The sequence below is a fragment of the Nocardiopsis oceanisediminis genome (assembly GCF_048595525.1).
Taxonomy (GTDB): domain Bacteria; phylum Actinomycetota; class Actinomycetes; order Streptosporangiales; family Streptosporangiaceae; genus Nocardiopsis_A; species Nocardiopsis_A oceanisediminis.
On record NZ_JAFMZJ010000001.1, the window covers coordinates 1,748,937 to 1,861,230 of the forward strand.

Below are 112,294 nucleotides of genomic sequence, written 5' to 3' on the forward strand. Positions count from 1 at the left end.
TCGACCGCTGGATCGGGTCGGGCGGCCCCGCCTACGCGTCCCGCTACGCGCTGGACCCGGTGCGGGCGGTGCGGGCGGTGCGCGAGGCCGGCGGCGTGTGCTCGCTGGCCCACCCGGCGCGCGCCGAGGGCATGCTCACCGGGGCGGTCCCGGTGGAGCTGGCCGAGCGCATGGCCCGCGCCGGGCTCGGCGGGATCGAGGCGGACCACCCCTCGCACGGCGGGGACGAGACCGAGCGGTGGCGCGGTATCGCCCGGGACCTGGGGGTGGCGGTCACCGGGTCCAGCGACGACCACGGCGCGCTCACCGGCCACCGGATCGGCGCGCGCACCACGGACCCGGAGGAGTTCGCCCGGCTGATCGAGCCGGCGACCGGAGCCGTGCCCGTCACGGGCCGGGCGGGGTAGGGCTTACCGGAGGCTTAGTGCGAGCCTGCCAGGCTGGCGCGGGTACCGGACCGCGCGCCGGGACCGGAACAATGGTCCCGCACACATCGGAAGTACCAGTCGGAAGTTCGGACGCGAATCGAAGGGTCGGCACCGTGTTCTGGAAGCGGAAGGGCAAGAAGAAGGACGGCGAGGCGACCGGCGAGGCCGCCACGGTGACGCTCGACGAGGCGCGCGACGAGCCGGACACCGCCGTGCAGGACGGAGAGGGCGGCGCGGACGGGGAGACGTCCGCGAAGGCCTCGCCCGCCGGCGAGGCGGAGAAGGAGAAGCCGGCGAAGGCCGCCGAGGACTCCGCGGACCCCGAGGACGCGGAGAAGGCGGAGAAGGCGGAGGAGAAGGCCGGCGCCGAGGCTGGCTCCGAGGACGCCAGCGGGAAGGACTCCGCCGAGGAGGAGCCTGCGAAGGACGAGGCCGGCGGGGACGGGCAGGACGGGGACGCGGAGAAGGGCGCCTCCGCCGGCGGGAAGGACTCCGCCGAGGAGGAGCCCGCGAAGGACGCGGAGGACTCCGCTTCGGACGACTCGGACGACTCGGACGACTCGGACGGTGACGCCGGTGAGGGGGACTCCGAAGAGGAGCCCGAGGCGGCGAAGAAGCGCGAGATCGAGCCCGAGGAGCCGGGCATCGGCGAGGCCGACTCCGACGGCGTCCAGCGGGTGCGGACCGCCGGCGTGCTCAAGGTCGACGACGAGGAGTACCCCGTCGTCAGCAACACCTGGATCGTGAAGGCGGACGACGACGGCGTCATCGTCATCGACCCGGCCCACGACGCCGAGCTCGTCCTGGAGGCCGTCGGCGACCGGGAGATCTACCTGGTGGCCTGCACCAACGGCTACAACACCCACATCGGGGCGGCCCAGGAGGTGGCCGAGCGCGACGAGGCCCCCATCGCCCTGCACCGGCGCGAGGTCCGCTCCTGGCGCCGGGTGCACGGCGCGGAGAACCCCCCGGAGATCGAGGTCGAGGGCGGCGGCTCGCTGAAGGCCGGCGACCTGGAGATCGACATCCTGCCGCTGCCCGGCACCTCCAGCGGCACCGTCGGCTACTACATCGCCGAGCTGGGCGCGGTGTTCAGCGGCGACACCCTCCGCGCCGGCGAGCTGGGCACGGTCGGCGAGGGCTACCTCGACTACACCCGCCAGCTGCACTCGGTCGGCGAGGTGCTGCTCTCCCTCCCGCCGGACACCCGGATCCTGCCCGACCAGGGCCCGGAGACCACCGTCGAAGAGGAGTCCGGCAACTTCAACTCCTGGGTCTGACCGGTCCGCGGCCGAGCCCCGCAGGACACGCGCACGGCCCGCCACCGGGAACCCCCCCGGCGGCGGGCCGTCGCCGTCGCCGCGCTCCGCGGGGCGGTGCCGGCCGTGGATCGTCGAGCGGTGATCCACCTGGACGGCCACGATGACCGGTGCACGATGGAGATCGCTCGGCGGCTCAGCCGCCCCGCTCCGGGGTCTCCACCGCGTCCCAGAAGACCGTCAGCGCGCGGGCGGTGGTCTCCGGGGCCTCGACGTTGGGGGAGTGGGCGGCGCCGGGGACGACGACCTTGCGGGCGGAGAGCTCCTCGGCCATCACCGCCTGCACCTCCGGCGGCCAGGCGTCGTCGTTCTCTCCGTAGAGCACCAGGCGGGGCAGGTCCACCGCGCCGAGCTCGCCGGTGCGGTCCGGGGCAGAGAGGATCTCCTCGCACATCCGCACCAGCGCGCCCGGGCTGTTCGCGACCATCCGGGCCTGCAGGAACCCCTGGATCTCCGCGGAGAGTCCGGCGGAGCGGGACGGGGCGTCCAGGTACCGCTCCCACAGCAGCCGCAGCCGGTCCGGGCTGGGGTCGGGGCGGAGGAAGGCGATGAGCTGCTCGGCGTTGGAGACCCGGCCGGCCGAGGGGACCGCGGAGGGGCCCGAGCTCATCAGGGCCAGGGAGAGGAAGGGGGAGGGGTCGGCGAGGACCGCCTCCCGGGAGACCAGCCCGCCGTAGGAGTGGCCGAGCAGGTGGACCGGGCCCTCGTCGAGGGCCTCGGCCAGGGCCGCGACGAAGCGGCCCAGCCAGGCGGTCCCGTAGCCGGCCAGGTCGGCGGGGGCCGGGGACTCGTACTGGCCGGGCAGGTCGATCGCGACCACCGGGCGCCCGGCCTGGGCCAGCGTCTGCAGCAGCGCGATGAAGTCCTCTTTGCTCCCGGTCAGGCCGGGGACGAGGAGGGCGGGCTGCCGGTCGTGGCCGCCCGCCGCGGGCAGGGCCCGCAGCGCCGCGACGGTGCCCAGCGCCGTCGGCACGTCGATCCGCCGGACGCCGGGCGGAAGTTCCAGAAACCGCGGTGTACTCACGACGGATCACCCTAGACGATCCGCCCTCCGACCAGGGCCCCGGCCCGGTGAGCCGGGGTCCGGCCACGGCTGCGGGGCGGGCGGCCGCCGCCCCGGTCCGTGCGTTCGCACCGCGGAGGAGGCTCAGCCCTCCTGAGCGGTGCCCTCCTGGCCGCGGCCGACCTCGACCCCGCTGCGGGTGCGGCGGCGCCTGCGCCGGCGCGGTGCGGGCGCGGCCTCGCCGTCCCCGCCGGCGGCCGGCTCGGTGCGCGCCGGGGCCTCGGCGGCGGCCGCCTCGCCCCCCTTGCGGGTGCGGCGCCGGTTCCGGGTCCGGCCGCCGCGCTCGCGGTCGCCGCGGTCACCGCGGTCACCGCGCTCGCGCGGCTCGCGCTGCTTGGCGTGCACCCCGGTGTCGCCGATGTCCTCGATCTCCTCGGCCTCCAGGCCGGCCCGCTCCTGCTTCTCCTTGGCCAGCCGCCCCTTGGTGCCCTCCGGGATACCGAGCTGCTCGAAGAAGTGCGGCGAGGTGGAGTAGGTCTCCTCCGGGTCGGCGAAGGACAGCTCCAGCGCCGCGTTGATCAGCTTCCAGCGCGCGGTCTCGCGCCAGTCGACGAAGGTGACCGCGGTGCCCGAGCGCCCGGCGCGGCCGGTGCGGCCGATCCGGTGGGTGTAGGTCTTCTCGTCGTCGGGGCACTCGTAGTTCACCACGTGGGTGACGTCGTCCACGTCCAGGCCGCGGGCGGCCACGTCGGTGGCGACCAGCACGTCGATCTTGCCGTTGCGGAACGCGCGCAGCGCCCGCTCGCGCTGGCTCTGCCCCAGGTCGCCGTGGACCGCGGCGGCGGCGAAGCCGCGCGACTTCAGGTCGCTCGCGACCCGGTCGCAGGCCCGCTTGGTCTGGCAGAAGACCATGCTCAGGCCGCGCCCCTCCGCCTGGAGCAGCCGGGCGAGCATCTCGCCCTTGTCCATCTGGTGGGTGCGGTAGACGTACTGGTCGATGTGGCTGGTGGTGGTCTGCCCCGGCTCGTCGTCGTCGCCGGCGCGCACGTGGGTGGGCCGGGTCAGGTAGCGGCGGGACAGGCCGACGATCTCGCTCGGCATGGTCGCCGAGAAGAGCATGGACTGGCGCTGGTCGGGGATCCGCTTGAGGATCCGCTCGATGTCCGGCAGGAAGCCCAGGTCGAGCATCTTGTCGGCCTCGTCGAGCACGACGGCGCCGACGCCGCCCAGGCTCAGGTGCTTCTGCTTCTCCAGGTCGAGCAGGCGCCCGGGGGTGCCGACGACGATGTCGACGCCGCTCTTCAGCCCGTCGATCTGCGGCTCGTAGGCGCGGCCGCCGTAGACGGTGAGGATCCGGGCCCCGGTCCGCTTGCCCGCGGTGGTCAGGTCGGCCGCCACCTGGATCGCGAGTTCGCGGGTGGGGACGACGACCAGGGCGCGGGGCCGCTTGGACTCGCCGGGCTCCTTCTGCGAGAGCTGCAGCAGCGGCAGGCCGAAGGCGAAGGTCTTGCCGGTGCCGGTACGGGCCTGGCCGATGATGTCCGAGCCGTTCAGCGCGAGCGGAAGGGCGAGGGACTGGATCGGGAAGGGCTCGATGATGCCCTCGGCTTCGAGGGCGTCGGCGATCTCCGGGCTGACGCCCAGGTCGCGGAAGGTACGTCGGGGTTCGCTCATGTTCTTGGTGCTGCTCAGGGCTCATGCCTCCATCTGGGCGGGCCGCAATGGCGTTCGTGGCCTCGTGTGCTGCGGACGGGCGCCGCCGCTGCGGCGCGGGGCCGGGCGAGGGGCGGCGCGGCACGCGGGGCGGGTGTCCCGCCCTCCGCGGCGCGCTCGCGCACTCGGCGCATGGGCCGTCCGTTCTCTGTCGTCCTGGCGCGCGATGCTCGTGCACCGCGCGGCGGAGCGCCGCATCCGGCCGCTCCGTTCCGCCGGTCGGGATGACCGGCCGCGGCCGCGGCACCCGCCGCGCCCGTTGAGAGCGTCCGTGCGGACGGCGTTCGGCCGCCGATCACAGCGCAGAGTCTAGCGTGGCGTTCCGTCCCTGGACATGCCCCCATCAGGCCCGCTCGCGGCGCTGACACGTGCAACGCCCCGGATGCGCCCGAATAATCCCCGTCCGCGCAGGCGGTGTGCGGGGCGGGCCCTCCGGGCTCGTTAACCTGTGCTCCATGACCAATGGCTCCCCTTCCGAAGCGGCGCCCGCGGGCGTCGTCGACCTGCTGGGCCTGCTGGCCTACGCCGAACTCGTCTCCTTCTTCCGGCTCTCCGGCGACGCGGGCCTGGCGCCCGACCTGGCCGCCAAGGGCGAGCTGGCGGGGGCGGCCGCGGCGGAGTACCGGCACTACCGCCTGCTGCACGACCGGCTCACCGAACTGGGGGCCGACCCGGAGGCCGCGATGGAGCCGTTCGTCGAGCCGCTGGAGGCCTGGCACGCCCGGACCGAGCCGAAGAACTGGCTGGAGAGCCTGGTCAAGACCTACGTGGGCGACGGCATCTCGGGCGACTTCTACCGGGTGGTCGCCAAGGTGGCCGACGCGCGGACCGCGGAGCTGGTGGACGGCGCGGTCGACGACGACGAGCGGGCCGAGGTGATCGGCGCCCGGGTGCGCGCCGCCGTCGAGGCCGACCCCAAGCTGGCCGGCCCGCTCTCGCTGTGGGCCCGCCGCCTGGTCGGCGAGGCGCTGAGCCAGGCGCAGCTGGTCGCGGCGCACCGCCCGGAGCTGGCCGCGCTGGTGGCCGCGGGGGCGGAGCGGGCCGGGCAGGAGTCCGGCCGGGAGAGCGACCTGGCCTCGGTCAGCCGCCTGTTCGCCGGCCTCACCGAGGCGCACTCCGCGCGGCTGGCCGCGATGGGCCTGAGCACCTGAGCGCACCCGCCGGGCGCCTTCCGGGCGGGGCCTGCGCGGCGGGAGCCCCCGCCCCGCAGGGGGACCCGGCCGGGGCGCCCGCCGCGGCGGCGGTGACTCGGACCACTCGAACACGAAACGGTCATGATTCGGTTCCGAATTGACATATAGTCGGTTGGGTTCTGAAAGCTCCCGGCCATGAGGTGTCTCGTCCATGCGCAGTGGGTTCGAAGCGCAGGGCCCGCTGGCCCGCCTCTCTCGCGAATTCGACGTCTTCGGTCCGCTCAGCGGCTCCACCGAGCCCTGGCTCACCGCTGAGCTGGACCAGCACGCCGCCGCGGTCCGCGACTCGATCGCGTCCGGCGGCGCCTCGCTCACTCTGCGGAGCCTGACCAGCTACCTCCGCGGCTTCGTGGACGGCTGCCGGGAGCGGGGGTGGCACTCCACTTCCGCGGAGTACGACTGGGAGACCGTTCGCCTCCTGGCCATCTGCCGGCTGGCCAAGGAGAGCGGCTTCGTCCGCTAGGTTGGTCACGCCCCAAGTGGAACCTCACGGATCGGCGGCGGCAGGCCGCCGATCCGCGAAGTGACGTCACTGAGGCCCTCACGGGGCGTACGCTGATCCGTACCCGGGGTCATGCTGTCCGTCGTGGGTATTCCAGAGGGCGAGGGGCGCCTCCGCGTGCGGCGTTCCCGGCGCGGAGCCCGTCTCGGCCGCATACCCGGGATCGAAGATGCGGCCGCGAGGTGCCGCGAGAAAGGAAGAGCGAATGAGGAGCGGTCGGCATGGGGCGGCGCGGCCTCCTATCGGCGTCCTGGTCCGGCAGGACCGCACCGACTTCATGCTCTTCGCACTGATCATCCTGGTCGCCCTGGCGGTGATGGCGGTCTCCGGGTGGACCTCGCCGGCCTTCTGGCTGTCGCTGCTGCCCATCGGAGCGACCCTGGTGCTGATGATCCGCCGCATCGACCGGCTCTCCCGCGACGAGCTGCGGGACGAGGAGCTGCTCTAGGCGGACGCGGAGCGGGGCGGGGCCTGCACAGGCCCCGCCCCGCTCCGGTCTCCGTCCGCGCCGACTAGGGCTCCGGAGGCCGGCGGTGCTCGCCGACCGGTCCGCCCTCCTCGGTGCGGGCCCTTCCGTACCCGGACGGGCTGGCGCCGCCTGCGGCCGCGCCCTGCCGGGCCTCGGCGCGCTGCTGCGGAGCGCCCTGCTCGGTCCGCATCGCGTCGGACATGCCGGCGGCGTACCCCTGGCCCTCCTGGATCCGGGAGGTCTCCCGCTCGGCCGCGTCCAGCCAGCGCGACCAGCGCGCCTGCATCGGCCGGATCATGCCGCCGCCCACGCCGACGACCAGGATGCCGCCGACCGTGGCCAGCACCGCGATGAGCACCGGCTGGGTGACGGTGGTGGCGACCCCGATCTGGTTCAGCGCGGCGATGACACCCAGCGCCATCACGAAGATCCCCAGCAGGTTGGCGACGAGCCGGCCGTAGCTCAGCCCGCCCAGCGCGCTGGAGACGACGTCCCGGAGGGCCTTGGCGATGATGCCGGCGACCACCACGATCACCAGCGCCACCACGGCCTGCGGGATCCAGGCGACCACCTGGTTCAGCATCTGGGTGATCGGGTTGGCCGGCCCGAACACGCTGAACGCCAGCTGCAGCGTGATCAGCACACCGGCGTAGTAGATGATCTTCCCGCACAGCTCACTGGCGGAGTACTTGCTGCGCTGGAAGTACTCGCCGATCCCCGAGCGCTCCAGCCCCCGGTCGAGGCCGAGGCGGGCGAGCCCCTTGCCGACCAGCCGCCCGATGAGCTTGGCCACGAGCCAGCCGAGGATCAGGATGACCAGGAACGCGGCGAGTCTCGGTGCGAAAGACGCGACAGCGGACCACGCCGCCGTAAGTCCCTGACCGATGTCCATGTCGTTTCACCCCCGATGGGGCCCCGCCCGTACCCGGGAGTGATCCCGCGTACGCTCGGCGAAACCGAAACGGATCGCTTCTCACCACGGCGATTACCCGTTATCGACCAGGCCGAATCGTCGGAGGGTGACCGATGATCACAGAGGGTGTTCGCAATCGGGGGCGGGGCCGGGGGCGGGCGGCGTGCCGCGCCCCGCGATCGCCGGAGGGGCCGGAGGACCCGCGAGCGGCCGGGGAGGACTCCGGTGGTCACGGAGCGGAGTCGGGGCGGGGGAAAAGCCGGGACGGAGGAGGAAGGAGCCGGGCGGCCGGGGCCGGCCCGGTTACTCGGCGCTCTCCCGGGTGAGGTCCCAGCCGCTCAGGCCGCGCCAGGCCAGCCGGGAGACGAGCAGCTCCGCGGTCTCCTTGGGGACGCCGCCGCCGCTGCCGGTCCAGTACCGGGCGCTGGTCTCGGCCAGGCCGACCAGGCCGACGCTGAGCAGGTGCGCCTCCTCCTCGGAGATGCTGGTGTCCTGGCGGATCACCTCGCCGATCAGCTCGGCGCACCGGTGCAGGGTGTGGTCGAGCTTCTCCCGGACCGCGGGCAGGTTGCGCAGGTCGGACTCGAACACCAGGCGGAACGCCTCGCCGTCGCCCGCGACGAACTCGAAGAACGCGGTGAAGCTGGCGACGACCCGGTCCCGGTTGTCGGTGGTGCTCTCCAGGGCTTCGCGCTGCTTCTCGACCAGCGCCTCGCAGTGCTGCTCCAGCAGCGCCAGGTACAGCTCCAGCTTCCCGGGGAAGTGCTGGTAGAGCACGGGCTTGCTGACACCGGCCCGCTCGGCGATCTCGTCCATCGCGGCCTGGTGGTAGCCCTGGGCGACGAACACCTCCTGTGCCGCCGCCAGCAGCTGCCGCCTGCGCGCGACGCGGGGCAGCCGGGTGCCGCGCGGCCGGGCATCTGAAGGAGCTGTCACACCCACACCCTCCGAACTGGTGCGGCGGCTCTACGGGCGCCGCATTCGACGGTTCAATCCGGGAAGCGCTCTGAGAACGGGGAACCGGAACACCCCGGCGCGCATCCCTTCATCTTACTCGGACGTAGGTTACGCTCACCCGGCACCGGCCACCACCCCGGCCGCCTCCACCTCCGATGATCTCGGCTCCCCCCGCGCCCGGGGAGGGGTCAGCCGCGGTATTCGTCCTCGTCCAGCCCGACCTCCTGGTGCTGCTCGACGGCGTCGCCCTCGGGGACGTCGTCCGGGGCGCCCAGGCCGCGGTCGGGGCTCCAGCCCTCCTCCTCGCCGACCGGGGCCAGCTGGTCGGCGCGGTCGGCCTCCGGGGAGTCGAGGGACTCGTCCGGGGCGGCCTCCTCCGGGTCGCGCGGCGGTCGTGCAGACGTCACGGGATCCCCCCTCGGATCGTCGCGGAACGTGCCCCCCACGTTACTCGCTCAGCCCCGGGCAGGGGAAACGGCGAGGCCACGGCCGGGTAAGGGGCGGCGGTGCGTAGAGTGCCACCGAGGGGCCGCGGCGGACGGGGCCGCGCGGGCCCCGGAGACCGAGGGGGGCGGCATGGCGGAGCCCATCGACCCGTGGCCGGGCGAGTTCCGCACCGTCGGCGGGCGGCGGATGCACGTCCGCGCCGGCGGCCCGCGGAACCGCCCGCGCATCGTCTACCTGCACGGCCTCAACGGCTCCTCGGCCGACTGGACCGACCTGATGGGCGCCCTGGCCGGGGAGTACCGCGGCGAGGCGCCCGACCTGCCCGGGTTCGGCAAGTCGCCGCCGCCCGAGGACGGCGACTACGGCCTGGACGCCGGCGTCGCGGCCGCCGCGGACCTGATCGCCTCCGGCGAGCGCCCGGTCCACCTGGTCGGCAACTCGCTGGGCGGCAGCATCGCGGTGCGGCTCGCCGCCGAGCGGCCCGAGCTGGTGCGCACCCTCACCCTGATCTCCCCGGCCCTGCCCGACCTGCGCCCCCGGCTGGTCCCCTACCAGATGGCCGGCGCGCTGGTCCCGGTGCTCGGCCCCGCGGTCTACGCGCGCATCGCCCGGCGCCCCGCCGAGGTCCGGGTCCAGGACACCCTGGACGCCACCTACTACGATCCGGCGTCCGCCCCCGCCCAGCGGGTGCTGGAGGCGCTGGAGGCCGAGCGGGAGCGGGAGGGCCACCCGCACGCGGTCGGCTCGGTGCTGGAGTCGCTGCGCGGGATCGTCGCCGAGTACCTGCGCCGGGGCCCCCGGTCGCTGTGGCGCCAGGCGGCCCGGGTCGGCCAGCCGGTGCTGCTCGTCTACGCCGCGGCCGACCGGTTCATCGACCCGAGGATGGCCCGCCGGGCGGCGCGCACCTTCCGGCGCAACCGGATGGTGCTGCTGCCCCGCACCGGCCACGTGGCGATGAAGGAGCGCCCCGAGCTGGTCGCCCGCGAGCTCCGCCGCTTCCTCGCCGGGGACGGGGCCCGGCCGGAGGCCGGCGCGAGGAGGCGGCCCGGCCGCGGGAATGCAAACCCCACCCCGTAGGTTGGGTATGAGAGCAAGCTCGTCACGTGCCCGATCCCCTCCGGCACCGGAGGCCTGCGGGCGTCGTGGCGCCGACGAGAACTGTTGAGGAGCCACTGTGTCGCTGCCGCCGCTGGTCGAGCCAGCCGACGAGCTGACCGTCGACGAAGTGCGCCGCTACTCCCGCCACCTGATCATCCCCGACGTGGGCATGGACGGCCAGAAGCGCCTGAAGAACGCCAAGGTGCTGGTCGTCGGCGCCGGCGGGCTGGGGTCGCCGGCCCTGCTCTACCTCGCCGCCGCGGGCGTGGGCACGCTCGGCATCATCGACTTCGACGTCGTGGACGAGTCCAACCTGCAGCGCCAGATCATCCACGGGCAGAGCGACGTGGACCGGCCCAAGGCCGTCTCCGCGCGCGACTCGATCCGCGAGGTGAACCCCAACACCGAGGTGGTGCTGCACGAGGAGCGGCTCGACTCCGACAACGCCTTCCGCATCTTCGAGCCCTACGACCTCATCGTCGACGGCACCGACAACTTCGCCACCCGCTACCTGGTGAACGACGCCTGCGTGCTGCTGGGCAAGCCGTACGTGTGGGGCTCCATCTACCGCTTCGACGGCCAGGCCTCGGTCTTCTGGGCCGACCACGGCCCCTGCTACCGCTGCCTCTACCCGGAGCCCCCGCCGCCCGGGATGGTCCCCTCCTGCGCCGAGGGCGGCGTCCTCGGCGTGCTCTGCGCCTCCATCGGGTCGATCCAGGTCAACGAGGCCATCAAGCTGATCGCCGGGTTCGGCGAGCCGCTGGTCGGCCGGCTGATGACCTACGACGCCCTGGAGATGAACTACCGCGCGCTGAAGGTCCGCAAGGACCCCGAGTGCCCGCTGTGCGGCAAGAACCCGACGATCACCGAGCTGATCGACTACGAGGCGTTCTGCGGCACCGTCTCCGAGGAGGCCCAGGAGGCCGCCGCCGGCTCCACGATCACCGCCGGCGAGCTCAAGCGGATGATCGACGACGGCGATGACTTCCAGCTGGTCGACGTCCGGGAGAAGAACGAGTACGAGATCGTCAGCATCCCCGGCTCGGTGCTCATCCCCAAGGGCGAGTTCCTGAACGGCGAGGCCTTCGCCAAGCTGCCCCAGGACAGGAAGATCGTCCTGCACTGCAAGTCCGGCGGCCGCTCCGCGGAGGCCCTGGCCGCGCTCAAGGGCGCCGGGTTCTCCGACGCGGTGCACGTCGGCGGCGGCGTGCTGGCCTGGGTCAACCAGGTCGACCCCAGCCTGCCGACCTACTGACCGGTCCCCGTCCGCCCCGGCCGCCCCGCGCGGCCGGGGCGCCGTGCCGTCCGGGGCCGGAGCGGGTATATGGCAGACAGCGCCGGCGCCGGAGCCGGCGCGGAGGAGGTCTGCCATGACGGTCAAGGGACGCTGGCAGGACTGGGCGGCCATCGCCGCGGGCGTGCTGCTCGCCGTCAGCTGGATCTGGCACGGGATGCTCGGGCCGCAGAAGGCGGCGCTGTTCGTGCTGGCCCTGCTCATCGTGCTCGCTTCGACGATGTCGATCACCCACCCGGGCATGCTCGCCGGCGAGGGGTTCATCTTCGGCCTGGGCGCACTGGTCTTCCTCTCGCCCTGGCTGACCGGTTTCGCCGGGACCAACGCCGTCGCCGCCTGGACGGCCTGGATCCTCGGCGCGGTCGTGATGGTCGCCGGCGCCGCCGGCATCGTCCAGGTGGGCCGCCCCGGCGGCGTCAGCGGCCGCCCGGTGGCGCACTGACCGGTCCCGGCGGGGCGGCCCCCGCCCCCCACCCGCGATGATCTTGACGTTGCGGGGCCGTCAGAGCGCTCTGACGGCCCCGCAACGTCAAGATCATCGCCCTGGGGCGGAACCTCCCGGCAACGATCTAGGGTCGGGGCATGGCCCGATACGAGTCGCACCCCACCGAGTACGGCGAGCGCGTGCTCGACTTCGTCGAGCGGATTCCGCCCGGCCGGGTGATGTCCTACGGCGACGTCGCCGAGTACCTGGGGGAGGGCGGGCCGCGCCAGGTCGGCGCGGTGATGGCGGCCTGGGGCGGCGGCGTCCCGTGGTGGCGGGTCATCCGCGCGGACGGCGCCCCGCCGCCCGGCCTCGAGGTGCGCGCCCTGGCCCGCTACGCCGAGGAGGCGACCCCGATGCGCCCCGGCTCCGACCGGGTCGACATGCGCCGCGCCCGCTGGGCGGGCCCCGGCGCGGAGGGCGGTCCGGGGCGCTGAGGGGCGGCCCGGAGGAGGGCCGGACCGGGGCCCCGGCCGTGCCGAAAACACGTTGACGGCGGGCCGGGCCGTGGGAAGGGTGGGCGCACGTGAGCATCCGATTTCCCCTGCAGAGCGACCGGATCCGACTGCGCCCGTTCCGGGCCGGCGACCGGGACGCCGTCCACGAGGTCTACGGCGACCCCGAGGTGATGCGCTACGTGGCCTACGGGAAGCCGGCCACGGCCGCGGAGGCCGCCGAGATGGTCGCCGGATACATCCGCCACCAGGAAGAGCACGGCTACGCCTTCTGGGCGGTGGAGGACGCCGCCACCGGCGCGGTCATCGGCGACGCCGGCTTCGAGGCCCGGGAGGCGGGCGCCGAGTTCGGCTACACCCTGGCGCGCGCGTGGTGGGGGCGGGGCCTGGCCACCGAGGCCGGGCGGCTCTGCGTGGCCGCGGCCTTCGGCGAACTGGGCCTTCCGCGGCTCACCGGGGTGGTGGACCCGGCCAACCCGGCCTCGTCGCGGGTGCTGGAGAAGCTGGGCTTCGCCTTCTCCCGCGAGCTGGAGGCCTACGGCCGCCCGCACCGCGAGTACCTGCTCAGGGCCCCGTCCGGGGAGGCCGCCCCGGACCGGCGCTGACCGGCCGGGCGTTCGGTGCGGGCGGGACGCCGGGTGACCGCGGCCGCGCGCCCGGTGGCCGGACCCGCTCACCGAGCGGGGCCGGCCGGTCGCCCAGCGGGAACCGTGTGAAGATCACGTACAAATGTTCGATCCGAATGGCGGCGATCCCCGTGGGGATGTGGTGAACTTGGCGGGGTGAACCCATCCCCGTACCGGCTCGTCAGGCGTGCGCGCCGCGCCGCACCGCCGCCGGTGCTCGACGGCGCCCAGCGCCGGGTGGTGGCGCACAAGGGCGGGCCGCTGCTGGTCCTGGCCGGCCCCGGCACCGGCAAGACCACCACGATCGTCGAGGCCGTCGTCGACCGGATCGAGAACCGCGGCGCGGACCCCCGCTCCGTCCTGGTGCTGACCTTCAGCCGCAAGGCCGCCGAGGAGCTGCGGCACCGCATCACCTCGCGGCTGCGCCGGACCACCCGCGAACCGCTCGCGCTCACCTTCCACAGCTACGCCTACGCGCTGATCCGCCGCGAGTTCCAGCGCCTCGGCGACCTGCCGCCCCGGCTGCTCTCCGGGCCCGAGCAGCTGATGGAGGTGCGCGAGCTGCTCGCCGGAGAGCTGGAGGACGGCGCGCAGGGGTGGCCGGAGCGGCTCCGCCCGGCCCTGGCCACCCGCGGCTTCGCCGAGGAGCTGCGCGACTTCCTGATGCGCGCCCAGGAGCGCGGCCTGGGCTCCGCCGACCTGGAGCGGATGGGCCTCGAGCGGGGCCGGGACGACTGGGCGGCCGCCGGCGGCTTCCTGGACCGCTACACCGGCCGGTTCGACGTCGCCCCGGTGCCCACGCTCGACTACGCCGAACTGGTCCGGGTCGCCGCGAACCTGCTCTCCGACCCCGGTGTGCTGGCCCGGGAGCGGGCCGCCCGGGAGGCCGTGTTCGTCGACGAGTACCAGGACACCGACCCCGCGCAGGAGGAGCTGCTGCGCGCGCTGGCCGGCGACGGCCGCGACCTGGTCGCCGTCGGCGACCCCGACCAGTCCATCTACGGCTTCCGCGGCGCCGACGTGCGCGGCATCCTCGACTTCCCGCGGCGCTTCCCGGACGCGGCCGGGGAGCCGGCGCCGGTGGTCGCGCTGCGCACCTGCCGGCGCAGCGGCCCGGCGCTGCTGCGCGCCTCGCGCGGGGTGGCCCGGCGGCTGCCCGCGGCGCCCTCGCCGGACGGCGGCCCGGTCAACGCCCACCGCGAACTGGCCCCGGCGCCGGACCTGCCGGAGGGCGAGGTGCGGGTGCTCGCCATGGAGAGCCCCACCCAGGAGGCCGCGGTCATCGCCGACGTGCTGCGCCGCGCCCACCTGATGGACGGCCTGCCCTGGTCCCGGATGGCGGTGCTGGTCCGCTCGGCCACCCGCCAGGTCCCGGTGCTGCGCCGGGCGCTGCTGGCGGCCGGGGTACCGGTCGCCGTGGCCGGCGACGAGCTGCCGCTGGCCGCCGAGCCGGTGGTCCGCCCGCTGCTGCTGCTCCTGCGCTGCGGGCTGCACCCGGGCCCGCTCGACCCCGACACCGCGCACGAGCTGCTCGTCTCCCCGTTCGGCGAGGCCGACACGGTCCGGCTGCGCCGGCTCGGCAGGGCGCTGCGCCGGCTGGAGCTGGACGCCTTCGCCGCGGACGGCGGCACGGAGGCCGGTGCGGACGGCGGCGCGGAGGACGGCTCCGGGGGCGGCGCGGGGGAGGGCGCCGAGCCGGGTGCGGAGAGCGGCGCGGACGAGGAGCCCGGGAACGGCGGGCGGCGCCGCCCGCGCTCCTCGGCGGTGCTCATCGCCGACGCGCTGCGCGACCCGCGCGAACTCACCCTGGTGGACCCGGCCGTGGCCGAACCGGCCCGGCGGGTGGCCCGGCTGCTCGCCACCGTCACCGACACCGCCGCCCGCGGCGGCAGCGCCGAGGAGGTGCTCTGGGAGGTGTGGAAGGCCGCCGGCCTGGGCGACCGGCTGCTCCGCGCCAGCCAGGCCGGCGGCAGGCGCGGCGCCGCCGCCGACCGGGACCTGGACGCGGTGGTGGCGCTCTTCGAGAACGCCGCCCGCTACTGCGACCGGCTGCCCCCCGGGACCCCCGAGGGGTTCCTGGAGGACCTGGAGGCCCAGGAGATCCCCGGAGACACCCTCGCCGAGCACGCCCCCGAGGGGGAGGCCGTGCGGATCCTCACCGCGCACCGCTCCAAGGGGCTGGAGTGGGACCTGGCGGTGGTCGCCGGGGTGCAGGAGGGGGACTGGCCCGACCTGCGGCTGCGCGGCTCGCTGCTCGGTGTGGAGGAGCTGGTCGACACCGCCTCGGGGTTCGCCCCGGAGGCCTCCGCCGCGGGGGCGGCCGTCGCCTCCAAGCTCCTCGACGAGGAGCGGCGGCTGTTCTACGTGGCGGTGACCCGGGCCCGCCGCCGGCTCGTCGTCACCGCCGTGGGCGGGGAGGAGACCGAGGAGCGCCCGTCGCGCTTCCTGGCCGAGCTGGGCCTGGGCGAACCGGAGCGGATCGGTACCGGGCGGCGCTGGCTGTCCCTGCCGGCGCTCGTCGCCGACCTGCGCTCGGTGGCGACCGACCCCGGCCGGCCCGACCCGCTGCGCCGCGCCGCCGCCGCGCACCTGGCCCGGCTGGCCCGAGAGGGCGAGCGCGGCGCCGACCCCGCCGAGTGGCACGCGCTGACGCCGATCTCCGACGACCGGCCGCTGGCCGAGGAGGGCGAGGGCATCCGGGTGTCGCCCTCCCAGGTGGAGACGTTCAGCACCTGCCGGCTGCGCTGGCTGCTGGAGAAGGGCGCGGGCGCCTCCGGCACGGAGACCGCCTCCGCGCTCGGCAGCATCGTGCACGCGGTCGCGGTGCTGGTCGCCGAGGGCGTCACCAAGGAGGAGATCGACCACCGGCTGGACGAGATCTGGTCGGAGATGGACTTCGGCGGCCCCTGGTACGCCGGCCGCCAGCGGGAGAAGACCGACGAGATGGTGCGCAAGCTCATCGCCTGGCACCGCGCCGACCCGCGCGAACTCGTCGTCACCGAGGAGGGGTTCAAGGTCGACGTGGGCGGGGTGGAGATCACCGGCCGGGTGGACCGCCTGGAGCGGGACGAGCAGGGGCGCGGTTTCATCGTCGACATCAAGACCGGTGGCAGCATGCCGGGCAAGGACGAGCTGGGCCGCCTCCCGCAGCTGGGCGTCTACCAGCTCGCGGTGCTCAAGGGCGCCTTCGCCGGCCTCGGGCTCACCGAGCCGGGCGGGGCCTCGCTGGTCCAGGTCGGCGGCTCGCTGAAGAACCCCAAGGAGCAGGAGCAGGGGCCGCTCGGCGGCGACCCGGACCCGGAGTGGGCCGGCCGGCTCGTCCTGGAGACCGCCGAGGGCATGTCCGGCGCCCGGTTCTCCGCCACCCGCAACGACCGCTGCGGCCGCTGCCCGGTCCGCTCCAGCTGCCCCGCCCACGACGAGGGGAGGCGGCTGTGACCGGCCCCGGCGACCGGCGGAGGCGCCCTCCGGAGACCGCCCGCCCGAGCGGAGCGCCGGAGAGGGGAGGGCGGCGGGCGCGGCGGAGCACCCCGCCCTCCGCCCCCCGGCACCGGGCCGGTCCCCGTCCGGCGGACCGCCCCGGGGGCGCGGCCCCGGGAACGGCACCGCCCGCACGGCCGCCCGGCGCCGCCCCCGCAGGGCCGGCCGGTCCCGCCGGGGCCCCGCCGCGCGGCGGGCCGCTCCTCCGCGGTCCGGACCGGGCCGGGAGGCGCGGTGCGGCCGGACCGGGGGAGCGCCCGGATCCCCGGCGGGCGCCGGGCGAACGGCCCGGAGAGCGGGGAGCGGGCGGTGCGGAGGAGCGAAGAAGAAGGAGGAGCAGGTGACCGATCGGGCCGCGTGGGGGACCGAGGGCGGGGCGCGCCCCCGGCGGGTGCTCACGCCCGCCGAGATCGCCCGGATGCTGGGCCGCCCGGAGCCCACCCCCGAGCAGGCGCGGGTGATCGCGGCGCCGCTGGGGCCCTCGGTGGTCGTGGCGGGCGCCGGGTCGGGCAAGAGCGAGACCATGGCCGGCCGGGTGGTGTGGCTGGTCGCCAACGGCTTCGTCCGCCCCGAGCAGGTGCTCGGCCTGACCTTCACCCGCAAGGCCGTCGCGGAGCTCGGCGAGCGGGTGCGCACCCGGCTGGGCCAGCTGCGCGGCACCGAGCAGGTCCCCGCCGAGGTCCTCGACGGCGAGCCGGAGGTCTCCACCTACAACTCCTACGCCGCGCGGCTGGTCGGCGACCACGCCCTGCGCGAGGCGATCGAGCCGGGCACCCGGCTGCTCAGCCAGGGGCAGTCCTGGCAGCTCGCCGCGCACATCGTGGAGACCTACGACGGCCCGATGGACGCGGTCGACCTCGGCCCGCAGACCGTGGTCGAGCGGGTCCTGGCGCTCGCCGGCGACCTCTCGGACCACCTGCGCACCCCCGAGGACGTGCGCGGCGTCGGCCGCTGGATCGACGACCGCGCCGCCGCCCTGCCCGCCAAGCGGAAGACCAAGGACACCACCGGGCGGCTGGTCGGCGCGCAGCGCATGCGCGAGCAGCTGCTGCCGCTGGTGGAGCGGTACATCGCGGCCAAGGCCGCGCGCGAGGTGATGGACTTCGGCGACCAGGTGGCGCTGGCCGCGCGGATCGCCTCCCGCCACCCCGAGGTCGGCATGACCGAGCGCAGCCGCTACCGGGCGGTCCTGCTCGACGAGTACCAGGACACCAGCCACGCCCAGCTCACCCTGCTGCGCGAGCTGTTCGGCGGCGGCCACCCGGTCACCGCGGTCGGCGACCCCTGCCAGTCGATCTACGGCTGGCGCGGCGCCAGCGCCGGCGGCCTCACCGCCTTCCCCACCGACTTCCCCGAGGCCCCCGGCCGGCCCGCGCCGCTGCACGCGCTCTCCACCAGCTTCCGCAACGGCGAGCGGATCCTGGACGTCGCCACCCGGATCTCCGAACCGCTGCGCACCGGCGGGGACGGGGACCGGGAGCCGGCCGGCGGCCGGGCCGAGGTGCCGGTGCTGCACCCGGGGCCGGACCGGCGCGGGCGCGGCGCGGTCGGCTGCGCGCTGCTGAGCACCGAGACCGAAGAGGCCGAGTGGATCGCCCGCACCGTGCACGCCGCCCTGGACCAGCGCGAGGACCTCGCCCCCGACGGCCTGGTCCGCCCCGCCGGGGAGGATGGCCCGCTCACCCCGGGCGGGGTGGCGGTGCTCTGCCGCAAGCGCGCCCAGTTCTCCGCGATGCGCGAGGCGCTGGAGGCGCGCGGCATCCCGGTCGAGGTGGTCGGCATCGGCGGCCTGATGACCGTGCCCGAGGTGCGCGACGTCATCGCCGCGCTGCGCGTGGTGCACGACCCGGCGGCCGGCAACGAGCTGGCCCGGCTGCTCACCGGGCCGCGGCTCCGGCTCGGCCCGCGCGACCTGGTGGCGCTCGGCGAGCGCGCCTCCGAACTGGTCCGCGAGTCCCGCCGCGACCTGGTCGGCCAGGGCGCCGAAGCGGCCGAGGGCGCCGCGGATCCCGGTGCGGACGGCGCCCCCGGCGACAGCGAGGACCTGCTGCGCAGCACCGTGCTCGACCTGACCGCGGAGAGCGGCAGCCTGGTCGACGCCCTGGACGACCTGGGGCCCGCCGAGCGGTACTCCGGGGCGGGCTACGAGCGGCTGGCGATGCTCGCCGCCGACCTGCGCGGCCTGCGCAAGCTCGCCGGCCAGCCGCTGCCCGACCTGATCGCCGAGACCGAGCGGGTGCTGGGGCTCGACATCGAGGTGGCCGCCCGGCCCGGCCGCGACCCGCTCGCCGCCCGCGCCGACCTGGACGCCTTCACCGACGCCGCGGTCCGCTTCGCCGGCAGCACCGACGACCCCACCCTGGCGGCGTTCCTCACCTACCTGCGCTCGGCCGAGGACGCCGAGCGCGGGCTCGCCCCCGGCGAGCGGGTCGGCTCCACCGACACGGTCAAGCTGATGACCGTGCACGCCGCCAAGGGCCTGGAGTGGCCGCTGGTGGTGGTCCCGGGGCTGTCCGGGGACGGCGGGCGCTCCTCGGTCTTCCCGACCAGCCCGCGGGACGCCGGGTCGTGGGTGCGCCACGCCCACCAGCTGCCGTTCCCGCTCCGCGGCGACGCCGCCGGCCTGCCCCGGCTGGACGACGTCGACAAGGACGGGGTCAAGGACTTCCTCGCCGCGGACAAGGCCCGGCACCTGATGGAGGAGCGGCGGCTCGCCTACGTCGCCGTCACCCGGGCCTCCTACGCGCTGCTCTGCACCGGGCACTGGTGGGGCAGGGACAGCGCCACCCGGCGCGGCCCCTCCCCGTTCCTGGAGGAGGTGCGCGAGGCCTGCGAGGCCGGAGGCGGCCGGGTGGCGGTCTGGGCGCCGCCGCCCGGCGAGGGCGAGGAGAACCCGCAGACCTCCGGGGAGGAGCCGGTCGACTGGCCGCTGCCGCCGGAGGAGGAGACCGGGGCGGCGGCCGAGCGGCACCGGGAGATCGCCGCCGGCGCGGCCCTGGTCGAGCAGGCCCGCGAGGACGGCGGGCGCTGGCTGGAGACCCTGGAGCGGGCGTCGGTGCCGGCGTCGATGCGCCGCCGGCTGGACGGCTGGGCGCGCGACGTCGAGCTGCTGCTCGCGCACCGGGACGCCGCCGGTGAGCGCTCCGGCGGTCCGGCCGAGGTGGAGCTGCCCGAGCACCTGACGGTCTCCTCCCTGGTCACCCTGGCCCGCGACCCGGCCGCCCTGGCGCAGCGGATCCGCCGCCCGATGCCGCGCCCGCCCGCGCCGCACACCCGGCGGGGCACCGCGTTCCACGGCTGGCTGGAGCGCAGGCACGGCCAGGAGAGCCTGCTCGGCCCGGATGAGCTGCCGGGCGCCGCGGACGACGGCGCCGGCGGCGACGAGGACCTGGACGAGCTGCGTCGGCTCTTCGAGGCGAGCGAGTGGGGGCCGCGCGTCCCGCTGGACGTGGAGGTGCCGTTCGAGACGGTCATCGGCGACCGGCTGGTGCGCGGCCGGATGGACGCGGTCTTCCACGACCCGGCCGCGGACCGCTACGACGTGGTGGACTGGAAGACCGGCCGCCCGCCGCGCGGCGCCCGGGAGCGCGACGCGGTGGCGGTGCAGCTCGCCGCGTACCGCGTCGCCTGGGCCGACCTCACCGGGGTGCCCCTCGACCGGGTCGGCGCCGCCTTCCACTACGTCCGCGCCGACATCACCGTCCGCCCCGCCGACCTCCTGGACGAGGCGGGCCTGGCGGCCCTCCTGGACCGCGTCCCCGAACCGGAGCGCCCCGGAGGGCGGTGACCCGGCCGGGACTCCGCCCCTCCGCCCCGCGCCCGCGGCCCCGGCCCGGGAACCCCTGCTCGCGGGTCGGGGCCGGCCGGGCGGGGCGGTGCGGCCCGTACCCGCCCGCCCCCGCGGTACCGGCCGGGACATCCCGCCTCCCCGGGCCGGTCGCGCCGCTCGGGGCGCGGGCGCCCGCCCGGCGGTACGCGGCCGCCGTGCGGGGGGAGGAGAGGGCGGAGACCGCTCCCCCCCGCCGCCTGCCGTCCCTGGGCGTCCCGGCGGATCGGCCCGCCGCGGCCGGCGAGCGCGGCCCTGTCCGGGGCGGCGGGCCCCGGAGCCGGGAGCCGGATCCCCTCCCGCGCACCGCCGCCCCGCCCGCTCCGGGGCCCGATCCGATGCGAGAGCGGCCGCCCGCCCGGCCCGCCTCCGGCGGCGCGGCGCCGCCGACGAGCGGGTGCCGCGCCGGACCCGCCCCCGATCGGCCACCGGGCGGCGGTCGCGCACCCGGAAGCGGCCTCCGGGACCGTCCGGCCCCGCCCCGGGCGGGCGGAGCCGGTGTCCGGGAGGCGGATCAGAGCAGCACCGCGGCGGTGCCGACGCAGGCCGCGGCGGCCAGGACGGCGGCGATGCGCGCCGGGAGGGCGGCCGGAAGGCCGGTCCAGGGCGGTTCGAAGCGGCGGAGCGCCGCGCACAGCGCCGCCAGTACCGCGGCGAGCACCGGGAGCCAGAGCAGCCGGGCGCCGAGCCAGGCCGCGCCGTCCGGGGCCGAGGTCAGGCCGGGCAGCGGCACCGGGAGCGCGGAGGCGGGCAGCGCCACCGCGAGCAGGGCGGTCTGGTGCCAGCAGAACACGGTGAGCGCGTTCAGGTTGGGCCAGACCGCGCACGCCCAGGCGACGGGGCGGTGGAGCAGCCGCTCCAGCGGGCCGGCCAGCAGCACGGCGGCCCCGGCCTGCACCGCGCCCAGCGCCGGCACGAACAGCGAGGGCGGGTTGGAGTTGCTCCGCTCCATCCCCGGCACCCCCACCGCGCTCACCGGGTACCCGAGCCGGGTGACCAGCACCGCGAGCAGCACCGCGCCGCCGGCCAGCAGGGCGGCGGCGAGCGGCCGCCGCAGCCGCCCCCGCGCCCAGGAGATCCCCAGCAGGTAGCCGAAGAACCAGGCGGGCAGCAGGTTGGCGAACCCGGCCCACTCGGGCACCTGCCCGCCCCACGGGCCGAAGCGCAGCAGGTCCACCCCGGCGGTGAGCAGCAGGGCCGCCAGGGCGGCGGCGGGGCCCGCCCGCCGCTCCGCGGCCAGCAGCCAGGGGGAGAGCGCGGTCGCGGCCGCGTACACGCCGATGAACCAGAGCGGCTGCAGCACGAGCAGCAGCGCGCTGCGCACGCTCGCCTCGGGCACCCCGGCGGCGAGCAGGGCCGGGGCGGCGGCGCCCCACACCGCGGCCAGGGCCAGCACCGGGCGGCCCAGGCGGAGCAGCCGGGCGCGCAGCCACGCCCGGTCGCCGTCGCCCCGGGCCCGGGAGCGCTCCAGGCCGCGGGCGGATACGTACCCGCCGACCAGGAAGAACAGGGTCAGCGCCTGGAACAGCCAGGTCGCGGCGGCGAGTTCGGGCAGCGCCCGCAGCGGGCTGGAGACGCGCAGCCCGCCGTCGCCCCACAGCACGGTGGCCGTCACCAGCCAGTGCCCGAGCACCACCCCGCAGATCGCCGCCGCCCGCAGCCCGTCGACGGCCCGCTCGCGCTCGGGCGGGGTCGCCGCGTCCAGCAGCCGCGCGGCCACACCGATCAGCCCCAGGCCCCCGGTCCCCTTCGCGGGCACGACGGTCACCCCGACCACCCCCGCGGCGCCGCCCCCGCGCGCCGGGACGGCCGGCGGAACGCCGTCTCCCGGGCCTCGGGGGCGCTCCCCGTCGGCCCGGTGCGGCGGGCACCAGCGGCGGTGGTGTGCCCACTGCAGGTCAGAACGGCGATAGGAGGTTCTGCCGGGTGCACGGGGAGGCGCTCCCGGCGCTCCCCCGGACGCCGATTCGCCGGGCCCCGGAGCCCGTGGGACGGTCCCGCCGGGCGGTGCGCCCGTCCCTCCTCGCGCGAGGGCGGCGCCGCTCGGTGGTCCGCCGCTCCGCGCCGGCCGCCGGCGGGCGGAGGGCTTCCGTCGAGGGAGGCGGCGGAGGGGCGGGCGGGGGCCTCCTCCCGCGGGGTGCGGTGGTGTGCGGAGAGGCGAGCGTGCCGTACCGGGGCGGCAGGGGGCGGGGCGGTCGCCGCCGGGGCGGGGTGCCGTCCGGGGGACGAGGCGGGTCGGAACATGGGTCGGCCTTTCAGGTCCGGCCGCTCAGGAGGCCGGGGCCGCGGCAGGGCGCGCCGGGGCGCCGTGCACGGCGATGTCGGCGAGGGCGGACAGGGACGCGCTGCCCTCCTCGTAGTACTGTTCATGCCCGCTGATCCGGTCGTCGGTGAAGACGGCCGCGCCGAAGCCGTCGGACACCGGGTCGGTGCCCAGGCCGAAGCCGCCCAGGCGCAGGCCGGGAACGAAGCGGATCCAGTCGTCGCCGGCCCGGGTGGCCCAGACCCGCGCGTCGACCTCCGAGGCGGAATCGACGCCCATCCCCGGTGCGCCCAGCGCGACGACGTCGTCGGCGACCCCGGGGCGCCGTGCGGCCAGGCCGCACACCGCCGCCCCGTAGCTGTGGCAGGCGAAGGTGGTGTGTGCGCCGCCGGGCAGCGCGTCGCGGGTGAGCCGGGCCAGCTCGTCGGCGCCCTCGTGCGCGGAGTCCAGCCGGTAGGCGGCGGCGTTCAGGCCCTGCGGCGGCCGGTAGCCCAGCCAGACGACGACGGCGACCCGGTCGGAGCGCTCGCGCATCTCCGCGTAGAGCGCCTCCCCGTTGTGCACCGGCACGGTTCCGGCGTCCCGGTCGCTGATACGGAAGTTCCCCCGGTTCTGCCCGGTTCCGGGAACGACCACGGCGACGTCCTCGGCGCCGTCCAGGTCGCCGATGACCTCGACGATCCGCCCGGTCCCCGGGTCGTCGGCGAGCAGCGTCCGACCGGAGCCGGCCTCCCGGACCGGCGCGTAGCGCAGCGGTTCGGCGGCCTCCCGGGCCTCGGCCGCGGGCGACCACCACCCGGCGGCGAGTCCGGCGGCGGCGACGGTCAGGGCGAGGAGCAGGACGAGGGCGCGTTCGAGCATGCTCCGAGAAGCTACGGAGCCCGCTCGTACCCGGTCGTCACCCCGGAAGGTGAACCCGGACGTGCCTCTGCGGGGGGACTCCGGCGCGCCAGGGGTGCGGCTCCCCGGGCGCCCGCCCTCGGCCCGGAGACCGGGCGGGGCGGTGCCGCGCGCCCCCGGAGGGGCGTCCGCGAAGGGCGGGGCGGAGGGGCGGGGAGAGGGCGGCCGTTCCACCGGCCCGGCGCGGTACCGCCGTACATGCCGCCGTCACCGCCGCCGGTGCGGGCCCGTCCGCCCGGGCGGGTGTCCGGGGCCGTTCGAGCCGTGCGGTTCCCACTCCGCCCGGGCACCTTCACCCGGTGCCTCACTCGCTCCGGGGACCGGCACACGGCGGCGGCGCAGAGGGCCGGGGTGCGGCCTCGGAGGCCGTGTTCGCTCGGGTGGCCGAGGAACCGCGGATCACCGCCCGGTGTCTCGCCCGACCCGGGATCTCTGCAGGCCGGCCGGGCGGTTCGAGGGGGACGGGACGGCAGAGCGGAGACCTCCGCCGGGGCGCTCCGCCGGAGGGGCGGGGCACCTCTGCCCCGCCTTCCCGAAATCGACCGGTCGGCCTGCGGAGGCGCCGGACCGGCCGACGGGGCCGGGGGGAACCGCGCGGTCGGAGTGGGAGCCGCGCGGGCCGGAGGAGGCCGGGCGGCCCACGCTCGGCGCCGGGCGCTCCCGGGACGCGGTCGCGGCCGGGAGGGCGCCGGTCCGGGTCAGACGACGCCGTTCTCGTAGGCGAAGACCACGGCCTGGGTGCGGTCGCGCAGGTCGAGTTTCATCAGGATCCGGCCGACGTGGGTCTTGACCGTCTGCTCCGAGACGACCAGCTCCCCGGCGATCTCGGCGTTGGACAGGCCGCGGGCCACCAGCCGCAGCACGTCGGCCTCGCGCGGGGTGAGGTCGGCGTAGGCCTCGGGGCGGGCGTGCACCCGGTCGCGGCGGCGGGCCGCGATGTCGGCGATGAGCCGCTTGGTGACCGAGGGGGCGAGCAGCGCGTCGCCCCGGGCCACGGTGCGGACCGCGGCGCGCAGGTCGTCGACCGGGGCGTCCTTGAGCAGGAACCCGCTGGCCCCGGCGCCCAGCGCCTCGTAGACGTACTCGTCCAGGTCGAAGGTGGTCAGCACGAGGACCCGGGGGCCGTCGGCGCCGTCCCCGGCCGGGGCCCCGCCGGCGGGCGCGGTGATCTCCCGGGTCGCCTCCAGGCCGTCCATGACCGGCATCCGGACGTCCATCACGACGACGTCAGGGCGGTGCTCGGCGGTGAGCCGCACCGCCTCGCTCCCGTCCCGGGCCTGCGCGACGACGTCGATGTCCTCCGCGGCCCCGAGGAGCGTGGCGATGCCGTCGCGCACCATGGCCTGGTCGTCGGCGACTATCACGGTGATCGGCACCAGGCCACCCTACTGCCCGGAACCGGCCTGTCGCAGGGCCTCCCGCCCGGCCCGGGGGCCGCCGACCGCGGGCCGGGCGGCGCCGCGCACCGCCCGGTGGGGCGTCCTGCGCGGGCCGGCGGAGCAGCGCGGGAGGTCCGCCCTTCCGGCCGGGGAGGGGCCTGCCCGCCGATGTGGCCGGGTCGGCCCGGGGTCACCCCGCCGGTCCCGGTCCCCGGTCGGTGAGCGGGAGGAGCGCGCGGACCCGGAAGCCGCCCCCGGGCCGGGGGCCGGCCTCCAGGGTTCCGCCCAGGACCGCCGCGCGCTCCCGCATGCCGATCAGGCCGTGCCCGTCCGGGCGGCCGTCCTCCTCGGCGCGCGGCGAGGGCCCGGAGTCCGGGGCCGGGCCGTTGGAGACGCACACCTCCAGCGCACCGCCCTCCGGGGCGAGCCGGACCCGGACCGGGGCGCCGTGGGCGTGCCGGGCGGCGTTGCTCAGTGCCTCCTGCACGATCCGGTAGGCCGACCGCCCCACCGCGTCCGGCGCCGCCGCCTCCGCGGACCGGTCCTCCAGGTCCACCCGCATGCCCGCCTGCCGGGCGCCGTCCACCAGGTCGGCCAGGCGCTCCAGCCCCGGCTGCGGGGCGCGCTCGGCCTCCTCGCCCTGCTCGCGCAGGAGCCCCACCACCCGGCGCATCTCGGACAGCGCGCCGCGGGCCGCGTCCCGGACGGCGTCGAACGTCTCCACGGCCCCCGGCGGGAGGTCCGGGTACTTGTAGGGCGCCGCCTCCGCCTGGATCGCGATCATCGACATGTGGTGCGAGACCACGTCGTGCAGTTCGCGGGCGATCCGGGAGCGCTCCTCGGCCGCGGCCTTGCGCTCCTGGTCGCGGCGGCGCAGCTCGCTCTCCCGGGCCAGCTCGCGCTGGGCCGAGCGGCGGCCGCGCACGCTGGCGCCGAGCACGGTGACGCCCACCGCGACCGCGGAGATCCACAGCGGCTGGCCGAACGGGGTGGCGGCCACCGCCGGTGCGGGGGCGAAGCAGAGGGCCACGGTGATCGCGGCCGCGCCGCCCGCCACTCGGCCCGGGTGCGCGGCCGCCACCGCGTACAGCAGCACCGCCATCACGAGGAGGCCCGCCGCGGGCCACGGCCACAGGTCGTTGGGGGCCGACCCGTCCGAGCCGACCAGGAGCACGGTCAGGGCGAGCCCGCCGGCCGCGATCCGCCAGCCCAGCAGCGGGGCGACCGGGACCAGCAGCAGCGGCAGGGCGCAGAGCGCGCCCAGCACCGCGGCGAGCGGCGCCCCCAGCCCGTGGAAGCCGTACAGCTGCCCGCCGGCGCCCAGCGCGGCGAGCCCGGAGACCACCGCCAGCAGCGCCCAGGCGGTCCACTCCCGCCCGGTCACCCGCGGGTCCGGGTCCTCCTCCAGGGTGCGCGGCGGCGGGTCGCCCTCCGAGGGCAGCAGCAGCCACAGCACCGGGTAGGCCGGCAGCACCGTCCCGGGCAGCAGCAGGACGGCGGCCAGCCGCAGCCCGACCCGGAGCCGCCGGGAATCGCCGGCCAGGGCGGCGCAGACCCCGCCGAGCAGCCGGGTCCGGCGCGGCCTGCGCAGGCCGCGCAGGAGCCGGACGGGGCCGCCGGGCCGGGCCGTCCGCTCCCGCCAGGCGGCGTCGACCACGCCGTCCACCGGGGACAGCGGCGATCCGTGCGGCCGCGCCCGCGGGGGCCGGCCCGGCAGCTGCAGACCGCGCCCCTCCTCCTCGCGCCGGGTGCGCAGGTTGTCCCCGGCGAACAGCGCGGCCAGCGCCAGGGCCAGCGTCAGCAGCACCCAGTTCGTGTAGGGGAAGGCCGTGGCCAGGATGAGCAGCCCGGAGGTCACCGCCCCGACCCCGGCCGTCACCGGCACCCGGTACTGGCTCGCCACCACGAACAGCACCACGAGGTAGCCGGGCATCGCGGTGCCCAGCACGACGGTGTCGTTGGGGCCGTCGCCGCTCGGTACCAGCGAGGCCGCCACCACCGCCGCGGTCATCAGCCGCCAGGCCAGCAGCGGGGAGCTCGCCAGCAGGAGCAGCGGCAGCCCCACGGAGGCGCCGAGCGGGATCGCCGCGGCGGGAGGGAGCCCGTCCGGCGGAGGGAACCCGTGCACCAGGACGGACCCCGAGGCGGACAGCTCGGTGGCGGCGTCCGCCCCGGTGAGCAGGGCGGCGGCGGAGAGGACCAGCATCCGGCCGGCGGCGGCCCGCCCGGTCGCCGAGGGGCGGCCCGCGGCGTGCACCGCCCACAGCACCGGGTAGAGCAGCAGCGGGAGGACGGTGAGCGCGGCCAGTACGCGCACCCGCCCCACCGGCCGCCCGGTGCGCGCGGCGGACTCGGCGAACACCCCGCCCAGCAGCGGCGGGGGGACCGGGCGCTCCGGCGGCGCGGGCAGCAGCCGGGGCAGCTCCGAGGGCGCCTGCCAGAGCAGGGCGTACAGCAGCCGCCCCGGCCGCGCGGTGCCCCCGCCGCGCGGCTCGGCCTCCTGCGGTCCCGCCCCGCCGCCCGCCGGACCGGGTGTCTCCGTGGCCATGGCCCTCCCGTGCTGCCGCCGCTCCCCCGACGGACCCCAACCGTATTGGCCGGTCGACCGCCCGGCCATCCCGCCGCGGAGGGACCCGCCCTACGACCGGGGAGTGACCCGGAAGGCCCCGGCCTGCGCCCCCGCGAGCCTCCGCGATCGGGCGTCCCGCCCCGGCCCGGCGCCGTGCCCGCTCCGCCTCCCAGGACACCGCCGGGCCGCCCGGCCGGTGGAGGCGCCTCCCCGGTTCGAAGCGGCGGAAAGGGGCGGGAGCAGGTCGTCCGGGGCGGTCTCGCCCTCGGTGCGGGGTTGTCGAGAAGGAAGGCCGAGGACGCGGGGTGGGCGTGCCCTCCCTGCCGGGCCGTCCGGCCGGCTCGCGGGGATGCCGCTCCGAGTGAGGCGCGGCCCTGCCCGGAGTACGCGGTGGTCCGCATGCCTTGCGGGAGCCGTTCGGAGCGGCGGGAGGAGGTGCGGTGGGGGCCGGGACCGGAGGCGGGGTGCGGGAGCGCCGGGGGCCCGGCCCCGCCCCGCCCGCGGTCGGCGGGGAGGGCCGCCATGGGGACGTCCGACCACCGGGCATCCCGGTTCCCGGGGAGCATTAGGCTCGTTACCGGCCCACAAGGCCGGAGTCGGAAACGGAAGGGCAACGGTGCCGCCGCTCATGGACGTGCGTACCTACATCGAAGACCACCGGGACGAGTTCGTCGCCGAGCTGAAGGAATGGCTGGCGATCCCGTCGGTCTCGGCCGACCCGGAGCGCCACCCCGACGTGCGCCGCTCCGCCGAGTGGCTGGCGGGCCGCCTCTCCGCGGCGGGCTTCCCCGCCGTCGAGGTGTGGGAGACCGGCGGGATGCCGGCGGTCTTCGCCGAGTGGCCCGCGCGGGATCCGCAGGCGCCCACCGTCCTCGTCTACGGCCACCACGACGTGCAGCCGGCCGACCCGGTCGAGGAATGGGAGACCGACCCGTTCGACCCGGTCGAGCGCGGCGACCGGCTGGTCGGCCGGGGCGCCTCCGACGACAAGGGGCAGGTCCTCTTCCACCTGCTGGGGGTCCGCGCCGGCCTGGCCGCCTCCGGCGCCGACGCCCCGCCGGTCACCCTGAAGCTGCTGGTGGAGGGGGAGGAGGAGTCCGGGTCGCCGAACTTCGCCGAGCTGCTGAAGAACCGCCGCGACCGGCTCGACTGCGACGTCGCCGTCATCTCCGACACCACCATGTGGTCCGCGGACACCCCGTCGATGTGCGTCGGCATGCGCGGCCTCACCGACTGCCGGATCGACCTGTACGCCCTCGACCGCGACCTGCACAGCGGCTCCTTCGGCGGCGCCGTGCCCAACCCGGCCGCCGCGATGGCCCGGCTGCTCGCCGGACTGCACGCCGACGACGGCCGCATCGCCGTGCCGGGCTTCTACGACGACGTGCTGGAGATCGGCGAGGAGGAGCGCGCGCTGCTCGCCCGGCTCCCGTTCGACGAGGCGGAGTGGCTGCGCGCCGCCGGCGCCGCCGCCGCGGCGGGCGAGGCCGGCCGCAGCACCCTGGAGCGGATCTGGGTGCGCCCCACCGCCGAGGTGAACGGGATGTGGAGCGGGCACACCGGCGCCGGGAGCAAGACCATCGTGCCCAAGTCCGCGCACGCCAAGGTCAGCTTCCGGCTGGTGCCCGACCAGGACCCGCTGCGCATCCAGGAGGCGGTCCGGGCCTACGTGCACTCCGCCGCCCCCGAGGGCGTCCGCGCCGAAGTGGAGTTCGCCGGCCCCGGCGTCCGCCCGTGCGCCTCCGACCTCTCCTCGCCCGCGGTGCGCGCGGCCCGGGACGCCATGCGGCGCGCCTTCGGCACCGACGTGCTCTACACCCGGGAGGGCGGCAGCGGCCCCGAGGCCGACCTGGCCGAGGCGCTCGGCGCCCCGCTCGTCTTCGTCGCCGTCGGCCTCGACGACGACCGCATCCACGCCCCCAACGAGAAGGTGGAGGTGCCGCTGCTGCTGAAGGGCGCGGAGAGCATCGCCTACCTCTGGGAGTCCCTGGCCGAGCAGGCCTGACCCGGCCGGGCGGGCCAGCGTCCGCCCGGCACGTCCCATCCGGCACGAGGAAGGCGCGATGACCCCGAACGAACCGACGCCCCTGCTCTCCCGCAGCGCGGTCGACATGGCGGGACACCGGCGGACGGACCGGGAGTGGCTGGAGAAGGCCTGGGCCGACCCCCGCACCCGGGTGCTGGTCCTGGAGGGCGGCGACCCCACCGCCTACGGCTGGAAGGGCCTGCTGGCGCGGCAGTCGCGGGCACTGGTCGCCGAGGACGGCGGCGCGGTGCGGCTGGTCTTCACCGCGCCCGCCGAGGCGCCGCCCGGGGAGCGCTACCTGCTCGGCGCCGACGACGGCGGCCGGGCCTACTTCGCGGTCCGCGCCGACGCGGACCAGGAGCCGTTCCGCGACGCCGAGCAGGCCGGCCGCGGCCGGGCGGCGTCGCTGCGCGAGGTCGGGCCGCTGCTCGGCGCCCGCGACTCCGGGCTGCTGGTGCACGCCGTCGCGGTGGCCAACTGGAACGCCTCGCACGCCTTCTGCCCCGGATGCGGCTCGCCCACCCGGGCGGAGTCCGCCGGGCACGTCCGGATCTGCGAGCGGGAGGGCACCGAGCAGTTCCCGCGGATGGACCCGGCCGTCATCATGCTGGTGCACCGCGGCTCCGGGGCGGACGAGCAGTGCCTGCTCGGGCACAGCCCGGCCTGGCCGGAGAACCGCTACTCGGTGCTGGCGGGCTTCGTCGAACCGGGCGAGTCGCTGGAGAGCGCGGTGGTCCGCGAGGTCGCGGAGGAGGCCGGCGTCGCCGTGGCCGACCCCCGCTACCTGTCCTCCCAGCCCTGGCCGTTCCCGCGCAGCCTGATGCTGGGCTTCACCGCGAACGCCGTCGGCGAGGCCGAGCGCACCGACACCGAGGAACTCGCCGACCTGCGCTGGTTCACCCGCGAGGAGCTGCGCGCCGCGACCGGCTCGGGCGAGGTGCTGCTCCCGGGGCGGCTCTCCATCGCCCGGCTGCTCATCGAGCACTGGTACGGCGGCGAACTTCCCGGCGACTGGTGACCCGGGGGCCCTGCTCCGCGGCGGCTCCGGGGAAGGCCGGCCGGCCTCCCCCGGCCGGAGGGGCGGCCCGCGCAGGCGCCGCCCCGTCCCGCCGGAGGCATGCGGCGACCGGGGCGCGGCCGCGCGGAGTACCCCGACTCCCGTGCCGGTCCGAGCCCGGTCCGCCCGCGCGCGGCCGGCGGGGTCCCCGCCGGTTCAGCCGCGGGGGGAGGGGGCGCTCTGCGCCGCGGTGTTCTCCCCGGCGAGTTCGCCGGGGAGCGCGGTGAGCGGGTTGCTGCAGCTGGCGACGGTGTCGCGGGAGAGGTCGGCGACCTTGCGGCCGCGCGACCGGGCCGCCGTGCGCAGCAGCTCGAAGGCCTTGCGCGGGGCGATCCTGTGCCGCTCGGCGAGGACCCCGATGGCCTGCTCCACGACGACCCGCGTCTGCAGGGCGTGCTCCAGCTGCGCGACCGTGGCGCGCAGCCGCTCCACCTCGGAGGCGTCCTCCGGGGCGCGCGAAGGGGCCGGGCCCGGCGCGGGGACCCCGCCCTCCTCGGCCATCAGCAGGTCGGCGAGGACCATGGCGTTGAGCAGGTCCGGGAGCTCCTCGCCGCCGTGCACGCGCCACCCTCCGGGCGTGCGCATGATGCTGCCCGCGGCGGGTGCGCCGCCGTCGCCGTCTCGGATCGTGCTCTGTGGTGCCACGTGCATCCCCTACTTCTCCGTCGCCCCGCGCGCCCCCGGTGCGGGGCGCGGGCCGAGGTGCCGGCGCCGCCCGCGGGGTGCGGGCGGCGCGGCGCCTACGACAGCTCGGCGATCTTCTCCTTGACCTGCTTGAGCGACGGGTTGGTCAGTGCGGTCCCGTCGCCGAACAAAACCGTCGGGACCGTCTGGTTCCCGCCGTTGACCTTCATCACGTACTCGGCCGCCGCCGGGTCCTGCTCGATGTCGACCTCGTCGATCGCGATGCCCTCGCGCGAGAGCTGGCTCTTCAGCCGCTTGCAGAAGCCGCACCACGGGGTGCTGTACATCGTGATCGGGGCGGCGCTGGGGGTGGTCATCAGGTCTCGTCTCTCCTTGTCGTCCGGGCCGTCGCGAACGCCTCACGCCGCTCGCGTGCCATGAGAACACCGCCTAGTGACAACGCGCCGGACCGCTCCTAGCTTCCCCGGGGAGGCCTCCGTCACCTCGTGGGACGCCGCCGGATGCGACCTGGTTCCCGCCGTCCGGCCCGGTGCGGGCGGTGCGCGCGGCCGGTACCGGCCCCGGCCGGACGGGCCGCCGCCGTCCACAGGGCCGGTGCGAACACGCCGAACCCGGCGGTCCGGTCACCGATACTTGAGAGACTCGGTGTGCGGGCCGGTGCACGGTGTGGCCGGAGGCGGCCCCGGGCCGCAGCAGGACAGGATCGGAAACGGAGGACGTGCATGGACCCCGACCGCGTGCTGGAAGGGCTCGACCCGGAGCAGCTGGAGGCGGCGCGCGCGCTGCGGGGGCCGGTGTGCATCCTCGCGGGCGCCGGAACCGGCAAGACCCGGGCGATCACCCACCGCATCGCGCACGCGGTCGCCTCGGGGGTGGCGGCCGAGCAGCAGATCCTCGCGGTCACCTTCACCACCCGCGCGGCCGGCGAGATGCGCGGCCGGCTCCGCGCCCTGGGCGCCCCCCGGGTGCAGGCCCGCACCTTCCACGCGGCGGCCCTGCGCCAGCTCTCCTTCTTCTGGCCGCAGGCGGTCGGCGGCCCCCAGCCCACCCTGATCGACAGCAAGATCCAGGCCGTGGCGCGCTCCGCGCACGCCTGCGGGGTCGACGCCGACCGCACCGGGCTGCGCGACCTCGCCTCGGAGATCGAATGGGCCAAGGTCACCCAGGTCCGCCCGGCCGAGTACGAGAAGGCGGTGGCCAAGGCGGGCCGCACCCCGCCGATGCAGGCCGGCGACGTGGCCCGGGTCTTCGAGGGCTACGAGGAGATCCGCCGGGAGCGGAACCTGCTCGACTTCGAGTCGATGCTGGAGCTGACCGCCGCGATGCTGCTGGAGCGCCCGGAGATCGCCGAGCGGGTCCGCAGCCAGTACCGCTACTTCGTCGTCGACGAGTTCCAGGACGTCAACCCGCTGCAGAAGCTGCTGCTGGACGCCTGGCTCGGCGACCGGGACGACCTGTGCGTGGTCGGCGACCCCAGCCAGACCATCTACTCCTTCGCCGGCGCGACGCCCTCCTACCTCACCCGGTTCGCCGACGCCTACCCGCACGCCACCCTGGTCCGCCTGGTCCGGGACTACCGCTCCACCCCGCAGGTGGTGCGGGTCGCCAACGAGGTGCTCCGCCGCGCCCGGCCGGGGGCCGGGGGCGCCGAGGCCGGCCTGGAGCTGGTGGCGCAGCGGCCGGACGGCCCCGACCCGTCCTACACCGAGTACGACGACGAGCCCGCCGAGGCCACCTCGGTGGCCCGCCGGATCGCCGCGCTGGTCGAGACCGGCACCCCCGCCCGCGAGATCGCCGTGCTGTTCCGCACCAACTCCCAGTCGGCCGCCTACGAGCAGGCGCTGGCCGACGCCGGGATCGCGTTCACCGTCCGCGGCGCCACCCGGTTCTTCGAGCGCCCCGAGATCAAGCAGGCCGTGCACACGCTGCGCGGCGCCCGCCAGGGCGGCGGCTCCGACCCGATCACCGGCACGGTCCGGCACCTGCTCGCCCCCCTCGGGCTGACCGCGACCGCCCCGGAGGGGCGCCAGGCCCGGGAGCGCTGGGAGTCGCTGGCGGCACTGGCCCAGCTCGCCGACGACATCGCGGTCGAGCGGCACCGCGGCGAGTGCGGCCTGGACGGCGGCGGGGGCGCCGCGGAGCGGCCGCAGAACGCGCCGCTGGGCGCGAACTGCGCCTGCGGCCGCCCCTACACCGCCACCCTGGACGACTTCTCCGAGGAGCTGGACGCCCGGGTCGCCACCGAGCACGCGCCGGAGATGGAGGGCGTCACGCTCGCCTCGCTGCACGCGGCCAAGGGCCTGGAGTGGGACGCGGTCTTCCTGGTCGGCCTCACCGAGGGCATGATGCCGATCATCTACGCCGAGACCGACGAGCAGGTGGAGGAGGAGCGCCGGCTGTTCTACGTGGGCGTCACCCGGGCCCGCGAGTACCTGTCCGCCTCCTGGTCGCTGGCGCGCTCCCCGGGCGGCCGCAAGACCCGCAAGCCCACCCGGTTCCTGGACGGCCTGCGCCCGGCCTCCCCGTCGCTGGCGGCCGGCCGCCGGGACCGGTCCCGCGCGGCGAAGACGGTGCGCTGCCGGATCTGCGGGAACACTCTGACCGAGGCCGCCGAGCGGAAGCTGGCGCGCTGCCTGACCTGCCCGGCCGACTACGACGAGGAGCTGCTGGAGCGCCTCCGGGAGTGGCGCAAGGCCACCGCGGCCGCGCAGAAGGTGCCCGCCTACGTGGTGTTCACCGACGCCACCCTGCAGGCCGTCGCGGAGCACGTGCCGGGCAGCACCGCGCAGCTCTCCCGGATATCCGGTGTCGGCGCGGTGAAGCTGGAGCGCTACGGTGAGGCCGTGCTGGCCCTGTGCGCGGGGGAGGAGCCCCCCGCACCGGACGGAGTGGGGGAGCCGGATGACGAGTGACGACCGCCGGACCGCGACCGCGGCGCCCGAACCGCCCGCCGAGCCGGGCGGCGCGCCTCCGGCCGACCCGGCCCGCAGGCAGACGCTCGACGCCCTGCTCGACATCCTCGACCTGGAGCGGATCGAGGACGACATCTTCCGCGGCTCCAGCCCGGACGACGGCCCGCAGCGGGTCTTCGGCGGCCAGGTCGCCGGCCAGGCCCTGGTGGCGGCGGGGCGGACCGTGCCCGCCGAGCGCCGGGTGCACTCGCTGCACGCCTACTTCATCCGCCCCGGCGACCCCTCCGTGCCGATCGTTTACGAGGTGGACCGGGTCCGCGACGGCCGCTCCTTCACCACCCGCCGGGTGACCGCGGTCCAGCACGGCCGGGCGATCTTCACCCTGTCCGCCTCGTTCCACAAGGCCGAGCCCGGCCTGGAGCACCGGGTCTCCATGCCCGCCGTGCCCGGTCCGGAGGAGCTCGCGGGCATGCGGGAGCGGCTGCAGGCCGCCTTCGGCAAGGTGCCCCGGTTCGCCGGCTGGCACCCGATCGAGCTGCGCCCGGTGGGCCCGCTCTCCTTCGAGGTGGAGCGGGACCCGTCGCTGAGCACCACGGAGAACCTGGTCTGGCTCAAGGTCGACGGGGAGCTCCCGGACGACCCGCTGCTGCACGTCTGCCTGATGACCTACGCCTCCGACATGACCCTGCTGGACACCGTGCTGCTCCGGCACGGCCGCTCGTTCGCCGGGATCTCGATGGCCAGCCTGGACCACGCCATGTGGTTCCACCGGCCGTTCCGCGCCGACGAATGGCTGCTCTACGCCCAGGAGACGCCGAGCGCCTCGGGCGCCCGCGGGCTGGCCCGCGGCCTGGTGTACACCCGCGGCGGCGACCTGGTCTGCTCGGTGGTGCAGGAGGGGCTGATCCGGGTGGTCGGCGACCCCGCCGAGGGGTGACGCCGGCCGCACGGCCCCCGCTCCCCGACGTTCCCGGACCGCCCGCGGTTCCCGGAAACCCCGGCCGGGTCCGGACGAAAACGCAGGTCAAAAATAGGTTGCCGGTTTTCGGCGGACCACTCTACAGTTGACTTCGTCAGCGCCCGCGCAGGCAGGCGGCGAGAGCCGCAGGCCCGATCAGAAGGAGGTGTCCCAATCCGATGACGGAGATGAAGAGCGAATTCGGTAGCGCCGTGCGCTTCGCCGTGCTCGTTTCCGGCGAGTGGGGCACCCAGCGCGGCGCTCGCGTGTCCACCGGCGACCAGGCCGGCGCCCTCAGCGCCGCCGCCCTGATCCTCGCCGATGCGTCCGGCAATGAGAGCACCACCGGTATGTCCGGAGGCGTCCGCTCGACGGCCGGCTATCGCGAGGGTCGGCCGGAGCACACCGCCGACAGCGGACCGATTCAACTGCTCGCACACGCAGAAACCCAGCGCCCGAAGGGCGCGGTGGGGGTGTGTCCACGGAGCGCACCGGCTTAACTCCAGCCGGGACGACCTCCCGTGGCCGCGGCCCTCACTGAGGGGCCGCGGCTTTTTCGTTCTTCCGCAGGAGCCCGTTTCCAGTCTCTTCCGAGGCATGGACGGTCTTCGTGGAGCGTCCGATCAGTCCGGCCCCGATCGAAGATCCGAGTCGTAACGCCGAGGACGAACGAATCAGGGAGGACACCGATGCTCGCGTCGGTCCTGGAGACCCCGTGGCTCGCGGAGGAGGAGGTTCCCTGCCGCCGGGAGCCGGACCTCTTCTTCGCCGAGGCCCCGGCCGATGTCGAGGCGGCCAAGGTCGTCTGCCAGAGCTGCCCGTTCAAGGAGAGCTGCCTGGCCGACGCCCTGGAGCGCCGGGAGCCGTGGGGCGTCTGGGGTGGTGAGCTGCTCGTCGCCGGCAAGGTCGTGGCGCGCAAGCGGCCCCGCGGCCGCCCGCGGAAGCACCCCCGCCCGGTCGCGGCCTGACCCGGCCCGCACCCGCCCCGAGAAGAAGCAGAACCTGCCCGGCCCGATCGGACCCGTGAAGGGCCCGGCACCGGAGAGACACGCGAAGGAATGATGGACATGCACACCATGCTGGAACTGCTCAGGCCCACCCGCCCCGCCGAGCCCGTCGAGGCCGGGGACAGGGAGCGGCGCAGGCTGTCCGCCCGCCGGCTCCGCGCCGAGCTGCGCGAACGCGAGCGCCAGGAGCGCGCGATCATGGAAATAGCGTGGTCGCGGCTGTGTTGACGGCCTGAGACACCGGTCCGGAGGGCCGGCGCCCGCCGGGCGCCGGCCCTCCGGCCTTCCCGGGGGCGGGCCCGGCGCTGCCAGAGGAGCGGAGAGGCGGGGTTCCCCCGCCGGGTCCGGGGCTCCGAGCCGCTCCGGTGCCCGCCGGAGGGGCCCCGGCCCCGCCCGGCCGGACCCGGGGGGGCGGCCTCCGGGACGGGGCCGGGAGCCGCCGCGGCCGGGTCCGCCGGAGCGGTCCGGAGGGGCGGACACCCCCTGGCCGGGCCCCGTTCCCCGGGCGTTCGGCGGCCGGATCGGCCGCGGCCACCGGCGCGGCGCCGCCCGCTGGCCGGATCCGGCCAGCATCGGCCGGCGGGCGCGGGGCGCCCGGGGCCGCCGGGAACACCGGGGAGCGGGCTCACCTCCGCCGCACGGGGGAGCCGCCCCGCGTGCGCCTTTCCGACCCGGGGAAATGAGGCGATTCACCGCCGGAAAGCGATATCCGTCTCTGGGGAGTGTCGCATCGGTGGGATACCGTGGCTTTGTGCCTCAGAACACAGAAGTCGAGGTACGCCGAAGTCCCCGCCGGCGGCGGACGGTCTCCGCCTACCGCGACGGGGACAAAACGGTCGTCCTCGTGCCAGCCACGTTCTCCCGCGCCGAAGAAGAGCAGTGGGTCGACCGGATGCTGGGTCGGCTCCAGGCCCGCGACGTGCGGCGCCGACCGGGGGACGCGGCCCTGCACGACCGCGCCGTGGACCTCGCCGACCGCTATCTCGGCGGCCTCGCCCGCCCCTCCAGCGTCCGATGGGTCGACAACCAGAACACGCGCTGGGGCTCGTGCACCCCCGACACCGGGGCCATCCGCCTCTCCAAGCGCCTGTCCGGCATGCCCGCCTGGGTGGTGGACTACGTCCTCCTGCACGAACTGGTCCACCTGATCATCCCCAACCACGGCCCGGAGTTCTGGGCGATGGTGCGCCGCTACCCCAAGGCCGAGCGGGCCCGGGGCTACCTTGAGGGGGTCAGCGCCGCGTCCCGGCTCCCCGGGGACGGGACCGCTCCGATCGGCGAGGACGAGGACGACGTCGTCGACTGAGCCGCCGGCGGCCGACCCCGCCGGACCGGACGCAGAGGAAGGGGACCCGCGCGTGCAGAGGACGGCCGCCGTGCTCATGACCGGTGAGACGGGGGCCGCGCCCCCTCCCGGGATCGACCCGGACGCCTTCGCCGACGCGCTCACCGAGGACGCCTACGAGGTGGCCGCCGGGCTGGAGCGCTGCGGTGCGGCGGTGGCGGTCTGGGCGCCCGACCCGGGGCGGGCCGCCCTGCTGGAGGCCCGCGCGGCCGGTGTGACCTGGCCCGGAACCCCGGTACTGAGGCTGGGCGGGCCGTCGGCGCTGGAGACGCTCCTGGCGGAGCTGCACCGGCGCGGCACCGGACTGGCCGCGGTACTGGCGGCCGACGCCCCCGACTTCCCTCCGCTGCTCATGGCCAAGCTCTTCCGTGCCCTGGGCCGGGCCGACGCCGCGGTGAGCCCGGCCGACGGCGGCGGGCTCACCGCCTTCGCCGCCCGGCTGCCCGCCCCGGCCTGGACCTCCGGGGTCGGACTGGACACCCCCGACGCGGTGGCGGCGCTCACCGCCGCACGCCCGTCCCGCTCCGCGCTGGCCCTGGTCCCCGGCTGGCACCGGCTGCGCACCCCCGCCGACACCGCCCGCCTCGACCCCGGCCTGGAAGGCTGGGAATCCACCCGGGCCCTGCTGGAGGGCCCGGCCGGCCTTCCCCGCTGAACCCGTTCCACCCGAGGGCCGCCCCCTCCGGACGGGGACTCCGGGTAGGTGAGGCGCCCGGCCGCCCCCGCCTCTCTCCGGGCCCTCTCCGAAAGGGGCCGCGAACGCCTGTGCGGCCGGACGCCTCACCCGGCCCGTGCGCCCCGCCCGGATCCGCGGTCCACCGGGAGCGGCGGAGGCCGCTGGGGCGGTGGACCCGCCGTGCGCCACCGGGCCGGGCACGGCGCGGCGGCGGAGCGGCCGGAACCGTGCCGCCCGCCGTGCCGGGCCCCGGCACGGCGGGCGGTTCCGGAGAGGCGGCCGGGCGGCGGGGGTCAGGCGGGGCGGGCGCGGACCGCCGCCGCAGCGGCGGCGAACAGGGCGCGGCAGGCGTCGTCGGTCGGCTCGGGGAGGTCGTCGACGGGGAACCAGCCCAGATCGGCGGATTCGTCGGGGTCGATGGAGAGCGCGGCGCCGTCCGGGGCGACCACCGCGTACTGCACGTCCAGGTGCCAGGTCCCGCCGGCGCAGGGGACCCGGTGCCGGTCGAGGCGGACCGGGCCGGGCAGCGGGCGCAGGCCGGTGATGCCGGACTCCTCCCCGGCCTCGCGCAGCGCGGCGCCGAGCAGGGTGGCGTCGGTGTCCTCGCAGTGGCCGCCGGTCTGCAGCCACAGCCCGATCCTGCCGTGCAGGGTGAGCACGCCCTTCGTCCCGCTCGGGTCGAGCACGGCGGCGCTGGCGGTGATGTGGCCGGCGGTGCAGGAGCGGTTCAGGGCGTCCGGGTGGGCGTCGATGTGCTCCAGGTAGGAGCGGCGCAGCCGCTCCTGCCCGGCGTCCGGGGCCGCCCAGGCGGACAGCTCGGCGCGGGCGTCGTCGGCCAGGCTCATGCGCCGTCCCGCGGGCCGCTCTCCGGGCCGTCGCCCTTCTCCCCGGAGTCCTTCCCGCCGTCCGCGGAGCCGCCGTCCTCAAGGCCCTCGGTGAACCGGGAGATGTCCAGGTCGAGCTGGTCGCCGCCGGCGCCGCCGCCGGAGACGAACCCCTCGGGGTCGTCCAGGTCGGAGCCGGAGGGCATCAGGTCGGGGTGCTCCCACAGCGCGTCGCGGCCCTCGCCGCCGCGCGCCTCGGTCAGCGCGCTCCACAGCGCGGCGGCCTCGCGCAGCCGGCGCGGGCGCAGCTCCAGGCCGACCAGGGTGGCGAAGGTGTGCTCGGCCGGGCCGCCGGTCGCGCGGCGCCGCCGGGTGGCCTCGGCCAGCGCGCCGGCCTGCGGCAGGCGGCCGCGCACCGCCTCGTCCACCACCACCGAGACCCAGCCCTCGACCAGTGCGAGGGAGGTCTCCAGGCGGGACAGCGAGGCCTTCTGCCGCGGGGTGTCCTCCGGCTGGAAGAGGCCCTCGCCGCCGGAGAGCGCCTCCTGCAGCGCCTCCGGGTCGGACACGTCGATCCCGCCGAGCCGCTCCTCCAGGCCGCTCATGTCGAAGGACATCCCGGCGGCGTACTCCTCGACCAGGCCGAGCAGGTGCGAGCGGAGCCACGGCACGTGCGCGTAGAGCCGGTGCAGGGCGGCCTCGCGGGCGGCCAGGTAGAGGCGGACCTCCTCCTCCGGGATCTGCAGCCCCTCGCCGAACTTCTCCACGCCGTGCGGGAGCAGCGCGGCGCGGCCCTCGCCGGCCAGCGGCAGCCCGACGTCGGTGGAGCCGATCACCTCGCCGGCCAGCTCGCCGATGGCCTGCCCGGCCTGCTGGCCGACGAGCATGCCGCCCATCTGCTGCATCATGCCCATCAGCGGCCCCGCCATGGACTGCATCTCCTCGGGCATGTTCTGCCCCATGGAGGTGACGATCCGGGAGGTGAGCGGGTCGCACAGCCGGGTCCAGGCGGCCATGGTGCGCTCCACCCACTCGGCGCGGCTCCACGCCTCGGTGGTCTGCACGCCGGACGGCAGCGGGGTGGCCTCGTTCAGCCACAGGTCGGCCAGGCGGATCGCCTCGGACACCTGCGCGTACTGCAGCGGGCCGATACTGGCGTCGCCCTGCTGGGAGACGGTGTGCCGGGCGATGTTCTTGGCCATGTCCCAGTTGATGCCGCTGCCGCCGTCACCGGGGGCGGCGGAGCCCGGCGCGGGCGCCGCCGCCATCATGTCGGCGAACTGGCGGAGCATCTGGGCCATCTGCTGCGGGTCCCCGAAGGGGAAGTCGCCCGGCCCGGGGGTCCCACCGCCTGGGCCGCCGCTGCCGGCACCCGAGCCGGAGCCGCCCGGGCCGCGCCCGGACTCGTCGTCGGGGTCGTTCGGCATGCTGAAACCAAAAGGCAGGTCACTCACGATTAGACCTCAGGCAGGATAGGAATGTCTCCACTGTCACGTTAGCTGGGAGCAGCCCGGAGTGAGTACTGAAAACGGCCAGGTTCGCCCACAGCACAGCCCGGACGGCGACGGCCCCGTGATCGCGGTTACGGGCGCCGCCTCCGGCGTGGGCCGACTGCTGGTCGAACGTCTGCGGGCCGCCGCGGGTTCCGGGGGCGTCGCGCGCGTCGTCGGGATCGACGCCGCCCCGGCCGGCGAGGACGGCTCCGAGCCCTTCCCGCAGGGCGGCGGGGTGGAATGGTGCGCCGCCGACATCCGCGACCCGCTGGTCGCCTCCCGCCTCTCCGGGGTGGACGTGCTGGTGCACACCGAGGCGGAGCGGAGCGCGGACGCCTCGCACCGGGAGCGCAGGGCGGCCGCGGTGCGCGCCGCCCAGACCCTGCTCACCGCGGCCGCGGCGGCCCGGGTCTCCCGGGTGGTCCTGGTCACCAGCACCATGGTCTACGGCGCGGCGCCGGACAACCCGGTCCCGCTGAGCGAGGACGGCGAGGTCGCCGTCGAGGGCGGGGTCGGCCTGGTCGGCGACTTCGCCGAGGTGGAGGACCTGGCCCGCAGGGCCCGCCGGGCGCACCCCGGCCTGTCGGTCACCGTGGTGCGGCCGGCCCCCCTGGTCGGGCCGGACCTGGACACGGTGCTCACCCGGCACTTCGCCGCGCCCCGGCTCATCTCGGTCAAGGGCACCGAGCAGCGCTGGCAGTTCTGCCACGTGGACGACCTGGCCGGCGCGCTGGAACTGGTCGCCGTGCAGGGGGTGGACGGCAAGGAGGGGGCGCTCGCGGTCGGCTGCGACGGGTCGCTCGGCCAGGAGGAGGCCGAGGAGATCGCCGGGCTGCGCCGCTTCGAGGTCCCGGCCAACCTCGCCTTCGGCGCCACCCAGCGGCTGCACCGGGCCGGGATCACCCCGGCCTCCGCGGGCGAGCTGAAGTTCCTCGTCTACCCGTGCGTGGTGGACTGCGCCACGCTGCGCGCGGCGGGATGGCGGCCGTCCTACACCAACGCCGAGGCGCTGCAGGCGCTGCTGGAGGCGCGCGGCGGCAAGCACGCCCTGGTCGGGCGGACCCTGGGCCGCAAGGAGGCCACCATCACCGCGGCGAGCGCGGCCGGCGCCGCGGTCGCCGCGATCGGCACCGCCGCCGCAGTCCGCCACCTGCGCAAGCGCCGCCGGGTGTGAGCCCGGACCGCGCCAGGAGGACGGCCCGGCACCGGGCGGGCGGCCGAACCGCAGGGGCGCCGGGCCGGCCCCGGCCCGTGGCCGGCTCCGAAATCCGCCGCGCCCTTTCCGAACGGCTTGGACGATCCTCCTCCCGGAACGGCGCGTTGGTACGGTCATGGATGTGGAAGCCATCACTCTTGCAGGCATTCGGGACACCCCGATCTCCGTCGACGAGGTCCTCGCAGCGGTCGAGGACCCGCGCGCCGGCGGCACCGCCTTCTTCATCGGCACCGTCCGCGACCACGACCAGGGGCGCGGCGTCGCCCGGCTGGCCTACTCGGCGCACCCCAGCGCCGAGGAGCGGATGCGCGAGGTGATGGAGAAGGTCGTCGCCGACACCTCTGAGGGCGGGCGCCCGGTCCGCCGGGTGGCGGCGCTGCACCGCGTCGGCGACCTGGAGATCGGCGACACGGCGGTGGTGGTCGCCGCGGCCGCGGGCCACCGCGGGGAGGCCTTCGAGGCCTGCCGCCGGCTGATCGACGACATCAAGGCCGAGGTGCCGATCTGGAAGCACCAGACCTTCGGCGACGGCGGCGCGGAGTGGGTCGGCGCCCAGGGCTGACCGGCCCGGCCCGCCGCGGCATGCCGGGAACGTCCGGAACTGCGCGGGCCGTAGGCTGTGCCCCATGCTCCGTCGTGTCAAGACCCTCCTCGCGGCACTCACCGTGCTGTGCGCACTGGCCGTGGGCGCGGCCTACCTGCCGGTCCCCTACCTGGTGGCCTCGCCCGGCCTCGCGCTGAACACCCTCGGCGACAACTCCGAGGGCGACCCGGTGATCCACATCGAGGGCACCGAGGAGTACCGGCACGACGGCGGGCTCTCCATGGTCACCGTGCAGTACGCCGGCGGGCCGGACGCCCGGCTGAACATCCTCTCCGTCATCGGCGCCTGGCTCTCCCCGACCCAGGCGGTGCTGCCCGAGGCGGCGCTCTTCCCGCCGGACCGCAGCATCGAGGACGTCACCGAGAGCCAGACCCTGGCCATGGACGACTCGCAGACCACGGCGACCGCGGCCGCCCTCAACGAGCTCGGCGTCGACTACGGGCTGCGCCCCATGGTCGCCGGGGTGCAGAAGGACGCCCCCGCCGAGGGCGAGCTGGAGCAGGGCGACATCATCCTGGAGGTCGACGGCGAGCCGGTTAAGGACAAGGCCGAGGCCGCCGAGCGGGTCGGCGACCGCGACCCCGGCGACGAGGTCGAGCTCACCGTGGACCGCGCCGCGGAGAAGGGCGCGGACGAGACCGCACTGAAGCTCACCACCGAGGAGAGCGACGAGGGCGGCGCCGTCGTCGGCATCATGATCGCCGACGACCCGGACTTCCCCTTCGAGGTCGAGTTCCAGGTCGGCGACATCGGCGGCCCCAGCGCCGGGATGATGTTCGCGCTGGGCATCATGGACCGCCTCGACCCGGACGGGCTGACCGGCGGGAAGCAGGTCGCCGGCACCGGCACGATCGACACCGAGGGCAGGGTCGGCGGGGTCAGCGGCGTCGCGCAGAAGATGGTCAGCGCGCGCGACCTGGGCGCCGAGTACTTCCTGGTCGCCGAGGAGAGCTGCGCGCAGACCTTCGAGTCGGCGGCCGCCGGCGACATCGAGGTGCTCAAGGTCGCCGAGCTCTCCGACGCGGTCCGCGCGCTGGAGGCGATCAAGTCCGGCGAGGGCCTGTCCGAGCTGCCGCGCTGCGAGCCCGGCCAGGCCGGCTGAGCCCGGCGGCGCCCGCCGGACCCGGCGCCCCGCCCCGATGACCGCGGCGCCGCGGCCCCGTCAGAGCGCTCTGACAGGGCCGCGGCGCCGCGGTCATCGCCTTGGCGGGCCTTCCCGCCGGCGGCCGGAAGGACGCGGGGGAGAGGTCACTCCTCCTCGAAGGTCAGCGCCAGCGCCGAGGTGAGCGCGGGCACCAGGTCCTCCCCGTTGAGCACCTGGTCTTCGCTGTCGTGCGAGCGCATCCGCAGTGCCGCGTGCCGGCCGCCGTCCCGCAGCACGCCGGCGACCATCCGGATCTCCTCGCTGCCGTCCTGGGCCTTGGCCCACTCCCCGGTGTCGGCGCCGCGCGGCGGGTCCAGGGTCGCGTCGGACCCCTTCAGCACCAGCCGCTCCAGCACCAGGGCGCACCCGGCCACCGCTTCCGGCCAGGCGATGCTGCCCAGGGCCTCCTCCAGCGGGACGCCGTCGGGCAGCGCCTCCTGCTCGACCGGGGTCAGCTCGGCGGGGTCGGCGGACGGGTCCAGGCCGAGCATCGAGGCCAGCGCCGGCTCCTGGCGGGCCAGCTCGGCGGTGGGGACGAGGGCGTACACCCGGGGCGGCTGGTCCCAGCCCTGCTCCGAGGCGTGGCGCTCCAGGTCCATGACGGCGTCGCGGATCAGATAGGTCACCCCTCCATGGTGCCCGAAACCCCGCCCCGGACGGTCCCCGGCGGCCGCGGGCCGGCCTCCCGGATCCCCTGTGGACGCGCCCGCCGCGGGCGCTAGGGTCGACGTGCGGGCTCCGCCGAGACCCCGCCGATGCCGCTCCGATGTGATGTTGTCACCGCACCGGCGCGGGGTTTCGGGAACCCGTGGCGGAGCCAATAAGTTGCCGATACAGAGGGGCGGACACGTCCCTCGCGTCCAACGACAGTCATGACGAGGGGGAGGCGTGAGCTTCCGATCGCCCGGCGCTCCAACCGCGCGCATGCCTCGACGATCCCGGCTGCTCGCGCCCGTCGCAGCGGTCGTCGTCGTCATCGTCGCGGGCCTTCTGGTCGCCGCGAATTTCGTGACCGACTACAAGTGGTACGAGTCGGTCGGCTACACATCGGTCTTCCTGACCGAGCTGCGCACCCGCGCCATGCTCTTCGTGGGCGCGGCGCTGCTGATGGTGCTCATCGTCGGTGCCAGCATCTACTTCGCCTACCGGTCCCGCCCGCTGACCCGGCCGATGAGCCTGGAGCAGCAGGGCCTGGACCGCTACCGGATGGCGATCGAGCCGCACCGGAAGCTCTTCTTCTGGCTGATCGCCGGCGGCCTGGGGCTGCTCACCGGCGCCTCGGCCAGCGCCGAGTGGGGCACCTACCTGCAGTACGCCAACCGGAACCCGTTCGGCCAGACCGACCCGCAGTTCGGGATCGACATCTCGTTCTTCGCGTTCACCTACCCGTTCCTGCGGGTGGTGCTCGGCTACCTGTTCGCCGCCGTGGTGCTCGCCTTCATCGCCGCGGTCGTGGTGCACTACCTGTTCGGCGGGGTCCGGCTGCAGTCCCAGGGGCAGCGCGCCACCCCGGCGGCGCGGGTGCACCTGTCGGTGCTGCTCGGCCTGTTCGTGCTGCTGAAGGCCGCCGCCTACTGGCTCGACCAGTACGGCCTGGTCTTCTCCAACCGGGGCTACACCTTCGGTGCCTCCTACACCGACGTGAACGCGGTGCTCACCGCCAAGATCATCCTGGCGATCATCGCGGTCGTCTGCGCGCTGCTGTTCTTCGCCAACATCTACTTCAAGAACGCCATGGTGCCGATGGTCAGCCTCGGCCTGCTGGTGCTCTCGGCGGTGCTGATCGGCGGCGTCTACCCGCAGCTGGTCCAGCAGTTCACGGTCAGCCCGAACGAGCAGCGCGAGGAGAAGCCCTACATCGCGCGCAACATCGAGGCGACCCGCGGCGCCTACGGCATCGCGGAGGCGGAGAGCGAGACCTACGACGCCACGACCGAGCTCACCCCCGAGCAGCTCTCGGCGGAGGCCTCCACCATCCCCAGCGTCCGGCTGGTGGACCCCTCCGTCGTCTCGCAGACCTTCCAGCAGATGCAGCAGGTCCGCGGCTTCTACCAGTTCCCCGAAGTGCTCGACGTGGACCGGTACAAGGACGCCGAGGGCAACACCGTCGACACCATCATCGCCGCCCGCGAGCTGGACGGGCCGCCGGAGGGCCAGGACAACTGGCTGACCCGGCACACCGTCTACACCCACGGGTTCGGCATCGTGGCGGCGGCCGGCAACCAGGTCGACGCCGAGGGGCGGCCGGTCTTCACCCAGTACAACATCCCGCCCACCGGTGAGCTCTCCGAGGTGAACGGCGAGTACGAGCCGCGCATCTACTTCGGCCAGCAGGGCGCCGAGTACGTCATCGTCAACGCCGAGCCGGAGTACGACTACCCGCTCGACTCCGGCGGGGAGAACAACGAGGAGATCACCACCAGCGAGGACGTCGAGGGCCAGGGCGGCGGCGCCGACGAGGGCCGGGCCCCGGCGGACGGCGCCGAGGCCGAGGCGGGCTCCTCGCCCTCCCCGGAGGCGAGCCCCGAGGCGACCGAGGAGAGCCCCGAGGCCACCGAAGGCGGCGGCGGGGGCGAAGGCGGCGGAGGCGGAAGCCAGGCCACCAACCACTACGAGGGCGACGGCGGCGTCGAGCTCAGCTCGTTCTTCGACCGCATCCTGTACGCGCTGAAGTACAGCGAGCCGGACATCCTGCTCAACACCGCGATCACCAGCGAGTCGCAGATCCTCTACGAGCGGGACCCCTCCGACCGGGTGGAGAAGGTCGCGCCGTTCCTCACCGTGGACGGCAAGCCCTACCCGGCGGTGGTCGACGGCCGGGTGCAGTGGATCGTGGACGCCTACACCACGAGCTCCCACTACCCCTACTCGACGCCGATCGACTTCGCCCGCGCCACCGAGGACACCTTCAGCCAGGGCACCGACTCGGCCACGGCGCTCCCCGGCAACCAGGTCAACTACATCCGCAACTCGGTCAAGGCCACCGTCGACGCCTACGACGGCACGGTCACCGTCTACGGGTGGGACGAGAAGGACCCCGTCCTCAAGACCTGGTCCGAGGCGTTCCCCGGGGTGGTCACCAGCAAGGAGGACATCAGCGACAAGCTCAAGCAGCACCTGCGCTACCCGGACGACCTGTTCAAGGTGCAGCGGGAGATCCTCAAGCGCTACCACATCACCGACCCGGACGCCTTCTACGGCGGCCAGGACTTCTGGGACATCCCCTCCGACCCGACCAAGGAGGGGGACAGCCCGGAGCCGCCGTACCGGCAGACCCTGCGCTACCCCGGCGACGACGAGGCGAGCTTCGCCCTCACCTCCACGTTCGTGCCGAGGGGCCGGGACAACCTGGCGGCGTTCATGTCGGTGGTCAGCGACGTGGAGTCCGAGGAGTACGGCAAGATCCGGATGCTGGAGCTGCCGCGCAGCACGGTGATCCTCGGCCCCGGCCAGGTGCAGAACGCCTTCCAGTCCGACGCGGACGTCCGGGAAGTGCTGCTCCCGCTGGAGCAGAGCTCGGCGGAGGTCACCTACGGCAACCTGCTCACCCTGCCGTTCGGCGACGGGCTGCTCTACGTCGAGCCGCTGTACGTGCAGGCCGGCGGCGGGGGCGACGCCTCCTACCCGCTGCTCCAGCAGGTGATGGTCGGCTTCGGCGAGGAGGTCGCCATCGGCGGCAACCTCCAGGAGGCGCTCAACAACCTGTTCGAGGGCGAAGAGGGCCCGCTGGACGAGGAGCAGCCCAAGGGCGACGGCCAGGACGGCGGCGGAGACGGCGGCGGCGGTGGCGGCGACGCCCTGACCCAGGCGCTGGACGACGCGGCCAAGGCCTACGAGGACAGCCAGGAGGCCATGAAGAAGGGCGACTGGGAGGCCTACGGCAAGGCCGTCGACGAGCTGGGCAAGGCTCTGGAGCGCGCGGAGAAGGCGCGCGAGGAGCAGGGCGAGTAGGAGGCCTTCCCGGTCCGGTTCCGCCGGCGGTGTCCACCGCGGGGCGGGGGTGTGCGACCCCCGCCCCGCGGTGCGTTCCCGGGGCGCCCCGGTCCCGGTTCCGGGGGAGGCGCCCCGGTTCCGGGGGTGTGGCGGGGCGGCGGGGCGCCGAGTTGGCACTGGTGGTCGCGGGGCGCTAAGGTTGAGAACACAACGACGCGGGGTGGAGCAGTTCGGTAGCTCGCTGGGCTCATAACCCAGAGGTCGCAGGTTCAAATCCTGTCCCCGCTACCAGAGCAGGGGCCCGGTACTCGGAAGAGTGCCGGGCCCTTCGCCTTTCCGGCGGCCGTTCCCCCCGCCCGGTGCCCCCGGCGCAGGGGGCGGGGAGGGGCGGGAGTCCGGGCGGCCGCCCCGGCGGCTCTCCGCACCCCGGGGCGGGGCCACACCGGCCCGGCGGAGCGCCGGCGGCCCCGGCGGAAACGATTTGGTGCTGCGGCCGGGAACCGCTAAGCTGAAGGCACATCGACGCGGGGTGGAGCAGTTCGGTAGCTCGCTGGGCTCATAACCCAGAGGTCGCAGGTTCAAATCCTGTCCCCGCTACCAGAGCAGGGGCCCGGTACTCGGAAGAGTGCCGGGCCCTTCGCCTTTCCGGCGGGTCTCCCGGCTCCGGTGCCCTCCGCCCGGTCGCGCCCTCCGATCGCCGCTCCCGGCCGCACCCTTCCCTCCGGCGCCCGCCCCTCCCGTGCGCCCGGCGGGCCGCGTGCGCCCTTCTCCCGGCGGCGGAGCGGGGTGCACCGCCGAGCCCCGGCCGGCGGGGCGCCGGGCCGCCTCCGCCGGCCTCCGGGGGAGGCGCCCCGGTCCCGGTTCCGGGGGAGGCGCCCCGGTTCCGGGGGTGTGGCGGGGCGGCGGGGCGCCGAGTTGGCACTGGTGGTCGCGGGGCGCTAAGGTTGAGAACACAACGACGCGGGGTGGAGCAGTTCGGTAGCTCGCTGGGCTCATAACCCAGAGGTCGCAGGTTCAAATCCTGTCCCCGCTACCAGAGCAGGGGCCCGGTACTCGGAAGAGTGCCGGGCCCTTCGCCTTTCCGGTGGCCGTCCCCCCGCCCGGCGCCCCTGCGGCCCCGGGGCACCGGGCGGGCCGTTCAGGACTCCTCGGAGGTCCGGCCCTCGCGGATGGTGATCCGGCGGTCCGCGGCCTCGGCGACCAGCGGGTCGTGCGTGACGATGACGACCGCGGCGTTCCGCTTGCGGGCCTGGGAGATCAGCTGGTCCAGGACGGCCGAGCTGGTCGCGGCGTCCAGTGCCCCGGTGGGCTCGTCGGCCAGGATCAGCGGGGGGTTCAGGCTCAGCGCGCGGGCCAGCGCCACCCGCTGCTGCTCGCCGCCGGAGAGCTGGTGCGGCCGGGAGCCCAGCCGGTGCCCCAGGCCCACCGATCGCAGCAGCTCGCGGGCGACCGCCCGGCGGCGGACCAGCGGCATGCCGTTGAGCACCAGCGGCACGCTCACGTTGGCCAGCGCGGTGCGCCGCTCCAGCAGGTGGAAGGATTGGAAGACGAAGCCGATCCCGGTGTTGCGCAGCCGGGCCCGGCCGGCCTCGCCGAGCCGGGTGACGTCCACCCCGTTGAAGACGTGCTCGCCGCCGTCCGCGGTGTCCAGCAGCCCGACCATGTTGAGCAGGGTGGACTTGCCGGAGCCGGACTGCCCGACGATCGCGACCACCTCGCCGCGGTCGATCTCCATGGAGCAGCCGGACAGCACCTGGATCCGCTCCCCGTCCACCGGGAAGCCCTTGGTCAGACCGGAGATGCGCAGCAGCGGGCCGGGGGGTGCGGCCGGGCCGCCCCCGCCGGCGCGCCGCGCACGCCGGGAGCCGACGGCGCCCACTAGAACACCACCTCCTCTTCGGGGAGCTCCTCCCCGCCGCCGGAGTCGGGCGCGTCGAAGCCCTCTTCCAGCGGGATCGGGTCCAGGACCTGCTCGCCCTCGTCGAGCCCCTCGACGACCTGGATCCGCTCCCCGTCGGTGATGCCCAGCTCCACCTCGCGGGTCTCCTGCTCGCCGCCGTCGCCGACGACGATGACCTCGCCCTCCTCGAACCCGCCGCGCACCGCGGTCACCGGGACGAGCAGCGCGTTGTCCGCGCTTCCGGTGACGATCGACATCTTCCCGGTGACGCCGGGGAAGACCTGCAGGTCCTCGGGGACCCGGCAGGAGATCTGCGAGGTGGCCCCCGCACCGCCGCCACCGCCTCCGTCGCCGGGCATCCCCGTCTCCTCCCCGGGGGCGGAGCCGCCCCCGGCGCCGGAGTCCCCGGACTCGCCGATGGAGAGGAACCTGCAGGCCTGGGCGGGCGGGCCCTTGTCGATCTTGAGGGTGATCTCCTCGGGGTCGTCGTAGAACCGGTACAGGTCGTTGGCGGGGATCTGCGCGATCGCGCGGAACCGCTCCCGGCTGATCGCGGCGACCGAGGCGCCCGCCTCCACCGGGTCGCCCGCGGCGAGCCCGTCCAGCCCGCCGACCTTGCCGGAGACCGGGGCGTTGACGGTGACCTCGGTCGCCGCGGGCTGCTCGGCCCCGGCCCCCTCGCCGCCTTCGCCGCCCGCCTCCGGGGCGGTCCCGGCGCCCTCGGAGCGCACCGAGACGATCGGCGCGCCCTCCTGGACCTCCTGGCCGTCGCCGACCCACACCCGGGTGACGGTGCCGCCGCGCTTGGCGACCACCTTCTCCGCCGGGTCCTCCTCGACCTGCGCGTCCAGGACGACCTTGTCGGTGATCGGACCGGACTCCACCGGGACGGGCGCGGCCTCCTCGGCCCCCGCGGCCATGTCACCGGGGGGCGCGCCGCCGCCACCGCCGCGCAGCAGGAACCAGCCGGTGCCGCCGGCGGCGGCCAGGACGGCCAGGACGGCCGCCGTGATGATCCACTTCTTCAAGGGTCTTCCGCTCCTATTCCCGCAATCCGGCCACCACCGACGTGCGCAGCGCCCGCCATGCCGGGATGACCCCGGCGAGCAGGCCGACCGCGGCGGCGCTGCCCAGTCCGACGAGGACCCCCTGCAGGGGCACGGTCACCGAGACGCCCTCGGGGAGCGCGTCCCCGACGAACGCCTGGACGCCCCCGGCGATCCCGTAGCACCCCAGCAGCGCGATCAGCCCGGCCACCACCGAGACCACCACAGCCTCGGAGACCACCACGACGAACATGGCGAACCGGTCGGCGCCGAGCGCCCGGTAGGTGGCCAGTTCGCGGCGGCGCTCCCGGACCGTGACCAGCCCGACGTTGAGCACCCCGAGCATGCCGGTGGTGAGGGTGATGCCGGCGATCCCGAACAGCCCGAGGGAGAGGTAGCCCAGCACCTCCTCGATCTCCTCGAAGCTGTCCGCCCGGTAGACGATGAGCATCTCCGTGTCGGCCTGGGGGCCCCACCGCCAGGAGGTGCCGGCCAGCCGCTCGGTGAACTCCTCCTCACCGGGGCTCCCGTCGGGAGGCATCCGGACCCGGTAGGTCAGGCCCATGCCCATCTCGTCGGCGGCGCCGATCCCGGCGGGGAAGGCCATCTCCTCGGTGGAGGGCGAGCGCATCAGGTAGACCGTGCCCGAGCCGCCCCAGTCGTCCATCGCGGTGCCCTCGACCACGCCGACCACCCGCGCCCGCAGCCACTCGCTGTTCCCGATCTGCAGGTCGGCGTAGCCGCCGGAGGGGTCCAGCCGCTCGGTGAGGTTCTCGCTCAGCACCACCACGGGGGCGAGCGAGCCCTTGTCGGCCTCGGTGAACCAGCGCCCCTCCACCAGGTTCATCCGCCGGATGTCGGAGAGCGCCGGGTCGGTGTAGAACACCGTGGCGTCCTTGAACACCGAGGTCCCCTGGCGGAGCTGGATCCCCGCGGAGTCGAGGGACTGCTGCAGGGCGACGGCCTGGCCGCCGGCCCGGAGCATGTCCTCCTCGAATGCCGCGACGTCCTCGACCGGGGCCGGCGCGGTGACCTCGTAGGTGGCGGCGACGCCCGTGTTGGCCTCGCCGTAGACCTTGGCGTAGGTCTGGCCGACGTGCCCGGCGGTCACCACCGCGATCAGCGCGCCGACGCCGACCACGATGCCGGCGCAGGACAGGATCGTCCGCGAGATGTTGGCTCGGGAACCGGCGAAGGCCAGGACCAGGCCCGAGATGAGTGAGCGCAGCAAGCGTCGGCCTCTTCCCCGGTGTGTACGGGGGTGCGGGCGGCGCACCCGGGAGCGGACAGGGGGTGGGGGAGCGCCCCGGGTGACCGGAGTGGTCCGGGGCCACTGTGGCCCACCGGGCATCAGCGTTGCGTAAGGGACGTGTGTCGTCAAAGTGAGCAGAGAGCCGAAATCCCCTCCGCTGCGGGGTTCCCGGCCGGTCCGCGGCGCGGGCGGGCGGGGCCTCCGCGCCCCGGGGAGAGCGGTGTCACACCGGCGGGGCGCGTCCGGCGCGGGGGAGCGGACACGGCTCCGCCCCGGCGCCGCACCCGCCGGAGAGGCCGGGGGCGGCGCCGGGGCGGGCGCGGGTCAGTCGGAGCGGACCGGGGTCGGCCCGCCGTTCAGCCACATCAGGGTCTTGTCGTGCAGGGCGCCGTTGGTGCAGACCAGGGCGCCGCCGTCGGTGAACGCCTGGCCGCGCAGGCCGGTGGCGCGGCCGCCCGCCTCCTCCAGGATGATCGGCAGCGGGGCGGCGTCCCACAGCGACAGCTCCGGCTCGGCGGCGATGTCCACCGCGCCCTCGGCGACCATCACGTGCGACCAGAAGTCGCCGTAGGCGCGGGTCCGCCACACGTTCCGGGTCAGCCCGAGGAAGGACTCCAGCCGCCCCTGCTCCTCCCACTCCGACATTTCGGAGAAGGACAGCGAGGCGTCCTCCAGCTCCGCCACCTTCGACACCCAGCAGCGGCTCGCCTTGGTCAGGCTGCGGCCGCTCCACGCGCCGCCGCCCAGCGAGGCCCACCAGCGGCGCTGCAGCGCCGGGGCGGACACCAGGCCGACCACGGGGCGGTCGTGCTCCAGCAGGGCGATCAGGGTGGCCCAGACCGGCACCCCGCGGACGTAGTTCTTGGTGCCGTCGATGGGGTCGAGCACCCACACCCGGCTGCTGTTGCCGGTCTTGCCGTACTCCTCGCCGACCACCGCGTCCCGGGGGCGGGCCCGGGAGAGGACGCTGCGCAGGGTCTCCTCGACCGCCTGGTCGGCCTCGGTCACGGGGGTCAGGTCCGGTTTGGTCTCCACACGCAGGTCGAGGGCGCGGAAGCGCTGCATGGACAGGTCGTCGGCCGCGTCCGCGAGGACGTGGGCCAGACGCAGGTCGTCGTCAAAGGCCGCCATGGCGTGTAACGGTACCGCTCCGGGGCGCGCTCAAACAGGGCGGCACCCCCGGCCCGCCCGATCGGGCGGGCGGGACCGCGCCCCGCGCGCCCCGCCCGTCTCCTCCGCCCCGTCCGCCGCACCGGCCCCGCCGGCCGCGGAGTCCGGCCCGGGGCCGCCCGGATCTTTGACACGATGGCGGTATGACCGCCCGAACCGAACACTCCGGCCCCCCGCGCACCGGCGGCGTCCGCGAGCGGCTGCTGGACGCCGCCTACGGCGCGGTCGTGGCGGGGGGCTGGCCGCGCATGCGGATGGCCGACATCGCGCGGACCGCCGCGGTGTCCCGGCAGACCCTGTACAACGAGTTCGGCACCAAGGAGGGGCTGCTCCAGGCCGTCGTGCTGCGCGAGGCCGACCGGTTCCTGGACGGGGTGGAGCGGATCCTGGCCGGCCACGAGGGGGCGCCGGCCGACACGGTGGCCGCGGCGGCCCGCTGGACGCTGGCCACCACCGCCGAGGACCCGCTGCTGCGCGCCATCATCACCGGCGACGACGAACTCCTCCCGGTGCTCACCACCAGGGCCGAGCCGCTGCACGTCGCACTGGAGCAGCGGATCAACGCCTACCTGCGCCGCCGCCACCCCGGCCTGGACCGCCGGGGCGAGGCGATGACCGAGGTCGCGGTCAGGCTCAGCCTCTCCTACGTGCTGCTCCCCACCGACCCGGAGCGCGCCGCGGACCGCATCGTCGCCGCGGTCGCCGGCATCGCGGAGGCCCCGGCCCGGGGGGCCGCGCACCGGTGAGCCGGGCGCGGATCCGGACCGCCGCCCCCTGCCGCGGCGCCGGGGCCGCCGCCTCGGGGGCGGAAGAACCCCTCTCGCGCTGAAGGGGCGGTTCCGCCTCCGCGGGCCGGCGGTCAGCCGGGAGGGCCGCCGCCGGACAGCACCGATCGCACCAGGGCGGCCGTCCCGGCCCGAAGGCGCTCTTCCGGCCAGTCGCCGAGGTACTCGGCGCGGCCCTGGGGCGGCCGGTCCGGCACCGCCCCGTCGGCGCCGCCGAACCGGCCGCCGGGTCGGCCGGGGCCGGCGTCCCGCCCGAGTACGCCGACTTCCTCGCCGACCTGGACACGGCCATCGCGGCCGGTGCGGAGGACCGGACGACCGGCGTCGTCGCGGAGCTCACCGGGCACCCGCCGCGGCCGTTCCGGGAGGTGGTCCGGGCCGCGCTCGCCGGCCGCGCGGCCGGGCGCGCCCTGACGGCCGACCGGGCCGGGCCCTGGTGCGCACGGGGCGGGTGAACCTCCGGGGAACCTCCGGTGCGCCGCTTTCCAACGGCCCGGCCCCGGCGCGAGACTGGCGGGGTGAGCGAATCGAGCACCGCCGCCTTCCCCGAGCCCGTCGCGCCGGCCCTGCTGTTCGACCTGGACGGCACCCTGATCGACAGCGTCTACCAGCACGTCATCGCCTGGCGCAACGCCCTGGCCAAGGCCGACATCGAGCTGTCGGTGTGGCGGATCCACCGCCGGATCGGGATGAGCGGCGGCCTGTTCGTCAACGCGCTGATGCGCGAGACCGGGCTGCGGCTCTCCGCCGAGCAGGTGGCCGAGGCGGTGGAGGACCACGCCGTGGAGTACCTGCGCCAGCACTCCTCGGTGGTACCGCTGCCCGGCGCCACCGAGCTGCTGCGCACGCTCAGCGCCCGCGGCATCTCCTGGGCCATCGCCACCAGCGGCCAGCGCCGCACCGCCGGGCACGCCCTGGAGCTCCTCGGGCTGCCCGAGGACACCCCGATGGTCACCCGGGACCAGGTCCGGTTCGCCAAGCCCGACCCCGACCTGTTCCTGGCCGCGGCCGCGCACCTCGGCGTCGATCCGCGGCACACCGTCGTCATCGGCGACAGCGTGTGGGACATGCTCGCCGCGCGCCGGGCCGGCGCGCTGGGCGTCGGAGTGCTCTCCGGCGGGTACGGCAGGGACGAACTGGAGCGCGCCGGCGCCTACCGGGTCTACGCCGACCCCGCCGAGCTGCTCGCGCGCCTGGACGAGCTGGGCGTCCGCGGGGCGGAGGAGGGCGGCTGACCCGCCGCCGGCCCGGGGCCCGCCGGCGCCCGGCCGGAAAAGGAGGTGACGGATGACGGAGACCTCCGGTTGCATGGCGGTCATGTCGGACCCCGACGCCCTGCGACTGCTCGGCCTGCTCGGCGCCCCCGAGCGGCTGCGCGCCTTCTCCGCCCTGGTCCTGGGGGCCGGCACCGGCGAGGAGGTCGCGCTCCGCTCCGGCCTGCCGGTGAAGGACGCGCTGCGCGCCCTGGACCGGCTGGAGCGCGGCGGCATCGCGGCCCGCTCCGCGGAGGGGCGCTGGTCGCCCCGGCCGGAGACGCTCCGGGCCGCGGTCACCGCCGCCGCCGAGGACCGCTCCGCGGCCCCCGTCCCCGAGGGCACCCCCGCCGACCAGGCCCGGGTGCTCCGCTCCTTCACCCGGGACGGCCGCATCCTCGCGCTGCCGGTCCAGCGGGCCAAGCGGCTGATCCTGCTCGACCACGTGGCCCGCGCCTTCGAACCCGGCCTGCGCTACGCCGAGCCCGAGGTCAACGCGATGCTGCGGGCCTTCTACTCCGACCACGCCCTGCTCCGCCGCTCCCTGGTGGACGAGGGCTTCCTCGACCGCGACGGCTCCCGCTACTGGCGCTGCGGCGGCACCGTCGACGTCTGAGCTTGTTTTTTAACCTCGGGGGCAGCCAGGCCCTCGCGGCGGCACCGAATTCCGCTGTTCACCGGAGAGCAGCGCGGCCTTCGCGTGATCCTGTGCTTCGACCAAGAGGCACCGACCACAGCGAAGGCCGCACCCATGAGTGTCCACGACCACGCCGCCCCCGTCGACCCGATCGACGTATTGTCCCGATTCCGACGCGACCTCTACGACTGCCTGCCCGCGCGCCGCGACGCGCTGTTCGAACTGTGCGAGGCCCTGCTGTGCAGCCCCCACCCGGTCACCTCGCCGGCCGAACTCAGCCTGGAGGCCGAGCACCGGCGCGGCCACGGCGCCATGTACGACGCGCTGGCCAACGGCCGCCTGGAGACCGGCCGGCTGCGTCGCGTGCCGGCCGCGCTGCCGCTGCCCCGCACCGCCGGCGGGCGCATCGTCCTGGCCGCCGACATCTCCCCGTGGCTGCGCTCCGATGCGCCCACCAGCCCTGATCGGCTGTTCTGCCACGTCTACGGCCGCTCCGAAAGCGCCTCGCAGTTCATCCCGGGCTGGCCCTACTCCGTCGTCGCCGCCCTGCCCCCGGCTGCCCGGAGGCCCCGCCGGTACGCCCTGGCCCGAGGGGCGGTGCCGCCGCACGTGAGGACGGTTCCGCAGGGCCGGGAGGCCCCGGCTTCCGGCCCTGGGATCCGGTGGACGGAAGCACCGACCGGGCGCCCGGGGCCGGCGTTCCGCGGCGGCGGGCCGGGCTCGGAGCGTCTCCGGGAACGGGGCCGTACCGCTGCCCGGCCGGCGGTTCCGTCCCGCTCCGCCCCTGCCTGCCGGCCGTGGAGACCCCCGGAGGGGCGGCCCCCGCCGCCCGGCGGCGGGTACACGGCAGGGGGCGCGGAGCGGAAAGCCCGGCCCCTCCCCGACGAGGGCGGCACCGGGATGCGTACCATTGCGGAACATGTCCGGTCCGACTCGGTTTCTGCGCATGGTGCTCATCTCCATGTCGCTGACGAGCACCGATGACGGCCTCTGTCGCCGCCGGTGCCGTCGAAGCGTGCGCTGACACCGGGCGACCCCTCTCCCCGCCGGCCCCTCCCCGGGGCGTTCCGGCCTCCCCGCTCCGCGGGTCCCCGCGCCGCGCACGGCGGCGGTACCGGTGCGTTCTTCCCGCCGCCCGCAGCCGGCCCCGAGGCCGCCCGCGACCCCAGGAGAGACACGCCGTGACATCGAGACCCGCCGACCCCGCACCGGCGGGCGAGCCCGGAACCGGGCCCGCCGCCCCCGAACCGGCCGCGCCGGGACCCGCGCCCCTGCTCGCCCTGGGCAGGCGGCCGGCCCTGTCCGCCCCGCCGCCCCGGCCGCCCAAGCTCGGCCCGGTCCGCCGCGGCCCGCTGGCCGCGGCCCTGGCGGCCGCCGCCGCGCTCGCCGCCTACACGGGCGCCGTGCACGGGGCGCTCCCCGCCGTCCTGCTGCTGCTGGGCACCGGCCTCGGGGTGGCGCTGTTCCACTCCCGGTTCGGCTTCACCTCCGCCTGGCGGCAGCTCATCGCCGTCGGCAACGGCGCCGGACTGCGCGCCCACGCCCTGCTGCTGGGCACCACCGCCACCCTGTTCGCCCTGGTCATCGGCGCCGGGACCGGGCTGTTCGGCAACGACCCGCAGCCGTCGGCCGGGCCCATCGGCATCGCCCTGCTCCTCGGCGCGTTCCTCTTCGGCGTCGGCATGCAGCTGGGCGGCGCGTGCGCCTCGGGGACGCTCTTCGCCGTCGGGTCCGGGCAGTCGGCCATCCTCGTCACCCTGGCCGGGTTCGTCATCGGCTCGGTGGTCTACAGCGCCGCCTGGCCGCTCGTCGCCGACCTGCCCGCCCTGCCGCCGATCCTCCTCTCCGAGCACGTCGGCTGGGGCGGCTCCTGGGCGATCACCGCGGCCGTGCTGCTCGCCGTGGTGGTGGGCAGCCGCGCGGTGCAGAACCGCAGGGTCCCGCCGCCGGTCGGCGCGGTGCCCACGGCCTCCGGAGCGCTGCGGGTCCTCCGGGGCAGCTGGCCGATGGCGGCCGGGGCGGTGGCGCTCGCCGCCCTGGGCGGCGCGGTGCTGCTGGTCTCCGGCGGCGCCTGGGGCGTCACCTCGGCGTTCAACCTCTGGGGCGCGAAGCTGCTCCAGCTGCTCGGCGCGCACCCGGAGGAGTGGGCGTTCTGGAGCCGGCCGGAGCAGGCCGCGCAGCTCGCCGGGCCGGTCCTGGCCGACAAGACCAGCCTCACCGACATCGGCATCATCCTCGGCGCGGCGATCGCCGCCGCCGCGGCCGGCTCCTGGCGCCTCCACACCGGCCTGGCCTGGAACACCGTCGCGGCCGGCCTGATCGGCGGGGTGCTGATGGGGATCGGCGCCCGGCTGGCCGGCGGCTGCAACATCGGGGCCTACCTGGCCGGGATCGCCTCGGGCAGCCTGCACGGCTGGCTGTGGGCGGTGGCGGCGCTGGCCGGAACCTGGGCCGGCCTGCACGCCCGCACGCTGTTCGGCCTGGCCAACCCGGAACCCGGCGACGGCGTCTGCTGAACCGGCGGCGGTCAGCCGGTGACGGCCTCCTCCTCGCCGGCCCGGCTGGCCAGCAGCCGGCGCAGCGAGCCGACGCGGGCCGGGCCCAGCCGGCCCGCGTCCAGCCAGGCGTCCAGCGCGCACCCGTCGGCGCCCTCGCCGTGCGGGCAGCCGGGCGGGCACTCCTCCACCGCCTCCTCCAGGTCGGGGAAGCCCGCCACCACGTCGTCCGGGGCGATGTGCGCCAGACCGAAGCTGCGCACCCCCGGCGTGTCGATGATCCAGCCGTCGTCCAGCGGCAGCGCCACCGCCGACGTCGAGGTGTGCCGGCCCCGCCCGGTCACCGGGTTGACCCGGCCCACGGCCCGCTCGGCCTCCGGGACGATCCGGTTGACCAGCGTCGACTTGCCCACCCCGGAGGAGCCGACGAGCACGCCGGCCCGGCCTTCGAGCAGGCCGCGCAGCTCGGTCAGGTCGCCGCGGTGGTCGGTGACCACCGCGCGCAGGTCCAGCGCGGCGTAGCCGGCCAGCAGCTCCTCGGGGCCGGCCAGGTCGGCCTTGGTCAGGCAGAGCAGCGGCTCCAGCCCGGCGTCGTAGGCGGCGACCAGGCAGCGGTCGATGAACCGCGGCTGCGGCTCGGGGTCGGCCAGCGCGCACACGATGACGAGCAGGTCGGCGTTGGCGACGATGACCCGCTCCACCGGGTCGGTGTCGTCGGCGGTGCGGCGCAGCACCGAGGAGCGCTCCTCCACCCGGACGATCCGGGCCAGCGTGTCCGGGACCCCGGACAGGTCGCCGACCAGGGCCACCCGGTCGCCCACCACGATCCGGCCGCGGCCCAGCTCGCGGGCCTTCATCGCGGTGACCTGCCGGCCGTCGACCAGGCACCGGTAGCGGCCCCGGTCGACGGTGAGGACCATGCCGACCCGGGCGTTCTCGTGCTTGGGGCGGACCCGGGTGCGGGGGCGGGAGCCGCCGCGCGCCCGCACCCGGATGTCGTCCTCGTCCAGGTGCCGGCCGCCGCCTCTCACGCCACCACCTCCGACCAGAGGGCGGGGAAGTCCGGCAGCGTCTTGCCGGTGGTGGCGATGTCCTCCACCTCCACCCCGGGCACCGCGAGCCCGATCACGGCCCCGGAGGTCGCCATCCGGTGGTCCTCGTAGCTGCGGAACACGCCGCCGTGCAGCGGGCGCGGGCGGATCACCAGGCCGTCCGGGAGCTCCTCGGCGTCGCCGCCGAGCCGGTTGACCTCCCGGGCCAGCGCGGCGATCCGGTCGGTCTCGTGCCGGCGCAGGTGCGCGATGCCGGTCAGCCGGGACGGCGAGTCGGCCAGCGCCGCCACCGCCGCGATGGTCGGGGTCAGCTCGCCGACCTCGCGCAGGTCGGCGGTGATGCCGTGCACCGCCCCGGTGCCGCGCAGGGTGAGGCCGCCGTCGTCGAAGGAGACCTCGCCGCCCATCCGGGAGAACAGGTCGCGCAGCGCGTCCCCGGGCTGGGTGGTGCGGTGCGGCCAGCCCGCCACGGTGACCCGGCCGCCGGCGACCAGCGCGGCGGCGAGGAACGGGGCGGCGTTGGACAGGTCCGGCTCGACCGCGATCTCGGCGGCCTTCACCGGGCCGGGGGCGACCCGCCACACGTCCGGCTCGGAGTCGTCGACCGACACCCCGGCCTCGCGCAGCATCTGCACGGTCATGTCCAGGTGCGGCCGGGAGGGTACCGGCGGGCCCTCGTGCCGGACCTCGACGCCCTCGGTGAACCGCGCCCCGGCGAGCAGCAGCGCGGAGACGAACTGGGAGGAGCCGGAGGCGTCCAGCGCGACCCGGCCGCCGCGCAGCGCCCCGGTGCCGCGGACGGTCAGCGGGAGGGCGCCGCGCCCCTCGTCGTCGATGCCGGCGCCGAGCGCGCGCAGCGCCTCCAGCAGCGGCCCGACCGGCCGCTCCCGGGCGCGCGGGTCGCCGTCGAAGTGCACGTCGCCGTCGGCCAGCGCGGCCAGCGGCGGCACGAAGCGCATCACGGTGCCGGCGTTGCCCACGTCCAGCCGGGCCGGGCCGCGCAGCGGGGCGGGGGAGACGGCCCAGTCGCCGCCGTCCTCGGCGATCCGGGCGCCCAGCGCGCGCAGCGCCGCCGCCATCAGGTCGGTGTCGCGGCTGCGCAGCGGGCGCCGGACCGCGGCCGGCGTCTCCGACAGCGCGGCCAGCACCAGGGCGCGGTTGGTCATCGACTTGGAGCCGGGCAGTTCGACCGTGGCGTCCACGGCCTTGGAAGCGGTCGGAGCAGGCCAGTTCGGGGCGTCAGCAGGCATGCTCCCAGGTTAGCGGCCGCCCCGCCGGTAAGGCCCGGCCGCGCGGCCCCCGCCGCGGCCCCGCTGCCAGACTGGACACCGAACGCCCGCGCCGCCCCGACCCCGGAGGAGCCCGCCGTGCACGCCAAGGACAAGAGCCACCGCTACGAGGTCACCGTCGAGTGGACGGGGAACACGGGGACCGGCACCGCGACCTACCGCGGCTACGGCCGCGACCACGACGTCTCCGCCCCCGGCCGGCCGACCCTGAAGGGCTCCGCGGACAAGGCCTTCCGCGGCGACCCGGAGCGCTGGAACCCGGAGGACTTCCTGCTGGCCGCGCTGAGCGAGTGCCACATGCTGTCCTACCTGGCGCTGGCGGTCGGCGCCGGGGTGGACGTGGTCGGCTACCGGGACACCGCGACCGCCACCATGGTCACCCACGCCGACTCCAGCGGAGAGTTCACCGAGGCGGTGCTGCACCCGGTGGTCACCGTCGCCGACGCCGCCATGGCGGAGAAGGCGGAGCACCTGCACGAGGCCGCCGGCCGGGCCTGCTTCATCGCCCGCTCGGTGAACTTCCCGGTCCGCCACGAATCGGTGATCGAGGTCGCCGACTCCTGACGCCTCCCGAAAGCGGACGCGGACCCCGCCGGGGGAGGCGGGATCCGCGTCCGGACGGGGCCGGGCCGGCGCTGTTCTATCAGGCGTCGATCTTGGCGACGATGCGCGCGAGCATCTCTCGCATCTCGGCCTGACCGGCTTTCAGGCCGGCCAGCTCGTTGTCCACGCGGCCGAATCGTTCGTCCACGCGGTCGAACCGTTCGGCGACCTCGCGGCGGTGGTCCATCAGCCCGTCGGCGAGGGAGTTGAGTCGGGCGTCGATGTTGGCGTGGTAGGCGTCGTTGTCGGCCTTGAGGCGCTGCTGCTCTGAGGCCAGGGTGAAGCTGGCGGCCTCGAGAGCGGTCAGGCGCTGCTCGACACTGGGCATCGGAGGGTTCCCCTTTCGTGGGGCTCAAGGTGCTTCCAGCGTATCCGTGCTGGAAGGAGAGGAAGCGGAGCGAACTGAGGCTGTGGAGAACCGGCCTGTGGAAAACCGGTCAGCAGCCGGGCGGGTCGGCGATGTAGTAGACGCCGTCGGTGACCTGCTCGACGTTCTCGGCGAACAGGCTCGCCGCCATGAGGGAGCGGCACGGTCCTCCGGCCCGGGGCGGGGGCGCCTCCAGCTCGCCCACGAAGGTGTCGAGGTCGGGCTGGACGAGCGTGGGCGCGTGGTCGGCGTCGGGGTCGTCTGCGGTGGCGATCCACAGGTGCTCGCTGCGCCGGATCGACCAGCGCTCGCCGTACCGCTCGCGCAGCAGCTCCAACAGGAGGCCGCGTTCCCGGATCATCGCGCACCGCCCTTCGGTGAGTAGAGGGCCCGGGCGAGATCCAGGGCGTGCCGGGCCTTGGTGCGATACCGCTCGGCCTCGCAGGCGAGGAAGTAGAGCCGCACACGGGAAGCGGGAGGGCGGCGCCGCTGGATAGTGTTCATACGTCATCAGCTCCTTCGTAGCTGGTGGCCGTGCCCCGGGAGTCCTGGACCGACTCGCCGGGGTCTTCTGTATCTCCACACCGTACGCCACTCATCATCACTTGTCAGGTGACGTCAACGGAGGCTAAGTAATGTGTTGAGGTGAATAGTGTCGTTATATGAAGATCGATCTTGACGGGCCGGAGCCGCTGTACGAGCAGATCGCGGCCGTGCTGGCGGCTCGGATCGCGGACGGGACCTATGAGCCTCGGCGCCGTATTCCGTCGGAGGCTGCTCTATGCGAGGAGTTCAAGGTGTCGCGTCCTACCGCGAGGGCGGCCGTCAAGGTGCTGAACGACCGAGGTCTGACGGCCACGGTCCATGGCAAGGGAACCTTCGTCGTGGAGGAGAGCACGGAGAAGGAGAAATAGCGACGTCGCCGGGTGGTTCTGTTCTACCGTTGCGGTGTGAACGAGCAGACCGGGATTCCCGCCCTCGACCCTGAGGGGCCCCAGTTGATCTATGTGGCGGTCGCCGACCACATCGCAGCCAGGATCAGGGCGGGCGAGCTGTCACCGGGGATGAGGCTGCCGCCGGAGCGGGAGCTGGCGGAGGAGTACGGCGTCGCCTACATGACCGTTCGCAGGGCCAGCAAGGAACTCCGTGAACGCGGACTGATCGTGACGGTTCACGGAAAAGGAACCTTCGTCGCCGAGTAGTTTTCGGAGAAGCCCCGGAAGGACTTCCATGAAACTCACCTGGCACAAGTCGAGTCACAGCACGGGCGCGAACGAGTGCGTCGAGGTCGCCGAGACCCCGCAGGGGGCGAAGGTGCGTGACACTCAGCACCGCTCCGCCGGATACCTCTCCGTCCCCTCGGCCGAGTGGTCGGCGTTCCTCGCCGAGGTGCGCGCCGGCCTGGTGTAGGAACAGGCCGGGCCCGGAGCGGACGACCGCTCCGGGCCCGGTGGCCTTTCGGTGGCCGTTCGGGTCAGACGCCGACGCCCTTGCGGATGGCGCGGTTGCCGAGGAGCAGGCCGGCGGCGGCGATCGCGCCCGCTGCAAGGAAGCCCCAGAGGACCGAGGGGTCGGTGTAGGCGCCGGAGAACAGGGCGCGGACGCCGTCGGTGATGTGGCTGACCGGGTTGGCCAGGGCGACGACCTGCAGCCAGCGCGGGCCGAAGTCCATCGGCAGCAGCACCCCGGAGAGCAGCATCAGCGGGAAGAGCGCCAGCTGGGTGACGCCGTAGAACAGCTCCCCGCTCGGCGTCGACTTCATCGCCAGGAAGAACGAGAACGCGCCCAGCCCGATGCCGAAGACGCCGAGCAGCAGCAGGCCCGCCAGGATGCCGGGCGGGTGCAGCCGGAACCCCAGCGGCACCGCCAGCGCGATGATCAGCACCGCCTGGGCCAGCAGCACGGCGAACTCCTTCAGCGTGCGGCCGACCAGCATCGCGCTCCGGTCGATCGGGCTGACCAGCATCCGCTCCATCGAGCCGGTGAGCAGCTCGGTGAGCAGGTTGTAGCCGGACATCATCGGCCCGAACAGGCAGAGCATCACCAGCACCCCGGGCACGAACCACTGCCAGGAGGACTCGGCGCCGCCGCCCGGGGCGCCCATCCCCTGGGCGCCGCCGAGCAGCGGGCCGAAGAAGAACAGCAGGAGCAGCGGCTGCCCCAGGGAGAGGATCAGCCCCAGCGGCTCGCGCAGCGAGGGGCGGATCTCGCGCTCGAAGACGGTGGCGACGTCGCGGGCGAACCCGGCGCCGGCGGGCGCGGGGGCGGAAGGGGCGGTGGTCATGCGGAGGGCTCCTTCTCGGGCTGCGGGTGGTCCCGGTGCTCGTCGGCGGCCTGGTCCTCGGTGAGGCTGCGGCCGGTCAGGGAGAGGAAGACGTCGTCCAGGGTGGGGCGGGCGCCGCGCGCGGCCGCGGTCTTCACCCCGGCGGCCTCCAGCGCGCTCAGCAGCTCCGGCAGGGCCGCGTCGGCGTCGGCGACCTGCGCCGTCACCCGGGCGGCGCCGCTCCGGGAGCCGTTGAGCGCGTCGGCGGCGCCGGGGGCGGCCTCGCCCGGGGCGAGGGAGGAGACCCGGTCCGGGGCGGTGGCGAACCGCTCCGCGACCCGCGCGGCCCGGCCGGCGTCGGCCGCCTCGTGCAGCGCGACGGTCACCCGGTCCCCGGCCAGCTCCGCCTTGAGCGATTCGGCGGTGCCGTCGGCGATGGTGCGGCCGCGGTCGATGATCACCACCCGCTCCGCCATGCTGTCGGCCTCCTCCAGGTAGTGGGTGGTGAGGAAGAGCGTCATCGAGGTCTCCTCGCGCAGCCGCAGGATGGTGCTCCAGATCTCCGCCCTGCTGTGCGGGTCGAGCCCGGTGGAGGGCTCGTCCAGGAAGAGCAGCGGCGGGCTGTGCACCAGCCCCAGGGCGATGTCGACCCGGCGGCGCTGGCCGCCGGAGAGCGAGACCGGCTTGCGGTCGGCCAGGTCGGCCAGGCCGAGCCGGTCCAGCAGCTCACCGGCGCGGCGGCGGGCCCGCCCGCGGCTCATCCCGTAGGCGCGGCCCTGGTAGAACAGCTCGTCGCCGACCCGCTGGGTGTCCGCGGCGCTGCTCTTCTGGCTGACGTAGCCGATCCGGGCGCGCACCGCGGCCGGATCGGCGGCGATGTCGGCGCCGGCCACGGTCGCCGTGCCCGAGGTGGGCGGCAGCAGCGTGGTGAGCATCCGCAGGGTGGTGCTCTTCCCGGCCCCGTTCGGGCCGAGGAACGCGACCAGCGTCCCCGGCTCCACGTCCAGGTCCAGGCCGCGTACGGCGTCCACCCTTCCGTGCTGGGCGGTGAAGCTCCGCGTCAGTCCGCGGGCATGGATCATGGCCCCTCCTCGGGGGTCTCGATGGGAACGGCGGTGCCCGGATCCGGGCATGGCCGTCGGGCCCGGTTCCGGGGGATTCGATCGCTGGGAGCCCCCGATTCTTACTCGGAAAACGGCGGAAAGCAAACATGAGACGTCTGTTCATATTCGCCCTGACCTGCGAAAAAGCCGGAAAGTGAATCTATGTTCAGGAAAAAGGCCCGCCGGGTCGGCGGAATGCCGCTGAAAAGGAGCGGTAAATGTGAGCGCCGATTCACGGGAGGCCGATCCGCGGGCCCGGACCGGCCCTCCGGAGGCCGCGGCGCGGGCGGTGCGCGCAGGGTGGCAGACTCGTCCCATGTGCGGACGCTTCGCCCAGGCTCGCAACCTGCATGACCTCCAGCTGGCCTTCGACATCCCCGGAGCCGCCCCCGGCCCGGCCGGCGGCGGCCCGGCCATGCCCCCGCTGGAGGAGCTGGAGCCGGACTACAACATCTCCCCGGGCAAGAGCGTGCAGGCCGTGCTCGGCACGCCGCCGGGCCGCCGCGGGCCGGACGCGCCGCGCGGGCCGCAGGGCGTCGGCACGTTCCGCTGGGGCCTGATCCCCTCCTGGGCCAAGGACGCCGCGGTCGGCTACAAGATGATCAACGCGCGCAGCGAGACCGTGGCGGACAAGCCCGCCTTCCGGGACGCGCTGCGCCGCCGGCGCTGCCTGCTGCCTGCCACCGCCTACTACGAGTGGCAGTACCTGCCGGACGCCGCTCCGGGCACCGCCGAGGCGGGCACCTCGCCCGCCACCGACCCCGCCCACCGCAGGCGCAAGGCCAAGTCGCGCAAGCGCCCCTTCTCCGTCGGCTACCCGGACGGCTCGCCGCTGGCGCTGGCCGGGCTCTTCGAGCGCTGGCGCGACCCCGCGCTGCCCGACGACCACCCCGCCGCCTGGGTGTGGAGCTGCACCGTGGTCACCACCGAGGCCCGCGGCGGGCTCGCCGGGATCCACGAGCGGATGCCGGTCGTGCTGCCGCCCGAGGAGTGGGACGCCTGGCTCGACCCGGCCTCCGGCTGGGACGCGGTGCGCGGCGCCATGGACGCCACCCCCGTCGGCGGCCTGGAGCTCCGCGAGGTCTCCACCGCGGTCAACAGCATCAAGAACAACGGGCCCGCGCTGCTGGACCCGCCGGACCCGGCGGAGGCCGCCGCGGCCGAGCCGGCCACCCTGTTCTGACCGGCCCGGGGGCCGGAGGGAAGGGGCGGGGGTGGAGCGGCGGTAGCGCTCTGTGTATGGTGGCCCCGGTCATATGATCCGCCGCGCGACGGCGCGGTGTGCACCGCGACGGCGGTGTGCGGTTCGACAAATCGATAGCACGCGGGAGCTCGCGCCTTGGCGGGCTGAGAGGGCGGCTGCCCCCAGAAGGGGGCCGGTGCCGCCGACCGCAGAACCTGTTCGGGTAATTCCGACGTAGGGAGGCGTGCCTTGACGGCGCTTGACGACCGTGACGTCCGACATGAGGTGACCACCGGCCCCATCATGGGCTCGGAGAAGGTCTACCACGAGGTCCCCGACCCCGAATCCGGTGCGGCGCTCCGCGTGCCGCACCGCCGCGTCGGACTCAGCAACGGCACCCATTTCGACCTGTACGACACCTCCGGGCCCTACACCGACTCCACCGCCGACATCGACGTCCACCGGGGCCTCGCCCCGATGCGCGCGGAGTGGATCGGGGCCCGCGAGCCGATCGGCGGCGCGGTCACCCAGCTGGCCTACGCCAAGGCCGGGACGGTCACCCCCGAGATGCGCTACATCGCGGCCCGGGAGGGGATGGACCCCGAGTTCGTCCGCTCCGAGGTCGCCGTCGGCCGGGCGGTCATCCCGGCCAACCGCTGCCACCCGGAGTCCGAGCCGATGATCATCGGCAAGCGGTTCCTGGTGAAGATCAACGCCAACATCGGCAACTCCGCGGTCACCTCCTCGGTGGAGGAGGAGGTGGAGAAGATGGTGTGGGCCACCCGGTGGGGCGCCGACACCGTGATGGACCTGTCCACCGGCAAGCGGATCCATGAGACCCGCGAGCGCATCCTGCGCAACTCGCCGGTGCCGATCGGCACCGTGCCCATCTACCAGGCGCTGGAGAAGGTCAACGGCGACCCGACCAAGCTGAGCTGGGAGATCTACCGGGACACCGTGATCGAGCAGGCCGAGCAGGGCGTGGACTACATGACGGTCCACGCCGGCGTGCTGCTCCGCTACGTCCCGCTGACCGCCAGGCGGATCACCGGCATCGTGTCCCGCGGCGGCTCGATCATGGCCGCCTGGTGCCTGGCCCACCACAAGGAGAGCTTCCTCTACACCCACTACGAGGAGCTCTGCGAGATCTTCCGGGCCTACGACATCACCTTCTCGCTCGGCGACGGCCTGCGCCCCGGCTCCATCGCCGACGCCAACGACGAGGCGCAGTTCGCCGAGCTGCGCACGCTCGGCGAGCTCACGCACATCGCCCGCGCGCACGACGTGCAGGTGATGATCGAGGGCCCCGGGCACGTCCCGATGCACAAGATCGCCGAGAACGTGCGGCTCGAAGAGGAGCTGTGCGGCGAGGCGCCGTTCTACACGCTGGGCCCGCTGGCCACCGACATCGCGCCCGGCTACGACCACATCACCTCCGCCATCGGCGCCGCCCAGATCGGCTGGCACGGCACGGCGATGCTCTGCTACGTCACCCCCAAGGAGCACCTGGGGCTGCCCAACCGGGACGACGTCAAGACCGGCGTCATCACCTACAAGCTGGCCGCGCACGCCGCGGACCTGGCCAAGGGGCACCCCAGGGCGCAGGAGTGGGACGACGAGCTGTCCCGGGCGCGCTTCGAGTTCCGCTGGCAGGACCAGTTCAACCTGTCGCTGGACCCGGAGACCGCGCAGTCCTTCCACGACGAGACGCTGCCCGCCGAACCGGCGAAGACCGCGCACTTCTGCTCCATGTGCGGGCCGAAGTTCTGCAGCATGCGCATCTCGCAGGACGTGCGGGACTACGCGGAGAAGAACGGCCTGTCCACCGTCGCGGCCATCGAGAAGGGCATGGCCGACAAGTCGGCCGAGTTCGCGGAGCAGGGCAAGCGGGTCTACCTCCCGCTCGCCGACTGAGCCGCACCCGGGGCCCGCAGGACGGCCGGAGGCCGCCAGGCCCGTGAGGAGCCCGGTGGACCACGGGCAGAGAGCGCCGTGGCCCGAAAGGGGCTCCTTTGAGGGTGGTGGCGGGCGACGGGCGGGCCCCGGCCCTCCAAGGGGCCGCTCCCGAGCGGGGAGCGGCCCCGCCCGCCCTTCTAGTCCGGCCGGCGCGCGCTGGCCAGCAGGTGCACGCCCACGTAGTCGTCGGACTCCTCGGCGCGCAGCTCCATCTCGACCAGGCGGTTGAGCGCGCGGGGGTCGGACTCCATCATGTGCTCCACGGTGGAGGCGGACAGCACGGTGCGCGGCCGGATCCACTCCACCTCCAGGCCGGCCCCGGCCAGCAGCTCGGTGAGCTGCTCCGCGGTGAAGCACCGGGTGATGGAGCCGTCCGGCCAGGGCACCAGCAGCACGTCGGCGCCGGCCGCGAAGCTCAGCTCCGGCCAGCAGTCCTGCTCGGCGAGGAGGGCCATGCCGAGCACCACCGAGTCGACGCAGATCAGGGTCCGGCCGCCGGGCCGGAGCACCCGCGCGATCTCGGCCAGCGAGGCCTCGGTGGCCAGCTGCCGGGAGAGCACCCTGTTGTCCGCGATGACGCCGTCGAACGCCCCGGGGGCGAAGCCGTCCAGGTTGGCCGGGTCGCCCACGACCGGGCGGAGCCGCCCGGGGGAGCGCCGCCGGCGCGGTACCTGGGCGCTCCCGTTGACCAGGGAGAGCGTCCGGCGGGGCGCGGTCTCGGCGGAGGGCAGCAGGGTGACCACGTCGTGTCCGGCGGCCAGCGCGCGCGGTGCGCCGCGGAAGTCGGGGGCGGACATGTCGAGCAGCACGCCCGGCTCCTCCGGGAGCCAGCGGGCGAGCTGGGTCCCGGCCACGGCCCAGTAGAAGCGCCAGTAGGCGGTCAGCGAATCGGTGGTGGCGAAGTGCGCCGCGGGGGAACGGGGCGGTGGCGGCTCCGCGGCGGCATCGCCTCGGGGGGACGCCTGCTCACGGGCCGCGGAACTGGAGGACGGGCGCACGACACTCCTCTCCCACGTCTTTGCTGACGGTTCTACCCGCACTCTTGCACGCATCACCCGGCCGCGGCAGGTGGTGCGGGGAATTCCGGGTGCGGTTCCGGGTCCCGGCCGGCCGCCGGAATCAGCGGGGGGCCGCCGTTGTTGGCACCTTCATCGTCCCGGCAGGGCGCTCCGGCCCGGCCGGGGCGTACGGGATCGGGAAGCCGAAGAGGAGGTCAGCGAGGTCGATGCCGACTGTGACCGAGGACCCGGTGCTCGACCGGCCCTCCACCGCGCGACCTGCGGGTCCGGACGTGCGGTCAGCTCCTTGGGCGTCGTATCGTGAGGCGACGGTTGCCCCACGGCACACCAGTACAAGGAGGCAGGCGGGCTTGAGTCAAGGCCAGGAGACACTCGACGAGCGGGGGGCCCGGTTCGAACGGGACGTCCTCCCGTTCCTGGACCAGCTGTATTCGGCAGCGCTGCGCATGACGCGCAACCCGTCCGACGCCGAGGACCTCGTCCAGGAGACATTCGCCAAGGCCTTCGGGTCGTTCCACCAGTTCAAGGAAGGCACGAACCTCAAGGCCTGGCTGTACCGCATCCTCACCAACACCTTCATCAACTCCTATCGCAAGAAGCAGCGCGAGCCGAAGCAGGCCGGCACCGAGGACGTCGAGGACTGGCAGCTGGCCCAGGCCGCGTCGCACTCCTCCAGCGGCCTGAAGTCCGCGGAGGCCGAGGCGCTGGAGCACCTTCCCGACAGCGACGTCAAGCGCGCCCTGCAGGAGCTCCCGGAGGACTTCCGCATCGCGGTCTACCTCGCCGACGTCGAGGGCTTCGCCTACAAGGAAGTGGCCGAGATCATGGACACCCCGATCGGGACGGTCATGTCGCGGCTGCACCGGGGGCGGCGGCAGCTCAGAACCCTGCTGGAGGAGTACGCGGTGGACCGCGGCATCCTCTCCGGCGAAGGCCTCGCCGGGGCCGGCGGGGCGGGTAGGGAATCGGTGTCCACGGGAGCCCCCAAGGGCGGGGCGGCGCGGAAGGAACGGCGATGAGCTGCGGAGGAACGCACGACACCCCGTGCAGCGAGGTTCTCGCGAACCTCTACACCTACATCGACGGCGAGCTGGCCGAGGCCGGCTGCGAGGAGGTCCGCCGCCACCTCGACGAGTGCCGCCCCTGCCTGGAGGAGTACGGCCTGGAGGAGGTCGTCAAGAAGCTGGTGGCCAAGCACTGCGGCTGCGACCCGGTCCCGGACGACCTGCGCAGCAAGGTGCTCTTCCGGCTGGAGGCGGCCCGGACCGACCTGGTCGGCCGGGAGGGCGCGGTGGAGTGACCGCGCGCCCGGCCCGGCCGGGGACCGCTCGGAGGCGGCGTTCCGCGCATGCGGGGCGCCGCTTTTTCCGTGCCGCGCTCCGGGTGGACCTTCCGGGACGACCGGTGCGTTCTCCCGTGATTCACCGCATTCTCCCTGATTCGCCATTATGTGCGGCATTCTGCGCGCACGGTGGCCAAACGGTCGTTATTCGCGAATGGTAGGGAAATGGGGGATGGGTGGAATGGTGGCCGGTCGACACGCCCGATGGTCGAATCAATTTTTATCCGGCCGCCCGGAAGGCGGGCAAGGGTCCCATTGATCGACTCGGTCGGCGGGTTTGTGACTCTCCGTCATTGAGGGCGGTCCTGCCTCTGCTCTGACCTGCCGGGTTGTTCGCTCGGGCAGGCGGTCGGCGGGCGCGGAGGGCGGTGCGTCCAATTACTCCGGGTAGTTGAATGCAATTCGAAACGGATTCGTAGTTTCGCATTCCGGAACGGGCATGAACACCGTTTCTCACGGTTGGCTCACGGTTCGGTCCGGGGAAATCGGGGCCCTCGAGCGGGCCGTTAAACTGGCCGCCATATCGACCGTTTGGGGTAATTCGCTTGCCGCCCCCGAGGGGGATCCGTGCGGGGTCGCAGGGGCGGCGGCCGGATCCGAGGGGGGCGGAGACGACATGACGGGGATCATCGCACTGCTGCACACGCTGATGGTGGCGGCTCTCTTGCTGGTCAACGCAGCGGGAGGCTGGTCCTGGTGGTAGAACGGAAACGATGAAATCATGACGGTTCGGTCGGCAATGGGGCAGGAGGTACGGAGAATTGCGTTCGCTGCCGGTAGCGGCGCGGTTGTACGTCGGCCTCGTCGTCCTGGGCGCCCTCGCGGTGCTGGCCGCCGGACCCTACTCCGGGATCGAACCGGTCACCCTGGTCCTCCTCGCGGTCCTGTTCGTGGTGGCCGAGTCGATCAGCACGATGGTCGACAGCGGCGGCGAGGGCGACCGGACGGGGATCTCGCCGAGCTCCTCGGCGGCCCTGGCCGCCGTCGTGCTCACCGGGCCGGTCGGCGCCGCCGTGGTCGGGTTCTGCTCGGTCCTGGTGGTGCTGCGCCGGCAGAACCTGGTCAAGCGGTTCTTCAACGGAGCCCAGTTCGCCCTGGCCGGCTACGCGGCCGGCCACGCCTACCTGCTGATGGGCGGGCGGATGGGGGTCCCGGGCCGGGATGACTTCCCGTGGATCGTGCTGCCCTACACGGTGGCGATCCTGGTGCACACCGCGGTCAACGGCGCGCTCATCGCCGGCCTGCTGCGCTGCCTGGGCGTGCTGCAGCTGCGCCGGCCCGGCCGGATGCGCTGGCGCCCGGTGGTCGGCCTGGAGCTGGCCTCCCTCGGCTACGCCATGCTCGGCCTGCTCATCGCCGCCATCTGGGGCCTGGTCGGGCTGTTCGCGGTGCTCCTGGTGCTGCTGCCGCTGTTCATCGCGCGCTGGGCGTTCTACCAGTACGTCGCCGAGCAGCACGCGCACGACGCCACGCTGGCCACCCTCGCCCAGGCGGTGGAGACCAAGGACTACTACACCCGCGGCCACTGCATGCGGGTCTCCAAGGCGTCCGGGATGATCGCCCAGGAGCTCGGCCTCAGCGCCGAGCGGGTGCGCAACGTCCGCTACGCCGGGATGCTGCACGACATCGGCAAGCTGGGCGTCCCCACCAAGGTGCTGCAGAAGTCGGGCGGGCTCACCGAGGAGGAGTTCGCCGCGATCCAGCTGCACCCGATGCGCGGCTACGAGATCGTCCGCGAGATCGGCTTCCTCGACGAGGCGCTGGCCGGCATCATGCACCACCACGAGAAGATGAACGGCCGCGGCTACCCGATGGGGCTGGCCGGGGAGGACATCCCGGAGTGCGCCCGGATCGTCTCGGTCGCCGACGTCTTCGACTGCATCACCTCCACCCGCTCCTACCGCAAGGCCCGCTCGGTCGGGGAGGCCGTCGCCGAGCTGCGCCGCTGCGCCGGCGAGCAGTTCGACCCGCGGATGGTGGAGGCGCTGGTCCGGGCGGTCGAGCGGGACGGCTGGGACCCGCCGGTCGACATCGAGCCGCCGGACGACGGCGCCGAGGTCGCCCAGCAGGACCACGACGACCCGAGCGTCCCGCTGCGCGTCGCCGGGGAGGGCGAGCGGTGATGGCCCAGGGGGCGAGGAGCCCGCTGCGCGGCCGCGGAGGGCCCACCCGCATCGACCCGGTCCGGATGTGGGTGATCGCCGCCGCGGTGGTCTGCGCCCTGGGCGCCCTGGTCTGGACGCTGGCCGCGGGGTTCGCCGACACCCAGGTCGCGCTCGCCTTCGGTGTGCTCATCGCGGTCGGGGAGCTGGTCCGGATCACCCTGCCGGGCCGCCGGGAGACCGCGCCCATCGCCTCGGCCGGCGCGATCGGCTACGCGCTCCTCGCCGACATCGGCGGCCGGCCGGTGCACCACTCCGCCGAGCAGGTGGTGGCGGTGGTCGCGCTCGGACTGGCCCTGGGCGAGCTGCCGCACATCGCGGTGGGGCGCGGCCCGCGCTGGAGCGACCTCTCCCGGCGCCTGCTGATGGCGGTGGCCCTGGCCGCCGCCTTCCGCCCCTTCGCCGACCTGCTCTCACCGGTGCCGCGCGACTGGTGGCTGACCCTGGCGGTGATGATCGCGCTGGTCCTGGCCGCCTGGTGCGTGGACGCCGCCCTGGCCGCGCTGATCCGCGCCGAGCGGGTGGGCACCCGCACCTCGGTGGCGCTGCGCGACGAGTTCCGCGCCCAGTTCGGCATCGGCATGGCCATCGGCGCCACCGGCATCCTGATCTCGCTGGCCTGCACCGCCACCGGCCTGGTCGGCCTGCTGGTGTTCATCGCGCCGCTGCTCGTCACCCAGGTGGCGTTCCGCAGGTTCGCCGACATCCGGCTGACCTACCTGCAGACCGTCCGGGCGCTCTCCCGCGTCACCGAGGTCGGCGGATACGTGGAGGCGGGCCACTCCCGCCGGGTCTCCGAACTGGCCACCGCGATCGGCTGCGAGCTGGGCATGCGCGAATCGGAGCTGCGCGAGCTGGAGTACGCGGCGCTGATGCACGACATCGGCCAGCTCTCGCTGCGCGACCCGATCGCCAGCGGCGCCACCGTGCTGGCCGCCCCCCGCGAGCAGCGCCGCATCGCGGAGCTGGGGTCGGCGATCATCCGGGAGACCGGGGTGCTCGACCCGGTGGCCGAGCTGGTCCGCCGGCAGTGCGAGGGGTGCGAGGGCGACGGCGCCGCCGGGCCCCCGCCGCTGGGCAGCAGGATCATCAAGGTCGCCAACGCCTTCGACGACCTGGTCGGCGAGTCGGCCGACCCGGACCGCGGCGAGGCGGTGCTGGAGCGGCTGCGGATGGACTCCGGCGGCGAGTACGACCCGGAGGTGGTCGAGGCCGCGGCGCGCGCCCTGCACCGGGCCCGGCCGCGCTGGTGAGCGGATCCGCGGGGGCGCCCGCGGGGCTGCCGTAGGATCGGCCCGCCGCGCGCCGACCGGGTGCGCGGCGGGGAGGGGGCGAGAGATGACCGAGATCCACGCCGAGATGGTCGCCGGCGTCCACCGGGTGACCGCCGCACCGGGGGACCGGGTCGGCGCCGGCGCCGTCCTGCTCCTGCTGGAGTCGATGAAGATGGAGATCCCGGTGCTCACCGAGGAGCCGGGCACCGTCGTCAGCATCGACGTCGCCGAGGGCGACGTGGTCCGCGAGGGGGACCTGCTCGCCGTCGTGGAGTAGCCCGCGGGTAGGTTTCCGGACCATGAGCGACATCGAGGAACCGCGCCCCGGCCTCACCGGCGAGGCCCGGATCGAAGTGGGCCCCGCCGACACCGCGCGGGCGCTGGGCAGCGGCGACGTGCCGGTGCTCGGGACGCCGCGGGTGCTCGCGCTGGCCGAGGAGGCGACGGTGGCGGCGCTGGCCGGCCGGCTGGAGCCCGGCAGGACCACGGTGGGCACCTCGGTCGGCCTGCGCCACCTCGCGGCCAGCCCGGTCGGCGCGCGCGTCCGGGTCCGCGCGGAGCTGCGCGAGGCCGACGGCCGCCGGCTGGTCTTCGCCGTCGAGGCGGTGCAGGAGGCCGCCTCCGGCGGCGGCCGGGTGGTCGCCGACGGGACCGTGGAGCGGGTCGTGGTCGACCGGGAGCGCTTCATCGCCTCGGCGGCCGGCTGACCTCCCCGCCCCCGCCCCGCCCGGCCGGAGCGGCGGGCGCCGGGCGTTCGCGGCCGCTCTCCCGGCCGGTGCGGCGCTCTCCGGTGGCCGGAGCGCCGACCGGGGCGGAGGGGGATCGGCCGCCCGCCGCACCGGGCGGGCCGGGACTCCGCCGGTCCGCACGCGCGGCGGTGACCGGGCGTCCGGTCCGCCGGGGAGCACCGCCCGGTGCGGGGGGGGGCGGACCGGCCTCCCGGAGGCGCCGCTCCCGGCCGGGCGGCCGCCCTCAGACCCCCATGGTCTTGCGCGGGTAGACGACGTCCGGGTCGGTGGCCACGTTCACCATGTAGGGCACCCCGGAGTCGAAGGCGCGCTCCAGGGCCGGGCCGATCCCGTCCGGGTCGGTCACCAGCTCGCCGCCCCCGCCCAGGGCGCGGACCACCTCGTCGTAGCGGGTCTGCGGGGTGAGCTCGGCGGCGATGTCGTAGCCGTAGAGCATCCGCATCGGCGCCTTCTCCAGGCCCCAGACGCCGTTGTTGCCGCAGACCATGACCACCGGCAGCCGGTGCCGGACCAGGGTGTCCACGTCCATCAGGGAGAAGCCGGCGGCGCCGTCCCCGAGCAGGGTCACCACCTGGGAGGAGGGGCGGGACAGCCGGGCGGCGATCGAGTAGCCCATGCCGGTGCCCAGGCAGCCGAACGGGCCGGGGTCCAGCCAGTTGCCGGGGCGCTTCGGCTCGATGTACTTGCCCGCGTAGGAGACGAAGTCGCCGCCGTCCCCGATGACCACGGCGTCCTCGGCGAGCACCTTGTTCAGCTCGCCGTAGACGCGCGCCGGGTGGATCGGGTCGGAGCCGCTGCCCAGCACCTCCGCGTCGGCGGCCGCGGCCCGCGCCGCCGCCGCGGTGATCTCCGCGCGCCACTCCCGGGCCGCCGGGCGCGGCCGGGCCTCGGCGGCGATGCCGCGCAGCACCGCGGACAGGTCGCCGGCGGCGGTGGCGGCCGGGACCATGTGCGAGGCCAGCTGGCCGGGGGAGTCGGCGACGTGCGCGACCTTGGCCGGGGGCGCGCCGTCCCTGCCGCCGAACAGGCCGTGGCCGAGCCGGAAGTCCAGCGGGGTGCCGACCACCACCACCAGGTCGGCGCGGCCCAGGGCGGCCCCGCGCGCCCGGTTGGCCAGCAGCGGGTGGCCGCCCGGCAGCAGCCCGCGGCCCTGCCCGTTGGTGACCACCGGGACGCCCAGCTCCTCGGCGGCCTCCAGGGCGGCCGCCTCGGCGCCGTCCAGCCACACGTCGGAGCCGAGCACCAGCACCGGCCGCTCGGCCTCGGAGAGCAGCCGGGCCACGGCGGAGACCTCCCCGGGGTCGGGGGCGGGGCGCTCCGCGGCGGCGGCGCCCGGCTCCACCGAGGCCTGGTCGTAGAGGGCGTCCATCGGGACGTCGAGGAAGACCGGGCCGCGGTGCGCGGCGTTGGCGGTGCGGAACGCCTCGTCCACCTCGGCGGCGATCGAGCCGGTCGCGCGCGCGGTCCGGGAGAGCTTGGTGACCGATTCCAGCAGCGGCGGCTGGTCCAGCTCCTGGAGCAGGCCCTGGCCCCAGCGGGCCTCCGGGGCGCGCCCGCCGATCAGCACCATCGGGGAGCCGTTGAAGTGCGCGGTGGCCACGCCGCTGACCGCGTTGGTGACGCCGGGGCCGGCGGTCACCACGGCCAGCCCGGCCCGCCGGGTCAGCTTGCCGACGCCCTCGGCGGCGAAGACCGCGGTCTGCTCGTGCCGGACGTCCAGCAGCCGCATGGTCGGCTCCGGCTTGACCGCGGCGTCGTACAGCGGGAACACGTGACCGCCGCTCAGCGTGAACATCGTGTCGGCGCCGTGGTGCCGGGCGACGGCCACCGCGTGCGCGCCGCCGTGGCCCTCGATCCGCCCGGAGAAGGGGGGCGTGTCCATGTCCTGCCTCGCTGTCCTGGTCCGCGTCACGTTACCGGTGAGTTCAAAAGCACCGTAGTGATTCACGTCGCATCAGGACAAGAGGGACGGAGGTCAGTCCCGGTCCGGCGGGCGCAGCCGGGTGACGAACTTGTACCGGTCGCCCCGGTACAGCGAGCGGACCCACTCCACCGGGTGGCCGTCGGCGTCGAAGCTGTGCTGGCAGTGGAGCACCAGCGGCAGGCCGACATCCACGCCGAGCAGCCGCGCCTCGTCCGGGGTGGCCAGCACCGTCTCTATGGTCGCCTCGGCCTCGGCCAGCCGCACCTCGTAGGCGCTGGCCAGCGCCTCGTACAGCGAGGCGTACCGGTCCAGCTGCCGGCGGAGGCCGGGGAACCGGCGGGCCGCCAGGTGCGCGGTCTCCACCGCCATCGGCTCGCCGTTGGCCAGCCGGAGCCGCTCGATGCGGAGCACCCGCCCGCCGGAGCGGATCGCCAGCAGCTCGGCCAGCTGGTCGTCGGCGTTGATGTAGCTGACGTCCAGGATCCGGGTGGCCGGGTGCAGGCCGTGCGCGCGCATCTCCTGGGTGTAGCTCTGCAGCTGGAGCACCTGGGCGACCTTGGGCTGGGCGACGAAGGTGCCCTTGCCCTGGATGCGCAGCAGCCGCCCCTCGACCACCATCTCGGTGAGGGCCTGGCGCACGGTGGTCCGGGAGGTGCCGAACTCCGCGGCGAGGGTGCGCTCGGGAGGAACGGGCTCGCCCGCCGACATGGTCTCGATCAGCTCCAAGAGCTGCTTTTTGACCTGGTAGTACTTGGGGACCCGGGGATCCTCGCGGATCGTTCGCTGACCCGTCACGTCGTCCTTCCTCCACCCGCCGTCGCGGTGCACGCGGGCCCACTGGTGTGGACCACTGGTCGAGTACGTTCCTCGAGTATGCCCCCACCCGTGGGATGATCTGTGAGTGCCTCACCTCAGCGACCTGATCCGACGCTATACCGCACTCAAGAGCGCGGACCTGGAGTGGTTCCACTCGCTGGTCTCCGATTGGCAGCTGCTGGCCGACCTCTCCTTCGCCGACCTCGTGCTATGGGTGCGGATGCGCGACGACACCGGCTGGGTCGCCGTCGCCCAGATGCGGCCCACCACCGGCCCCACCGCCTTCCAGGACGACCTGGTGGAGACGGAGCTCTCCGCGGAGACCGCGCGCGCCGCGGACGAGGCCGACCGCCCCCGGCTCACCGCGCGCCTGGAGCTGATCGACGGCGCCTGGGCGGAGGGCCGGATCCGCCGGGAGGGCGACCCCGACTGGTCCGGCGGCGTGCCGGTGCGCGAGGAGGCCATCCCGGTCCGCCGGGACGGCAAGCTCATCGGGGTGATCCAGCGCAGCACCAACCTGAGCTCCGCGCGCACCCCCAGCCGGCTCGAACTCACCTACCTGCAGAGCGCCAGCGACCTCGCGCAGATGATCGCCGAGGGCCAGTTCCCCTTCAGCGACCAGGAGCCGCTCATGGTCCGCTCGCCGCGGGTCGGCGACGGGCTGCTCCGCCTGGACCAGGGCGGCGACGTGGTCTATGCCAGCCCCAACGCGCTCTCGGCCTACCGCAGGCTGGGGCTGACCGCGGACCTGTACGGCACCAGCCTGGCCCGCACCACGCTCGCCCTGGCCTCCGCCGGAGACGCCCGGGACGAGTCGCTGACCTGGACCGCGGGCGGCCGGGCCCCGCGCGAGGCGGAGGTGGAGGCGCGCGGATCCACCGTGCAGCTGCGCGCCATCCCGCTGGTCAACGACGGCGTGCGGGTCGGCGCGCTGGTCATGGTCCGCGACGTCACCGAGCTGCGCCGGCGCGAGCGCGAGCTGATGACCAAGGACGCCACCATCCGGGAGATCCACCACCGGGTCAAGAACAACCTGCAGACCGTGGCGGCGCTGCTCCGGCTGCAGGCCCGCCGGCTGGACAACCTGGAGGGGCGGGCCGCGCTGGACGAGGCGGTGCGCCGGGTCGGCTCGATCGCGATCGTGCACGAGATGCTCTCGCACACCCCCGACGAGATCGTCGACTTCGACGACATCGCCGACCGGGTGATCGAGATGGCCGCGGAGGTCTCCACCACCGGCGCCCCGGTCACGCCGCGCCGGGTCGGCCACTTCGGACTGCTCTCCGCGCTGGTCGCCACCCCGCTGTCGATGGTCCTCACCGAGCTGGTGCAGAACGCGGTGGAGCACGGCCTGGACTACGGGCCCGGCTCGATCGAGGTCGGGGTGCGCCGGGAGGACCCGCCCCCGGGCGCCGAGGACCGCTCCGGGACGCTGCACATCGAGGTCACCGACGACGGCGGCGGCCTGCCGCCCGGCTTCGACTTCGAGAGCACCAACAGCCTCGGCCTGCAGATCGTGCGGACGCTGGTGGTCGGCGAGCTCGGCGGCCGGCTGGAGATCAAGCCGCGCGACGAGGTCGGCACGGCGGTCGCCATCGAGCTGCCGGTGGAGCGGGACGTCCAGGGCTGAGCGGGCCCGCCCCGGGAGGCCCCGGAACGCGCCGATCCCGGGTCCGGGGCGCCCGCCGCGGAGGAGCGGCGGGGGCGGCGGAGCCGGGATCGGCGGGGGTGGTAGGAATGGGGGGTGACGGACGGCCGGAGGGCTCAGACCGCGGTGCGCACCACCGGGCGGAGGCCGGCGTTGCGGCGGCGGCGCAGCGAGCGGCGCTCCTGCTCGCTCATGCCGCCCCATACGCCGCCGTCCTGTCCGGTCTCCAGGGCCCAGCGCAGGCAGGCACTGGACACGGGGCAGGCGGCGCAGACCTCTTTGGCCTCCTCGATCTGCATGAGAGCGGGGCCCGAGTCACCGATGGGGAAGAACAGCTCGGGGTCTTCGTCACGGCAGGCGGCGTGGTGGCGCCAGTCCATGCGGATCAACTCCTCACAGCGAGGCATTCGCGGGCGTGCGCATTGTGAACTCGTTCACGAACATGAGCGCGGGGCACACCCTTGTCGCCCCGGCGCGCCAAGCGCGCCCGCCCAACGGGACGACGTCCGGTGTGAGCCGGGGGCGAACGTGCTCAGGAGCCGTTCCCACCTCGGAATCATCCGTTTTACTCGCCCGTAACGTGCGGCGTCATGTCGAGCCTGTCAGGGTTCACAGGCGCACGCAAGAGTGCCCGTGGCCGATCGGCGCGGGCGGCGGTGTCGCGTGTGTCACAAGCGACCGTCCGGTCGTCTCAGACGATGATTCGTAACGCCTTCGGTACGGAGTGGAAATCGATCCGACTCCGCGCGCCGAGATACTCCCCGTCGATCTGGAACGCGCGGGGGCGCTTCGAGGCGATGCTGAGCGAGGGCATGTCGTGCCGGGTGATGTAGCCCCGGCCCTCCGGCGGGACCCCCTGGTGCGAGAGCATCCGGCGGAGCAGCAGCGCGGTGGCGGAGGTGCCCATGGTGGTCATCCCGAACACGTCCAGCCCCAGTGAGAACCGGGACCGCGGCGTCGGCTGCACCGGCACCGAGCCCGCGTACGTCCACGGCGTGGTGTTGGTGACCAGCGCGAAGTGCAGGCCGGAGACCGGGTCGTGGCCGGGCGCCTCCAGCATCAGCGAGGGGTTCCGGATCCGCCCCGACATGAACATCCGCAGCGCCGTGTTGATGTAGAGCGCGGGGGAGGCGCGCCGGCCGCGCCGGCGCAGCCGCTCCACCTCCTGCACCACCTCGGCGTCCCAGCCGAACCCGGCGCAGAAGGTGAAGTAGCGGTCGTCGGACGGACCGGAGATGCGGCCCAGGCCGACCGTCCGGCTCGACCCCGAGCGGAGCGCCTCCAGCACCGCGCCGGTCGCCTCCACCGGGTCGGTCGGCATGCCCAGCGCGCGGACGAACACGTTGGCGCTGCCCCCGGGGATCGCCGCGTAGCTCGGCCGGGGCAGCCCCTCCGGGGTGCGCAGCAGGCCGTTGACCACCTCGTTGACGGTGCCGTCCCCGCCCAGGCTGATCACCGTGTCGAAGCCCTCGCCGGCGGCGTCGCGGGCCAGTTCCCGGGCGTGGTCCCGGTACTCCGTCTGCGCGACGTGCAGTTCCACGTCGCGCGCGATGGCGCCGACGATGACGTCGCGGGACCGGGGCGTGGTGGTGGTCGCCTGGGGGTTGACGATGAAGAGCGCGCGCACCCGGCCAGTCTAGAGGCCCTGCCCCGCAGCCGCTCCCGGGCCCGCGGCGCACCGCGCGGCGGCCCGGCGCGGGCGCCCCGCCCGGCCGGGGGCCGGGCCGGCCGGGGGCCGGGCCGGACGGGGCACCCGGGGCGGATACTGTGGAGGGTGTCTTCACGTCCGCTCAACGTCGTCATCGCCGCCGCACTGCAGGGCCTGATCGGCCTGGTCATCGCCTACGAGGGCGTCCGGGTCGCCATCGAGGCGGTCCAGGGGCGCGGCTCCGCCTCGTTCTCGGTGCCGCTCGCGATCCTCGCCTTCGCGGCCGCCGCCGCGGTCTGCTACGTGGCCTGGGGCCTGTTCACGCTCCAGTCCTGGTCCCGCGGCCCGGTGGTGCTCACCCAGATCTTCATGCTGGTCATCGCCTATTCGATGTACACCAGCGACCAGATGGCGGTCAGCGTCGGGATGGCGGCGACCGCCGTCGCGGTCCTGGGCCTGGTGCTGTCCGGCCCGGTCACCGAGGTGCTCTTCCCCGGCGGCCGGCTCCCCGGGGAGGACGCCCCGGAGAAGCCGGAGGGCGGCGGCTGAGGGGCGGGCCCGGCCGGCGGGCGGGGCCCGGAGAACGGAGGCGGCCCCGCACCGCGCTCGCGGTGCGGGGCCGCCCTGCGGCCGCTCGGGTCAGTCGTCGGTGGTCAGCGCCTGGCGCAGCTGCGCCAGGGTGCGGGCCAGCAGCCGGGAGACGTGCATCTGCGAGATGCCCAGCTCCTGGGCGATCTGCGACTGCGTCATGTTGCCGAAGAAGCGGAGCAGCAGGATCCGCTTCTCCCGCGGCGGCAGCTGCTCCAGCAGCGGCTTGAGCGATTCGCGGTACTCCACGCCCTCCAGGGAGTCGTCCACGATGCCCAGCGAGTCGGCCACCGCGGGGGCGTCCTCGTCCCCGCTGTCCGGGGCGTCCAGCGAGACGGTGGAGTAGGCGTTGGCCGACTCCAGCCCCTCGAGGACCTCCTCCTCGGTCATCCCGAGGTGCTCGGCGAGCTCGTGCACGGTGGGCGCGCGCCCCTCGCGCTGGGAGAGGTCGCTGACCGCCTTGGTCAGGGAGAGCTTCAGCTCCTGCAGGCGGCGCGGCACCCGCACCGCCCACCCCTTGTCGCGGAAGTGCCGTTTGATCTCGCCCACGATGGTGGGCGTCGCGTAGGTGGAGAACTCGACCCCGCGCTCCAGGTCGAACCGGTCGATCGACTTGATCAGGCCGATCGTGGCGACCTGGGTGAGGTCGTCGAGCCATTCACCGCGGTTGCGGAAGCGGCGCGCGAGGTACTCGACCAGAGGCAGGTGCAGTTCCACGAGCTCGTCGCGGATGCGCTGGCGCTCCGAAGAGTCCTCGGGAAGCTCGCTCAGGCGCTCGAACAACTCTCGTGCGCGTGCCCGGTCCGGCACCGCGTGTTCCGTCTTCGCCGTCAGAGCGGGCCCCCTCTCGCTCACGCCGTCTCCACCGTGCCACGCCGTTTGTGCAGGACGATGAAGACGCGGTCGTCGGGGCCGGTGCTGGTGTCGACCTCCCCGGCCAGGGCGGACAGCACCGTCCAGGCGAAGGTGTCGCGGGCCGGCAGCCGACCGTCCGAGGTCAGTACCGACACCGATATCCGCATGCCGTCCCCGGCCAATTCGAACTCGGTGGTCAGGTCCGTGCCGGGCAGTGCCTGGGCGAGCAGCATCGCGCAGGCCTCGTCGACCCCGATGCGCAGGTCCTCGATCTCGTCGAGGGTGAAGTCCAGGCGCGCGGCCAGCCCGGCCGTCGCGGTGCGCAGCACGGAGAGGTAGGCGCTGTCGGCCGGCATCCTGACCGTGACGGCGTCGCGTACGTCCGTGGCGCCCGAGACGGGCGCGGCGGTTTCTTCGGTCACGTCCCTCCTCCGGGAAGCGAGATTGCCGCTTGAGAGCAATCTATCTTGTTTCGCGGCGGCCCCGCTGCACACGGCCCGCTCCGTGTCCGCCGCCCGGTGGGCCGCAGCCCCTGTCCCAGCGGGCCGCACGCCTCTCACCGGCGGGAACGCGAAACGGTCCGAGGCGGCGGCGCGGCCCTTATCCGGTGCGCGGCCCCGGTCCGGGAGCGGCCGGGGCACAGCAGGGGCCTGCCGCCTCCCCGCCATCCCGCGCCCCCGGAGCACCGGAGGGCCCCGCTCAGCCCGCCCCGGCGGAGCCCAGCTCCTCCAGGGCCTTGCCGTGCAGCCGGTACACCGTCCACTCGTCCATCGGAACGGCCCCCAGCGACCGGTAGAACGCTATCGAGGGCTCGTTCCAGTCCAGCACCGACCACTCCAGCCGGCGGTAGCCGCGCTCCACGCAGGTCCGGGCCAGCCCGGCGAGCAGGGCCCGGCCGTACCCGCGGCCGCGCATCTCCGGGAGGACGAAGAGGTCCTCCAGGTAGACGCCGTGCCTGCCGGTCCAGGTGGAGAAGTTGACGAACCACAGGGCGAAGCCCACCGGCTCGCCGGCGTCCTCGGCGATGTGCGCGAAGACCGAGGGGTCCTCGCCGAACAGGGCCTGCTCCAGGTCCTGCTCGGTGGCCTCCACCGCGTCCGGCTCGCGCTCGTAGGCGGCCAGGGCGCGGATGAGCTCCAGGATGGCGGGGACGTCATCCGGGCGTGCGGGGCGGATCACGGTGCTCCTCGTCGGGTCGGTGCCGTCGCACCCACGCTATCCGCCCCGGGCCGCGCGGCGGCCGGCCGGGGCGGCCGGGAGGGCGGGGCGCCCCGGCCGCCGTGCTCAGAGCACCTTGGAGAGGAACGCCCTGGTCCGCTCCTGCTTCGGGTCGCCGAGCACCTCGCGCGGGTCGCCGGACTCCACCACCACGCCGCCGTCCATGAACACCAGGCTGTCGCCGACCTCGCGGGCGAAGCCCATCTCGTGGGTGACCACGACCATGGTCATGCCCTCCCGGGCGAGGCCCTTCATCACTTCCAGGACCTCGCCCACCAGCTCCGGGTCGAGCGCGCTGGTGGGCTCGTCGAACAGCATCAGCTCCGGGCGCATCGCCAGTGCCCGGGCGATCGCCACCCGCTGCTGCTGGCCGCCGGAGAGCTGCCGGGGGTAGGCGTCCGCCTTGTCGGCCAGCCCGACCCGCTCCAGCAGCTCCATGGCGCGGGTCCGGGCCTGGGCCCGCGACTCCCGCTTGACCTGCACCGGGGCCTCGATGACGTTGCCCATCACCGACATGTGCGGGAACAGGTTGAAGCTCTGGAACACCATGCCGATGTCCCGGCGCTGCTCGGCGACCTGCTTGTCGTGCAGCTCGTAGAGGCGGCCGCCGTGCTCCCGGTAGCCCATCAGCCGGCCGTTCACCCAGAGCCGGCCCGCGGTGATCTTCTCCAGGTGGTTGATGCAGCGCAGGAAGGTCGACTTCCCCGACCCGGAGGGGCCGACCACGCACATCACCTCGCCGCGGCGGACCCGGAGGTCGATGCCCTTGAGCACCTCCAGCCGGCCGAAGCTCTTGTGCACGCCGTCGGCGACCACCATCAGGTCGTCCGCGGGGCGCTCCGGAAGCCCCGCCGCGTCCGGTGTCCCGCTCGGATTCCCGCTCAATGTCCCGCCTTGCTCTGCATGATCGCGATCTCGGCCTGCGCCTTGCGGTCGCCCTTGGTGAAGGAGCGCTCCAGGAAGAACTGGCCCGCCATCAGCAGGCTGGTGATCGCCAGGTACCAGATGCACGCCGCGACCAGCATCGGGAACAGGTCGAAGGTGCGGTTGCCGATCGCCTGGAGCTGGAAGAAGAGCTCGGTGGTCAGCGGGATCGCCGACACCAGCGAGGTGTCCTTCAGCATCGCGGTGACCTCGTTGCCGGTCGGCGGCACGATGACCCGGAGCGCCTGCGGCAGGGTGATCCGGCGCAGCGTCTTGCCCCGGCTCATGCCCAGCGCCTGGGCCGCCTCGGTCTGCCCCTTGTCCACCGAGAGCAGGCCGGCCCGGACGATCTCGGCCATGTAGGCGCCCTGGGAGAGCGCCAGCGCCAGCAGCGCGGCCATGAACGGGGTCAGCACGTCGTTCATCGGGACGCTGAAGAACCGGGCGTCGCCCTCCAGTCCCAGCAGCGGCATCCAGTAGTTGTCGAACGGCAGCCCCAGCTCCAGGTTCTGGTAGAGGATGCCGAGGTTGCCGAAGAGCACGCAGAGCACCAGCCGGGGGACCGCCCGGAAGAACCAGGTGTACAGCCAGGCCAGGGTGGCCAGCACCGGGTTGCCCGAGAGCCGCATCACGGCCACGGCGATGCCGAGCGAGATGCCCAGCAGCATCGCCAGCACGGTCAGCTTCAGGGTGGTCCAGACCCCGTTGAGCACCGGTGCCGAGAACATGTTCTCGAACATGAACGGCCAGTTGAACTTCTCGTTCGTCACCAGCATGTTGACGAACATGGCCGCGAGGACCAGCAGGGCACCGGAGGCGACCCAGCGCCCGGGGTGCCGCACGGGGACCGCCTTGACGGGGGCGGGCCGGGAGCCCTCCGCGGAGGGCCCGGTCGGCCGGGGTGGTTCGGTGGGTGTTTTCACGCCGCTGCGCTCTTCGTCCTGTCTCGGGGTCAGGCTTCGCCGTCTTCGTCTTCGGCCGCGATGTCCGGGTTGACCTCGGACTTCTCGATCAGGCCCTGCTCGGCCAGGCCCCAGCCGTCCAGGATCTGCTCGTAGGTGCCGTCGTCGATGATCGACTGGTAGCCCGCCTGGATCGCCTCGGCCAGCTCGTCGGAGTCGGAGTGGACGACCGCGCCGTAGGGAGCGGCCTCGTACTGCTCGCCCAGCGACTCGAGCTTGTCACCGGTCTGCTCGATCGCGTAGAAGGCGACCGGCATGTCGGCCAGTCCGGCGTCGCTCTTGCCGGAGACGATCGACTGGGTGGCCTCGTCCTGCCCCTCGTACTGGTCGATCTGGATGGCCGGCTCGCCGTCCTTCTCGCACTGCTCGCTGCGGGCCTCGATGTCGGGCACCTGCACCGTGTTGGCCTGGACCGCGATGGTCTTGCCGCAGGCGTTCTCCGGGTCGACGCCGGCCGGGTTGCCCTTGGCGGTGAACCACTGGGTGCCCACGTTGTAGTAGCTCACCATGTTCACCTGCTCCAGGCGCTCCTCGTTGATGGTGAACGAGGAGATGCCCGCGTCGTACTTGCCGGAGTCCACGCCCTCCACGATGGTGCCGAAGGTGGCGCTCTCCCAGGCGACGTCCAGGTCCAGCTTGGCGGCGACCGCGTCGAACAGCTCGACGTCGAAGCCGATGATCGTCTTGCCGTCGGTGTCCAGGAACTCCGCCGGGGCGTAGCTGGAGTCGGTCCCCACGGTCAGCGTGCCGGCGTCCCGGACCTCCTGCGGGACGAGGGCGGCGAGCTCCTCGTCCGGCTGCACGTCGGGGGTGGCGCCGCCCTGCCCGGTGCCGCCGCCCCCGTCGCCTCCGCCGCAGGCGGAAGCCGAGAGCAGCAGCGCCGCGGCCCCCGCGGCGACCGCGCCTCTGCTGAACTGGCCGGGCTGGAAGAAACGGATCGGCGAGGCCACAGGGGTCTCCATTCAGGTCCGGCCGGACCGGGCGTCCGGCGCTGCCGCAGCACCGAGCGGCCGGGAAAACCGAATGAATTGGCTGATCAGACGATATTTCATGGCCGTTCGGACATACCATCGTTCCTACCCGTCATGTTGGTCCGGTCACCGTTGTGAGATGATTGGGTAACGGGCCACCCCCGTGGAAGCGGCAGCGCCTGGTTCGCATACGGACCGGGCGAAGGCGGGCTCTCCGGACCACCGGTCATGGCCGACCGGCCGGCGGCGCCCTCCCCCCTAGCACCCGACGCCTTCGCGCGCTGCCCCAGTGCTCACCGCAACCGCCGGCGTCATGGCCGACGCCGCGGGTTTGAATGATGAGGGGTTTGAAAGTTGACCACCGACGCGCCGCGCGAGCGGCATTCCGAACTCGACGACGATCCGGCGTTCGCCCTGCACCGGGGCGGCAAGCTGGAGGTCCGCTCCTCGGTCGACGTGACCGACCACGCCGGCCTCTCCCTCGCCTACACCCCCGGTGTCGCCCGGGTGTGCAGCGCCATCGCCGAGACGTCCGAGCTGGTCGACACCTACACCTGGAAGAACAACGTGGTCGCGGTCGTCACCGACGGCTCGGCGGTGCTGGGACTGGGCAACATCGGCCCGGAGGCCTCGCTGCCGGTGATGGAGGGCAAGGCGCTGCTGTTCAAGCAGTTCGGCGGCGTCGACTCGGTTCCGATCGCGCTCACCTGCAACGACACCGATGAGATCGTCGAGACCGTGGCCCGGATGGCGCCCTCCTTCGGCGGCATCAACCTGGAGGACATCTCCGCCCCCCGCTGCTTCGAGATCGAGGCCCGGCTGCGCGAGCGGCTGGACATCCCGGTCTTCCACGACGACCAGCACGGCACCGCGATCGTCACGGTCGCCGCACTGCGCAACGCCGCCCGGCTCACCGGCCGGACCCTCGGCGACCTGCGCGCGGTCGTCTCCGGCGCCGGCGCCGCCGGGGTGGCCGTCACCAAGATGCTGATCGACGGCGGCATCGGCGACATCGCGGTCGCGGACAGCAAGGGGATCATCTACTCCGGCCGGGAGGGGCTCAACCCGGTCAAGACCCAGATCGCCGAGATCAGCAACAGGGCCGGCCTGCAGGGCTCGATCGAGGCCGCGCTGGAGGGGGCCGACGTCTTCATCGGCCTCTCCGCCGGCGAGGTGCCCGAGTCCGTCGTCGCCACGATGGCCTCCGACGCGATCATCTTCGCGATGGCCAACCCCAACCCGGAGGTCCACCCCGACGTCGCGCACAAGTACGCGAGCGTCGTGGCCACCGGGCGGAGCGACTTCCCCAACCAGATCAACAACGTGCTGGCCTTCCCGGGGGTGTTCCGCGGCGCGCTGGACGTGCGCGCCACCGACATCACCGAGAACATGAAGCTGGCCGCGGCGGACGCCCTGGCCGCCCTGGTCGGCGACGACCTCGCCGCGGACTACGTCATCCCGAGCACCTTCGACGAGCGGGTGGTCCCCGCGGTCTCGGCCGCGGTCGCCGCCCAGGCCCGCGAGGACGGGGTGGCCCGGCTGTTCTAGCCAGGACCGATACCGGCGAGTAGTCGGCCGGTGATGGTGCGTAGCGGATCCGGAGCGGGGCGTCCCGCTCCGGATCCGCCGTTTCCGGGGCCGCCTGCCGCGGTGCGCGGGGGCGTGCCGCCCGCACGGGTCCGCCGGTCAGGCCCGGGGCGCTACAGGCGCCCCTTCGCGCCGGCCGCAACGAAGGCCGCCCACGCTCCGCGCCCGAAGGCGAGGACCGCTCCGTCCGGGGTCACCGAGTCGCGCACCAGGGTGGCCGCCGGGAGATCGGCCACCTCGACGCACTGCCCGCCGCCCGTTCCGCTGTAGGAGCTGGTGCGCCATTCCGGCGCGAGGGCGCCGCGGGCGCCCCGTGGGTGCTGTGAATCGATCGCGGACATGCCGCGCCTCCTCTTTCCTCGTCATTCATCCTGTGCCTGCTTCCGCATGCGCCGCTGGAGGTCGGCGAGGACCTCCCGGGTCCTCTCCGGGTGCAGGGCGGCGGTGCGCAGGTGCTCGAAGGCCACCGTGTAGAAACGCACCTCCTTGGCCTTTTCTATATAGAGGCTGCTGGTCAGGTTCTCCAAATGGACGAGTTTGGGCGCGTGGATATCCGACTCGGGGAACTCGAGGATGTCGAATGACCCGTCGAGTCCGGAATGCGCCCCGACTCCGAAAGGTGCGATCTGTATGGTCACCTGCGTCCTCTGCCCGGCTTCCAGCAGATGCCCGATCTGATCGGCCATCACCGCCGGCCCTCCCACCGGCCGGTGCAGCACCGCCTCGTCCAGCACCACCCACACGTGCGGGGTCTGCTCGCTGAAGAGCAGCTCCCGGCGCCGGATCCGCAGCTCCACCCGGCGCTCGATCTCCTCGGGGGCGACCGCGGCCGGGTGGGCCTCCAGCAGGGCCCGGGCGTAGTCCTCGGTCTGGAACAGCCCGGGGACGATCTGCGCCTGGTAGAAGCGGAGCACCTCGGCCTCGGGTTCCAGGCCGAGGTAGACCTCGAAGCGCTCGGGCATCACGTCGCCGTAGACGTGCCACCACCCCCGCCGCCGCGATTCGCGGGCCAGGGTCACCAGCGTGGTGCGCAGTGTCTCGTCCCCGACCTCGTACAGTTCCAGCAGGTCGCGGACGTCGTCGGAGTTGGTGGCGACCTGACCGCGCTCGATCCGGGAGAGCTTGCTTCCGGACCACGCCATGTGCTCGGCCGCCTCCTCTCCGGTCATTCCGACTTTCTCCCGCAACCTTCGCAATTCAACGCCCAGTCGCCGCCTGCGCGCCGTCGGGTTGTTGGCCGGGGGCATCGGGACCTCCTGGAGTGAGGGAAGAGGCCTAATGGAGAACGGGAGAAGGCTACAGGTCTTGGTCGGAAAGCGCCCCGGCCTTCGGGATGGGGGTGAATCGGAGCCGAACCCCATGCGTCCGTCAGCGGCGAGTGTGTTCTGAATATCCTTATTCGCCTCTCGCCGCCCGCGATCTCGTGACAGTATGTGATGGCGCGGCTCCGCCGTGCACCGCATCCGCCTGGACGGGGAGCGGTGCGCTGCGCCGTCCCGGCCGTTCGGGTGCGTGCGGGCGGCGGGGAGCGACGCCCCGTCCCGGGGCGCACCGGCCCGAAGGCCGGCGGCCGAGGTTCGAGCCCCGGCGCGGAGCGGAGTCTCACCGGGTCCGAAGCCGCCGCCCGGGCTCGGGCGGGTGGAGCCGGCCCGTGTCGATCCCGGCGGCCGGAGGGGGCGGCGGGCCGGACGCCCGCCGAAGGGGAGCGAGGCGGGCCGCTCGGCGGTCGACGGGGTCCGGTGAAACGGGAACCGGGGCGCACTGCGAGGCGTGCGGCGCCGGTCCTGATGGCAAAAGACCGGGAGAAATCCCCGCCATTCCGGGCAGAGGGGACGCCAATTGACATCAGGTGGGCATAAAGCGGGTAAGGAGAATTCTGCGAAGCAATTGCACGTGTGGTCGGCGCTGTGGAAGATGGGACGCACGCCGCAGAGAGCGGCGCGGGGCGGTGCGCGGAGGTCGAACCCGGCGGTCCGAGCCGACCGACACGCTGAGGGGGGACCATGAGCGCGACACTCTCCGGACGGCCGGCCCAGGAGCTGCAGGCCCGGGACTTCCCCTACGTCCCGAGGGCCCGGGGCGCGGGGGCGGTCGTCATGGCCCGGTGCGGATTCCCCGGCGAGAAGAGCCACGTCGCCCAGGCGCGGCGGTTCGTCCGCTCCACGCTGGGGCTCTGCCCGGCCATCCCGCCCGAGGTACTGGACTCCGCGCTGCTGCTGGTCAGCGAGATCGCCTCGAACGCGATCCGGCACACCCGCAGCGGGGAGCCGGGCGGGCGGTTCGGGGTGGAGGTGCACCACAGCCCCGGCCACCTCACCGTCGCGGTGCACGACGAGGGGCCGCGCGGGGACGACCCGGGCGCCCACCCCACCGTCGAGGCGTTCTCGCCCGACTCCGAGGGCGGCCGCGGCCTGGCCATCATCGACGCGGTCGCCAGCGACTGGAACACCGAGGCGGTACCGGGCGGCCGGGTGGTGGCCTTCACCCTCAGCCCCGCCGGCGCCCGGGGCTGAGCCCGCCCCGGACGCGCCGCCCCAGGGCCGCGGGGGCGGTGGTGAGCCGGAGCACACCGACGATCTAGGGTCGGGGCATGTTCGCTATCTCGGCAATCGGCATCGACCCCGACGACCCGCTCTCCGGTCTGCAGGCAGGGGAGCGGCCCGACCCGGAGGCCCGCGAGGGCTGGGCGGTCGTCGACCTGAAGGCCGCCGCCCTCAACCACCACGACCTGTGGAGCCTGCGCGGCATCGGCCTGCCCGCCGACCGGCTGCCCATGGTGCTCGGCTGCGACGGCGCCGGCGTCGACGAGGAGGGCAACGAGGTCATCGTGCACGGCGTCGTCGGAGACCCGGACGCCGGCGGCGGGGACGAGACCCGGGACCCGCGCCGCTCGCTGCTCTCCGAGGTCTACGACGGCACCCTGGCGGAGAAGATCACCGTCCCGCGGCGCAACCTGGTGCCCAAGCCGGAGGAGCTCTCCTTCGAGGAGGCGGCCTGCCTGCCCACCGCCTGGCTGACCGCCTACAACATGCTCTTCGACAAGGCGGGCCTGCGCCCCGGCTCGTCGGTATTGGTGCAGGGGGCGGGCGGCGGGGTGGCCGGCGCGCTGATCCGGATGGCGGCCCAGGCCGGGCACCGGGTCTACGCCACCAGCCGCAGCGAGGCCAAGCGGGACCGGGCGGTGGAGCTGGGGGCGTACGCAGCGGTGCCCACCGGCGAGCGCCTGCCGGAGAAGGTGCACGCCGCCTTCGACACCGTCGGCCAGGCCACCTGGGCCCACTCGCTCCGCTCGCTCCGCCCCGGCGGCACCATCGTCACCTGCGGGGCCACCAGCGGCGACGCCCCCTCGGCCGAACTCACCCGGGTCTTCTTCCAGCAGCTCCGGGTGATCGGCGCGACCATGGGCACCCGGGACCAGCTGGCCGCGCTCGCCGAGATGTGCGCCCGCACCGGCCTGCGCCCGGAGATCGACCGGGTCCTCCCGCTGGCCCGCGCCGAGGAGGGCTTCCGCGCGCTGCTCGCCGGCGAGCAGTTCGGCAAGATCGTCTTCACCGTCTGACGGGGGCGGAACACGGCTGCGGCCCGGCTCGGTACCGAGCCGGGCCGCAGCCGTGTGATCACTTCAGGTCGTCGATCGAGAGACCGGTGTCGGTGGGGATGCCGCGGAGCACTCCCTTGCTGATATCCCTGGAGGAATGGACCGGGACAGTGGTACCCCGTCCATCAGGGTGTCGCATGATGTGGTGGCTGCCGCTGACCCGGGCCACGAAGAAGCCCTTTTTCTGCAGTGCCTTGACCACAAGGGCGCCACGCATGCTCGGTACAGGCGGCATCAGGCGACTTCGAGAGTCAGCTCATTGGGAAAACCGAACTCCTCGATCAGGGCGGTCAGGGCGACACGGAGATCGGCGACGGCGGATTCCGGGTCCGGGCCATCGCCGTGCGCGCCGACGCCGGGGCGGAGCTGCGCATGGGCGCACCACACGCCGTCCTCGTCTTGTTCCAGGTCATAGGGGACATGGACGGTGCGGGACATCGAACGGCTCCTCTCCGCCGGGTACGACAACGCCACAGTAAACGATCGCCCCCTGGAGCAGGGGGCGATCGCCAGAATACGGCTCGGAAGACCGGGAGAGCGGGTCAGGACGGCGTGCCGCCGTCGCCCTTCTCCTTCTCGTCCTTCTCCGGGGCGGCGGCCGTGTCGGGGCCGCGGTCCTCCGGCTCTTCGGAGCGGGCCCGCTCCTCCCGGTCCTCGCGGATCGCGGTGGACCAGGGGTCGGAGCCGGCGTCGGAGTCGGCCGGGGGCTGGGCGAACGGGCCGTGCGCCGACGGGCCCGCGGAGTCGGCGGGGCGGCCGCCCTTCTCCCCGGCCGGCCCCTCGGACCTCCCGCCCTCCGGACCCTCCCCGCCGTCCCGGTCGGAGGCGGGGGTGTCCCCTCGGTCCCCGCTCTCCTCGGGGGCCGGGGCCGGGCCCCAGCCGGCCGCGTCGCGCCGGATGACCTCGATCGTCTCGTCCAGGATCCGGCGCAGGTCGCGGGCGGCGGACTCGCCGACGTTGCCCGCCTCGCGGACCACGTCGCGGACCCGGTCGGTGAAGTCGTGCAGGGCCCGGTCGAACTCGGGGCGCTCGCCGTGCTCGCCCGGCCGGCCCCACGCGCCGCCCCAGCCGGCGCCCCACCGGCCGAAGCGGTCCCAGTCCTTCTCCCACCAGCCGCCGAACCCGCGCGGGCCGCGGCGGCCGCAGCGCTCGCCGGCGTGCTCGCCCGCCTGCTCCCGCTCCTCGCCGGAGGCGGTCCGCTCCTCCTGCTCGTCTTCCTCCCGCTCCCCGGTGCGCTCCTGCTCGGCGCCGCGGGCGCGGCGGCTCCCGGCGGCGGCGAACTTCAGCTCCTCGCGGAGCGAGCTGATGGTGTCGCGGACGTCCTCCTTGACCGCGCGGGCGATGTCGCGCACCGACTCGGTGAGCTCGCGCTCCAGGTCGTCCAGGTCGGAGCTGCGGTCGTGCAGCTCCTCGCGGCCCCGGTCGGTGAGCCGGTAGACCTTGCGGCCGTTCACCTCCTCATGGGTGACCAGGCCCTCCTCCTCCAGGCGGGCCAGGCGCGGGTAGACGGTCCCGGGCGAGGGCGAGTACACCCCCATGAACCGGTCGCGCAGCAGGCTGATGATCTCGTAGCCGTGCTTGGGGCTCTCGTCCAGGAGCTTGAGCAGGTAGAGCCGGAGCCGGCCGTGGCCGAAGATGGTGCTCATGAGTTCCCCTCCGGAAGCGAGGCGGGGGTGTCGGTCGAGCGGCGCAGCAGGGAGACCGCCCCCGACACGGTGGTGATGCCGATGGAGGCCGGATCGATCCCGCTGCCGATCTTGCCGTTCATCCGGCTCCGGCCGGGAAGGTCGTGCCGGTCGAGGCCGAACTGGGAGTCCAGGGCGCCGGTGGCGGAGCGGAGCTCCGCGGTGGCCGAGGCGTCCGAGGGCAGGCGCAGCGCCACGTCCCCGGAGATGCCGGCCAGCCGGACCCGCGCCGAGTCGGCGAGGTCCACGTCGGCGAGGAGCTGCCCGGAGGCGGTCTTGGCGGAGAACGACGCCAGTCTCCCGCCGGCCAGGGCGAGCTGTCCGCTGACGCTGTTGAAGGACAGGCCGCCGCGCAGGTTGCGGGCGGAGAGGTTGCCGGAGACCGTGTTGACCTCCAGCTCGCCGCCCAGGTCGTCCGCGGTGACGTCGCCGGAGGCGGTGCGGAGCTGGACCTTGCCGGTCAGCCCGGCGGCGACGACCGGCGCGGAGACCGAGGTGACCTCCACCGGGCAGTCCCGCGGGACCCGGACGCCGATGGTGGCGGAGCGCCGGCCGACGTCCCGGTAGCCGGAGAGCTGCACCGGCTTGAGCCGGTCCAGGAAGCCGCTGCCGGTGAGGTCTTCGTAGGTGATGGTGAGGATGCCGGCCTGCTGGCTGGCGAGGACCGGCTCCCCGACGATGTCGGAGACCTCGAAGGAGACCGGGTCGTCGGTGGGCAGGATGTTCACATGGCCGCCGATGATGCGGATGCGAAGGGCGACGATGCCGTCCAGGACCCGCGTCGTCGGCTGGTCGATGGTCCAGCGAGCCATCGGGAAACCCTTTCGTATCGAATGGTGATACACACACGTTATGTCGCGTCCCGCGGCAATTCAAGATATGTCGCGATGTTCGGGGGCGGCTCCGGGGGATCCCCGGCCCGCCCCTGAGGCCGCCTCCGCGCGGGGAGGCCGGCGGGGGAGCGGTCCGCCGTCCGCCCCGGCGGCCGCCCGGAGCGGCCGCTCCCCCTCCCCGTACCCGGGCCGCGCCGCCCGGACGCGGCGGGCGGGTGCGGCGGGCGGGCGCGCGGAGCGGACGGCGGAAACGGAAGAGGGGACCCCCGCGGGTGCGGGGATCCCCTCCGGTGCGGGCCGGCTCGGCGGTGCCGGGCCGGTCCGCGCCGGCTCACTCCTCCTCGTCGTCCTCCAGCCGGGCCAGCCAGGTGGCCAGCCGGTCGACCGGGGTCTCGAACTCCGGGTTCAGGTCGGTGAACGTGCGCAGCCGCTCGGCGAGCCAGGCGAAGGAGACCTCCTCCGCCCCGCGCCGCCGCTCCAGCTCCTCGACACCGCGATCGGTCTCGTACACGGCCTACTCCACCGGCGGGAACACCGTGTTGACCACGGCCTGCTGCTCCACCTCGTGCCGCTTGGCGGAGCCGGCGGCCGGGGAGGAGCTGGCCGGGCGGGAGACCCGGGTGAACGGCCGGTCCAGCTGCTCGGAGAAGACCAGCGCCACGAACGGCCAGGGGCCCATGTTCGCCGGCTCCTCCTGCACCCACAGCACCTCGCCCGCGTTGGGGAAGGCGGCCAGCTGGGCGCGGATCTCCTCGACCGGGAGCGGGTAGAGCCGCTCCACCCGGATCAGCGCGGTGTGCGTGTCACCGCTGCGCTTCCGGGCGGCGTCCAGGTCGTAGTAGATCTTGCCGGAGCAGAGCACCACCCGGCGGACGTCCTCGGCCTTGACCGAGGCGTCCGGGATGATCGGCTGGAACGCGCCGGTGGTGAAGTCCTCCACCGTCGACGTCGCCTGCTTGGCGCGCAGCATCCACTTCGGGGTGAAGGTGATCAGCGGCCGGTGGATCGGCGACTTGGCCTGCCACCGCAGCAGGTGGAAGTAGTTCGCCGGGGTGGTGGGCATCGCCACGGTCATGTTCTCCTGCGCGCACATCTGCAGGAACCGCTCGATGCGGGCCGAGGAGTGGTCCGGCCCCTGGCCCTCGTAGCCGTGCGGCAGCAGCAGGGTGACGCCGGAGCGCTGGCCCCACTTCTGCTCGCTGGAGCTGATGTACTCGTCGATGACCGACTGGGCGCCGTTGACGAAGTCGCCGAACTGGGCCTCCCAGGCCACCAGGGCCTCCGGGCGCTCCACCGAGTAGCCGTACTCGAAGCCCAGCGCCGCGTACTCGCTGAGCAGCGAGTCGTGCACGTAGAACTTCGACGTGCCCTTGTCGAAGCGCTTCAGCGGGGTGTGCACCTCGCCGGTCTTCTTGTCCATCAGGGCGGCGTGCCGCTGGCCGAAGGTGCCGCGCCGGCTGTCCTGGCCGACCAGGCGGACCGGGTGCTCCTCCTGCAGCAGCGAGCCGAAGGCCAGCAGCTCGCCGGTGGCCCAGTCGATGCTGCCCTCTTCGACCATCTGCGCGCGGCGCTGCAGCTGCGGCAGCAGGCGCGGGTGCGCGGTGAAGCCCTCGGGCAGGTTCACCTGGGTGTCGATGATCTCCTTGACCTGCTCGGCGGAGATCGCGGTGGACACCGCGGTGTGGTCCAGCCGGCCCTCGTCGAACACCTCGGGGCGGACCACCGAGCCCGGCTCGATCGGCTTCTTGTCGGCCTCGCGGGTCTCGGCGAAGACCCGCTCCAGCTCCTGCTGGTACTCGCGCAGGGTCTGCTCGGCCTCTTCGACGGTGATGTCGCCGCGGCCGATCAGCGCCTCGGTGTACAGCTTGCGGGTGGACCGCTTGGCGTCGATGACGTTGTACATCAGCGGCTGGGTGAACTGCGGGTTGTCCATCTCGTTGTGCCCGCGCCGCCGGTAGCAGACCAGGTCCACCACGACGTCCTTGTTGAACGCCTCGCGGTAGGCGAAGGCCAGCTGGCCGACGCGCACCACGGCCTCCGGGTCGTCCCCGTTGACGTGGAAGATCGGCGCCTGCACCATCCGCGCCACGTCGGTGGCGTAGACGCTGGACCGGCTGTCCGCCGGCGAGGTGGTGAAGCCGACCTGGTTGTTCACGATGACGTGCACCGTGCCGCCGGTGCGGTAGCCGCGCAGCTGGGACAGGTTGAGCGTCTCGGCGACCACGCCCTGCCCAGCGAACGCCGCGTCGCCGTGGATCAGCAGCGGCAGCACGGTGAAGCCCTGCGGGCCCTTGTCGAGCACGTCCTGCTTGGCGCGGACGATGCCCTCGGCGACCGGGTTGACGGTCTCCAGGTGGCTCGGGTTGGCCGCCAGCGAGATGGAGATCTTCTCGCCGTCCGGGGTCTCGAAGGTCCCCTCGGTGCCCAGGTGGTACTTGACGTCACCGGAGCCGTGCGCCGAGCGCGGGTCCAGGTTGCCCTCGAACTCGCCGAAGATCTGGCCGTAGGACTTGCCGCAGATGTTGGCGAGCACGTTGAGCCGGCCGCGGTGCGCCATGCCGATGACGACCTCGTCCAGCTCGGCCTTGGCCGCCCGGGAGATGATCCCGTCCAGCAGCGGGATGAGGGACTCGCCGCCCTCCAGCGAGAACCGCTTCTGCCCGACGTACTTGGTCTGCAGGAAGGTCTCGAAGGCCTCGGCGCTGTTCAGCCGGCGCAGGATGCGCAGCTGGTCGTCGTGGTCGAGCTTCTCGTGCTCGCGCTCGACGTGCGCCTGGATCCACTCCCGCTCCTCCGGGGACTGGATGTGCATGTACTCGATGCCGACCGTGCGGCAGTAGGTGTCCCGCAGCACGCCCAGGACGTCGCGGAGCTTCATCACCGGCTTGCCGCCGAAGCCGCCGGTGGGGAAGTCGCGCTCCAGGTCCCACAGGGTGAGGCCGTGCTGGAGCACGTCCAGGTCGGGGTGGCGGCGCTGCTTGTACTCCAGCGGGTCGGTGTCGGCCATCAGGTGGCCGCGGACCCGGTAGGCGTGGATCAGCTCCTGCACCCGGCTGGTCTTGTCCAGCTGGTTGGAGGTGTCCACCGAGATGTCCTGGGTCCAGCGCACCGGCTCGTAGGGGATGCGCAGGGACTTGAAGATCTCGTCGTAGAAGCCGTCCTCGCCGAGCAGCAGCCGGTGGATGCGCTTCAGGAACTCGCCCGACTGCGCACCCTGGATGATGCGGTGGTCGTAGGTCGAGGTGAGCGTCATGACCTTGCTGATGGCCAGCCGGTTGAGCGTCTCGGGGGAGGCGCCCTGGAACTCGGCCGGGTACTCCATCGAGCCGACGCCGATGATGGTGCCCTGGCCGGGCATCAGCCGCGGCACCGAGTGCACGGTGCCGATGCCGCCCGGGTTGGTCAGGCTGATCGTGGTGCCCTGGAAGTCCGGCACGCCCAGCTTGTTGCCGCGGGCCTTGCGGACCAGGTCCTCGTAGCCGCTCCAGAACCCCTTGAAGTCCATGGTGTCGGCGGCCTTGACCGAGGGCACCACCAGCTGGCGGGAGCCGTCCGGCTTCTGCAGGTCGATGGCGAGGCCGAAGTTGACGTGCTCGGGCTTGGCCACACCGGGCTTGCCGTCGAGCTCGATGTAGGAGTGGTTCATCTCCGGCATCGACTCCAGGGCCTTGACCATGGCGTAGCCGATGATGTGGGTGAACGACACCTTGCCGCCGCGCGCGCGCCGCAGGTGGTTGTTGATCACGATGCGGTTGTCGAAGAGCAGCTTGACCGGGACCGCGCGGACACTCGTCGCGGTCGGCATGGCCAGGCTGGACTCCATGTTGGTCGCGGTGCGCGCCGGGGCGCCGCGGAGCCGCTCCTGGGTGACCTTCAGGGCCTCGTCGGTGGGAGCGGCGGAGGAGCCGGCCTCCTTCTCGGCGGACTTCTTCGCGCCCTTCGCGGCGGGAGCGGCCTGCTTGGCCTCGGCCTTCCCGCCGTTGCCGGAGGGTGCGCCCGTGGCCGACGGCGCACCCTTGGCCGCCCCCTTGGCGGATCCGGACTTGTAATCGGCGAAGAAGTTCCACCACGCCTTGTCAACGGAGTTCGGGTCGTTCAGGTACTTCTGATAAAGCTCCTCGACCAACCACTCGTTCGGGCCGAAATCTGTCAGGGGTTGAGACGCCTCAGACGACACGGCGGAGATCGCCCTCTTCCGCAGCTCGCTTGTGAATGTATGGATGTGGGGACCGCCGCTCGGCGGAGCGGGAGTCGGAGCACGCCGACCATCGCAGGGCCGCACGGGTGTGATCACCCGGCCGACGATCCCGGTAACAGGCTAGCCGTCCGGGCATGAAGATGCTCCCCCCAGGCCGAGAGTGGACTGGGAGATACCTAACAATCATTCACAAAATCGAGGTCAGGGCGGGGGTGGAAGGTCCGATCCGCCCTGGTCGGCCGCGTCCGGCGGAGGCCGGCCGCAGACCACCATGCCCCGCCCGCGCCCCGGCCAACCCTGCGGGCCGGAACGGATTTCCCGGGCCCGCCGGAACCGGGGGGCGCCCCGCGGCGTCGTACGGTGTGTGCGCGACCGGGCAGGACGGCCGGTCCCGAGTCCGGCGGGCCACGGGGGTCCCGCCGGGCCGAGGAGCGGGTCCGGTGCGCGCAACGCTCCCGGGGCCCGCGGGCCCCGGGGGCCTTCCGCCCCTCCGCCCGCGCCCCCCGGCCCGCGCCCGAGCATTCGGGGCGGCCGCTCGCACCCCCGACGGCCTCTCAGAGCTTGCGATGGTCCCAGCTGGCCGTCCGCTCCACGTCCAGGAAGACCGCGACCCGCTTGCGCCCCGCCCGCTCGATGCCCTCCCGGGCCTCCGGACCCTCCAGATCGGCCGCCGGGACCCCGGTCATCGCCGCGGTCACCGCGGTGCCGACCCGGGCCACCGCGGCCGGGTCGCCGTCCAGCTCGGCGGTGCCGTACAGCACCAGCCCGCGCAGCTCGCCGTAGTCCTCGCCATCGTCCACCAGGCAGGTCATCCGCGGGTCGCGGCGCAGGTTCACCGCCTTCTGCGAGGAGGCGTAGGTCCAGAACGCCAGCCGCCCGCCGACCATCGCGTAGAACAGCGTGGACAGGTGCGGTGCGCCGTCCCTGCCGACCGTCGCCACCTGCACCTTCCGGTTGGCCGCCAGGAACGCCTCGGCCTCCTCGCCGGTCAGCCTGATCCGGGCCCGCCGGTTCCCGCCCCGGCCCGCCGCCTCGTCCACGGAACCCTCCTCCGCTCGACCGCCGCCGCCCGCGCCGGGCGGGGCACCGCGCCCCGGTCCGCAGGGACCGGTTCCGATTGTGGCGCACGCCGCACCGGGGCGCCCGGGCCGGGGTCCGGCGCGGCCGCCCCGGCGCCGATTCGGGTACCGCGGCCGGGACGCGATCGCCGATTCGGGCGGCGCCCCCCGGCTCCGCGCGCGGATCGGTGCGATATCCCGGAATCCCCTTCGCGGCGGGGGCGGCGCTCTTAGCATGACGGCACGGACGCCAGGGAGGTGCTGGGCTGGTGAAGGAGTTCGGCGAACTCGAAGCCGCGATCATGGACGCGCTCTGGGACGCGGACCGGGCCCTCGCGGTGCGGGACATCCGGGCCACCATGGACTACGGGCGGGACGTCGCCTACACGACCGTCATGACGGTCACCAACATCCTCTTCCACAAGGGCCTGCTGGGGCGGGAGAAGTCCGGGCGGGCCTGGCAGTACCGCCCGGTGCGGACCAGGGCCGAGCACGCCGCGCGCCGGATGGGCGAGGTCTTCAGCGGCTGCGGAGACCCCGGCGCCACCATGCGCAGCTTCGTCGAGGAGATCAGCGACGAGGACCGCGCCCGGCTCCTGGACGCGCTCACCGAGCTCCGCCCCGCCCACCGGACCGCCGCCGCCGGGGGCTGACCGCCGGCGCGGCGGGGCCCGCGCACCGCCCGCGGAAGGCGGCGCGTCTATGCTGCCGGTGTGGAAGAACCCCTTGTCGAACGGATGCGCGGCTACGGCGAGACGATCTTCGCCGAGATGAGCCGCCTGGCCGCCGAGACCGGATCGATCAACCTCGGGCAGGGCTTCCCGGACACCGACGGGCCCCGCTCGCTGCTGGACGCCGCCGCGGAGCACATCCGCGCCGGGGTCAACCAGTACCCGCCCGGCCCCGGCCGCCCGGAGCTGCGCGCCGCGGTCGCCGAGGACCGCGCCGCCCGGTACGGCCTCTCCTACGACCCCGACGGCGAGGTCTACGTCACCGTCGGGGCCACCGCGGGCATCGCCGCCTCGGTGCTGGCGCTCGCCGGGCCCGGAGACGAGGTCGTGCTCTTCGAGCCGATGTACGACTCCTACGCCGCGGTGGTCTCGCTGGCCGGAGCCGTCCGGCGGCCCGTCCCGCTCCGCCCCGGCCCGGACGGCCGGTTCACCTTCGACCCGGCCGAGCTGCGCGCCGCGGTCGGCCCGCGCACCCGGCTGATCATCGTCAACACGCCGCACAACCCCACCGGCACCGTGCTCACCCGGGACGAGCTGGAGGCGGTGGCCGCGCTCTGCCGCGAGCACGACCTCATCGCGGTCACCGACGAGGTCTACGAGCACCTGGTCTACGGCGGCGCCGAGCACGTCCCGCTCGCCGCCCTGCCCGGCATGCGCGACCGCACCGTCTCCGTCTCCTCGGCCGGCAAGACCTTCTCGGTCACCGCCTGGAAGACCGGCTGGGTGACCGGCCCCCGGCCGCTGGTGCGCGCCGTGCAGACGGTCAACCAGTTCCTCACCTTCTCCGCCAACGGCGCCCTCCAGCTGGCCATCGCCGAGGCGATCCGCGGCGAGCAGGACTGGATCCGGGCCCAGCGCGACGCGCTCCAGGGCAAGCGGGACCGGCTCGCCGCGGGCCTGTCCGCCGCCGGGTTCGGCGTGCTGCGGCCGCAGGGCACCTACTTCGTCATGGCCGACGTGCGCCCGCTCGGCTACACCGACGGCGTGGAGCTGGCCCGCGCCCTGCCGGCCGAGGCCGGCGTCGCCTGCGTCCCGGCGCAGGTGCTCTACGACGACGCCGACGAAGGCCGGCACCTGGTGCGGTTCGCCTACTGCAAGCGCGACGAGGTGCTCGACGAGGCGGTGCGCCGCCTCACCGGGGCCTTCGCCGGCCGACCCGCCCCCGAGGAGAGAAGAGAAGACGCCCCGTGACCGCACCCACCGCCCCCGCCATGCCCGCCGACCTGCGCGCCGCGGCGGAGGCCGCCAAGGGGTTCATGCCGGCCGACGAGGGCGAGGCCCTCTACCGGACCGCCCTGGAGTACGCCCCGCTCGGCCCGGTCGTGGAGATCGGCACCTACTGCGGCAAGTCCACCGTCTACCTGGCCGCCGCGGTCCGCGCGGCCGGCGGCGGCCCCGTGGTCACCGTCGACCACCACCACGGCTCCGAGGAGCACCAGGAGGGCTGGGAGTACCACGACCCGTCCCTGGTCGACCCGCGCACCGGCCGCCTGGACACGGTGGGCGAGTTCCGCGGCACCATGGCCGCCGCCGGGGTGGAGGACGAGGTGGTCGCGGTGCTCGGCCGCTCCGCCGAGGTCGCCCGGCTCTGGGGCGCCCCGCTCGGCATGGCCTTCATCGACGGCGGCCACACCGAGGAGGCCGCCCAGGCCGACTACGAGGGCTGGGCCCCGCACGTCGCCCCCGGCGGCGCCCTGGTCATCCACGACGTCTTCCCCGACCCGGCCGACGGCGGCCGGCCGCCCTACAACGTCTACCGGCGGGCCCTGGACTCCGGGGCCTTCACCGAGGTCCGGGCGGTGGGGTCGCTGCGGGTGCTGCGCCGCACCGGCGACGGCGCCTGAACCCCTGCGCCGCGGCGGCCCCGAGAGAGGCGCGGGGCCGCATCCCCGTTCGTGCGCGCGCGAGCCCCGGAACGCATAGGCTGCGTTCCGGGACCACGACACACGACGGCCTTCACCGGCCGGACAAGGGGTGCATGCACAAGTGGCGAGCAACGGCGCTGCTGCGCGGATCGTTCAGCACACACTCGACAACGGGCTCCGCCTGGTCACGGCCCCGGCGGCCACCGGACAGGTCGCCGCGGTCAACCTGTGGTACGGCGTCGGGTCGCGCCACGAGGTGCCCGGCAAGACCGGCTTCGCCCACCTCTTCGAGCACCTGATGTTCCAGGGCAGCGGCGGCGTCGCGAAGGGCGAGCACTTCGACGCGATCGAGCGGCTCGGCGGCGAGATGAACGCGTCCACCTCCACCGACCGCACCAACTACTTCGAGACGGTGCCCGAGCACGCCCTGGACCTGGCGCTGTGGCTGGAGGCCGACCGGCTCGCCACGCTGCGCGAGGGGATGTCCCAGGAGGTTCTGGACAACCAGCGCGACGTGGTCAAGAACGAGCGCCGGCAGCGCTACGACAACGCGCCCTACGGCACCGCGCTGGAGCGCATCCTCCGCCTCGGCTACCCGGAGGGGCACCCCTACCACCACCCGACCATCGGCTCCATGGCCGACCTGGACGCCGCCGACCTCGACTACGTGCTCTCCTTCCACCGGCTGCACTACGGGCCGGACAACCTGGTCCTCACCGTGGTCAGCGACCTCGACCCGGCCGAGGTCCGGGAGCGGGCGGAGCGCTACTTCGGCGCGATCCCGGCCCGCACCGAGATCCCCGGCGCCCCCGACGCGGCGCTGCAGGGGCCGATCGGCGGCCCGGTCCGGGAGAGCGTGGTGGAGGCGGTCCCCGCGGCCGGCGTCTTCCAGGGCTACCGGGTCGCGCCCTACGGCGAGCGCGAGTTCGACGCGATGCACCTCGCCTCGGCCGTCCTCGGCCAGGGCCAGGGCAGCCGGCTCTACCGGCGGCTGGTCATCGAGCGCGAGCTGGCCGCCCCGGGCGACTCCGCCGACATCATCCCGTTCCGCTACACGCCCAGCCTGATGCTGGTCAACACGATCGCCCGGGAGGGCGTCAGCGGCGACGAGCTGGAGCAGGCCGTCCTGGAGGAGACCGCGACGCTGGCCGAGGGGGTCACCGAGGAGGAGCTGGACCGGGCCCGCGCGGTCCTGGAGCGGGACCACCTCCAGGCCATCTCCACCCCCTCCGGGCTCGCCGACGAGCTGGGCGCCTGCACCCAGCTGTTCGACGACCCCTCGCTCGCCTACACCTGGCCGGACCGGTGGACCGGCATCACCGCCGAGGAGGTCGCCGAGGCCGCCGGCCGGCTGCTGGTCGCGGAGAACCGCCTCACCGTCCGCTTCGACCCCGAGAACGCGGAGCAGGCGGCCGAACCCGCCGCCTGAGCCGCCGCGCACGCCCAGCCAGCCGCCCAGCACACACCAAGAGAGAGCCGTTGTGAGCCAGCTGCAGCCCCGCCCCGTTCTCGGCGCCCCGAAGCCCTACACCTTCCCGGAGCACACCCGCCTCGCCGTCGGCGGCGGCGACATCGTCGCCATCGACGTGCCCGGACAGAAGTACGCCTCCATCCGCCTGGTCCAGCCCTTCGGCGGGCTGAGCGACCCCGCGGACCGCAAGGGCGTCGCCATGCTCACCGCCGAGTCGCTGGAGGACGGCGTCCAGGGCGACAACTCCCTGGCGCCCGCCCTGGAGCGGCACGGCGCGGACTGGATCTGCTACGCCACCTGGGACAGCTTCGTCACCGGTGTGGACGCGCCGACCACCCGGATCTCCGACGCCACCGCGCTGTTCGCCGAGGCGGTGCGCGGCCCGGCGCTGCGCGACGAGGACGTGCTGCGCCGCCGCGAGCAGCTGCTCGAAGGGTTCTGGCTGGAGGCCTCCCGGCCGGGCCGGCTGGCCATGCGGGCGATCGGCAGCCAGCTGTTCAGCGGCCGCTACGCCACCCCGATCAGCGGCGCCCCGGTGGCGCTGCAGGGCGTCGAGCCGGAGATGGTCCGCGAGTTCCACGCCGGAACGGTCGCCGCCGGCGCCGGCACCCTGGTCGTCGTCGGCGACCTGTCCGGCGTCGACCTGGAGGGGCTGGGCCGGACGGTGTTCGGCGACGCCGCCCGGGTCGCCTTCCCCGAGCCGGTCGCCCCGGCCCCGGCCCCCGGGGAGCTGCCCCGGGTGCTGCTGCTGGACCGCCCCGGCTCGGTGCAGTCGGCCCTGATCCTGGCGCAGCGCGCGCCGTCCCGCGCCGAGATCGACCTGCCGCGCGCCGAGGGCATGAGCGAGGTGCTGGGCGGCATGTTCACCTCCCGGCTCAACCAGAAGCTGCGCGAGGAGCTCGGCTACACCTACGGCGTGGGAAGCCGGTTCGACCTGCGCCGGGACAGCGGCGTCTTCCTGATCAGCACCCAGGTGGACACGCCGACCACGGCGCCCTCGCTCACCGCGGCGCTGGAGGAGGTCCGGCGGTTCAAGGCGGACGGCGCCACCGAGAGCGAGCTCGCCGCGGTCCGCCAGGCCAACACCGTCGGCCTCCCGGTCACCTACTCCAACGCCCGCAGCCTGGCCCACGCGCTGGTCGAGATGGTCGTGCACGACCTGCCCGCCGACCACGTCGACCGGCTGCGGGCCGGCTACGAGGCGCTCACCGCCGAGGACCTGCGCTCGGCGGCCGAGGAGTACCTGGACCCGGCGGCGACGGCGGTGATCGCGGTCGGCGACGCCGCTTCGCTGAAGGACCCGCTGGGCGAGGCCGGGTTCGGCCAGGTCGACGTGCGCGACCCGGAGAACCTCTGGAACTGATCGGCCCCGGCCGGCGTCGTAACCTGCGACGCCGGCCGGATCGACCCCGCGCACCGGTTTGAAGCCCGTGATGTGGTGCATACATTTCGGGGAGAGCCGGATCACGGAATGCGGGGCGTCCGATCGGACATAACAGAACCGAAGCCAAGTGGTCGTGATCCGGCAACCGCCAGTTCGGACGCCCATTCGAGCTGATATAACGATTGGTCCGAGCATTGGTCGACGCCGCCGTCGACGCGACCGCGAACCGCCCGCAGGAGGCCGCGATGGCCCTCGAAAAGACCCGCTGAGTGACCGTGTCCTCCATCGAGAACCCAGAGACAGAGCGGCCCGACCCCTCGTCCGACTCCGCGCGCCCGACCACCCTCGAGGCCGGGCCGGAGGAGCGCGTGCTGAAGGGGCGCTACCGGATGCGGGAGGAGATCGCCCGGGGCGGTGTCGGCACCGTCTGGCGCGCCACCGACCTCGTCCTCGACCGCGAAGTGGCGATCAAAGAGCTGCGCCTGCCCACCGACCTCTCCTCCGAAGAGCGCGAGCAGCTGCTCCGCCGCACCACCAGGGAGGCCCGGGTCGCGGCCCGGCTCACCCACCCCGGCGTGGTCACCGTGCTCGATGTGGTGGACGAGGACGACCGCCCCTGGATCGTCATGGAGCTCGTGGTGGCGAGCACCCTGGCGGAGATCCTCGACGTCGCGGGCCCGCTGCCCTACCAGCGGGTCGCCGAGATTGGCCTGCAGCTGGTCGACGCGCTCAAGGCCGCGCACGACGAGGGCATCGTGCACCGCGACGTCAAGCCGGACAACGTGATGATCAGCGAGGCCGGCCGGGTGGTGCTGACCGACTTCGGGCTGGCGGCGTGGGCGGGGGAGTCCGCGCTGACCACCTCCGGGCGGATCATCGGATCGCCGTCCTACATCCCGCCGGAGCGGGCCAAGGCCGGCCCGGTCGGCCCCGAGTCCGACCTGTGGTCGCTGGGCGCCACCCTCTACACCGCGGTCGAGGGCCACCCGCCCTACGACCGCAAGGGCTACATCCGCATCCTCAAGGGCGTCGAGCTGGAGGAGCCGCCGGCCGCCGAGCACGCCGGCCCGCTCGCCCCGGTCCTGGCCGGCCTGCTGCACGTCAAGCCGGCCGACCGGCTCACCGCCGACAACGCCGCCAAGATGCTGCGGATCGCCGCGCTCGCCCCCTGGGCGCCGGAGACCAGCCCGGAGACGGCCGCCCGGTCCGCCGCGGAGACCGGCGCCACCCCGGTCGTCCCGCCGCAGAAGCAGGCCGGCGGCGTGCAGGCGGCGCCGGCCGGGGACGGGGAGGCGGAGGCCGAGGCGGGCGGCGGGGGCGAGGAGTCCTCCCGCGACTCCGCCCGGGAGCACTTCCGGCAGGGCGCGCACGTGCTGCGCCACTCGCTCCAGGAGTCCGTCTCCGACCTGCACGACTCGGTCTCGGAGTCGGTCAGCCACCTGCACGAGCGGCTGCAGCGGCACCGCCCGGAGGCGGTGGGCCACCTGCTCACCTCCATCCGGGAGTCCACCGACACCCTCGGCCTGACCAGCTCGGGGAAGCATCGGGGCGGCACCCGCCTGCCGGTCGTCATCGGCGTCGGGCTGGGCGTGCTGGCGCTGCTCGCGGTGGTGCTGTGGGCTCTGCTCTTCCGCTGACCGGAGGAGGGGCGCTCTCCCCCCGCTCGGCGGGGAGGGGCCGGGCCGCGCAGGGTCCGGAGCGCGCCGGAAGGGCCCGCCGGGAGAACCGAGGCGCAGGCGGCCCGCCGCCTGCGCCTCCGTCGTACGTCCAGCCGTAGGGCCGGCGGGATTCGAACCCGCACTGGACCGCCCCTAAAACGGTTGCCTCTGCCGATTGGGCTACGGCCCCGTGCGCGGCCTCCCCGGCCCATGGGGAGGACCCCCGCGGGCGTCCCGGGGGCCGCCGCTGTCGAGAATGGCAGCTCCGGGGGAGGAACCGCAACTCGGTCGCGGACCCCCGTCCCGGCCTGCGAAAACGCGCCGCTAGAGCCCGAGCTCGCGCTTGATCCGGTCCACGTGGCCGGTGGCCTTCACGTTGTAGAAGGCCTTCTGCACGGCCATGTCCGGGCCGATCACGAAGGTGGAGCGGATGACGCCCTGCACCACGCGGCCGTAGTTCTTCTTCTCGCCGAAGGCGCCGTAGGCCTGCAGGGCGGCCTTCTCCGGGTCGCCGAGCAGCGGGAAGGTCAGGCCCTCCTGGTCGCGGAAGGCGGCGAGCTTCTCCGGGGCGTCCGGGGAGACGCCGAGCACGGTGAGCCCCGCGGAGTCGAAGGCCCGCAGGTTGTCCCGGAAGTCGCAGGCCTCCGTGGTGCACCCGGGGGTCATCGCCGCGGGGTAGAAGTAGACGACCGCGCTGCCGCCGGAGGCCTTGACCACCTCGCTCAGCGTCACCGGGTTCCCGTCGGCGTCGGGGAGGGTGAAGTCGGGGGCGGTGTCGCCCGGCTGCAGGCGCGCGCTGGTGTCGGTCACGGGACTGTGTTCCTCTGCTGTCCGTGGTGGCTGGATCTGACCGGCCCAGCCTATTCCCGGCGCGCCGCCGGGGGGCGAGGGGGCACGACATGCAGGGGAAGTGCCCGGTATCGCGTAGGGTTGTGCGGATTCCGGATCGCCGCCGGGCGCCCCCGCCCTCCCCGGCGCGGCCCCTCCCGAGCGCCGTCGAGCGCAGAGCCGCCCGCCGGGACGCCGTCCGCCCCTCGGCGGCCGGCCGCGGTGGCCCCGCCGCCGGAGGTCCGGAACGCGGCGGCCCCCCTTGTGGCCGCCTGCCGGATGCGTAGACTCATCCGTCACACACCTCGACCGGAACCCCTACCCGCCCGGGAGCGCACCGACGATGGCCGAATACACCTTGGACGATGTCCGGGAGCGCACGTGCCGCGCACGCGACTCGTGGTGGACGGTGGCCTTCGTCGACCCCGCGGCGGTCAGGCTGGTGAGACTGGCCGCCAACCGCACCCGGATTACCCCGGACCAGCTGACCGTGGCTGCGCTCTTCTTCGGGCTGGGCGCGGCGGCGTGCTTCGCGATGGGGACGCCGGCCTTCCTGGTCGCCGGCGCGCTCCTGTACTTCCTGTGCTTCCTGCTGGACTGCATGGACGGCAAGCTCGCCCGGCTGACCGACCGGGAGACGATGTTCGGCTCCTGGATGGACTACGTCTTCGACCGGTTCCGGGTGCTGGTGTGCGCGGTCGCGCTGATGGGCGGCCAGTACGTGGTCGGCGGCCAGGTGGTCTTCGTCTGGATGGCGCTGGCCGTGGTCTCCGCGGACATGCTGCGCTACCTCGACGCGCTCCAGGTGTACAAGATGCGCCGGGAGATGCGCTCGCGGATCGCCGGCGTGCTGGAGCGGGCCCGCGCCGAGCTGTCCATGCTGGTCGGCGAGGACGGTGCGCCGGGCGCCGGGCAGCGGCCGATGAGCGACCAGGGCGAGCAGGCCGTGCTGCGGCACGGGATCTCCGTGCTGGAGCAGATCCTGCGCACCCAGACCGAGAAGGAGAGCCGCCAGGACGCGGTCGCGGGCAAGCAGCCCGACGTGCACCTGGTCCGCCCGCTGCCCCGGGTCGACCTGCACCAGGAGTTCCGCACCCGGTTCCCCTGGTACCAGCGGGTGTGGGACGCGCTCCGGGCCCGCCGGATCCGCACCCACCTGGTCAGCGGGATCGAGTTCCAGATGGCGGTGTTCGTGCTGGCCCCGCTCGCCGGGGTGGTCTCGGCTGCCGCGATCGTCTGGATCACTGCGATAGCGGGTGTTTTGCTCCTCGCCTTCGAGATCGCGATCATCTATAAACTGTGGTTGTCCACGCGGGACTTCTTCCGTGTCGTGGACGGGATCGAAGGCGCGTTGGGATTCACGGGGCCGCATGAGGGGGCGTCGGCCCTGGGGCCGGTCGCGGACTCCTCACAGGTGACCCTGCGGTAGCGGAAGGAAGCGCTTTATGGAGGAGAGCGGCCCCGCCGGGGCGCGCCGAGACCCGGCCGGGGTCCGGGCGGAGATCGAGCAGGTGCAGCGGAGGCTGGCCGCGACGCTCGACGAGCTCAACGACCGGACCAGGCCGGCCAACCTCGCGCGGCGCGGAGCCGATCGGCTGCGCGGCGCGGGCGAGCGCCTGGTCGACGAGGCCCGCGCGCTGGCGACCGGCAGCGCGGTCCGGGTGGACAGCCGGGTCGAGGACCCCCCTCAGGGCAGTGTCCGGCTCAAGGGCGAGGACGAGGTGGTCTCCACCTACTCCACCCGCGGCCAGCTCCCGCCGGAGGCGCTGATCCTCGGCGCCGGGGTGGGCATCGCGGTGGTCGTCGGCGTGGTCGCGCTGGTGCGCCGCAGGGCCAGGCGCGGGCGCTGACCGCCGGTCCGGGAGGACTCCGGGGCGGGGAGGGGGTGCGGCCCCCTCCCCGCCCCGTCCGCGTCCGGGGGCGGGGCGCCGGAGGTCAGAGGAAGGTCCGGCCCTCGCCCCGGTAGGTGGGCGCGGTGCGCACCACGCGGGCGGCCCCGGTGCCGATTCCGTCGACCAGGTGCAGCTCGGCGAAGCGCTCGCACAGCTCGCCGGCCTTCGCGTGCCGCATCCACACCCGGTCGCCGACGGCGAGTCCGTCGGCGGCGGGGCCGATCAGCGGGGTCTGCACCTCTCCGGGCCCCTCGGTGGGGCTGTAGGCGAGCCCTTCCGGCAGGTAGGGGACCGGGAGCCGGTCGGCGCCGGCCGCGCCGGAGGCCGGGTAGCCGCCGCCGAGCGCGGTGGCCACGCCCGGGGCGGGGCGGCGCACCACGGGCAGCGCGAACAGCGCGGCCGGGCGGCGGTCGGTGCCGGTGTAGTGGTCGAACAGGTGCGGCTGGTACAGGCCGGAGCCCGCGGCCACCTCGGTGACGGCCGGCTCCCTGCTGGTGGTGTGCAGGCTGCCGGTGCCGCCGCCGTTGACGAAGCGCACCTCGGCGACGTCCCGCACCGCCTCGGTGATGGCGGCGCGCCGCGCGGCCAGTTCGCGGCGGGAGCGGCCCTGCACCCAGCGGAGCGTCCGGCCGTAGAGCGGGCGGCCGGGCGGGTCGTCGCCCACGCCGGCGATCTGCGCCTCGTAGGCCATCACGCCGTCCAGCAGGAGCTGCGGCCGGCGGAGCACGGCCCGGGCGAGCGCGGCGGCGTGCGCGGGGGTGCGCAGCGGCGACCGGTGCGCGCCGATCCGCATCCGCGGTCCGAGCGGCTGCCAGCTGGTGTCCACGTCGATGCAGACCCTGATCGGCAGCACCGGATCGGGGGCGGCCCGGGTGATGAGGTCGAGGTGGGCGACGGAGTCGACCATCAGCGTCACGGAGGCGGCGGCGCGCGGGTCCGCGGCGAGCTCGGCGATGGCGGCGGTGTCGGCGGTGGGGTAGGCGACCAGGACGTCGTCGCTGACCGGCCCGTCGGGGTCGGCGGCGAGCCAGAGCGCCTCGGGGAGGGTGAAGGCCATGACGCCGGCGAACCCCGGGAGCCCGAGCGCCGTCCGCAGCAGGGCGCGGCAGCGGAGGGACTTGCTGGCGATGCGGATGGGGGTGCCCCCGGCGCGTTCGGCCAGGTCGGCGGCGTTGGCGCGGAACGCGGCCAGGTCCACGACGGCGAACGGGGCGGTGAGGTCCCGGGTCGCCGCGTCGTAGCTTTCGCGAGCGCTTCTCATATGCGGAGCATCCCATACCTTCATGAAAAACATTCATATATGTCCGGGATGTGTGCGCTGGGGCGGGTGTGGATGTGGGATCGCACCGGATCCGCGCGCTGTCGCCCCCGCGCGCGGCCGCACCTGGATAACCTGGGTGATCGCTGCTGACCTGCAGTGCTCTCGCTGTCTTCCGGAGTGCCGTGAACCATGAACGACCGTGAATTCGTGCTGACGCTGTCCTGCCCCGACGGCCGCGGGATCGTCGCCGCGGTGGCGAACCTGCTCGCCGAGCACGGTTGCAACATCACCGAGAGCCAGCAGTACGGCGACCACTACACCGGCCGGTTCTTCCTGCGCACCCAGTTCATCGCGGAGGCGCGCCCGGGGGCCGGGCCGATCGGCGAGGACGGGCTGCGCGCCGCGTTCGCGGGCCTGGCGGCCGCGCTGCCGGCCGGCGGGGACGGCACGGACCCCGCCACCGAGTGGCGGCTGTGGCGCCGCGACCGCCGGCCGCGCACCCTCGTCATGGTCTCGAAGTTCGGGCACTGCCTGAACGACCTGCTCTACCGGTGGCGCAGCGGGCTGCTCGACGCCGACATCGCGGCCGTCGTCTCCAACCACCCCGACCTCGAATTCCTCGCCCGCTCCTACGGGCTGGACTTCCACCACCTGCCGGTCGCCCCGGAGAGCAAGCGGGACCAGGAGCGCCGGCTGCTGGAGCTGGTCGACTCCCACGACGTGGACCTGGTGGTGCTGGCCCGCTACATGCAGGTGCTCTCCGAGGACCTGTGCGCCAAGATGTCCGGCCGGATCATCAACATCCACCACTCCTTCCTGCCGAGCTTCAAGGGCGCCCGCCCCTACCACCAGGCGCACGCGCGCGGGGTGAAGCTGGTCGGGGCGACCGCGCACTACGTCACCGCCGACCTCGACGAGGGCCCGATCATCGAGCAGGAGGTGACCCGGGTGGACCACACGCACAGCCCCGAGCAGCTCACCGCGATCGGCCGCGACCTGGAGTCGGTGGCGCTGGCCCGCGCGGTCAACTGGCACGCCCAGCGGCGGGTGCTGCTCAACGGCTCCAAGACGGTCGTCTTCCGCTGACCGGGAGAGGGCTTCTTCCGCCGGCCGGCGGAGGAAACGGTCGGAACCGGGGGCGCCCCGGGTCCGGCCGTTTTTCGTTTTATTACTCGTCGGTTCTTTGGTGTGACCGGGCGTGACAGTAGGGTTGGGGTCGATTCACGACCGAGGCGGAGCGGCGCACCCCCTTCCGGGGCGGGGCCGCACCGCCGGCCGGCGCCGCGGGGGCGGCGCGCAACGGGGGGAGAACGGCCATGGGCGACGCTGGAGACAAGTTCGACGACCTCGCAGGCAAGGCCAAGGAGGGCGCCGGCAGGATCAGCGGCGACGAGGACCTGGAGCGGGAGGGCAAGGCCGACCAGGCCAAGGCCGCCGCGAAGGAGGCCGCCAAGGAGGCCAAGGAGAAGGCCGGGGAGGCCGCGAAGAAGGCCAAGGACGCCTTCAAGCGCTGACCGGCGCCGAGGCCGAGGAGGAGGGGGCGCAGTGACCGACACGAAGAGCGAGGCGAAGGTGCCGGGGGCCCGCCCGGACGAGAACCGCCGGTCGCGCTCGCAGAGCGGCGACCTGGTCACCGCCGAGGGGCGCACCGAGATCGCCGACCACGTGGTGGCCAAGATCGCGGGCATGGCCGCCCGCGAGGTGAGCGGCGTGTACGCGATGGGCGGCGGGGCCGCCCGGGCCTTCGGTGCCGTCCGCGACCGGCTGGTGTCGTCCGGATCGGGAGGATCGGACGGCGGATCGGCGGCGCGCGGCGTCGCGGTCGAGGTCGGCGAGCGGCAGGCCGCCGTCGACATCGACCTGGTGGTGGACTACGGGGTGTCCATTCCGGACCTGGCGTCCGCGGTGCGGCGCAACGTCATCGGCTCGGTGGAGCGGATGACCGGCCTGGAGGTCACCGAGGTCAACATCAGCATCGACGACATCCACCTGCCCGACGAGGGCGAGGAGGCGGAGGGCGGCGAACCGCCCCGGGTGCAGTGAGCCGATGTCGGGCACGGAGGTGATCGAGACCGCCCGGCGGGTGGCCGAGCGGGTGGCGGCCCTGCCGGACGTGGTGGAGCTGTCGGCCGGACCCTACGGCACGATCGCCACGCTGGGCGCCGGGGTCCGGGTCAAAGGGGTGGCGGTCCGCGACTCCGGCGTCGAGGTCGGCGTCGTGGTCCGCTACGGCCGCCCCCTGCCCGACATCGCCGAGGAGGTGCGCGAGGCCGCGGCCGCGGAGGCCGGCCCGGGCGGCGTGCACGTCTCGGTGGAGGACGTGGTGGCGGGGACGGTCTAGCCCCCGGCCGCGGCCGGGGTGAGGAGGCGGGCATGGAGGGCGTGCAGCTGTGGCCGATCGTCGGACTGGCCTTCGGGTCGGTGCTCGGCGTCGCCGGAGCCTTCGGCGGGTTCGGTGCGTTCGTTCTGGTCCTGGTGCTGGGGCTGCTCGGGTTCCTGGCCGGCCGGGCGATACAGGGCGACCTCGACCTGTCCGACCTGTTCACCCGGCGCACCTGATGGGGGCCGTGGTGCCCGCAGGCGGGGGAGAGGGCGCGGCCACCGCCCCGGCGCCGCAGGTGCCGGGGCAGCGG

The 112,294-nt window shown here is 74.5% G+C and carries 109 protein-coding genes and 4 tRNA genes (2 of these 113 only partly in view); 64 read left to right on the forward strand and 49 right to left on the reverse strand.

Annotation, left to right across the window (positions count from 1 at the left end):
- Positions 1-407, forward strand: partial view of a PHP domain-containing protein gene (locus J0910_RS07890; RefSeq protein ID WP_420157866.1) — the 3' end only. The gene continues 484 nt to the left of window position 1, outside the view; 407 of the gene's 891 nt are visible here — the last part of the coding sequence; its start codon lies beyond the left edge, outside the window; its stop codon occupies positions 405-407.
- Between the two features lie 134 nt (positions 408-541).
- On the forward strand, positions 542-1,708 hold the full coding sequence (locus tag J0910_RS07895) for an MBL fold metallo-hydrolase (protein ID WP_420157867.1): 1,167 nt from the start codon (positions 542-544) through the stop codon (positions 1,706-1,708).
- 175 nt (positions 1,709-1,883) lie between these two features.
- Here J0910_RS07895 and J0910_RS07900 read toward each other — a convergent pair whose 3' ends face one another.
- Both J0910_RS07900 and J0910_RS07905 read right to left on the reverse strand, forming a co-directional pair.
- Positions 1,884-2,771: an alpha/beta fold hydrolase gene (locus J0910_RS07900; RefSeq protein ID WP_420157868.1), complete on the reverse strand. Its 888-nt coding sequence runs from the start codon at positions 2,769-2,771 to the stop codon at positions 1,884-1,886.
- Positions 2,772-2,894: 123 nt separating this feature from the next.
- Positions 2,895-4,424: a DEAD/DEAH box helicase gene (locus tag J0910_RS07905; RefSeq protein ID WP_420157869.1), complete on the reverse strand. Its 1,530-nt coding sequence runs from the start codon at positions 4,422-4,424 to the stop codon at positions 2,895-2,897.
- Between the two features lie 494 nt (positions 4,425-4,918).
- Between J0910_RS07905 and J0910_RS07910 the strand changes: the two genes are divergently transcribed.
- The 3 genes from J0910_RS07910 to J0910_RS07920 all read left to right on the forward strand — a co-directional run bounded on the left by J0910_RS07910 (position 4,919) and on the right by J0910_RS07920 (position 6,606).
- The gene (locus tag J0910_RS07910) at positions 4,919-5,614 is read left to right on the forward strand and encodes a ferritin-like fold-containing protein (protein WP_420157870.1); all 696 of its coding nucleotides are present in this window, start codon (positions 4,919-4,921) and stop codon (positions 5,612-5,614) included.
- A 193-nt stretch (positions 5,615-5,807) separates the two neighbouring features.
- Positions 5,808-6,119 (forward strand): DUF6401 family natural product biosynthesis protein, encoded by a 312-nt coding sequence (locus J0910_RS07915; RefSeq protein WP_420157871.1) that lies wholly within the window; start codon positions 5,808-5,810, stop codon positions 6,117-6,119.
- Positions 6,120-6,363: 244 nt separating this feature from the next.
- A complete protein-coding gene (locus J0910_RS07920; RefSeq protein ID WP_420157872.1) occupies positions 6,364-6,606 on the forward strand; it encodes a hypothetical protein in 243 nt (80 codons plus the stop codon).
- A 64-nt stretch (positions 6,607-6,670) separates the two neighbouring features.
- Here J0910_RS07920 and J0910_RS07925 read toward each other — a convergent pair whose 3' ends face one another.
- The 3 genes from J0910_RS07925 to J0910_RS07935 all read right to left on the reverse strand — a co-directional run bounded on the left by J0910_RS07925 (position 6,671) and on the right by J0910_RS07935 (position 8,904).
- Positions 6,671-7,519: a mechanosensitive ion channel family protein gene (locus J0910_RS07925; RefSeq protein ID WP_420157873.1), complete on the reverse strand. Its 849-nt coding sequence runs from the start codon at positions 7,517-7,519 to the stop codon at positions 6,671-6,673.
- A gap of 324 nt (positions 7,520-7,843) precedes the next feature.
- On the reverse strand, positions 7,844-8,476 hold the full coding sequence (locus tag J0910_RS07930; RefSeq protein WP_420157874.1) for a TetR/AcrR family transcriptional regulator: 633 nt from the start codon (positions 8,474-8,476) through the stop codon (positions 7,844-7,846).
- A 209-nt stretch (positions 8,477-8,685) separates the two neighbouring features.
- On the reverse strand, positions 8,686-8,904 hold the full coding sequence (locus J0910_RS07935) for a hypothetical protein (RefSeq protein WP_420157875.1): 219 nt from the start codon (positions 8,902-8,904) through the stop codon (positions 8,686-8,688).
- A gap of 169 nt (positions 8,905-9,073) precedes the next feature.
- Between J0910_RS07935 and J0910_RS07940 the strand changes: the two genes are divergently transcribed.
- From J0910_RS07940 to J0910_RS07970, 7 genes are all read left to right on the forward strand, one after another.
- Positions 9,074-10,021 carry an alpha/beta fold hydrolase gene (locus J0910_RS07940; protein WP_420157876.1) on the forward strand — a complete coding sequence of 316 codons (948 nt, stop codon included), beginning with the start codon at positions 9,074-9,076 and terminating at the stop codon, positions 10,019-10,021.
- A gap of 97 nt (positions 10,022-10,118) precedes the next feature.
- Entirely contained in the window at positions 10,119-11,297 is a 1,179-nt protein-coding gene (gene moeZ / locus J0910_RS07945) for an adenylyltransferase/sulfurtransferase MoeZ (RefSeq protein ID WP_420157877.1), read from the forward strand.
- 115 nt (positions 11,298-11,412) lie between these two features.
- Entirely contained in the window at positions 11,413-11,778 is a 366-nt protein-coding gene (locus J0910_RS07950; RefSeq protein ID WP_420157878.1) for an SPW repeat domain-containing protein, read from the forward strand.
- A 140-nt stretch (positions 11,779-11,918) separates the two neighbouring features.
- Positions 11,919-12,257, forward strand: a complete 339-nt coding sequence (locus tag J0910_RS07955; RefSeq protein ID WP_420157879.1) for an MGMT family protein — start codon at positions 11,919-11,921, stop codon at positions 12,255-12,257.
- Between the two features lie 89 nt (positions 12,258-12,346).
- Complete coding sequence (locus J0910_RS07960; RefSeq protein WP_420157880.1) at positions 12,347-12,880, forward strand: GNAT family N-acetyltransferase; 534 nt, start codon at positions 12,347-12,349, stop codon at positions 12,878-12,880.
- Positions 12,881-13,057: 177 nt separating this feature from the next.
- Positions 13,058-16,339, forward strand: coding sequence for an ATP-dependent helicase (locus J0910_RS07965; protein ID WP_420157881.1), 3,282 nt, complete (start codon positions 13,058-13,060; stop codon positions 16,337-16,339).
- Between the two features lie 460 nt (positions 16,340-16,799).
- Positions 16,800-20,168: a UvrD-helicase domain-containing protein gene (locus tag J0910_RS07970; protein ID WP_420161918.1), complete on the forward strand. Its 3,369-nt coding sequence runs from the start codon at positions 16,800-16,802 to the stop codon at positions 20,166-20,168.
- Between the two features lie 553 nt (positions 20,169-20,721).
- Here the strand turns inward: J0910_RS07970 and J0910_RS07975 are convergent.
- The 4 genes from J0910_RS07975 to J0910_RS07990 form a co-directional block, all read right to left on the reverse strand.
- Positions 20,722-21,975, reverse strand: coding sequence for an acyltransferase family protein (locus tag J0910_RS07975; RefSeq protein ID WP_420157882.1), 1,254 nt, complete (start codon positions 21,973-21,975; stop codon positions 20,722-20,724).
- 501 nt (positions 21,976-22,476) lie between these two features.
- Complete coding sequence (locus J0910_RS07980; RefSeq protein WP_420157883.1) at positions 22,477-23,331, reverse strand: alpha/beta hydrolase; 855 nt, start codon at positions 23,329-23,331, stop codon at positions 22,477-22,479.
- 737 nt (positions 23,332-24,068) lie between these two features.
- Complete coding sequence (locus J0910_RS07985; protein WP_420157884.1) at positions 24,069-24,746, reverse strand: response regulator; 678 nt, start codon at positions 24,744-24,746, stop codon at positions 24,069-24,071.
- A 193-nt stretch (positions 24,747-24,939) separates the two neighbouring features.
- The gene (locus J0910_RS07990; RefSeq protein ID WP_420157885.1) at positions 24,940-27,297 is read right to left on the reverse strand and encodes an ATP-binding protein; all 2,358 of its coding nucleotides are present in this window, start codon (positions 27,295-27,297) and stop codon (positions 24,940-24,942) included.
- Positions 27,298-27,946: 649 nt separating this feature from the next.
- Between J0910_RS07990 and J0910_RS07995 the strand changes: the two genes are divergently transcribed.
- On the forward strand, positions 27,947-29,323 hold the full coding sequence (locus J0910_RS07995; protein ID WP_420157886.1) for a dipeptidase: 1,377 nt from the start codon (positions 27,947-27,949) through the stop codon (positions 29,321-29,323).
- Between the two features lie 58 nt (positions 29,324-29,381).
- A complete protein-coding gene (gene nudC / locus J0910_RS08000; RefSeq protein ID WP_420157887.1) occupies positions 29,382-30,362 on the forward strand; it encodes an NAD(+) diphosphatase in 981 nt (326 codons plus the stop codon).
- A 195-nt stretch (positions 30,363-30,557) separates the two neighbouring features.
- Here the strand turns inward: nudC and J0910_RS08005 are convergent, their stop codons facing one another.
- Both J0910_RS08005 and J0910_RS08010 read right to left on the reverse strand, forming a co-directional pair.
- Positions 30,558-31,052 carry an ANTAR domain-containing protein gene (locus tag J0910_RS08005; RefSeq protein WP_420157888.1) on the reverse strand — a complete coding sequence of 165 codons (495 nt, stop codon included), beginning with the start codon at positions 31,050-31,052 and terminating at the stop codon, positions 30,558-30,560.
- Positions 31,053-31,141: 89 nt separating this feature from the next.
- Positions 31,142-31,402 (reverse strand): mycoredoxin, encoded by a 261-nt coding sequence (locus J0910_RS08010; protein WP_420157889.1) that lies wholly within the window; start codon positions 31,400-31,402, stop codon positions 31,142-31,144.
- A gap of 366 nt (positions 31,403-31,768) precedes the next feature.
- Between J0910_RS08010 and J0910_RS08015 the strand changes: the two genes are divergently transcribed.
- The 7 genes from J0910_RS08015 (at position 31,769) to J0910_RS08045 (ending at position 37,923) form a co-directional block, all read left to right on the forward strand.
- Positions 31,769-33,958: an ATP-dependent DNA helicase UvrD2 gene (locus J0910_RS08015; RefSeq protein ID WP_420157890.1), complete on the forward strand. Its 2,190-nt coding sequence runs from the start codon at positions 31,769-31,771 to the stop codon at positions 33,956-33,958.
- Positions 33,948-34,895, forward strand: coding sequence for an acyl-CoA thioesterase II (gene tesB / locus J0910_RS08020; RefSeq protein WP_420157891.1), 948 nt, complete (start codon positions 33,948-33,950; stop codon positions 34,893-34,895). The genes J0910_RS08015 and tesB overlap by 11 nt, the downstream gene beginning before the upstream one ends.
- A gap of 200 nt (positions 34,896-35,095) precedes the next feature.
- The gene (locus J0910_RS08025) at positions 35,096-35,416 is read left to right on the forward strand and encodes a hypothetical protein (RefSeq protein ID WP_420157892.1); all 321 of its coding nucleotides are present in this window, start codon (positions 35,096-35,098) and stop codon (positions 35,414-35,416) included.
- A 189-nt stretch (positions 35,417-35,605) separates the two neighbouring features.
- Complete coding sequence (locus J0910_RS08030; protein WP_017592747.1) at positions 35,606-35,884, forward strand: WhiB family transcriptional regulator; 279 nt, start codon at positions 35,606-35,608, stop codon at positions 35,882-35,884.
- 99 nt (positions 35,885-35,983) lie between these two features.
- Positions 35,984-36,151, forward strand: coding sequence for a hypothetical protein (locus J0910_RS08035; RefSeq protein WP_420157893.1), 168 nt, complete (start codon positions 35,984-35,986; stop codon positions 36,149-36,151).
- A 523-nt stretch (positions 36,152-36,674) separates the two neighbouring features.
- The gene (locus J0910_RS08040) at positions 36,675-37,229 is read left to right on the forward strand and encodes a M48 metallopeptidase family protein (protein ID WP_420157894.1); all 555 of its coding nucleotides are present in this window, start codon (positions 36,675-36,677) and stop codon (positions 37,227-37,229) included.
- A gap of 52 nt (positions 37,230-37,281) precedes the next feature.
- A complete protein-coding gene (locus J0910_RS08045) occupies positions 37,282-37,923 on the forward strand; it encodes a hypothetical protein (RefSeq protein ID WP_420157895.1) in 642 nt (213 codons plus the stop codon).
- A gap of 314 nt (positions 37,924-38,237) precedes the next feature.
- Here J0910_RS08045 and J0910_RS08050 read toward each other — a convergent pair whose 3' ends face one another.
- Together J0910_RS08050 and J0910_RS08055 are read right to left on the reverse strand one after the other, a co-directional pair.
- On the reverse strand, positions 38,238-38,789 hold the full coding sequence (locus tag J0910_RS08050; RefSeq protein ID WP_420157896.1) for an NUDIX hydrolase: 552 nt from the start codon (positions 38,787-38,789) through the stop codon (positions 38,238-38,240).
- Entirely contained in the window at positions 38,786-40,195 is a 1,410-nt protein-coding gene (locus tag J0910_RS08055) for a zinc-dependent metalloprotease (RefSeq protein WP_420157897.1), read from the reverse strand. Before J0910_RS08055 ends, J0910_RS08050 begins: the two co-directional genes overlap by 4 nt.
- A gap of 145 nt (positions 40,196-40,340) precedes the next feature.
- Between J0910_RS08055 and J0910_RS08060 the strand changes: the two genes are divergently transcribed.
- The 3 genes from J0910_RS08060 to J0910_RS08070 all read left to right on the forward strand — a co-directional run bounded on the left by J0910_RS08060 (position 40,341) and on the right by J0910_RS08070 (position 43,183).
- Positions 40,341-41,435 carry an NAD-dependent epimerase/dehydratase family protein gene (locus J0910_RS08060; RefSeq protein WP_420157898.1) on the forward strand — a complete coding sequence of 365 codons (1,095 nt, stop codon included), beginning with the start codon at positions 40,341-40,343 and terminating at the stop codon, positions 41,433-41,435.
- A 157-nt stretch (positions 41,436-41,592) separates the two neighbouring features.
- Positions 41,593-42,039, forward strand: a complete 447-nt coding sequence (locus J0910_RS08065; RefSeq protein ID WP_420157899.1) for a molybdenum cofactor biosynthesis protein MoaE — start codon at positions 41,593-41,595, stop codon at positions 42,037-42,039.
- A 64-nt stretch (positions 42,040-42,103) separates the two neighbouring features.
- Entirely contained in the window at positions 42,104-43,183 is a 1,080-nt protein-coding gene (locus J0910_RS08070) for a YlbL family protein (protein WP_420157900.1), read from the forward strand.
- Positions 43,184-43,329: 146 nt separating this feature from the next.
- On the opposite strand, the gene J0910_RS08075 is transcribed toward J0910_RS08070, so the two are convergent.
- Entirely contained in the window at positions 43,330-43,851 is a 522-nt protein-coding gene (locus J0910_RS08075) for a PPA1309 family protein (RefSeq protein ID WP_420157901.1), read from the reverse strand.
- A 298-nt stretch (positions 43,852-44,149) separates the two neighbouring features.
- Between J0910_RS08075 and J0910_RS08080 the strand changes: the two genes are divergently transcribed.
- The 4 genes from J0910_RS08080 to J0910_RS08095 all read left to right on the forward strand — a co-directional run bounded on the left by J0910_RS08080 (position 44,150) and on the right by J0910_RS08095 (position 48,194).
- Complete coding sequence (locus J0910_RS08080) at positions 44,150-47,176, forward strand: UPF0182 family protein (protein ID WP_420157902.1); 3,027 nt, start codon at positions 44,150-44,152, stop codon at positions 47,174-47,176.
- 196 nt (positions 47,177-47,372) lie between these two features.
- Positions 47,373-47,449 (forward strand) — tRNA-Met (locus J0910_RS08085).
- A 232-nt stretch (positions 47,450-47,681) separates the two neighbouring features.
- Positions 47,682-47,758 (forward strand) — tRNA-Met (locus J0910_RS08090).
- A gap of 359 nt (positions 47,759-48,117) precedes the next feature.
- Positions 48,118-48,194: transfer RNA gene (locus J0910_RS08095), tRNA-Met, on the forward strand.
- A gap of 102 nt (positions 48,195-48,296) precedes the next feature.
- On the opposite strand, the gene J0910_RS08100 is transcribed toward J0910_RS08095, so the two are convergent.
- From J0910_RS08100 to hisN, 4 genes are all read right to left on the reverse strand, one after another.
- Positions 48,297-49,037 carry an ABC transporter ATP-binding protein gene (locus tag J0910_RS08100; RefSeq protein ID WP_420157903.1) on the reverse strand — a complete coding sequence of 247 codons (741 nt, stop codon included), beginning with the start codon at positions 49,035-49,037 and terminating at the stop codon, positions 48,297-48,299.
- Positions 49,037-50,086, reverse strand: coding sequence for a permuted SH3 domain-containing protein (locus J0910_RS08105; protein WP_420157904.1), 1,050 nt, complete (start codon positions 50,084-50,086; stop codon positions 49,037-49,039). The genes J0910_RS08100 and J0910_RS08105 overlap by 1 nt, the downstream gene beginning before the upstream one ends.
- Before the next feature lie 13 nt (positions 50,087-50,099).
- On the reverse strand, positions 50,100-51,335 hold the full coding sequence (locus J0910_RS08110) for an ABC transporter permease (RefSeq protein ID WP_420157905.1): 1,236 nt from the start codon (positions 51,333-51,335) through the stop codon (positions 50,100-50,102).
- A gap of 345 nt (positions 51,336-51,680) precedes the next feature.
- Positions 51,681-52,487, reverse strand: a complete 807-nt coding sequence (gene hisN, locus J0910_RS08115; RefSeq protein WP_420157906.1) for a histidinol-phosphatase — start codon at positions 52,485-52,487, stop codon at positions 51,681-51,683.
- Positions 52,488-52,669: 182 nt separating this feature from the next.
- On the opposite strand from hisN, the gene J0910_RS08120 reads away from it, so the two are divergent.
- A complete protein-coding gene (locus tag J0910_RS08120) occupies positions 52,670-53,272 on the forward strand; it encodes a TetR/AcrR family transcriptional regulator (protein ID WP_420157907.1) in 603 nt (200 codons plus the stop codon).
- A 113-nt stretch (positions 53,273-53,385) separates the two neighbouring features.
- Here J0910_RS08120 and J0910_RS08125 read toward each other — a convergent pair whose 3' ends face one another.
- A complete protein-coding gene (locus J0910_RS08125) occupies positions 53,386-53,658 on the reverse strand; it encodes a hypothetical protein (protein WP_420157908.1) in 273 nt (90 codons plus the stop codon).
- A 171-nt stretch (positions 53,659-53,829) separates the two neighbouring features.
- On the opposite strand from J0910_RS08125, the gene J0910_RS08130 reads away from it, so the two are divergent.
- The 4 genes from J0910_RS08130 to J0910_RS08145 all read left to right on the forward strand — a co-directional run bounded on the left by J0910_RS08130 (position 53,830) and on the right by J0910_RS08145 (position 57,717).
- Positions 53,830-54,546, forward strand: coding sequence for an HAD family hydrolase (locus J0910_RS08130; protein WP_420157909.1), 717 nt, complete (start codon positions 53,830-53,832; stop codon positions 54,544-54,546).
- Positions 54,547-54,598: 52 nt separating this feature from the next.
- Entirely contained in the window at positions 54,599-55,180 is a 582-nt protein-coding gene (locus tag J0910_RS08135; RefSeq protein WP_420157910.1) for a DUF2087 domain-containing protein, read from the forward strand.
- 135 nt (positions 55,181-55,315) lie between these two features.
- Entirely contained in the window at positions 55,316-56,185 is an 870-nt protein-coding gene (locus J0910_RS08140; protein ID WP_420157911.1) for a transposase, read from the forward strand.
- 197 nt (positions 56,186-56,382) lie between these two features.
- Entirely contained in the window at positions 56,383-57,717 is a 1,335-nt protein-coding gene (locus tag J0910_RS08145) for a YeeE/YedE family protein (RefSeq protein WP_420157912.1), read from the forward strand.
- 11 nt (positions 57,718-57,728) lie between these two features.
- On the opposite strand, the gene rsgA is transcribed toward J0910_RS08145, so the two are convergent.
- Both rsgA and aroA read right to left on the reverse strand, forming a co-directional pair.
- Positions 57,729-58,727 (reverse strand): ribosome small subunit-dependent GTPase A, encoded by a 999-nt coding sequence (gene rsgA / locus J0910_RS08150; protein WP_420157913.1) that lies wholly within the window; start codon positions 58,725-58,727, stop codon positions 57,729-57,731.
- Positions 58,724-59,998 (reverse strand): 3-phosphoshikimate 1-carboxyvinyltransferase, encoded by a 1,275-nt coding sequence (aroA, locus tag J0910_RS08155; protein ID WP_420157914.1) that lies wholly within the window; start codon positions 59,996-59,998, stop codon positions 58,724-58,726. The genes rsgA and aroA overlap by 4 nt, the downstream gene beginning before the upstream one ends.
- Before the next feature lie 117 nt (positions 59,999-60,115).
- On the opposite strand from aroA, the gene J0910_RS08160 reads away from it, so the two are divergent.
- Complete coding sequence (locus J0910_RS08160; RefSeq protein ID WP_420157915.1) at positions 60,116-60,601, forward strand: OsmC family protein; 486 nt, start codon at positions 60,116-60,118, stop codon at positions 60,599-60,601.
- A gap of 79 nt (positions 60,602-60,680) precedes the next feature.
- On the opposite strand, the gene J0910_RS08165 is transcribed toward J0910_RS08160, so the two are convergent.
- The 3 genes from J0910_RS08165 to J0910_RS08175 all read right to left on the reverse strand — a co-directional run bounded on the left by J0910_RS08165 (position 60,681) and on the right by J0910_RS08175 (position 61,511).
- Positions 60,681-60,968, reverse strand: coding sequence for a hypothetical protein (locus J0910_RS08165; protein ID WP_420157916.1), 288 nt, complete (start codon positions 60,966-60,968; stop codon positions 60,681-60,683).
- 109 nt (positions 60,969-61,077) lie between these two features.
- The gene (locus J0910_RS08170) at positions 61,078-61,368 is read right to left on the reverse strand and encodes a hypothetical protein (protein ID WP_420157917.1); all 291 of its coding nucleotides are present in this window, start codon (positions 61,366-61,368) and stop codon (positions 61,078-61,080) included.
- Positions 61,365-61,511 (reverse strand): hypothetical protein, encoded by a 147-nt coding sequence (locus tag J0910_RS08175; protein WP_420157918.1) that lies wholly within the window; start codon positions 61,509-61,511, stop codon positions 61,365-61,367. The genes J0910_RS08170 and J0910_RS08175 overlap by 4 nt, the downstream gene beginning before the upstream one ends.
- 158 nt (positions 61,512-61,669) lie before the next feature.
- Between J0910_RS08175 and J0910_RS08180 the strand changes: the two genes are divergently transcribed.
- Genes J0910_RS08180 through J0910_RS08190 form a run of 3 tightly spaced genes read left to right on the forward strand, consistent with a single transcriptional unit; the run spans position 61,670 to position 62,417 of the window.
- Complete coding sequence (locus J0910_RS08180; protein ID WP_420157919.1) at positions 61,670-61,921, forward strand: GntR family transcriptional regulator; 252 nt, start codon at positions 61,670-61,672, stop codon at positions 61,919-61,921.
- A 36-nt stretch (positions 61,922-61,957) separates the two neighbouring features.
- Positions 61,958-62,209, forward strand: coding sequence for a GntR family transcriptional regulator (locus J0910_RS08185; protein WP_420157920.1), 252 nt, complete (start codon positions 61,958-61,960; stop codon positions 62,207-62,209).
- Between the two features lie 28 nt (positions 62,210-62,237).
- Positions 62,238-62,417, forward strand: a complete 180-nt coding sequence (locus tag J0910_RS08190; RefSeq protein ID WP_420157921.1) for a DUF397 domain-containing protein — start codon at positions 62,238-62,240, stop codon at positions 62,415-62,417.
- Between the two features lie 64 nt (positions 62,418-62,481).
- Here J0910_RS08190 and J0910_RS08195 read toward each other — a convergent pair whose 3' ends face one another.
- Both J0910_RS08195 and J0910_RS08200 read right to left on the reverse strand, forming a co-directional pair.
- Positions 62,482-63,291: an ABC transporter permease gene (locus tag J0910_RS08195; protein ID WP_420157922.1), complete on the reverse strand. Its 810-nt coding sequence runs from the start codon at positions 63,289-63,291 to the stop codon at positions 62,482-62,484.
- Positions 63,288-64,352 carry an ABC transporter ATP-binding protein gene (locus J0910_RS08200; protein ID WP_420157923.1) on the reverse strand — a complete coding sequence of 355 codons (1,065 nt, stop codon included), beginning with the start codon at positions 64,350-64,352 and terminating at the stop codon, positions 63,288-63,290. Before J0910_RS08200 ends, J0910_RS08195 begins: the two co-directional genes overlap by 4 nt.
- Positions 64,353-64,689: 337 nt before the next feature.
- Between J0910_RS08200 and J0910_RS08205 the strand changes: the two genes are divergently transcribed.
- Positions 64,690-65,556 carry an SOS response-associated peptidase gene (locus J0910_RS08205; protein WP_420157924.1) on the forward strand — a complete coding sequence of 289 codons (867 nt, stop codon included), beginning with the start codon at positions 64,690-64,692 and terminating at the stop codon, positions 65,554-65,556.
- Between the two features lie 249 nt (positions 65,557-65,805).
- Positions 65,806-67,470 (forward strand): phosphomethylpyrimidine synthase ThiC, encoded by a 1,665-nt coding sequence (gene thiC, locus J0910_RS08210; protein WP_420157925.1) that lies wholly within the window; start codon positions 65,806-65,808, stop codon positions 67,468-67,470.
- A 179-nt stretch (positions 67,471-67,649) separates the two neighbouring features.
- Here thiC and J0910_RS08215 read toward each other — a convergent pair whose 3' ends face one another.
- Positions 67,650-68,510, reverse strand: a complete 861-nt coding sequence (locus tag J0910_RS08215; protein WP_420157926.1) for a methyltransferase domain-containing protein — start codon at positions 68,508-68,510, stop codon at positions 67,650-67,652.
- Positions 68,511-68,881: 371 nt separating this feature from the next.
- Here J0910_RS08215 and J0910_RS08220 point away from each other — a divergent pair, with 371 nt between their 5' ends.
- The 6 genes from J0910_RS08220 (at position 68,882) to J0910_RS08245 (ending at position 74,016) form a co-directional block, all read left to right on the forward strand.
- A complete protein-coding gene (locus J0910_RS08220; protein ID WP_420157927.1) occupies positions 68,882-69,550 on the forward strand; it encodes a sigma-70 family RNA polymerase sigma factor in 669 nt (222 codons plus the stop codon).
- A complete protein-coding gene (rsrA, locus tag J0910_RS08225) occupies positions 69,547-69,831 on the forward strand; it encodes a mycothiol system anti-sigma-R factor (RefSeq protein ID WP_420157928.1) in 285 nt (94 codons plus the stop codon). The genes J0910_RS08220 and rsrA overlap by 4 nt, the downstream gene beginning before the upstream one ends.
- Positions 69,832-70,661: 830 nt before the next feature.
- On the forward strand, positions 70,662-71,996 hold the full coding sequence (locus J0910_RS08230) for an HD-GYP domain-containing protein (RefSeq protein ID WP_420161919.1): 1,335 nt from the start codon (positions 70,662-70,664) through the stop codon (positions 71,994-71,996).
- Positions 71,996-73,288: an HD-GYP domain-containing protein gene (locus J0910_RS08235; RefSeq protein ID WP_420157929.1), complete on the forward strand. Its 1,293-nt coding sequence runs from the start codon at positions 71,996-71,998 to the stop codon at positions 73,286-73,288. The genes J0910_RS08230 and J0910_RS08235 overlap by 1 nt, the downstream gene beginning before the upstream one ends.
- An 85-nt stretch (positions 73,289-73,373) precedes the next feature.
- Positions 73,374-73,586: a biotin/lipoyl-binding carrier protein gene (locus J0910_RS08240; protein ID WP_420157930.1), complete on the forward strand. Its 213-nt coding sequence runs from the start codon at positions 73,374-73,376 to the stop codon at positions 73,584-73,586.
- A gap of 22 nt (positions 73,587-73,608) precedes the next feature.
- Positions 73,609-74,016, forward strand: coding sequence for a thioesterase family protein (locus J0910_RS08245; RefSeq protein ID WP_420157931.1), 408 nt, complete (start codon positions 73,609-73,611; stop codon positions 74,014-74,016).
- Positions 74,017-74,281: 265 nt separating this feature from the next.
- Here J0910_RS08245 and J0910_RS08250 read toward each other — a convergent pair whose 3' ends face one another.
- Both J0910_RS08250 and J0910_RS08255 read right to left on the reverse strand, forming a co-directional pair.
- On the reverse strand, positions 74,282-75,940 hold the full coding sequence (locus J0910_RS08250) for an acetolactate synthase (protein ID WP_420157932.1): 1,659 nt from the start codon (positions 75,938-75,940) through the stop codon (positions 74,282-74,284).
- 93 nt (positions 75,941-76,033) lie between these two features.
- Positions 76,034-76,777 (reverse strand): GntR family transcriptional regulator, encoded by a 744-nt coding sequence (locus tag J0910_RS08255; RefSeq protein ID WP_017592711.1) that lies wholly within the window; start codon positions 76,775-76,777, stop codon positions 76,034-76,036.
- A gap of 106 nt (positions 76,778-76,883) precedes the next feature.
- Here J0910_RS08255 and J0910_RS08260 point away from each other — a divergent pair, with 106 nt between their 5' ends.
- Positions 76,884-78,428 (forward strand): sensor histidine kinase, encoded by a 1,545-nt coding sequence (locus J0910_RS08260; protein ID WP_420157933.1) that lies wholly within the window; start codon positions 76,884-76,886, stop codon positions 78,426-78,428.
- 134 nt (positions 78,429-78,562) lie between these two features.
- Here J0910_RS08260 and J0910_RS08265 read toward each other — a convergent pair whose 3' ends face one another.
- Positions 78,563-78,826, reverse strand: coding sequence for a WhiB family transcriptional regulator (locus tag J0910_RS08265; protein WP_420157934.1), 264 nt, complete (start codon positions 78,824-78,826; stop codon positions 78,563-78,565).
- 311 nt (positions 78,827-79,137) lie between these two features.
- Positions 79,138-80,073, reverse strand: coding sequence for a diacylglycerol/lipid kinase family protein (locus J0910_RS08270; protein ID WP_420157935.1), 936 nt, complete (start codon positions 80,071-80,073; stop codon positions 79,138-79,140).
- Positions 80,074-80,220: 147 nt separating this feature from the next.
- On the opposite strand from J0910_RS08270, the gene J0910_RS08275 reads away from it, so the two are divergent.
- Complete coding sequence (locus J0910_RS08275; protein WP_420157936.1) at positions 80,221-80,643, forward strand: hypothetical protein; 423 nt, start codon at positions 80,221-80,223, stop codon at positions 80,641-80,643.
- Between the two features lie 90 nt (positions 80,644-80,733).
- Here the strand turns inward: J0910_RS08275 and J0910_RS08280 are convergent, their stop codons facing one another.
- The 6 genes from J0910_RS08280 to J0910_RS08305 form a co-directional block, all read right to left on the reverse strand.
- Positions 80,734-81,465, reverse strand: a complete 732-nt coding sequence (locus tag J0910_RS08280) for an RNA polymerase sigma factor SigF (RefSeq protein ID WP_017592705.1) — start codon at positions 81,463-81,465, stop codon at positions 80,734-80,736.
- A gap of 68 nt (positions 81,466-81,533) precedes the next feature.
- The gene (locus J0910_RS08285; protein WP_420157937.1) at positions 81,534-81,959 is read right to left on the reverse strand and encodes an ATP-binding protein; all 426 of its coding nucleotides are present in this window, start codon (positions 81,957-81,959) and stop codon (positions 81,534-81,536) included.
- 277 nt (positions 81,960-82,236) lie between these two features.
- The gene (locus J0910_RS08290) at positions 82,237-82,716 is read right to left on the reverse strand and encodes a GNAT family N-acetyltransferase (RefSeq protein WP_420157938.1); all 480 of its coding nucleotides are present in this window, start codon (positions 82,714-82,716) and stop codon (positions 82,237-82,239) included.
- A gap of 105 nt (positions 82,717-82,821) precedes the next feature.
- On the reverse strand, positions 82,822-83,574 hold the full coding sequence (locus J0910_RS08295; protein ID WP_420161920.1) for an amino acid ABC transporter ATP-binding protein: 753 nt from the start codon (positions 83,572-83,574) through the stop codon (positions 82,822-82,824).
- A gap of 62 nt (positions 83,575-83,636) precedes the next feature.
- Positions 83,637-84,602 (reverse strand): amino acid ABC transporter permease, encoded by a 966-nt coding sequence (locus J0910_RS08300; RefSeq protein WP_420157939.1) that lies wholly within the window; start codon positions 84,600-84,602, stop codon positions 83,637-83,639.
- A 29-nt stretch (positions 84,603-84,631) separates the two neighbouring features.
- A complete protein-coding gene (locus J0910_RS08305; RefSeq protein WP_420157940.1) occupies positions 84,632-85,591 on the reverse strand; it encodes an ABC transporter substrate-binding protein in 960 nt (319 codons plus the stop codon).
- 375 nt (positions 85,592-85,966) lie between these two features.
- Here J0910_RS08305 and J0910_RS08310 point away from each other — a divergent pair, with 375 nt between their 5' ends.
- The gene (locus J0910_RS08310) at positions 85,967-87,160 is read left to right on the forward strand and encodes an NAD(P)-dependent malic enzyme (RefSeq protein WP_420157941.1); all 1,194 of its coding nucleotides are present in this window, start codon (positions 85,967-85,969) and stop codon (positions 87,158-87,160) included.
- A gap of 152 nt (positions 87,161-87,312) precedes the next feature.
- Here J0910_RS08310 and J0910_RS08315 read toward each other — a convergent pair whose 3' ends face one another.
- Both J0910_RS08315 and J0910_RS08320 read right to left on the reverse strand, forming a co-directional pair.
- Positions 87,313-87,540, reverse strand: a complete 228-nt coding sequence (locus tag J0910_RS08315; RefSeq protein WP_420157942.1) for a DUF397 domain-containing protein — start codon at positions 87,538-87,540, stop codon at positions 87,313-87,315.
- Positions 87,541-87,561: 21 nt separating this feature from the next.
- Complete coding sequence (locus J0910_RS08320) at positions 87,562-88,662, reverse strand: helix-turn-helix domain-containing protein (RefSeq protein ID WP_420157943.1); 1,101 nt, start codon at positions 88,660-88,662, stop codon at positions 87,562-87,564.
- A 540-nt stretch (positions 88,663-89,202) separates the two neighbouring features.
- Here J0910_RS08320 and J0910_RS08325 point away from each other — a divergent pair.
- Together J0910_RS08325 and J0910_RS08330 are read left to right on the forward strand one after the other, a co-directional pair.
- A complete protein-coding gene (locus J0910_RS08325) occupies positions 89,203-89,712 on the forward strand; it encodes an ATP-binding protein (protein ID WP_420157944.1) in 510 nt (169 codons plus the stop codon).
- A gap of 77 nt (positions 89,713-89,789) precedes the next feature.
- On the forward strand, positions 89,790-90,758 hold the full coding sequence (locus tag J0910_RS08330; protein ID WP_420157945.1) for a zinc-binding dehydrogenase: 969 nt from the start codon (positions 89,790-89,792) through the stop codon (positions 90,756-90,758).
- 58 nt (positions 90,759-90,816) lie between these two features.
- Here the strand turns inward: J0910_RS08330 and J0910_RS08335 are convergent, their stop codons facing one another.
- From J0910_RS08335 to J0910_RS08365, 7 genes are all read right to left on the reverse strand, one after another.
- A complete protein-coding gene (locus J0910_RS08335; RefSeq protein ID WP_420157946.1) occupies positions 90,817-90,999 on the reverse strand; it encodes a type II toxin-antitoxin system HicA family toxin in 183 nt (60 codons plus the stop codon).
- 32 nt (positions 91,000-91,031) lie between these two features.
- Entirely contained in the window at positions 91,032-91,235 is a 204-nt protein-coding gene (locus tag J0910_RS08340) for a hypothetical protein (protein WP_017592693.1), read from the reverse strand.
- A 104-nt stretch (positions 91,236-91,339) separates the two neighbouring features.
- The gene (locus J0910_RS08345; RefSeq protein ID WP_420157947.1) at positions 91,340-92,443 is read right to left on the reverse strand and encodes a PadR family transcriptional regulator; all 1,104 of its coding nucleotides are present in this window, start codon (positions 92,441-92,443) and stop codon (positions 91,340-91,342) included.
- Positions 92,440-93,294, reverse strand: coding sequence for a DUF4097 family beta strand repeat-containing protein (locus J0910_RS08350; RefSeq protein WP_420157948.1), 855 nt, complete (start codon positions 93,292-93,294; stop codon positions 92,440-92,442). Before J0910_RS08350 ends, J0910_RS08345 begins: the two co-directional genes overlap by 4 nt.
- A 352-nt stretch (positions 93,295-93,646) precedes the next feature.
- Positions 93,647-93,826 carry a DUF6104 family protein gene (locus J0910_RS08355; protein WP_420157949.1) on the reverse strand — a complete coding sequence of 60 codons (180 nt, stop codon included), beginning with the start codon at positions 93,824-93,826 and terminating at the stop codon, positions 93,647-93,649.
- A 3-nt stretch (positions 93,827-93,829) separates the two neighbouring features.
- Positions 93,830-97,492 (reverse strand): multifunctional oxoglutarate decarboxylase/oxoglutarate dehydrogenase thiamine pyrophosphate-binding subunit/dihydrolipoyllysine-residue succinyltransferase subunit, encoded by a 3,663-nt coding sequence (locus J0910_RS08360; RefSeq protein ID WP_420157950.1) that lies wholly within the window; start codon positions 97,490-97,492, stop codon positions 93,830-93,832.
- Between the two features lie 575 nt (positions 97,493-98,067).
- Positions 98,068-98,553 (reverse strand): pyridoxamine 5'-phosphate oxidase family protein, encoded by a 486-nt coding sequence (locus J0910_RS08365; RefSeq protein ID WP_420157951.1) that lies wholly within the window; start codon positions 98,551-98,553, stop codon positions 98,068-98,070.
- A 287-nt stretch (positions 98,554-98,840) separates the two neighbouring features.
- Here J0910_RS08365 and J0910_RS08370 point away from each other — a divergent pair, with 287 nt between their 5' ends.
- The 6 genes from J0910_RS08370 to J0910_RS08395 all read left to right on the forward strand — a co-directional run bounded on the left by J0910_RS08370 (position 98,841) and on the right by J0910_RS08395 (position 105,659).
- Positions 98,841-99,224 carry a BlaI/MecI/CopY family transcriptional regulator gene (locus tag J0910_RS08370; RefSeq protein WP_420157952.1) on the forward strand — a complete coding sequence of 128 codons (384 nt, stop codon included), beginning with the start codon at positions 98,841-98,843 and terminating at the stop codon, positions 99,222-99,224.
- Positions 99,225-99,284: 60 nt separating this feature from the next.
- Entirely contained in the window at positions 99,285-100,493 is a 1,209-nt protein-coding gene (locus J0910_RS08375) for a pyridoxal phosphate-dependent aminotransferase (RefSeq protein ID WP_420157953.1), read from the forward strand.
- Positions 100,490-101,146: a class I SAM-dependent methyltransferase gene (locus J0910_RS08380; RefSeq protein WP_420157954.1), complete on the forward strand. Its 657-nt coding sequence runs from the start codon at positions 100,490-100,492 to the stop codon at positions 101,144-101,146. Before J0910_RS08375 ends, J0910_RS08380 begins: the two co-directional genes overlap by 4 nt.
- A gap of 142 nt (positions 101,147-101,288) precedes the next feature.
- The gene (locus J0910_RS08385; protein ID WP_420157955.1) at positions 101,289-102,596 is read left to right on the forward strand and encodes a M16 family metallopeptidase; all 1,308 of its coding nucleotides are present in this window, start codon (positions 101,289-101,291) and stop codon (positions 102,594-102,596) included.
- A 52-nt stretch (positions 102,597-102,648) separates the two neighbouring features.
- Positions 102,649-104,001 carry a M16 family metallopeptidase gene (locus J0910_RS08390; protein WP_420157956.1) on the forward strand — a complete coding sequence of 451 codons (1,353 nt, stop codon included), beginning with the start codon at positions 102,649-102,651 and terminating at the stop codon, positions 103,999-104,001.
- A 290-nt stretch (positions 104,002-104,291) separates the two neighbouring features.
- Entirely contained in the window at positions 104,292-105,659 is a 1,368-nt protein-coding gene (locus tag J0910_RS08395) for a serine/threonine-protein kinase (RefSeq protein ID WP_420157957.1), read from the forward strand.
- Between the two features lie 137 nt (positions 105,660-105,796).
- Here J0910_RS08395 and J0910_RS08400 read toward each other — a convergent pair.
- Together J0910_RS08400 and bcp are read right to left on the reverse strand one after the other, a co-directional pair.
- A tRNA-Leu gene (locus J0910_RS08400) sits at positions 105,797-105,870 on the reverse strand.
- A gap of 134 nt (positions 105,871-106,004) precedes the next feature.
- Positions 106,005-106,490: a thioredoxin-dependent thiol peroxidase gene (bcp, locus tag J0910_RS08405; protein ID WP_420157958.1), complete on the reverse strand. Its 486-nt coding sequence runs from the start codon at positions 106,488-106,490 to the stop codon at positions 106,005-106,007.
- A 361-nt stretch (positions 106,491-106,851) separates the two neighbouring features.
- Here bcp and J0910_RS08410 point away from each other — a divergent pair, with 361 nt between their 5' ends.
- Together J0910_RS08410 and J0910_RS08415 are read left to right on the forward strand one after the other, a co-directional pair.
- Positions 106,852-107,937, forward strand: coding sequence for a CDP-alcohol phosphatidyltransferase family protein (locus J0910_RS08410; protein ID WP_420157959.1), 1,086 nt, complete (start codon positions 106,852-106,854; stop codon positions 107,935-107,937).
- A gap of 16 nt (positions 107,938-107,953) precedes the next feature.
- On the forward strand, positions 107,954-108,358 hold the full coding sequence (locus tag J0910_RS08415) for a DUF3618 domain-containing protein (RefSeq protein WP_420157960.1): 405 nt from the start codon (positions 107,954-107,956) through the stop codon (positions 108,356-108,358).
- 85 nt (positions 108,359-108,443) lie between these two features.
- On the opposite strand, the gene J0910_RS08420 is transcribed toward J0910_RS08415, so the two are convergent.
- Complete coding sequence (locus J0910_RS08420; RefSeq protein WP_420157961.1) at positions 108,444-109,661, reverse strand: alanine racemase; 1,218 nt, start codon at positions 109,659-109,661, stop codon at positions 108,444-108,446.
- 189 nt (positions 109,662-109,850) lie between these two features.
- Here J0910_RS08420 and purU point away from each other — a divergent pair, with 189 nt between their 5' ends.
- The 6 genes from purU to J0910_RS08450 form a co-directional block, all read left to right on the forward strand.
- Positions 109,851-110,747, forward strand: a complete 897-nt coding sequence (gene purU, locus J0910_RS08425; RefSeq protein ID WP_420157962.1) for a formyltetrahydrofolate deformylase — start codon at positions 109,851-109,853, stop codon at positions 110,745-110,747.
- Positions 110,748-110,977: 230 nt separating this feature from the next.
- On the forward strand, positions 110,978-111,175 hold the full coding sequence (locus J0910_RS08430; protein WP_420157963.1) for a CsbD family protein: 198 nt from the start codon (positions 110,978-110,980) through the stop codon (positions 111,173-111,175).
- A gap of 31 nt (positions 111,176-111,206) precedes the next feature.
- Positions 111,207-111,704 carry an Asp23/Gls24 family envelope stress response protein gene (locus tag J0910_RS08435; protein WP_420157964.1) on the forward strand — a complete coding sequence of 166 codons (498 nt, stop codon included), beginning with the start codon at positions 111,207-111,209 and terminating at the stop codon, positions 111,702-111,704.
- Positions 111,705-111,708: 4 nt separating this feature from the next.
- A complete protein-coding gene (locus J0910_RS08440) occupies positions 111,709-112,002 on the forward strand; it encodes a hypothetical protein (protein ID WP_420157965.1) in 294 nt (97 codons plus the stop codon).
- Between the two features lie 32 nt (positions 112,003-112,034).
- The gene (locus tag J0910_RS08445) at positions 112,035-112,220 is read left to right on the forward strand and encodes a hypothetical protein (protein ID WP_420162126.1); all 186 of its coding nucleotides are present in this window, start codon (positions 112,035-112,037) and stop codon (positions 112,218-112,220) included.
- Positions 112,220-112,294, forward strand: the 5' portion of a protein-coding gene (locus J0910_RS08450) for an Asp23/Gls24 family envelope stress response protein (protein ID WP_420157966.1). The gene runs 363 nt beyond the window's last position; only the first 75 of its 438 coding nucleotides appear in the window; its start codon is at positions 112,220-112,222; its stop codon lies beyond the right edge, outside the window. Before J0910_RS08445 ends, J0910_RS08450 begins: the two co-directional genes overlap by 1 nt.

Bases quoted from the DNA above. Each gene is read 5' to 3' on its own strand.
- J0910_RS07905 (WP_420157869.1), bottom strand. From the start codon at position 4,424: ATGAGCGAACCCCGACGTACCTTCCGCGACCTGGGCGTCAGCCCGGAG.
- J0910_RS07910 (WP_420157870.1), top strand. From the start codon at position 4,919: ATGACCAATGGCTCCCCTTCCGAAGCGGCGCCCGCGGGCGTCGTCGAC.
- J0910_RS07915 (WP_420157871.1), top strand. From the start codon at position 5,808: ATGCGCAGTGGGTTCGAAGCGCAGGGCCCGCTGGCCCGCCTCTCTCGC.
- J0910_RS07920 (WP_420157872.1), top strand. From the start codon at position 6,364: ATGAGGAGCGGTCGGCATGGGGCGGCGCGGCCTCCTATCGGCGTCCTG.
- J0910_RS07925 (WP_420157873.1), bottom strand. From the start codon at position 7,519: ATGGACATCGGTCAGGGACTTACGGCGGCGTGGTCCGCTGTCGCGTCT.
- J0910_RS07940 (WP_420157876.1), top strand. From the start codon at position 9,074: ATGGCGGAGCCCATCGACCCGTGGCCGGGCGAGTTCCGCACCGTCGGC.
- J0910_RS07950 (WP_420157878.1), top strand. From the start codon at position 11,413: ATGACGGTCAAGGGACGCTGGCAGGACTGGGCGGCCATCGCCGCGGGC.
- J0910_RS07955 (WP_420157879.1), top strand. From the start codon at position 11,919: ATGGCCCGATACGAGTCGCACCCCACCGAGTACGGCGAGCGCGTGCTC.
- J0910_RS07970 (WP_420161918.1), top strand. From the start codon at position 16,800: ATGCTGGGCCGCCCGGAGCCCACCCCCGAGCAGGCGCGGGTGATCGCG.
- J0910_RS07980 (WP_420157883.1), bottom strand. From the start codon at position 23,331: ATGCTCGAACGCGCCCTCGTCCTGCTCCTCGCCCTGACCGTCGCCGCC.
- J0910_RS07990 (WP_420157885.1), bottom strand. From the start codon at position 27,297: ATGGCCACGGAGACACCCGGTCCGGCGGGCGGCGGGGCGGGACCGCAG.
- J0910_RS07995 (WP_420157886.1), top strand. From the start codon at position 27,947: ATGGACGTGCGTACCTACATCGAAGACCACCGGGACGAGTTCGTCGCC.
- nudC (WP_420157887.1), top strand. From the start codon at position 29,382: ATGACCCCGAACGAACCGACGCCCCTGCTCTCCCGCAGCGCGGTCGAC.
- J0910_RS08005 (WP_420157888.1), bottom strand. From the start codon at position 31,052: ATGCACGTGGCACCACAGAGCACGATCCGAGACGGCGACGGCGGCGCA.
- J0910_RS08010 (WP_420157889.1), bottom strand. From the start codon at position 31,402: ATGACCACCCCCAGCGCCGCCCCGATCACGATGTACAGCACCCCGTGG.
- J0910_RS08015 (WP_420157890.1), top strand. From the start codon at position 31,769: ATGGACCCCGACCGCGTGCTGGAAGGGCTCGACCCGGAGCAGCTGGAG.
- tesB (WP_420157891.1), top strand. From the start codon at position 33,948: ATGACGAGTGACGACCGCCGGACCGCGACCGCGGCGCCCGAACCGCCC.
- J0910_RS08025 (WP_420157892.1), top strand. From the start codon at position 35,096: ATGACGGAGATGAAGAGCGAATTCGGTAGCGCCGTGCGCTTCGCCGTG.
- J0910_RS08030 (WP_017592747.1), top strand. From the start codon at position 35,606: ATGCTCGCGTCGGTCCTGGAGACCCCGTGGCTCGCGGAGGAGGAGGTT.
- J0910_RS08035 (WP_420157893.1), top strand. From the start codon at position 35,984: ATGCACACCATGCTGGAACTGCTCAGGCCCACCCGCCCCGCCGAGCCC.
- J0910_RS08050 (WP_420157896.1), bottom strand. From the start codon at position 38,789: ATGAGCCTGGCCGACGACGCCCGCGCCGAGCTGTCCGCCTGGGCGGCC.
- J0910_RS08055 (WP_420157897.1), bottom strand. From the start codon at position 40,195: ATGCCGAACGACCCCGACGACGAGTCCGGGCGCGGCCCGGGCGGCTCC.
- J0910_RS08065 (WP_420157899.1), top strand. From the start codon at position 41,593: ATGGATGTGGAAGCCATCACTCTTGCAGGCATTCGGGACACCCCGATC.
- J0910_RS08070 (WP_420157900.1), top strand. From the start codon at position 42,104: ATGCTCCGTCGTGTCAAGACCCTCCTCGCGGCACTCACCGTGCTGTGC.
- J0910_RS08080 (WP_420157902.1), top strand. From the start codon at position 44,150: ATGCCTCGACGATCCCGGCTGCTCGCGCCCGTCGCAGCGGTCGTCGTC.
- hisN (WP_420157906.1), bottom strand. From the start codon at position 52,487: ATGGCGGCCTTTGACGACGACCTGCGTCTGGCCCACGTCCTCGCGGAC.
- J0910_RS08120 (WP_420157907.1), top strand. From the start codon at position 52,670: ATGACCGCCCGAACCGAACACTCCGGCCCCCCGCGCACCGGCGGCGTC.
- J0910_RS08135 (WP_420157910.1), top strand. From the start codon at position 54,599: ATGACGGAGACCTCCGGTTGCATGGCGGTCATGTCGGACCCCGACGCC.
- J0910_RS08140 (WP_420157911.1), top strand. From the start codon at position 55,316: ATGAGTGTCCACGACCACGCCGCCCCCGTCGACCCGATCGACGTATTG.
- aroA (WP_420157914.1), bottom strand. From the start codon at position 59,998: ATGCCTGCTGACGCCCCGAACTGGCCTGCTCCGACCGCTTCCAAGGCC.
- J0910_RS08165 (WP_420157916.1), bottom strand. From the start codon at position 60,968: ATGCCCAGTGTCGAGCAGCGCCTGACCGCTCTCGAGGCCGCCAGCTTC.
- J0910_RS08170 (WP_420157917.1), bottom strand. From the start codon at position 61,368: ATGATCCGGGAACGCGGCCTCCTGTTGGAGCTGCTGCGCGAGCGGTAC.
- J0910_RS08175 (WP_420157918.1), bottom strand. From the start codon at position 61,511: ATGAACACTATCCAGCGGCGCCGCCCTCCCGCTTCCCGTGTGCGGCTC.
- J0910_RS08180 (WP_420157919.1), top strand. From the start codon at position 61,670: ATGAAGATCGATCTTGACGGGCCGGAGCCGCTGTACGAGCAGATCGCG.
- J0910_RS08190 (WP_420157921.1), top strand. From the start codon at position 62,238: ATGAAACTCACCTGGCACAAGTCGAGTCACAGCACGGGCGCGAACGAG.
- J0910_RS08195 (WP_420157922.1), bottom strand. From the start codon at position 63,291: ATGACCACCGCCCCTTCCGCCCCCGCGCCCGCCGGCGCCGGGTTCGCC.
- J0910_RS08200 (WP_420157923.1), bottom strand. From the start codon at position 64,352: ATGATCCATGCCCGCGGACTGACGCGGAGCTTCACCGCCCAGCACGGA.
- J0910_RS08205 (WP_420157924.1), top strand. From the start codon at position 64,690: ATGTGCGGACGCTTCGCCCAGGCTCGCAACCTGCATGACCTCCAGCTG.
- rsrA (WP_420157928.1), top strand. From the start codon at position 69,547: ATGAGCTGCGGAGGAACGCACGACACCCCGTGCAGCGAGGTTCTCGCG.
- J0910_RS08235 (WP_420157929.1), top strand. From the start codon at position 71,996: ATGGCCCAGGGGGCGAGGAGCCCGCTGCGCGGCCGCGGAGGGCCCACC.
- J0910_RS08240 (WP_420157930.1), top strand. From the start codon at position 73,374: ATGACCGAGATCCACGCCGAGATGGTCGCCGGCGTCCACCGGGTGACC.
- J0910_RS08245 (WP_420157931.1), top strand. From the start codon at position 73,609: ATGAGCGACATCGAGGAACCGCGCCCCGGCCTCACCGGCGAGGCCCGG.
- J0910_RS08250 (WP_420157932.1), bottom strand. From the start codon at position 75,940: ATGGACACGCCCCCCTTCTCCGGGCGGATCGAGGGCCACGGCGGCGCG.
- J0910_RS08265 (WP_420157934.1), bottom strand. From the start codon at position 78,826: ATGGACTGGCGCCACCACGCCGCCTGCCGTGACGAAGACCCCGAGCTG.
- J0910_RS08295 (WP_420161920.1), bottom strand. From the start codon at position 83,574: ATGGTGGTCGCCGACGGCGTGCACAAGAGCTTCGGCCGGCTGGAGGTG.
- J0910_RS08315 (WP_420157942.1), bottom strand. From the start codon at position 87,540: ATGTCCGCGATCGATTCACAGCACCCACGGGGCGCCCGCGGCGCCCTC.
- J0910_RS08320 (WP_420157943.1), bottom strand. From the start codon at position 88,662: ATGCGGTGCACGGCGGAGCCGCGCCATCACATACTGTCACGAGATCGC.
- J0910_RS08325 (WP_420157944.1), top strand. From the start codon at position 89,203: ATGAGCGCGACACTCTCCGGACGGCCGGCCCAGGAGCTGCAGGCCCGG.
- J0910_RS08330 (WP_420157945.1), top strand. From the start codon at position 89,790: ATGTTCGCTATCTCGGCAATCGGCATCGACCCCGACGACCCGCTCTCC.
- J0910_RS08340 (WP_017592693.1), bottom strand. From the start codon at position 91,235: ATGTCCCGCACCGTCCATGTCCCCTATGACCTGGAACAAGACGAGGAC.
- J0910_RS08345 (WP_420157947.1), bottom strand. From the start codon at position 92,443: ATGAGCACCATCTTCGGCCACGGCCGGCTCCGGCTCTACCTGCTCAAG.
- J0910_RS08350 (WP_420157948.1), bottom strand. From the start codon at position 93,294: ATGGCTCGCTGGACCATCGACCAGCCGACGACGCGGGTCCTGGACGGC.
- J0910_RS08410 (WP_420157959.1), top strand. From the start codon at position 106,852: ATGGCCGAATACACCTTGGACGATGTCCGGGAGCGCACGTGCCGCGCA.
- J0910_RS08415 (WP_420157960.1), top strand. From the start codon at position 107,954: ATGGAGGAGAGCGGCCCCGCCGGGGCGCGCCGAGACCCGGCCGGGGTC.
- J0910_RS08420 (WP_420157961.1), bottom strand. From the start codon at position 109,661: ATGAGAAGCGCTCGCGAAAGCTACGACGCGGCGACCCGGGACCTCACC.
- purU (WP_420157962.1), top strand. From the start codon at position 109,851: ATGAACGACCGTGAATTCGTGCTGACGCTGTCCTGCCCCGACGGCCGC.
- J0910_RS08430 (WP_420157963.1), top strand. From the start codon at position 110,978: ATGGGCGACGCTGGAGACAAGTTCGACGACCTCGCAGGCAAGGCCAAG.
- J0910_RS08440 (WP_420157965.1), top strand. From the start codon at position 111,709: ATGTCGGGCACGGAGGTGATCGAGACCGCCCGGCGGGTGGCCGAGCGG.
- J0910_RS08445 (WP_420162126.1), top strand. From the start codon at position 112,035: ATGGAGGGCGTGCAGCTGTGGCCGATCGTCGGACTGGCCTTCGGGTCG.